Here is a 110,259-nt window from a genome sequence, read left to right on the forward strand (position 1 = left end):
CTGACGCTCGATGGTCTCGCTGCCCGGCCTGCGTAATCGCAAAACGGTTCCCACCCGCACACCGGGTGAATTGGATGCGATGGCCGCTGCCGGAGCAGTGGTGGCCGCCGCGTTGCGCGCCGTCCAGGCGGCCGCCGCACCGGGGGTGTCCACCAAGGAACTCGACGACGTCGCCGAGACGGTGATCCGGGAGGCTAACGGCATCCCGTCGTTCCTGGGCTACCACGGCTATCCCGCCAGCATCTGCTCGTCGGTCAATGACCGTGTGGTGCATGGCATTCCGACGCCCGAAGAGAAGCTCGCGGCCGGTGACCTGGTGTCGATCGACTGCGGTGCGATCATCGAGGGCTGGCACGGCGACGCCGCCGTCACCTTCGGCATCGGCACGCTGATCGCGATGGACGAGGCCTTGTCGGCTGCGACGAAGCAGTCGATGGAAGCCGGTATCGCGGCCATGATTCCCGGCAACCGGCTTTCCGACGTCTCACACGCGATCGAGACCGGCACCCGTGCCGCCGAGCGGACGTACGGCCGGCGGTTCGGCATCGTCGCGGGCTACGGCGGGCACGGTATCGGCCGGGAAATGCATATGGACCCCTTCCTGCCCAACGAGGGCGAGCCCGGTCGCGGACCGCTGCTGGCCGTCGGATCGGTGCTGGCGATCGAGCCGATGCTGACCCTGGGCACCACCAAGACGCGGATCCTGGCCGACGAATGGACCGTCATCACCTCCGATGGGTCCCGCGCGGCGCACTGGGAGCACACCGTCGCGGTCACCGACGACGGCCCGCGAATCCTCACCGCCTAGCGGTTCGCGCCCCATCCGGGTGCGTCTTCGCGCACACTTTGAACCAGACACTCACCGGTTACGTGTATCAGCCGGGAGGTTAAGTAATGGATGACCCGGAGGCGGCGTTGGTGCGCGTGCTCTATGAGGAGCACGCGGCCGCATTGTGGCGCTATGCGCTGCGGCTCACCGGGGATCCGGCGCGGGCAGAGGACGTCGTGCAGGAGACGCTGCTGAGGGCCTGGCAGCACCCCGAGGTGTCCGGCGATGCCGACCGTTCCGCGCGGGCGTGGTTGTTCACGGTCGCCCGCAACATGATCATCGACGAGCGCCGCAGCGCCAGGTTCCGCAGAGAGACCGACTCGCTCGACACCGAGGGTGCGCCGGAGCCCGCGGGTCCCGACGAGGTCAACTCGGCACTGGACCGGTTGCTGATCGGCGACGCGCTGGCTCAGCTGTCGCCCGACCATCGCGCGGTGGTCCGACGTTCCTATTATCTTGGCTGGACGACGGCGCAGATCGCGGCCGACCTTCAGATTGCCGAGGGAACGGTGAAGTCGAGGCTGCACTACGCGGTGCGTGCACTTCGCTTGACGCTGCAGGAGATGGGGGTGACCCGATGAACGATTCGTACGATCCATACGATCCCTACGAGACGTGGGATGCCTCCTACGTGCTGGGGTCCCTCTCGAGCAGTGAACGCCGCGAATACGAAGCGCACCTGAGCGGCTGCGTGCCCTGCCGAACGTCTGTCGGTGAGCTCAGCGGTATGCCCGCTCTGCTGGCCATGCTCAGCCCCGACGAGGTGACCGCGATCGACACCGGTGGCATCGAACCGCCGCCGCTGCGCCCGCAGCTGCTCGACGGTGTGCTCTTCGCGGTGCGCCGGCGTCGTCGCCGCGGGCGGTGGGTCACCTGGACGGTGGCTGCGGCGGCCGCCGCGGTGCTGGCCGTCGGGGTCCTTGTTGCGGTCAAGCCGGCGCCGTTCGGGACAACGGACCCCGCCCCGCAGGTGTCTGCGATGTCCGTCAGCATGACGCCGGTGACGCCGTCTTCGTTCGACGCCACGGTGCAGGTGACGCCGATGGGGTGGGGCACCCACGTCGAGATGACGTGCACGTACCACGAGGACATCGGCGAGGACGCCACCGAAGACGGTGACAAGCTGGCGATGTATGCGGTCGGTAGCGACGGTAGCCGCGTCCAGCTGGCAACGTGGATGGCCCGTGAGGGCGAGTCGGCCTCGCCGACCGGCAGTACGTCGATGCCGATGGAGAAGATCGCCGCCGTGCAGGTCGTCAAGGCCGAAACCGGGGATGTTCTGCTGCAACGCAGCCTGAAGTCACGCTGACTGATCGCCCCGTCAGGGCGCGCGCGTCAAAATCGTTCTCCTGAAACGATTCTCATCTGCCTCGGTGAACCGAACCGCCCCACCTCTCGTGTCATTGAGAGGGTTGGGGAGGGACAGGTGATCCGGATGGACGGGCAACAACGCATGGTCGACTTCATCGTCGACCAACTTGCGGCCATCGGCGTCGACTACCTGTTCGGCGTCGATGGTGCCAATATCGAGGATCTCTACGATGCCGCGTACTTTCACGAGGGCGTCACCGCTGTCCTGGCAAAGCACGAGTTCTCCGCCGCGACGATGGCCGACGGTTACAGCCGGGCGGGGTGCGGGCTGGGGGTGGTCATGGCGACCTCCGGCGGCGGCTCGCTGAATCTCGTTCCAGGGCTGGGTGAGTCGCTGACCAGTCGGGTGCCGGTACTGGCGCTGATCGGCCAGCCACCCACCGCGATGGACGGCCGTGGCAGCTTTCAGGACACCAGTGGCCGTAATGGTTCGCTCGATGCCCAGGCACTGTTCTCGGCGGTGTCGGTGTACTGCAGGCGCATCACGTCCGCCGAACAGATCGTGACGGCGCTGCCGGAGGCGATCGCCGCGGCGTGGCAGGGCGGACCGGCGGTTCTGTTGCTGCCCAAAGATATTCAGCAGGCTTTGGTCCCGGCGCGGAGCCGGCTGACATCGGCCCCGGAGCCGCCCGTGGTGGGCGACCCGTGGCCGATCGCCCGAGAGTTGCGCCGGGCTCACGGACCCGTGACCATCATCGCCGGCGAGCAGGTGGCTCGCGACGATGCCCGCGTCGACCTCGAGCGGCTGCGCGCCCTGCTGCGCGCGAAGGTCGCGACCGTGCCGGACGCGAAGGATGTCAGCGGCTCGCCCGGACTGGGCTCGTCGTCGTCGCTGGGCGTCACTGGCGTGATGGGGCATCCCGGGATAGCCGACGCCATCCGCGACAGTGCACTGTGCCTGCTGATCGGAACCCGGCTGAATGTGACCGCACGCAGCGGGTTGGATGATGCGCTGGCCTGCGTGCCGACGATGTCCATCGGCTCGGCCGCGCCGTACCTGGCCTGCACCCACATCCGCACCGACGACCTGCGGGCGTCGTTGGGGCAGTTGGCGATGATGCTCTCGGGGTGCGGCCGGCGCCCCGACGGCTTGCGGGTGCCCGAGACAATCGGGCATCAGGAGCTGATCCCGCCCCGTCACGATGGTGACGGAATCCGTTACCGCGACGCGGTTTCCGCACTCGACGCCATTCTTCCCGACGATGTCGACATCGTCGTCGACGCGGGCAACACCGGCGCGGCCGTCATCCACAATCTTCCGGTGCGGCGATCGGGACGGTTCATCGTCGCGCTGGGGATGGGCGGCATGGGCTACAGCTTCGGAGCTGCCATCGGCATGGCCTTCGGCCGCGGGCGCCGCGTTGTGGTGGTGGCCGGTGACGGCTCGTTCTTCATGCACGGCATGGAGATGCACACCGCAATCCAGTACCGGTTGCCGATCACGTTCGTGCTGTTCAACAACAACGCACATGCCATGTGCGTGACGCGTGAGCAGTTGTATTACCGAGATATGTACAGCTACAACCGGTTCCGGACCAGCAATTTGGGTGCCGGGCTGGCGGCGATGTTCCCCGGGCTGCGTTCGGTGGACGTCGGCGAGCTCAGCCAGCTGCACACCGCGTTGGGGGCGGCACTGTCCGACGACGGGCCGTCCGTCGTCAGCATCGAATGCTCGGCCGACGAAATCCCGCCATTCGCACCGTTCCTGGCTGCGCTGCGGCACACCGAGACCCCGACCACAGAGGAGGCTACGACCCATGTCGCTGCCCGCGCTTGACGATATCGTTGCCCACACCGGATCCGCCGACCCTATTGACGGGGTCATGCGGATCGAGACGTCCCCGCGGGAGAAGGCCACCCCGGTCATCATGGAGATGATGCGGTCGGTGTACCCGCACGATGACGTCTTCGGTCGATACTGCACGGTCAACGATTACATCGACTGTCCGCCCGATGAACTCTACGAGTATCTGTCCGACACCCGCTCGTTGGAGGAATGGACCTACAGCCTGCGCGGGTTCGAGACCACCGAAGAGCCGGGGCTGTGGGTGGCCTACGACCGATTGGGTTCGGAGACAACGATCTACACCCGCACCGAAGCCAACCCGCAGGCGCGCACCGTCGACTACCACTGCGCGTGGGACCAGGGCAAGCACCTGTGGATGATCTACCTGATGCGGGTGATCGATGCGCAGGCTGTCCTCGACAAGCCGGGATCGGTTGTGCTCTGGACGAATTGCCATCACCCGTTCTACGACGAGAATCCCTATCCGGAAACCGCGCCGCCGGAACGCCCGGTGTGGGTCGGCGATTTCTGGGACATGTTCGGCGCCGGTCACGAACTCGAGATGAAGAACCTCAAGGCGATTGCCGAATACCGACACCGCAACGGGCTGCCGGTCACCCCCGAGTGGATGAAATGAGCACTGCCATGAGCCAATCCAATGTCAGCCTGATCGACGTCTCGAGCTACCTGCCCGGCGACCCGATCCCCGCCGACTACTATGCCCAGTTCGCCGACTCCGACGAACTGCGCGACAACCTGATGTTCCGGGCGCCGAAGTTCCGCCACCACATCGCCCCCGACGAGACCGCCACCGACATGATCGAGCGCGCCGCCGCCGGGCTGATCGAGCGGCATGGCGAAGACGTCGTCGCCGGTGCCGACATTCTGATCACCCACACCCAGATGCCGGACATGCCGTTCTACGGCGGCGGCGGGGCGATCGCGCATCGGCTTGGTATGCGCCCGAATTGGGTGCTCGATCTGCACAACGGCGGCTGCGCGGCATTCGTGCTCGGACTGCAGGTGGCCCGCCAGTTGCTGTCCTCGGGCGCGGGAAACACCGCGTTGGTGGCGATCGCGCAGAACGCGGCCGGCCAGGTTTTCGATCAGCCGACCGTGCGACGCAAGGCCCAGGCGGCGGTGCCCGGCGACGGCGCGGCCGTCGGCCTCGTCGCGGTGTCGGACCAGTCCCCGATCCTCGACATCGAAACCCGCACCTACGGCGAATTCGCCGGCGATATGACGATCACGTTCGATCCGCCGCGCAAATGGTGGCAGCCCGGGTCCGCCGAGGGCTACATCGGATTCACCGAATCGAAGATCACCAAGGTGCTGGCCCGGGGTAACCGGCAAGTCCCGGAAGTCGCACTGGAGGTATGCCATCGCCTCGGGCTGAAGTCGCGTGACGTTGACCTGTTCGTCTCCAATCAGCCCAACCGAGTGTTCCTGCGCAACTGGCGCGAAGCGCTCGAGCTGCCCGCCGAACGGCACGTCGACACATTCGATCAGTACGGCAACCTGTTCGGTGCGGGCATCCCGATCAATCTCGACCGGGCAATAACCGACGGGCGGGTCTCGGCCGGCGACACCATCCTGATGGCCGCGTTCGCCCACGCAGGCGATTTCGCCGGAGCGGCTGCCGTCCGATGGGGCGGGAGGGCCGCCTGATGCAACCCTTGATGCGGGTCGTCGATGGCACCGTCGCCGCGCTGCCCGACGCCGTCGATCCACTGGCCTTGTCGCTCAACGAGAATCCGTTCTCGCCGCTGCCCGCGGTGCGTTCGGCCCTGATCGCCGCGATCGACTCCGCCAACCGGTATCCGGAGTTCCTGCCCAAGCGGCTGCGGCGACTGATCGCCTCCCGGATCGGCCTGACCGAGGAACAGGTGGTGCTCGGCCCGGGCGCTACCGGTGTCGCGATGCAGCTGTTGCACGCCATGACCGAGCCAGGCGACCGGATCGCCATGGCCACACCGACCTTCGACGGTTATCCGATCTTCGCGGAGATGGCCCGGCTGCAACCGATCATGGTGCCGCTCGACGAATACGGCCACCACGACCTGGACGCCCTGGCCGAGGCTGCCGGCAACGCCAAGGTGGTAGTGCTGTGCCGGCCGCACAACCCGACCGGGACGCTGGAGTCGGCGCCCGCGGTCGAGCGCTTCCTGGCCGCGGTGCCCAGCGACACCATCGTCCTGCTTGACGAGGCGTACATCGAGTTCGTTGCGCCCGCACTCCGGCTCGACGGGCTATCGCTGATCCAGCGGTATCCGAATGTGCTGGTGTTGCGGACGTTCTCCAAGGCCTACGGGCTGGCCGGTTTGCGTATCGGCTACGGGTTCGGGTCTACCGAGCTGACCGCCAGGCTCTGGCGGATGCAGTTGCCGTTCGGGACGGACAACACCAGCTTGGTGGCCGTGGCGGCGTCCTACGACGCGGAACGTGAGCTGCTGCGGCGTATTCGGGTGATCGCCGACGAGCGGCGGTATCTGCGGATGCGGCTGCGCGCCATGGGTGTGTACGTCACCGAGGGGCATGCCAACTTCGTGTACCTGCCGCCGGCGGGCAAGCCCTGGCAGGAGGTGTTCGACCCGGCCGGTCTGCGGGTCCGGCACTACACCGACGGCGGGGTGCGAATCACGGTGGGGGACCGGTGGTCGACGCGCGCGGTGCTGGCCGCGGTGGCGGACCGGCGGTAGTGCCCTACGGCGGTACCCGGATGCGGTATGAATGGGCGGATGGCTGCCGATTCAATCCCGTCCGACAAACCGGACCCGATCGCTGCGGCGCGCCGAAACTGGGAGCGCTCCGGCTGGGGTGATGTCGCCGAGGGCATGGTGGCGGTGACCTCGGTGATGCGGGCCCACCAGATCCTGCTGGCCCGGGTGGAGAATGCGCTGCGGCCCTACGATCTGAGCTTCTCGCGGTTCGAGTTGCTGCGGCTGCTGGCGTTCAGCCGGACCGGTGCGCTGCCGATCACCAAGGCCTCGGACCGGCTGCAGGTGCATGTCACCAGCGTCACGCATGCCATTCGCCGGCTGGAGGCCGACGGACTGGTTAAGCGGGTGCCGCATCCCACCGACGGGCGCACCACGCTGGTGGAGATCACTGAGATCGGCCGCTCGACCGTGGAGGACGCCACCGCGACGCTCAACGATCAGGTGTTCGCCGATGTCGGGGTGTCCGCGCAGGAAGCGCGTGCGCTGGTGGCATCGATCGAGACGCTGCGCCACCACGCGGGAGACTTCTAGCGCAGGGTGTCGATGACCGCGCTAAAATCCAGGTGGGCGTGCTCTTCTGCGAACTTGGCGTAGATCTCGGCGGCGTGCGTGCCCAGCGGCGCGGTCGCACCGGTCGACGACACGGCCGCCATCGCCAGCCCGAGGTCCTTGTTCATCAGCGCGGTAGCGAATCCCGGCTGGAAGTTGTTGTTGGCTGGCGACGTCGGAACTGGGCCTGGCACAGGACAGTTGGTGTGCACTGCCCAGCAGTTGCCGGTTGCCCCGGTGATCACGTCGAACAACGACTGCGCCGACAAGCCGAGCTTCTCGGCCAATACGAACGCCTCACCCACCGCGATCTGCTGCACCGCGAGCACCATGTTGTTGCACAACTTGGCGGCTTGCCCAGCACCGGACGACCCGCAGTGAATCACCTTGCTGGCCATGGGATCCAGCACCGCACGCGCCTGCTCCAACGCGTCGGCCTCGCCGCCGACCATGAAGGCAAGCGTGCCGGCCGTCGCGCCCTTGATACCGCCGGAGACCGGGGCGTCGAGCTGCGCCATCCCGGCGGCGGTGGCTTGGGCGTTGACGTCACGGGCATCGTCGACGGAGATGGTGGACGTGTCGATGAACAGCGTTCCCGCCTTGGCGGCCGGAAGTGCTTCGGCATAGCAGGCTTTCACGATCGTCCCGTTGGGTAGCGAGGTGATGACGACGTCGGCGTCGGCTACCGCGGCGGCACCGGCGTCGAACACCGTCGCACCGTTCTCCTCGGCGGCCGCGCGCAACGCGGGCACGGGATCGAAGCCGCGCACGGTGTAGCCGGCCTTGACGAGGTTGGCCGCCATCGGCCCACCCATGTGGCCCAGCCCCAGGAACGCGATCGTCGTCATGCGTAGGCTCCTTTGCCTCATGCCGTAGCGCGCGCCCGGGTGGCCTCAGCCCGCCCGATGACCACGCGCATGATTTCGTTGGTGCCCTCCAGGATTCGGTGCACGCGCAGATCGCGGACGATCTTCTCGATCCCGTACTCCCGCAAGTAGCCGTACCCGCCGTGTAACTGCAACGCCTGATCGGCCACGTCGTAGCAGGAGTCGGTGACATACCGTTTGGCCATCGCGCACAGCTCGACCTTGTGCGGCTCGTCGTTGTCCAGGGCGATGGCCGCCCGCCACAGCATCAGCCGCGAGGTCTCCAGCGCGGTCGCCATATCGGCGATCGTGAACCGGATGGTGGGCTCATCCAGCAGCGCTCCGCCGAAGGCCTGCCGGTCGGCCAGATAGCCCACGGCCTTGTCGTAGGCGGTCTGGGCGCCGCCCAGCGAGCAGGCCGCGATGTTGAGGCGGCCGCCGTTGAGGCCGCTCATTGCGATGCCGAAGCCGGTGCCCTCGCCCTCGGCGCCGCCGAGCATCGCGTCCGCCGGCACCCGCACGCCTTCCAGGATGACCTGGGCGGTGGGCTGCACATTCCAGCCCATCTTCTCCTCTTGGGCGCCGAAACTCAGCCCCGGCGTGCCCTTTTCGACGACGAACGCGGAAATTCCGCGTGGGCCGTCGGCGCCCGTGCGCGCCATCACGACGTACACGTCCGAGGTGCCCGCCCCTGAGATGAACTGCTTGACCCCGTCGAGCACGAAGTGGTCGCCGTCGCGGACGGCCTTGGTGCGTAACGCCGCCGCATCCGATCCCGCGCCGGGCTCGGTGAGGCAGTAACTGGCGATGGCCTCCATCGAGGCCAGCTTCGGAATCCACGACTTGCGCTGATCGGCGGTGCCGTAGGTGTCGATCATCCACGCGCACATGTTGTGGATCGAGATGAACGCCGCCAGTGCGGGATCGGCGGATGACAGCTGCTCGAAGATCCGTACGGCGTCGAGGCGGCGCAGCCCACTGCCGCCGACATCCTCGGCGCAGTAGATCGCGGCCATCCCCAGCTCGGCGGCCTCGCGCAGCACGTCGACGGGCAACTCCTTGGAGTGATCCCAGTCCAGCGCGTACGGCGCGAGGCGCTTGGCGGCGAACGCGGCTGCCGTTTCGGCGATGACGCGTTCGTCGTCCTCGAGCGTCAGGAAGGTCATTGCATCGTCGGGATGACGAACTCGGCGCCGTCCTTGATACCCGAGGGCCACCGCTCTGTCACGGTCTTGGTCTTGGTGTAGAACAGGATCGAGTGCGGCCCGTGCTGGTTGAGGTCGCCGAAGCCGGAACGCTTCCAGCCGCCAAAGGTGTGGTAGGACACTGGAACCGGGATCGGCACGTTGACACCGACCATGCCGACCTGCACCCGGGACACGAAGTCGCGGGCCGCGTCACCGTCGCGGGTGAAGATCGCCACGCCGTTGCCGTATTCGTGCTCGGAAGGAAGCCGCAGGGCCTCTTCGTAATCGTGGGCGCGCACGATGCACAGCACCGGGCCGAAGATCTCGTCGGTGTAGATCGACATGTCGGTGGTGACGTGATCGAACAGGGTGGGACCGATGAAGAACCCACCCTCCAGGCTCGCATCGTCGAAAGTCAGCTCGTCGCTGGCCTTCTCGCGGCCGTCGACCACGATCTCGGCGCCGGCGGTCACACCGGCCTCGATGTAGTCACGGACCCGCTTGAGCGCGGCACCGGTGACCAGTGGGCCGTAGTCGGCCTTGGGGTCAAGGCTGTGGCCGACGCGCAAGCCGTTAATCCGCTCGACGAGCCTGGCGCGCAACCGGTTTGCGGTTTCTTCGCCGACGGGCACCGCGACGCTGATGGCCATGCACCGCTCGCCGGCGCTGCCGTAGCCGGCGCCGATCAGCGCGTCGACGGCCTGGTCCAGGTCGGCGTCGGGCATGACGATCATGTGGTTCTTGGCGCCACCGAAGCACTGCGAACGCTTACCATTCGCCGCGGCGGTCGAGTAGATGTACTGCGCGATATCGGAGCTACCCACGAAGCCGACGGCCTTGACGTCGGGGTTGGCCAGGATCGCGTCGACGGCTTCCTTGTCGCCCTGCACCACCTGGAACACACCCGCGGGCAGACCGGCTTCCAGGAACAGCTCGGCCAGGCGCACGGGCACCGAGGGGTCGCGCTCGGAAGGCTTGAGGATGAACGCGTTGCCGCACGCCAGGGCGGGGCCGGCCTTCCACAGCGGGATCATCGCGGGGAAGTTGAACGGGGTGATGCCGGCGACCACACCGAGCGGCTGGCGGATCGAGTAAACGTCGATGCCGCCGCCGGCGCCCTCGGTGAACTCACCCTTGAGCAGATGCGGGATGCCGATCGCGAACTCGATGACCTCGATGCCGCGCTGGATGTCACCGCGGGAGTCGGGGACGGTCTTGCCGTGCTCGATCGACAGCAGCTCGGCGAGCTCGTCGGTGTTGGCGTTGACCAACTCGATGAACTTCATCAGGACGCGGGCCCGGCGCTGAGGGTTCCAGGCGGCCCATTCCTTCTGCGCCTCGACGGCGGAGGCCACCGCGGTGTCGACGTCGGCGGCCGACGCCAGGAGCACCTGGGCTTGCACCTCGCCGGTGCTGGGGTTGAGGACGTCGGCGGTGCGCGTGCTGCTGAGGTTGCTCCGCTTACCGTCGATGAAGTGCTGAATGGTTGTGCTCATGACTGCCCCTTGGCTGACCTGGCGGCTGAATACTAGGACATCCTAGTAACGCGTTGACCGGGTTCGCAAGGGTCTTCAAAGGCCACGTTCGATGTAGTTGGATAGTGCCCATGAGCGTGTGGTTTGTGACAGGAGCCTCGCGGGGCTTCGGTGCGGAGATCGTTCGGCAGGCCCTGGCTGCGGGTCATCAGGTTGTCGGAACGGCGCGCGATCCGAAGACCATCACGGAGCAGTTCCCGGACGCGGCCGATCAGCTGCTGGCGGTCGCGCTCGACGTGACTGACGAAGCGGCCGCGGTGGCGGCCGTCGAGGCGGCGGTCGAGCGCTTCGGCCGGATCGATGTCGTCGTCAACAATGCCGGCCGGGGGCTCCTGTCAGCGGTCGAGGAAGCCAGCGACGCGGCCGTCCGCGGTGTCTTCGACGCCAACGTGTTCGGTGTCCTCAATGTGCTTCGCGCGGTGCTGCCCACACTGCGTGCGCAGCGGTCGGGCCACATCATCAATTTGTCGTCGATCGGCGGCTTCCGGAGCTCGGCGGGGTGGGGGATCTACTGCTCCACCAAGTTCGCGTTGGAGGGGATTTCCGAAGCGCTCGCCGATGAGGTTGGACCGCTGGGTATTTCGGTGACGATTGTGGAGCCCGGATATTTCCGCACCGACTTCCTGGATGCCTCCAGCCTGCACACGGAGGACGGCGAGATCGCCGACTACGCCGAGACGGCGGGTGTGGTCCGGGCGCATGCGGCCTCGGCCAACCACAACCAACCCGGCGACCCAGTGAAGGCCGTGACGGCGATCCTCCAGCTGGGTGGCACTGAGAAGCCGCCGCTGCGGATTCAGCTGGGCAGCGATTCGTTCGGAATGGTCGCCGGCAAGCTGGAGTTCGTGGCTGCCGAGCAGAAGACCTGGCGCGAGCTGTCGGTGTCGACGGACTTCGACGACTAGCGCATCGAGTCAGAACACAGATCGCTTTTTGTCTCCCAAATACGATCTGTGGTCTGACTCGATGGGCGTCAACGCCATTGGTAGCGGGTGCTGGGCCGGCCGGTCTTGCCGTATTCAGTGACGCGGGTGACGGTGCCGTCGTCGGCCAGTCGTTCCAGGTAGCGCCAGGCCGTCACCCGAGATACCCCCACCAGTTTGGCGGCTTCGTCGGCGGTCAGCCCGTCGGCGCGATCACGCACCGCGCGGGCGATCTCGTCGGTGGTGGCCGGTGCCGCGCCCTTCGGGGCCACGGACTTGTCGGTGCTGATCCGCAGTTCGCCTAGCGCCCGGTCGACTTCGGCCTGACTGGCGGCGTCGGTCCCGGCCGGCAGCGCCTCACGGTAGCGGCGGTAGCGCTCGAGGCGGTCCCGGAACGCGGCGAACGTGAATGGCTTGAGTAGATAGGCCAGCGCACCGTGGGCGACCGCGGCGCGCACCATCTCCAGATCGCGTTCGGAGGTGATCGCGATGATGTCGGGCGCGGGCCGCAACCCGGACAGCGCCGACGCCAGCGCGATCCCGCTGGCGTCGGGCAGACCGAGATCGAGCAGCACCAGGTCCACGGGGGACTCAGCCTCGGAGGCGATGCGCATTGCGTCGCGGGCGGTGTGCGCCAGCCCGACGACGGTAAATCCTTGCAGCCGGGTGAGATACGTGCGGTGCGCCTCGGCGATGAGCGGCTCGTCCTCGACGATCAGGACGTTGATCATGTGATGGTCACCGTCACCACCGAGCCGTAGGTGAGGTCGGCGCTCAGGGTGCCGCCGTGGCGGTTGACGATCTGTGCGACGAGCGCCAGCCCAAGTCCCTGGTGACCGGCGTCGGCATCGGATTTCGTCGAATAGCCGCGCTGCCTGGCGCGCTGGAAAGTTTCGGGGTCCATGCCCGGCCCGCTGTCGGCGACCTGGATCTGCAGCCCTTCGGTGTTCTGGTTGACGGTGACCTCGATCCACGGGTCGTCGCGGTCGCAGGCGTCCATGGCGTTGTCGATGAGGTTGCCCAGCACGGTGACCATCTCCTGCGAATTCAGCAGAGCCTCGGCGGGCAGGTGGGTCTCCTCGGTGATGGTCAGCTCGATACCGCGTTCGTCGGCCTCGGCGGTCTTGCCCAGCAGCAGGGCGACCAGCGCGGGTTCGCCGACGGCGTCGGAGACCCTGTCGACGAGCTGCTGGGACAACGCCAGCTCCTGGGTGGCGAACTTGACCGCCTCCTCGGGGCGGCCCATCTCGACCAGTGTCACCACGGTGTGCAGCTTGTTGGCCGACTCGTGAGCCTGCGCCCGCAACGAATCGGTGAACCCCTGCAGGGAGCTCAATTCGCCAAGGGCGCCCTGCAATTCGGTGCGGTCGCGGATCGTGACGACTTCGGAGTCCGAGGCGCTCACCTGGGAACGGTTGACCACCAGCACCCGGTCATCGGTGAGCCGGACCTCGTCGCGCACACCGGGGTCGTTGCCGCGCAAGAACTCTGGCAGGTCGGCACGGGTGATGGGACCCGACGGCAGCGCGAGCAGGCGGCGGGCTTCGTCGTTGGCCAGCGCCACCCCGTTGCGGTCGAGGACGATAAGCCCCTCGGAGACCGAGTGCAGGATCGCATCGTGGTGGTCGTACATCACCCGCAGCTCGTCGGGGGCAAGCCCGTGGGTTTGGTGCAGGATCCGCCGGCGGATCGCCCAGATGCCGACGAAGGACAGGGCCAGTGCCCCGACGCCGACCGCGACGATCATCGGCCACTGCGAACGCCAGCGCGCGGCCAGGTTCTCGGTGGTGATGCCGGCGGCGACCAGGCCGATGACCTGTCCGTTGGCGTTGCGTACCGGCGCGATCGTGCGCACCGACGGACCCAGGGTGCCGGTGTAGATCTCGGTGTAGGTTTCCCCGCGCAGAGCCGGGTCGATGGTGCCGATGTATTTCTGGCCGATCTGGTCGGGGTTGGTGTGGGTGAACCGGGTGCGGTCGGGGGCCATGATCGTGATGAACGCGATGTCGGTGCTGGTACGGACGGCCTCGGTGACCGGTTGAAGCACCTGCGCGGCGTCCCCGTTTTCGATGGCCGTCGCGGTCGAGGGGGAGTCGGCCAGCGCGACGGCGATGGCGGTGACCTGCTGGCGAGCGGCGTCGTCGCCCTGGCGCTTGACGTCGAGGAGCGCCAGCGCGCTGGCGGCGAGGACCACCAGCACGATGACCGCGGCCTGCAGCGCGAAGGCCTGTCCGGCCAGCGAGCGGGGGAGTACAGCCACTGCTCACCTCTGAACGTAATGAACTAAAGCGTGACCTGCGTCACGTCGGGGTAAACCATCCTTACAGACCTATTGCTGCTTGACCGGAAGGAAACCGCTCATGACCACGGTTGTGGATCGTTCTGGGGGCGACGACAAACCGACGCCGCCCAAGCGCAAGGATCGCACGCACTGGCTGTACCTGGCTGTCATCGTCGCGGTCGTGGGCGGCGTCGTTGTCGGCCTGGTCGCCCCAGGAGTCGGCAAGGAAGTCGGCGTGCTGGGGACGATGTTCGTCAGCCTGATCAAGATGATGATCGTCCCGGTCATCTTCTGCACGATTGTGCTGGGCATCGGATCGGTCCGCAAGGCCGCCACCGTCGGCAAGGTCGGCGGGCTGGCCTTCGGCTATTTCCTGGTGATGTCGACGGTCGCACTCGGCATCGGCCTGCTGGTCGGCAACCTGTTGCATCCCGGTAGCAGTCTCAAGCTCTCGGAGTCGGTGGCCGGCAAGGGTGCGGAATTGGCCGAAACCGCGCACAAGTCAGGCGGTTTGATGGACTTCGTCCAGCACATCATCCCGACGTCGCTGTTCTCGTCGCTGACCGACGGCAATGTGCTGCAAGGATTGTTCGTGGCGCTGCTGGTCGGGTTCGCGATCCAGGCGATGGGCACCAAGGGTGAGCCGATCCTGCGCGGGGTGGAGCACCTGCAGCGGCTGGTGTTCAAGGTCCTGTCAATGATCTTGTGGCTGGCGCCAATTGGCGCGTTCGGGGCGATGGCCAACGTGGTGGGCCTGACCGGCTGGAGCGCGGTGACGAATCTGCTGACGCTGATGTTCGGCTTCTATCTGACGTGTGTGGTGTTCGTCTTCGGAGTGCTCGGAACGCTGCTGCGAATGGTGTCGGGGGTGTCGATCTTCAAGCTGGTGCGCTACCTGGCGCGGGAGTACCTGCTGATCTTCGCGACGTCGTCGTCGGAGTCGGCGCTGCCGCGGTTGATAGCCAAGATGGAGCACCTGGGGGTGCAGCAGAGCACCGTGGGTGTTGTTGTGCCGACGGGCTATTCGTTCAATCTGGATGGCACCGCGATCTATCTGACGATGGCATCGTTGTTCATCGCCGACGCGCTGGGCGACCCGCTGTCGGTGGCCGAGCAGCTAGGGCTACTGGTGTTCATGATCGTGGCGTCCAAGGGCGCGGCCGGAGTGAGCGGGGCCGGGCTGGCGACGCTGGCCGGCGGACTGCAGGCACATCGGCCGGAGCTGCTCGACGGGGTCGGGCTGATCGTCGGGATCGACCGGTTCATGTCCGAAGCGCGGGCGGTGACCAACTTCTCGGGTAATGCGGTGGCCACCCTGCTGGTCGGTTCGTGGACCAAGACGGTAGATATGGACAAGGTCGGTGAGGTGCTGTCCGGTCGCGACCCGTTCGACGAGGTGACGATGCTCGACGACGGCACGTCGCGTGAGCAGAAGGAGGCAGTCGCCGCCTAAATCTCAGCTCGCGACACCCCGGGTGGCCCCTTCCCCCGGGGTGTCGCTCTGTGGAGACTCTCCGCGAGAGCGTTTATGGCAAGCGGGTATTGGCGGGCCCGGAAGTAATCGCTGTGGGTGTCGACCTGCACGATCCAGCGCGGCTTGAATTCCAGCTGCGCGTCCGCGAGCTCCGATGGGTTGAGCGCTCGCACATCGGTATCGGTGAGAGCGTCGACGATCTTGCCCTCATCAGCCTTCTCGGCGGTTACCTCATCGGCGGGCTGGTCCACCAGGTTGTTCGGCTGACGGGAGTAAACCGGGAAGCCCAGGTAATCGGTTGGGCGCCAGAGGTTGATCCAGCGCGGCTTTCCTTCGCTACTGAGGGTTTGGAGCACGGAGGCAGGAAACTCGCGCTCCGCACGTACTGGCTCCGGGTCGGGCGGGAAGGTCGGACACTTCAAGAGGTGGGCTGGGCTCGAGTCCGTTACACCGAGGATTTGCGGACCCAGCAACTCGGGGAACAACCGACTGAAGTATGCGCGCAGCTGGCAGCCGTAGGTCACCAGCGCAATACGGTCCTTGTATTGTCGGATAGCAAGAGGATGACGGCTACCGAGAGGACGCCGCCGAGACTGTGTGCCGACAGGATCAAGCGTCGAGGCGGTGCGTCGTTCGCGCCCGGCGTCGGTGACTCCAACCACGCACGGCAATAGGTGTGAAGCTCGGGAACAGCGCGCTGGGCATAGCAGGGTGGGCCGAACGGGTGTGCGGCACGGGGCAGGAAGCAGATCAGGTCCCACACAATGCCGAGCGGTCGGCCGTGGGCTACGCCGTGGCCGACGATGACGGTGCCGACGAGCACGGCCGCTCCGACTCCGTATTTTTGGAGCCAGGAGAACGATGCTGCGTTCTGATAGTCCGGATGGTCGTTCAGCAGGACCGCAACGGCGAGACCGCCGATGATCGCCACGGCGGCAATTGTCGCCAGGCAAGCCCCCATCGGTTCGGCACGGTGAAGGAGCGAAGCTACCCTGCGGGTGCGGCAGCGACGGCAGTACAAGCTTTCTCGCGTACCGGGAAGTTGTGACTCGTCAAAAGCCTTTGCGCAGCAAGCCATGTCCTTTTCGTCAGGCTGCGTGAACTTGTCAAGTGTTGATTCGACAGGCACACGGCAGCGCCACACGATTACTACCCAAGCGACGGCGATGAGGAGCGCGAGTGTGACGATCGCCGGGATAAGCATGGTGGCGAAGCTCAAGTAAATAGGTGGCGCGGTTAGGTATTCGCTTTCGCTTATCTTGATCTTGCCGTCGCCGAGAAGTGCCGCGGCCACGATGACGAACACCGTGGACAACAGGATTGCCGCGAACAAGGCGAGGACCATCAGCACTCCAGGTGCGGCACCGCGCCACGCCTCTGCGACCCTTCTGCGTTCGTGCCAACGGAGCCAACACGCCCACGCGATGACAACCAACGGAATCAGGATGATCAGTGCGCGGTCGACACATGCGATATCGCGAGCTGGGATCCAGTGGCACCGCTCGGCGACCAACGCGGCGATGCCGATGATGATCAGGCTCGTCGCGACGAGGTAGGCGGGCAGCCTTTGCGACCGCCAGCCCAGTGCAGAGATAGCCAGTGCGAGGAGCGCATACACGATGGCAGCCGGCACGAAGGAGAACATGGCCAACGGCTGGGGCTCTATCAACGGCGAGTGCCAGCAGATGAGTGCGACTAGCTGAACCGAAAAGGCTACCGCGGTGCCGATCTCGAGCGCGCGAGTGAACCATCGCCTGCTCCTGCGGATCGCATCGTCTTCGGTGGCCATCGGCGTCGTCACGGTCAGACCAATGCAGGCCAGAAGGATCACGATCGACAGACCGATGACGCCCCCGCCGAAGCGAGTATGTTCGCCCCGCCAGAACTGTCCCGTCCATAGCAGGCTCAGCGCCAACCCGGCTGCCGTGTGAACGCCCGCGTTGTGAGCCGACAGATCCGCGTTGTCCCAGAAACTTCGGGTTCCGAACTTCCAGTGCGCCTTCCTGTCGTCGACGGGCGGAAGGCTAACGCCCTGGTCGTAGCGGACGCGGGTCCGATTGGCGAGGATCCACAGCAGCAGAATCACCAATACCGGAGCCAGGGACAGGATCGCCAGTCTGTCCCCGACGTCGGTATGGTTAAGCAGCCCAAGCCATCTGGGTAGTGATCCCGCGGCAAGTAACTCCTGTATGCGGCTTTCGGCCATGTCCAGGCTGACGGAGCAGACCGACGAGATGAGCAGCAGGGTAAGCCCCAACGAGAAGAGGCGCGTCAACCGGGCTGTGGTTCGGACTGTCTTGTAGCCTTCGCCGGGCAACGTCAGCCGACGCGACCAGTAGGCGACGTTCGCCAAACCGAATGGAATCACGAATATCCAGCCGGCCGACGCGACAGTGCTTAGCCACTTGGTGAACGGAATACGTGGGAATGGCGACAGCCGGGCGAGGCCACCCCACGACAGCGCTTTGACCACTCCGGCGTTAGGGCGCTCGCGGTAGACGCCAACCACCGTGTCGCCGTATTCCTGCTGCACTGCAAACAGCATGCTGACGGGCGGGGTGTTGTTGACCCCGTGAACTCGGAGTTCGAGCAGATTGGGATCGGGCATAGTCGCTGTTCTACGCCGCTTTCAGAGGGGCTGTGGCGAGTTGGCAGACCTACCGCCCAGTACGCTGCGACGTTGAGCCCCCATAGCCCAATCGGCAGAGGCAGCGGACTTAAAATCCGCCAAGTGTGAGTTCGAATCTCACTGGGGGCACGGTATTTCGGCTGGTAAAGAGGCATTTTCGGACCGCCGCGCAGTCGCTCGGCGGTCGGAAAATGCTATGGAAACTCCGCCGCGTGGGTGGGTTACTGCGCGCTAGCTAACTCGCGCCGCCATCATCGGTGGTGGACCTCTTGCCTGTGCGGCCAAGTAGCGGCACCTTGTACGCGCGCATGGCGGTGGCGACGTCCTTCAGCCCCTCTGTGCTGCCGGTCCTGATCACGACGAACGCCATCAACACGAGGTATGCGACGAAGCAGACGCCGGCGGTTATTGGCACAGCCAGTGCCAGTGCCAGTGCCAGCATCATCGCCGCCTCCACACCCCTTGGTCCCGGTCTATTCGCCGTCAGCAGGCGGAGACTGCGCCGGAACGTTGTCGTCAGTGGCATCGTCGGCGGGGGCAGGCTTCAGCAGCTTCTCCATTTTCGCGGCGACCTCGGCCATCTCTGCCATCACCGCGTAGATGCTGGGCGGCAGTGCTTTCGGAGTTCTAATGACGAACTCAATTTCCCCGCCGTCAATCGGCCACGACTGACGCAACGCGATGGGAGTCGGCGGAGCTGTCGACGCCTCGGCGTGTCCCGCTCCACGGTTCACTTGGTTCCCCAGTTCCGTCGGCGGCACGGACGCGGTTGGATGGTCGAAAATCCCGCTGAAAATGTCCGCGCTCGCGCTTGGCTTTGACGGCGGTGGTGCCTCCGGCGCAGTGGCTCGATTGCGTGGTAGGAGAATGACCTGATTTCCGTCAAATTTGGCTAATCCGGCGAACTCCGCACTGTCAATGAAATTTGTGAGAAATCTGTCGGCCTGATCGGTGGCCACCCCGTGCCGCATGACCACTGCGGTCCTGAATCGCCCCAAGTCTTGAGGAAGGTCTTTCGCGCTGTCCTCGTACAGTTGCTCGAACACGCGACAGGAATCAAAGGCGGCCAACAGCAGCGACCGTTCCAGTGCATGATCTGGGGCCGCAAGCACCAGATCCTTCGCAAGATCACTCAGAATGACGCGATCCGCATCGCCTCTCTTGATGAGACCCCAGTCGCGTAAGGCCGCCAATTTATTGCGGTAGGCGCCACTGTTCGTGGTCGAGTGCCCTAAGTACGCGGCTGCAGCGTCTTGGCTGTGGTCTGCGCCGTGTTGCCCCATCGCCACGATCGCCTCGACTGCGGGTTGCAGCGACAACTGCGGAAAGGCGACGCCGCGCTTCTTCGACTGCGTTGCAGCCGTGGACGTCTGTTCGCTCATGGCGACCTCCTGATCTACTTAGTAGAAAGTATATTCACAGACTAACATACTTGCAACATCCTGGGCACTGACTGCCGGAGCGAGTCGAAGACTTACTTGCTGCGCTTGCCCTTCTCGGCGGCGCCTGGCATGCGTTCACCGACGTGAGCCTCGATCTAACGGGAACTGGTGCGCGGAGAAACCTCCAGGTGAAGGCGCTGCGCAAGTCGCGGTCCTTCTGCGAATAGCCAATCATCTTCAAAAGATTCGCTCGTGATCGCTTGCGGCGCGGCATCGTTGGCCTTCGTTGTGCGGAAGAGGTCCGCGATGCTCCTGCGATTTGCGTCGTATAGGTGATGCGCCCAGGTGAGCAATACTCACTTCATGCGCGTAAGCCAGCTGCTCGCCACGTGTCCTACATGCCGATGTTGGACACGGACGGCGACTGGATCCCGGCTGAGCAGTACGCGGACGAGCTGCCCGAGGCACCTGTCTCGGCTAGCGTGGTGCCGTTATTCGGCTGATTCTCCATCTATCGACCGATTGATTACATCGACGACGTGGTGAATGTCGTAAACGATCGCCAATCCTGAGTTGGTCTCGAAGTAGCTGTCGATCGAAGACGGGGGAGCGACACCAACATGCGGAGGCGCGCCGCCCCCTTGAAGGGCTGGCGTGTCCGGCGCGTTTGCGGGGACGTAGGAACTAATGACGCCAAAGACCCGATATTCCTCAGACCCTTGATCGCGGATAATTGCAGGGCCTCCCGACATTCCATGGTTCGCTATCCCATCGAGTAGCCAAACTTTGATCCCGTTATCGTCCGCTTCCCCGGACACGATGGCCTGCCTGATGAGTGGGAGCCTGGGTGAAACTGGTTCCAACGTATAGATTGCCGGGTTTCCAAGATCGGGGAACCCCAAGAGGTGCACAGGTTGAAGAGCGCAAACGGCTTCCGCACCTGTCGCGTAAGGGATAAGTTGAGGCCCAGAATCGAAGTCGGTATTCCAGAGCCGGAATACTGCGACGTCGGCATGGCTTGTGTCCCTAAGCCTTTCGAGACCGACCCACGGGGGACCGCTCGATTGTTGCACTTCGAAAGTCCTGTCCTGACCCGCTCGGGAACGGACTACATGATTGGCGGTCACAAGCCACTGTTGGTCTCTGTGGCTCAGCACGAACGATGAACTGACACCTGACGTCTTTAGCGGCAACGTGCGGCGGAAGACGTGTTCGAGCGGTTGCGACAATTCCATCTCGTTCGACCTTCCTCCACCCGTCATCCGACACCATAGTTACTGCCGAGCAGACGCTGCAGTACCGGCGCGATACCGGTGACTAGGGGCGTCGCGGAGCCGAACCTGGTCGTGCTAGACATGGCGTCTGAAATGCAGCGAAGTGCACTCGTGGACACGGTGCACAGCCCGCGTGAGCTTGTCGGATAGCCCAACGCATGAATTTGATTTCCGCATAGCTTCGGTTCGAGTCCGACTGGAGACACCATCGTTGGTGCAGGTCAGCGAGCGGGTCGGGCCGAGCTGGTCGCCGTCGAGCGGCTCATACCGACATCAGCCGCGCCAGGTTGCCGCCCATGATGAGCCTTTGGGCTTCCAACGGCATGTTCTTGAGCTCGTCGACATAGCGAGCCGGCTCGGCCAGGCCTTCGGGATGGGGGAAGTCCGAACCGAACAGCACTCGCTCGACGCCGATGAGTTCGGCAAGCGCGGCCAAGTCCTCTTCCCAGAATGGACTGACATGGATGCTGCGCTTGATCGCGGCCACCGGATCGCTCGGAAAGCCTTCTGGCGCCTTCTTGTAGACGTCGGCAATGATGTCGAGCAGCGGCGCGAGCCACGTGGCGCCGTTCTCGATGACCGCGATCTTGAGCTCGGGGAACCGGAACAGTGCGCCGTGGCACACCCACGCCGCCACAGAGTCCTGGATGTCGCGCCATGAGGACACCATCGCGAACGTGTTGGTCTTGAAGGGCAGCTTTTCGCTGGTGCTGCCCTCCCAATCGGCGGTGTAGCGCGCGTACCCGCTGTCCGAGGAGTGCATCGTGACCAGCACGTCCAGCTCGACGACGCGCTTCCAGAACGGGTCGAACTCCGGCATGGCGAACGACCGTGAACCCTTGTATCCGGGTACCGGCGCGGGGCGGACCAGAATCGCCTTGGCGCCTCGCTCGACACACCACTCGAGTTCTTCGATCGCCTTGTCGAGGATCGGCAGGCTGATGACCGGGACGGTGAAGATCCGATCCTGGTAGTTGAAAGACCATGTCTCGTCCAGCCATTGGTTCAGCGAGTGGACGACGGCGTGGATCAGTTCGGGATCGTCACGCATGCGCTCTTCGACGAGGCTGGCCAAGGTCGGGAACATCAGGCTCTGGGCGATGCCCATCTCGTCCATTAACTCCAGGCGTGCGGCGGGCTCCCGGAATGCGGGGATCGACGGGATGGGCTTGCCGAAAATCTCGCGACGGCTCTTGCCCTCGGGGTTGCCGTCCTTGAAATAGCCTTCCAACGCTCCGGGGCGGGCGACCACGTCGAATGTCGGATTCGGGATGTACTCACTGATCTGGCCCCGGATCGCGATCTTCGTGCGGCCGTCGACCTCGACGTATTTGACTGCGCCACGGTACTTTTCGGGGAGGAACTTGGTCAGCGCCTCCTTGGTCTCGTAGAGGTGGTTGTCGGCGTCGAAGAGCGGATACGGCAGCTCACGCGATGTCATGGGTCGGACTCCTTTCGGTTGGCGTCGAGCCGCGCCTGGCGCCGTCTCCCGGATTCCGGGCGTCGAGTGGGAACGTACAACTACGCTTGATCAGTTCGCAAGTAGTTGATATTGCCGGAAAGCCGGAATCGGATACCCCAAGAAGAGGCCTACGTGTCGAGTCAGTTGCACCACGTTGTCATGCGGAGTCACTCGGCGGCGACGTTCATCCAGTTCCTCACCGATGTTGCGGGCATGGCAGTGCAGGCGCAATTCCGTGTGCCCGGAGAGGTCCTCGAGGCGACGCTCAAGTGGCCGCCGTCCGATGGCGCCGACGTCACCATTCTGGGCAGTGGCACAGCCGGGTTGATCGAGGTGCTCGACGTTCCGGAGCACCTTCGACACGTGGCGCCCGAAGGGCTTGCGGCGCTGTCATTCTTGACCGACGAATTCGCGGCGGTTCAGGAAAAGGCGGGCGAATTCGCCTCCGACATCACCGTTTTCGACGCGGGGGTGCCCGGGGTTGAGCTGTTCTTCTGCACAATGGGCGGCGTCCCCATCGAGTTCATGGGTGGTTATGCGGTGGAGGCGTTGGCCGAGTCCGCTGGTACGTGATCCTATTTCGCAGGTGGGCGGGCTGACCGATTAGCCCGACCCGCCCCGCCACCGCCGTCTACGCTTCGCGGATCGGTGCGCGAGGCCACCGTGACGCGAAGGTGGCAATCGTGACGATCGACCGGCCGAACGAGCGCACTCCCACACGCCGGGTCTCGCGTCGGATGGCGATCGCCACGCCGGTGGCGCTCACCGCTCTCGCTTCGCTGGGGACGCCACTGGCCAAAGGCGACGATCACCCCTCCTCGGAGATCAAGCACGTGGTGGCGTTCCGGTACCGGCCTGAGGTCACCGCCGAGCAGAGGACCGAGGTGCTCAACCGCTTCCTGGCACTCCAGGACCAGTGTCTGCGCGACGGCCAGCGCTACGTGGTCTCGATCGTCGGTGGTGACTGCACGCGGTCTCTTGAGGGGCTCACCGGGGGATTCGAGCAGGTCTTCATCGTGACCTTCTCAAGCCGCGCCGACTATGAGTACTACATCGGACGACCCTTCACCTACCCGTTCGATCCCGTGCACGATGCCTTCAAGGCGTACTCCACCCCGCTGCTTGCGGTCGACTCGGTTGGCCAGACGAACGGCGCGCTGGTCCTCGACTTCCCGACCTGAACGTCAAGCTGTCCGCGCGCCAGCACTGGTGCGCATAAATTTTTTGGCCGCTCAGCAAACTTGCTGATACGTGCATGTCGTCCGAGACGATGGCCGGGGTCGAGGGGGCTCAGAGGCTCGCCCCCGTTTCGGGCGCAACCCAGCGGCGGCCGCAGCGGCCGCCGCGCTGTCGACCAAGCGCGCAAACAGCCCGAAATTTACATAAGCGCAGTTATGGTACCGAAAAGTAACTTACGGCACAGTCCCAGCAAACTCGTTATCTTACTCACAGGTAAGATCACGAGTCGGAAACGGTAGCTGATCACCCCCCGGCGGTTCACCGGCCGGCAACGTCCAGAAGCTGCCAATAGCGACGTGAACAGTGCTTTCGACGCAGGCATCCGGATGTTAGCCCAGCTACCTGGGATGCTTGCGGGCCGCAAGAAAGTTTCCAAAATCGCTTCTTACTCACGAGTAAGGTGCGGTAGCTTTTGACATCCGGGGGGCAATTGTCAGCCAAAGGAGAGTCATGAACGTCGCTGTTCGTCCGTACGCCACCGCTGGTGTCGCGCTCTTGGGAGCGAGTGTTATTGCGATTTCGCCGCTAGCACCGATGCCCGACGTCCACGCGATGCAGCGCACGGTGTCGTCGGTTGGCGTCGAGCTCAGCGCCGCGGTAAACCCGATCGAAAATTGGATTCAAGTTTTTAAGACCTCTGCAGCAAATCTCGGCGCGATCGGCCAGCAGATCGCCGACAGTCCCGCCCCGATCCTCAGCCAGATCGTCGCCAACCAGATCGCCAGCCTGAAGGTCTTGCAGACGGCCCTTCACAACGACGCGGCGAACCTCAAGCTGATCTTCGACGGTGCCCCGGGTGCGTTTGATACCGCTCGCGGCCAGCTCCAGAGCGGCGACATCACGGGTGCGTTCGACACGATCAACAACAACATCGTGGTCCCGCTCGCGCTGAACCTCGTTACGGTCGTCTCCGATTCGACGGTCCCACTGGTCAATACGGTGAACAACTTCGCGAAGGCCTTCGCCACACTGCCCAACACGGTGTTCCAGGTAATTCTGCCGATGACGTTCCCGCTGCTGTCGACGATCAACGCCGGCGTTCAGGGATTGCAGGATGTGTACGACGGAGTCGTCGCCAACGACCCGGGTGCCGTCATCAACACTCTGGTAAATCTCCCGGCGAATCTGGTCAACGGCTTCCTCAACGGTTCGGGCATGGTCCTCGGAATCCTGCCTGCCCCGGGCCTGCTGACGCCCTACAGCCCCGACTTCGGTTTCCTGGCCAGCGGACCGATCGCCAGCCTGATCGCGCTGCGGGACGTCATCGCCCAAGCCATCGGGGCCACCCCGCCGCCCGCGGCGGCGGCCACCCGTGCCGCAGCCAAGACGGTCACCCTGTCGACCGCCCCGGCGGCTCTCAGCAAGGCGCCGGCTCGTAGTGCCACCAAGGCGGCGTCGGAGGGCGCGGCTGAGCCCACCGCAGCCGATCCTGAAGCGACCGAATCCGCCACCGGCAGTACCGGTTCCACGACGAGTAGCACCAAGGCCGCCCCGGTGACCGAATCGGCCACCGGCGGCTCCGATTCCTCGTCGAGCGACACCAAGGCGGGGTCGTCATCCAACGGCGGTCACGGTTCGAAGGCCAGCGCAGGCAAGAAGGGCTCGTCGGCCAAGTCCGGCAGGAGCGGTAAGGCCAGCAAGTAAGTGTGACCCCTTAGCGCCAGTCGGTCCCTGATGAGGGAGGGGCCGGCTGGCGCTTCGGCGTTGGTGTGAGGCGCTGGGGATCGGAAGTTATTGGGGGTAGCCCAGACTCCAGCCCCGGTAAAGCCAGCCGGACCCCACATTGGGGCTCGGCAGAATCTGGATGTTGTGCCCGTCGCCGTACCCTCGCTTGAGTCCTTGGACACCGCCGGAGACATATGTCCGGTCACCGCGGGCAATGTCAATGTGCGCGCCGTACGGGGTCGTGCTGAAGACAAGGGCGCCCCGCGGGGCATCCATGCCGGTGTGTATCTGCCCCTGTCGAAGGAGGGTTTGATACATGGTTTCGGCGGCGCCGTCCCAACCGAATTGAGCCTGCGGCACGCCGTACGCGTAGGCCACGAAAGCCTCGCATCCGTATGGGCCGAACTGGTCTGTTCCGAGCGCACTTTCGGCTTTGGCGATGGCGGCGTCCGCGCCCGGGACCGTCTCGGCGGAAGCACCAGGTGCGAATAGCGGTGCCGCAACAAGCAGAGCGGCAAAAAATAGCAGACAGATTCGGGCGTTCAACTCATGGCTCCGTTCGGATCATGCTCAGGTACCCATCGTGCGGTAGTTGAAACTGTTGGGCAACCGTGGCTCAAGCGGCTCACTACCCACCATCTGCGAGGATGTTCACCCGTGACCACACCCGCATCCGATCTGGTCGACGGCGTGCCCCGCAGCCGCATTGTCATCGCCTCGATGGTCGGCACCACCATCGAGTTCTACGACTTCTACGCCTACGCCACCGCGGCGGTCACGGTGTTTCCGCATCTGTTCTTCCCCAAGGGCGACCCGACCACCGCACTTCTGGCGTCGCTGGCCACGTTCGGGCTCGCCTTTGTCGCGCGCCCGCTCGGGTCGATCCTGTTCGGACACTTCGGTGATCGCATCGGTCGCAAGACCACGCTGGTGGCATCGCTTCTCGTCATGGGCATCGCCACGTTTTTTATCGGCCTACTTCCCACCTATCACCAAGTTGGTCTGCTGGCCCCCGCACTGCTCGCGGTGATGCGGTTCAGCCAGGGCCTCGCGTTGGGCGGGGAGTGGAGTGGCGCCGCACTCCTGGCGACCGAGACCGCGAAACCCGGGAAACGGGCCTGGGCGGCGATGTGGCCACAACTCGGTGCCCCCTTCGGTTTCCTGCTGGCCAACGGGGTGTTCCTCCTGTTGGTGCTGTGGCTCGGGCACAACAACGCCAGCCCTGACCTCGACGGTCCGTTCCTCACCTGGGGGTGGCGCATCCCGTTCCTCCTCAGCGCCGTGATGGTGGCCATCGGCCTCTACGTTCGGCTACGGCTCACCGAGACCCCGGTGTTCGCCCGCGCGGTCGAACGCGGTGAGCGGGTGCGTACACCAGTGGCCGAGGTGTTCCGGAACCACTGGCGACAGTTGATCATTGGCACCTTCGTCATGCTCGCCACCTACACGTTGTTCTATATCGTGACGACCTGGGCGCTGAGCTTCGGCACCGGCAAGAAGGCGTCCAACGGTGGCGGATTGGGCATTCCCTACCTGGAATTCCTCCAATTGCAATTGATCTCGGTGCTGTTCTTTGCCGCGATGCTTCCCGTCACCGGCTTCCTGGCCGACAAGTTCGGACGCCGCGTCACGCTGCTCGTGGTGACCGTCGGAATCATGCTGTACGGCGGCTCTTTTGGGCTGCTGCTGGATCCTCATGCGGCGACGACGACGTCGACGCTCGTCTTCCTCGTTATCGGCATGACGCTGATGGGGTTGACGTTCGGTCCGATGAGCGCCGTCCTGCCTGAGTTGTTCCCGACCAATGTGCGCTACACCGGGTCTGGGATCGCCTACAACGCTTCGAGCATCCTCGGCGCCGCGATCGCACCGTTCGTCGCGACCTGGCTGGCCACCTCCCACGGCGTGGCGTGGGTCGGCGTGTACCTGTTGGCGGCTGCGGCGTTGACCGGCATCGCGCTGCTGATCATGCGGGAGACGCGGGACACCTCGCTCGACGACGTTGGCCAGTTCATGCCGTAGCGGCAGCATCCCGCACTTCAGGACAAATCGCTGTCACGAACGCCTCGGCTGCCTACCATCAGCCGATGCGTGGATCCAAGATCTTGATCACCGGAGTCAGCGGCCAGGTTGCCGTCCCTATTGCCCTGGCCCTGGCGGCCGACAACGAGGTGTGGGGCATCGCCCGCTTCACCGACTCGGCGGCCCGGGAACGCCTCGAAAAAGCCGGCGTGCGATGCGAGGCCGTCAACATGGCTTCCGGAGACTTCACGGGGATCCCGTCGGACTTCGACTACGTCCTCAACTTGGGTGTCGCGAAAAGCGGTCGGTGGGACAAGGACATCGCGGCCAACGCCGAATCTGCCGGCCTTCTCATGGCGCACTGCCGAGACACGAAAGCATTCCTGCATTGTTCATCCGGAGCCGTCTACGACCCGCCAGGCGACGAACACCGCACCGAACGCAGCGTTCTCGGCGACAACCACAAGCCCATGCTTCCCACGTACTCGATCACCAAGATCGCCGGGGAAGTTGTCGTGGCCACGATGGCCCGCGCCCTCGGCGTGCCGGCCACCATTGCGCGCCTCAACGTCCCCTACGGGAACAACGGTGGCTGGCCACTCTTCCACATGGACATGATGTTGGGCGACATGCCCATCCCCGTTCCGCGTGGCGGGCCGGCCGTCTACAACCCCATCCACGAGGACGACATCATCGCGATGATCCCGAAACTGCTTGAGGTGGCGTCGGTTCCGGTGACGACGGTCAACTGGGGCGGCGACCAGTTCGTCAGCCTGCAGGAGTGGTGCACCTACCTCGGCTCGCTCGCAGGCAAGGAACCGGTGTTCGAGGAGACCGACCAGACGCTGCGGGGGAATCCGTTGGACGTCACCAAGATGCATGAGCTCATCGGAACCACGACCGTCGACTGGCGCGATGGAATGCGCCGAATGGCAGCCACATTCCACCCGGAGCTAGTCAGCCACTAGCCTCATGCGCGCCGGCGAGATCCGGCATCTCGTGCCGGCCACCCGTGGAACGGCGCCGAAGGAACCACACCAGCGCGCCGGCTGACAACACGGCCCCGACGATGATCGTCGGCCACATCAACACCTGAGCCAGCCACACCCGTCGCTGAATTTTCACGATCCGGTGCTCGGCGCGCCGAAGTCGGGGCAGGGTTTCCATTGCTGCCTAATGCCCGCGATCGGTCGCCGGAAAACCGCCGACGAAAACTAACGATGGATGCCGGTCGTCCGGAAGCGACTCCGGTACGCGCTGGGTGAGACGCCCAAAGCGCGTTGGAAGGTACGTCGCATGGTGTCCGCCGAGCCGAAACCGGCCCGCCGCGCGACGGCTTCCTGGCCGTGGTCTCCGGTCGCCAGCAGCACCTTGGCGGCTTCCAGCCGGGCTTGTTCGACGAACCGGGCCGGGGTCAATCCGACCTGGTCATGGAACATGCGCACCAGATGGCGCTCGCTGACCGCCGCGCGATCCGCCATCGCGGCGATGGAGTGATCGGCTCCCGGGTCGGTGACCACGGAGTCAAGGATCTCGCGCAGCCCACTCGATACCGGCAGCGCCGCCTCGGTCCAGACGCTGAACTGCGCTTGACCACCCGGGCGCTGCAGGAACACCACCATCCACCGCGCCACCCGCCGGGCCACATCGGGACCGTAGTCGCTTTCCACCATGGCCAGACCGAGGTCGATGCCCGCGCTGATTCCCGCCCCGGTGATGTACGGCCCGTCCTGGACGAACAGCGAATCCGGCACGACTTCAATCTCGGGGTAGGTGCGCGCCAGCTCTTGGCAGTGCGCCCAATGCGTCGTTGCGCGCCGGCCGTCCAGCAGGCCGAGTGAGGCCAACACGAACGCGCCCGTGCACACCGAGGCGACCCGCCGAGCCCGCGGCGCCAGTTCGCCGACCATCTGCAATGCCGCCGCGACGACGTCCGGTGTCTGCTCCTCGGGAATGTCGTGCTCGCCGGGGGTGAAGGAGAAGTCGGGTGGCACCCCGCCCGGGACGATGAGCGTGTCGATCCGGTCGGGCACTTCGGCCAGCGGCATATCGACGTTCAACGAGACGAATGACGTCGTGGCAACAGCGGCGCCGGTAGGCGAGGCCAGGATCACTCGGTATTGAGCACCGAAATCGTTTGCACGCGCGAATATTTCGAGTGGTGCGGCCACATCCTGCAGCGTCACCTTGTCGTACAACGCGAACACGACGATCTTCGGCGTCGTCGATCCCTGCGTTTCCGCGGGCCGGCGCCCAGCGGCCGGTGGCCGCTGCGATCGGTGTTCGTCTGACACTCGGTGCTGTCCTTTCGTGACCCCACCTGAGGTGAGGTCAACGTAGCGGCAGTCCAGTGCGACGGCAACGTGGGCGGCTCGGCCAGCTGGGGGAAGTCCGGAATTGCGCGTTTCGTGTCCGGACCTGACGGGCAGAGCAATCCGGGCGTAACACCCCTGAAATCCGCTGGCGCGAACCTGATTTCACCGTACTTCGCTCCGGCGCCGAAGCGAGTCATCAACCCCTGTTCCCCAGAAGGTGAGCGCATGGATTCTCGGACAGCCTTGACGCTGAGTATCGGCGTCCTCGGCGGGGTGGCGGTCGCGGTGACCGCCGAACTCATCACGGTGCCTATCTGGGTTGTGTTCCTGGCCTGGGCGTCGTTCTTCTTCGTCGGTGGCGGCGTCACCGGCTGGGTTCGATCGGTCTCGTCGAACATCGTCGGCGTGGTGATCGCATCGGCCAGCTTGTATGCCGCTCACCTGATGGGTGGCAGCCTGCTGGTCACCGCCATCGCGGTCGGCGTTGGCAGCGGGCTGATGGTGCAGGCATCGTGGGTGCCTCTGTTGGCGACCACTCCCGCCGTCGTCGTCGGCTTCGCCTCCACCGTGTCGACGGTGGCGGGTAAGGGCAACGACGTCACGGTCACCACCATTTCCCACCCCGGTCTCGTCGCCGCCGTGGCCTGCGTCCTCGGCGCATCGTTCGGATTGCTTTCCGAATATCTGGCCACCGTGATGACCAAGAACGCGGCCGTAGACACCGCAACCGCCCCCACGGAAGGAAGCCCTGCCTGATGAAACTGCAGCACTATCTCGGCGGTCTCGAAGGTCTCCCCGAACCGATGACGCTGGAAAAGCGTGTCTTCGTTGAGGATTGGGAGCAACGTATCTTCGGCATCCACGTGGCGATGATGGGGTTGTCCAACCATCTCGGCTCGGCGCTGCCGGAGTACCCCATCGATGAGGTGCCGACGGCTTTCAAAGACGAGTGGACGTGGGCCGACCTGCGTACCGGCGCCGAGGCGATGAATCCGTTCGACTACTTCAAGTTCCGCTACTACGAGAAGTGGTTGGGCGGCATCACCCAGTTCTTCATCGACAAGGGCTATGTCACCGAAGCCGAACTCGCCGAACGGATTGCCGATCTCGCCGCGGCCGCCGATGCCGAGGACGTGCCCGCGATCGACGATCAAGTGATCGCCTATCTCCGCCTCGGCGACAGCCCGCGCCGTGACGTCGCGCACCCGAAGTTCCCAGTCGGCTCTGCGGTGCGGATCACCAATGTCCCCGCCGACGCACACAGCCGGCTGCCGGGATACCTGCGTGAACGGGTCGGCACCGTGGAGCGCGTCTTCGAGGGTGACTATGGCTACTTCACCGACACCGGAGACGGGATCGGTGACCCGATGCCGATCTACATCGTCGAATTCGACCCGGTCGAAATCTGGGGTCCGCGCGCCGAGGACGGTCCGCTGAAGATCTACGCCGAGCTGTTCGAAGCCTATTTGGCACCGATCGAGGAGAAGATATGACCGGCCAGTTCGCTTACCCGCCCGACCGTGAGGAGATCAGCGCCAAACAGGTGGCAGCCCTCGAGTCGCTGCTCATCGAGAAGGGCGTCATCACACCGCAAACCGTCGACAAAGTGCTCGCGTACTTCGAGACGGAGATGACCCCACTTAACGGTAAGAAGATTGTCGTAAAGGCGTGGACCGATCCGGAATTCGCCGCGAAGATCGTCGTCGACACCCCCGCGGCCGTCGCCGAACTGAACCTGCCCGACGGTATGGCGGGTGCCGAGGGTGAGCACCTGCAGGCGGTCGCCAATACGCCAGGGGTGCACAACCTGGTGATCTGCACGCTGTGCTCGTGCTTCCCGTGGCCGGTGCTCGGGTTGCCGCCGTACTGGTACAAGGATCCGACGTTCCGGTCGCGAGCCGCCCGCGAACCGCGCAAAGTGCTCGCCGAGGTCGGAGTCGATCTGCCGGCCGACACCGAGATCAAGGTGTGGGACTCCAGCGGTCACTCGCGATGGTTCGTCATCCCCGAAAGGCCATCCGGTACCGAGGATTTCACCGACGAGATGCTGATGGATCTGGTGACCACTGAGGCCATGATCGGCGTGGCGTTGGCAGGCCCCGCGTCATGAAGCTGCACGAGACCTGCACCACCGATCAGGCCGCCCCGCAGTTCGACCACGAGTGGCAGCGCCGGGCCTTCGGGCTGGCGCTCGCGCTGTCGGAGTTCCGGCACTACCCGTGGAGTGAGTTTCAGGAGACCTTGATCGCGACGATCGGGGAGTGGGAGGCCACGCCCGAATCTGAACGGGGGGAATGGGAGTACTACGACCACTGGGTCGTGACGTTGGACAAACTCGTCGACCGTCACGAGCTGTTGACCGCGCCGCTGCTCACCGATGCCCACGATCACGCCATCGCGCATGACCACGATCACGACCACTAGAACTGTGAGGACTTCGGAGATGAACGACGCCAACCCCGCCCTCGGCGTGCCGCGCGCCGACCTGCGCGCGGCTGCCACGAGTCTGGCCACACCAGTCCGGTTGGCCGTCCTGACACTGCTTGCGCTGATCGTCTACTACTTCGTCGGCTACGACCAAGGCGCGGTGTCCGTGTTCGGTTCGGACACTCACGTCCACGAGTTCGTCCACGACGCACGACATCTGCTGGGGTTCCCATGCCACTGACCGCCGAATTACCTTCCACGGTGCGGTATCTCATCCCCGGTGTGGTCGGCGGCATCGTCAGCTTCGCGTTCAGCCGGGTGATGATCGAGCCGTTGATCGGTGCCGCGGTGGATTACGAAGGGGAACGCGAACACGCCGAGGCTCAGCTCTCCGGCGGCGATCACGAGCATGGACACGAGCTGTTCACCCGGTCGGTCCAGGAGAACTTCGGTGCCGCGGTCGGCGTCATCGCCTTCACCGTCGCGATGGGTGTGCTGTTCGCGGTGGCCTACACAGTGATTCGCACGGTGCTCGAGCGACGCGGCGCCACGTCCAATCCGACCGGCCTGGCGCTGTTGCTCTCGGCGGGAATGTTCGCGGCGATCACGTTGGTGCCGGGCCTGAAATATCCGGCGAATCCGCCGACCGTCGGGCTGGAAGAGACCATCGGGGCGCGAAGTTCGGCGTTCCTGACGATCACTGTGATCTCAGTGGTGGGTGCGTGCGTTGCCGTGGCTGCCGGGTTGGCGTGGTCGCGTCGGTGGGGGAGTTGGCCGGCCACCGCATTGGCGGTCGGCGGCTACGTCGCCGTCATGCTGGTCGCTTTCGTGTTGTTACCCAGCTTCCACGAGGTTCCTGGACCGATTGCCGGGCCCGACGGCCTGCTGCTCGACGGCTTTCCCGCCGAGGTGCTCGGCGAATTTCGGATGTATTCGATGCTGAACCAGGCGTTGATGTGGGTCACGATCGGTGCCACCTGGGCGTGCTTGTCGGCACTGTCGCCGTCGATGCGACGGGGCTCAGCCTTGGTGTCGGCGCGGTAGCCGAAAGGGCTGATCGACACACACCTACCGGCGTAGGGTGCGGACCAACGACCCCCTACTCGGCGGGAGGCGCCATGCCGGAAAAAAGACCCACCTCAAAGATGCGGCCGCACTTTGAAGACATCCAGGCTCACTACGACTTGTCCGACGACTTCTTCGGCCTGTTCCAGGATCCGAGCCGGACGTACAGCTGCGCCTACTTCGAACCCGCGGACCTCTCGCTGGAGGAAGCGCAGATCGCCAAGATCGATCTGAACCTGGACAAGCTCGACCTGAAGCCAGGCATGACGCTGCTCGATATCGGCTGCGGGTGGGGTGCCACCATGAAACGCGCGATGGAGAAGTACGACGTCAACGTCATCGGTCTCACGCTGTCGAAAAACCAGTACGCGCACACCACGAAGCTGCTCGACCAGGTCGATTCCGAGCGCACCCACGACGTCCAGCTGCACGGCTGGGAGGAGTTCAGTGACCCCGTCGACCGCATCGTATCGATCGAGGCTTTCGAACACTTCGGCTTCGAGCGCTACGACGACTTCTTCAAGAATTGCTTCAACATCATGCCCGACGACGGCCGGATGACGATCCAGAGCACCACCAGCTATCACCCCTACGACATGGCCGAACGCGGCAAGAAAATCACGTTCGAAGCCCTGCGGTTCGTCAAGTTCATCATCACCGAGATCTTCCCGGGCGGCCGGATCCCGACGGCCACCATGATGCAGGAACGCGGCGAGGCGGCCGGCTTCACCGTGCCCGAGGTCCTGTCCCTGCGGCCGCACTACATCAAGACACTGGGCATCTGGGGCGACGCTCTGGAAGCTAACCGGGACAAGGCGATTGAGATTCAGTCAGAAGTGGTCTACGACCGCTACATGAGGTATCTGCGGGGCTGCCGGGGGATGTTCGCCGACGAGTACGCCGACGTCAACCTCGTCAGCTATCACAAGGCGGCGGGGTAGACGCAAAGAGATGGCCAACATCGATCTGAAGCTCGAGATCGTCGTCATTCCCGTCTCGGATGTAAACCGTGCCAAGGACTTCTACGCGGAACTTGGGTGGCGTCTCGATGCTGATTTCGACAGTGGCAACGATTTTCGCGTCATTCAGTTCACGCCACCTGGCTCCGGGTGTTCGATCATCTTCGGCGAGAACGTCACCCCCGCACCCCCGGGCTCGGCCCAGGGCCTCTACCTGATCGTCTCCGACATTCAGGCCGCCCGTGCCGAGCTGCTCGACAAGGGCGTTGCGATCAGCGAGGTGTTCCACGACTCGGCGGGGGAGTACGCCGGCCCGGATGAGCCTTACCTGTTCGGGCGCCTCCGCGTCAGTGGTCCGGCGCCCGAACCTGCGAGTTACCACTCCTTCGCATCGTTTCGTGATCCTGACGGCAACGGCTGGCTGCTGCAGGAGGTGACGACGCGTGCGCCCGGGCGCATTGAGACCGAGACGACGTTCGCGTCCGCCGCCGACCTTGCGGCCGCCCTTCGTCGCGCCGGCGCCGCGCATGGAAAGCATGAGGAGCGAACGGATGGGCAGTACGACGAGAACTGGTCGGAGTGGTATGCCGAGTACATCGTGCGCGAGCAGTCGGGTGAAGAACTGCCGCAGTGAATCTCGTCGTGACGGGTTTTGCACAGCCGTCGTAGCGATCGGGATCATCGTGGTCGGTGGCTGGGTGGGGATTCCTCCAGCTGGCGCCGACGAGGGGCCCTGTGCGCCGGGTTATCCGTGTAACTTCATGTCCCCGTCCGGCAACATCGCCTGCCAGCTCACCGAAGCGGCCCACCCGGGCACGCAAGGCTCCGGCGCGCTGGCGTACTGCGAAGCCAAATCGCCAAAACTATCGGTGGTGATGGACAAAGATGGGTCCGTCACCTCCGACGCCTGTGTCCAGGACAGTTGCACCCTCAATGCGGGACAGGGATTTCCCGGCGCTGGCCTACGGCCAGACGGCCGGGCATAGCGTGTTCACCTGCGTGTCGGAGACCGTCGGCGTCACCTGCACAACGCCATCGGGCGGCGGCTTCACCCTCTCACGGTCGGGCGTCACGCTAGTCGGATGACTTCAGGACCACCATCCGGGATTCGGCGTAACCGCCGTCATGGAGTCGTAATCGACTTACGCTCAGCGAATGCGGATGCTGCTATCGATCGCAACAGGGCTGATCGTCACTGCCGGCTGCCTCGTCGGGATGCCGCAGGCGTCCGCGAATGATCTGGCCTGCTTCTCGGGAACGACGTGTTATTTCGTATCACCGTCGCGGAATCTCAGCTGCGAGATGCGCACCGATGGCGGGCCCGCGTCGGCCTATTGCCAGAGCAATTCGGCCGTCCAATCGGTGACGATGGACGCGAACGGAAACATCACTCCCTGCAACGGCAATCAATGTATGGGCGATCCGGCAATGGATACGCCCACGCTTGCCTACGGTCAAACCGCTCGCCTCGGCCCCTTCACGTGCCTGTCGGAGACTGACGGTACGACTTGCACCGTGGCCTCCGGCCGAGGCTTCTTCATCAACCGGGATGGCGTCGTCCCGGCCACCTGATGCCGAAATGACGTCCGAGAATGGTTAGTCGCGCACGACAGAAGATCGTGGTGGGTGTGGCTATCGCGGCGTTGGTGGCTGCCGGGGGCTGCGGACGTGAGCAGGGCAGAGTCGCGTCGACGAATAACGCCGCCTCATACGCCAAAGATCTCCAGTCGAAGGTCACCCTCGATGCCACGATGGCGCATCTTCAGAAACTCCAGGCGATAGCGGATGCCAACGGTGGCACCCGCGTCGCCGGTTCCCGCGGCTATGACGACAGTGTCGAATATGTGGCTAAAACGCTGCGCGACAAGGGGTTCGATGTCACGACACCCGAGTTCGCCATGGGAATGTTCACTGTCGACAAGGAATCACTGAGCGTCAACGGCCAACCGGTCGAAGCCCACGCCATCGGCTTCAGCGGCGCCAGCCCCGCAGCGGGTGCGACTGGCCGATTTGTGGTGGCCTCGGGCGACGCGCACCTGGGATGTACCGCCAGGGACTACGAGGGTCCGGATGTCGCCGGTGCCGTGGTACTGGTGGACCGCGGTGAGTGTCTTCTGGCCCAGAAGTCCACATTGGCAACCGAACACGGGGCCATCGCACTCGTCGTCGCCAACAACGTCGACGAGAAAGAGCTCGGCGCGACCATGGAGGAGAGCGACCAGATCAAGATTCCGGTGCTGAGCGTGACCAAGGCTGACGGCGCACGACTCCGCTCGGAAACCGGGATGGCGACCGTCACCACCGATGCCAGAGTCGAGCAGGTGAAGACGCGTAACGTGATCGCCCAGACCAAGACCGGAGCCACGAACAACGTCGTGATGGTCGGCGCACACCTCGACAGCGTCAAAGAAGGACCGGGTATCAACGACAACGGGACAGGCGTGGCGACTGTGCTGGAGACGGCACTGCAGATGGGCCCGTCACCAAAGGTCGCGAACGCGGTGCGGTTCGGCTTCTGGGGAGGTGAGGAGGAGGGGCTGTTCGGATCGAACGACTACGTCAGATCGCTGGACGTCGAAGCGCTGAAAGATATTGCCCTGTACCTGAACTTCGACATGATGGCCTCGCCCAACACGTGCTACTTCACCTCCGACGCCGACCAGTCGCTGCCACCGGCCCCCAAAGCCGATGCCGACCAACTGATTCCCGAAGGCTCACCCGGCATCGAGCGCACCCTGGTCGACACCCTCAAGGCCGCGGGCAAGACGCCGGAAGACCTGCCGTTCGACGGCCGCAGCGATTACGACGGCTTCACCCGCGTGGGCATCCCGTCCGGCAACTTCGACACCGGCGCCGACAACATCAAGACGGCGGAGCAGGTGAAGCCGTGGGGTGGTACCGCCGATCAGGCGTGTGATCCCAACTACCACACCGCCAATGACACGATCAACAACGTCAACCGGGATGCGCTGGCGCTCAACGGCGGCGTCATCGGGTACATGGTGGGTCTGTACGCCCAGGATCAGGGCGGGCACAACGGCATCCCGGGACGCGACGACCGCACCCGCCACCCGTTGCCCGACGAGGAGTAGCCGACTACCCCTGCCCCGGGTACAGCAGCGCTTGGCCGACACTGCCGCCGTTGACCGTCCCGCCGAGCAACACCGTCGAGGTGTTCGCCGTGGGGTCGTAGTCGATCAGAGCTGAACCGGGGTTGCAGGAGGGGTGCGCCCTCACGATGAGGTCGTCGTCGCTGACACCGATGACGTCGAGCTCGCGCTTAGGATCGACGCCCGGCACCGACACGCGAGACGTCGTGCCGTCGGAGTTGAGCTTCTCCAGGATGAGTTCGCCGCACTGGAAGGCAGTCTGCACGAATGTGCCCGCCTTCACGTGCCACGCGTTGAAATCAGCCTCTTGCATATTGGGCGCTGTGAGGACAGTCGGTGTTCCGCCGGCGAAGGGCACCAACCACAGCTGAGGCTGATCGGTGGGGCTTGGGCCACAGCTCATCAGAATGGTGCCCGGTTCGCCGTCCCACCACCTGACAGGGCCACACGTATCCGTGCCGGGCGGCTTCGAGATGCTGCGGACGATTGTCCCGTCGTTGGCCATGACAGTCAGGCCGGCGTCCGATCCGAGGATCAGCTGGGTCCCGTCGGGGGTAGACAGGTAGGCCCCGCTGAAGCGGCTGCCAAGCTTGTCCGTCGGGTAGAGCAACTCACGTTTGCCGGTGAGATCGATCCGTTCCAGCGTCGGAGGCTGCTTGTCGTTATCCAGGACACGCAGCAGCGCCTTGCCGGAGGGCAGGGTGAAGGTGGGGTTCAACCGGGCGGTGCCCGAGGTCGGAACCTTGGTCTGTTCGCCGGAATGCAGGTCAACGACGGTCGTTTCGCCGCTCCAGGCGTAGAGCAGGGCCCGGCCGCCGTCGCCAGACCAGTCGACCAACGAGGCGCCGGCGTAGCCCTGGCTGTCCGTTGGGATCGTAGTGATCGGGTATCGGTCGCCCGACGGATCGACGAGGTACAGGGTGTAGGCGGCCGATGTGTCGGTGGGCGGCGGGTCGCCGGGCGAGTAGGGGTGCAGCGTCCAGGTGGCCAACATCCACCCGGGGCCGACGTGGTCCCAGGGGACGGCCTCGTCCCCGTGCGCTGCCTTCGGAGCGGCGCCGGTCGCCGGGCCGGGCGCCGTGGTCGCCCCGTTCTTGCCCGCTGGTGCGGTCGTCGAGCAGCCGGCCATCAGCACTACTGCCAGTGCGGCTACTGCTGTGGTTCTCCATGTGGGCATGGCGTCACCTCTTGGAACCGATCCCACCACGGCGCGCTGCCGAAAAACGGGGTATTGCTGAATTTCGTCGGATAGTCGTGCACCACAGGATGATTCGTCACGGATCAACTCGACGGACTAGGTGGTAGGTCCGGTCTAGCCGGCTCGTCGTGAGGTCCGTCGCGTAGGGGTCGGGTTCATCCTGGTCGTGGACGGCTGCGGCGTGGGTGCTTGCCATGATTGCCGACCACACCGTCACAGCTTTTATGATCTGGGGATCGTCGTGGCCGACACCGCGGTGATCAGCTAAGCCTTGAGCGAGTACTCGTTTGCGATGAACCGAGACGGCTTGCGCTACAGTTGAATTAGTCGCGATGACCCTGCCCATGCGGTGCATTCGCAGTAGCGGCACTGGTCCTTCACCCGCGATGATCCGGCCTACCACGTTTTGGTGAGCGACCCGCAGGCCCTCGACGAGGTCTTCTTCCGGTGGGGTCTTGGCAAGTTCTTTGAAGACGGCGGCGAACATGGTGTCGACAACGGCGAAGATGAATTCATCTTTATCCGGGAACGCGGCGGCGAGTACACCGGCCTGAAGGCCGTGTACGGACGCGATCTCGGCGAGCGTTGTCGAGCTGTATCCCCGGCTGACGAAGAGTTCGAGCGCGGTGTCGACGACCGCGTCGCGGTCTAGTTCGCCCATTGCCTCGTGACCCCCGTCATCGTTGAAGTGTACACGCGTTGTCGCAGGTCACGGCTATTTTTAGGCATTTTGGGAAGTCGTCGTCAATTGCTGGCTCGTCGGCGCCAACCGACTGTGCTGCAACATGTTTCCCGCAGCGGGTTTGGCCGTTGACGACCAGGCGTTGGCGACGCCACGATGCCGCGATTCGGCACTTAGGCGCCCGGCAGGCGGTCAATGCCTTTATGGTTTACCCGTGCCCGAATTGGATCGTCGCAGCATGATGTTGATGTCGGGGCTGGGCCTGTTGGCCGGCGCAATCCCGCTCCCGCGCGCCGAGGCGATTCCGTCGCCGCGCCCGGCCGCACCGCCGGCCTACATTTTCCAGGACGACTTCGACGGGCCGGCAGGGTCGGCCCCCAATCCGGCGAATTGGACGGTGCAGAACTGGCAGGACGACGTCTGGCCGCCGGTCGCGAGTCAATACCGCGACGATCGGCGAAACGTCTTCGTCGATGGAAACTCGAATCTCGTGCTCCTCGCCACCCGTGAGGACGATCAGTACTTCAGCGGCAAGGTGCGGGGGAACTGGCGGGTCCCGATGGGCCTCACCTGGGAGGCGCGGGCCAAGCTCGACTGCCTGACCTCGGGGGCCTGGCCCGCGTATTGGGCAGTCAACGAAGATCCGCTGCCCGACGGCGAGGTCGACATCTTCGAGTTCTACGGCAACCGCAGTTGGGCACCGGGAACCACGGTCCACGCGGCATCGAACGGGAAGACATGGGAAAGCAAGTCCATTGCCGGATTGATCGACGGCGGCTGGCACACCTGGCGGATGCGCTGGGACCAGGACGGATTCAAATTCTGGCGCGACTACGTGGACGGCGCGAAGCCGTACTTCACCGTGCCGCCCAAGCCCATCCCGGTCCATGGCAACCCCACCGATCTGCGCTGGCCGTTCAACAATCCCGGCTATTGGATGTCCCCGATGTTCACCCTCGCGGTCGGCGGACCCGGTGGCGGCGATCCGTCCCTGGGTACCTATCCGGCAGCGATGCTCGTCGACTGGATCCGCATCTGGTAGCGGTCCGGAAGCTACTCGGCGGCGTCCAATTTCATCTCTTCCAGGCGTTCCGGTAAGACATCGACGTACTGCGTGAAGACGTCACGTAACGACGCCTCGTCGGTGAGCAGCTGCCCGTCGTCGAGTTCGACGTTGAGCTGGCCCTCTCGCGCCAACCGCAGCAGCTCGTCGACGAGTACTGCCGAATCTCGCGTGCCGTCAAGCAGTGTCAGCCCGTGAGCGTCGAGCGGTCCCAGCGCCACCGTCTCGTGCCACAGGTTGAACGTGTACACATCGCCACCCTCGCGCAACGCGAATTCCGCTACCCGTCGCAATGTTTCATTCACTCGCAGCGGCACGCTGACCGGATCCGGCGACACCGCATCGAGTCGATAGCGCGCTTGGCCGTTGACGATCAGGAACTCCAACAGTTGGTCGATCCGTTCACCGACTGGCTCGGGAGACGAGCCCAGCTCCGCGCTCACCAAGTCCACCAATTGCGCCCGTGACAACGTCCACGGGGACTGCCACGTCAGGGTATCGCAGGCAATCTTCATCGCAGGATCGTCGATCGACACCGTTGCACCACTGGATAACTGATAGTTCTGGGCCGACCGATCCGGCCGGGTCGGGCCGTCGACCACCGGCATCTCAGTGGCGAAATGCATACCCTCGAAGTTGCGGCTGTCGAGCGAGTGACCGATCTCGGGAGCGCGATCGGCATGCACGAACAGCGTTTGGCGGAACGCACGATCGACCGCGAAGTCCAGATACTGCTCGATCAACGGCTGTGAACCCCCGCAATGCTGCGCAACGTGTTCGGCCACTGTGGCGCCGTAGTTGGCCGGGAACATCAGCTCAGGCTGTGCTTCGGCCAGGAACGCCAGCCCGTGCGCGCCGGCTCGCTGCAGCATGTCGGTGAAATAGCACGGCCGGTTGATGCTGGCGAGCTCGTCGTGCACGAGGTACGAGTCCTCGAAACCGTTGTCCCGCTCGCGGAATTCGGCAACGGCCCGGGCCAGCGGGGTGGACGGCGGTGTCACCTCTTCGAGGAAATCGACCATGCCACGGGCATCGATCACCTTCTGCTCGGGAGACCCGCTATCGCGGCTGGCGAACAGCATTGCGTCGCGCACCATCTCCTTGGACTTCCAGCCCGGATAGACGTTGTAGCTGATGTAGGCCACGCCGTTGGGTGCCAGCGACCTACTCGTCAATGACAGCATCGCGTCCTGGACGTTCTCGGGCACCCAGCTGTACACACCGTGGGCGACGATGTAGTCGAACTGGCCCAAGGCGGCGACGTCGACGGTTGCGATGTCGGCCTCGACCAACTCCACATTCTGAATCCCGACGGCATGCACAAGCCGGCGCCCCTGGTCGATCGCAACCTCGGACAGATCGATGCCCACCACCTGCGCTTCGGGATGGGTCGCGGCAAACGGAATGAGATTTCCTGCGGCGCCACAACCGATTTCGAGCACTCGCGCCCGGACCAGCGGTGGCGTCTGCAGCCCGAACAACTGCGCGATCGCGGCGAGTCGACCCGGCGCCGACTGGGGGATCGAATCCGCGGAGTACGGCGTCGCGTCGTAGGCCCCGCGGATCTGATCGACGGCCTGATCTCCGGGTTCGGTCGGCATCGTGCTCCTGGCGGTCGCTGGCGGATCGAGAGGGGCAAGCCCGACCACATTGGATCACAGCGCTGGCGACGCGCTCACGGTGGCGCCCGTCGAAAATCCGGGCGCCACCGCGATTATCAGCGGGTCGTTGTTACTGGCAGCCGCCGACCGGAGTGGTGACCACCAGGTTGTCGCCACCACTGGCGTCGGCGTGGGATCCGCAGTATGCCGTGGCTTCGTTGGTGTTGCCATTGCCCGCGAACGCGACGCTGTCGGTGCCGTCGGCGGTGGCGGTGTTTTCGTCACCGCCACTCACCGTGGCTGTGCCGCCGTTATTCGCTTCGGCGATATTGAGCTTCCCGCCGGTGATCGTCGCGGTGCTGCCATTGCGCGCCCGCGCTACGACGAACTTTCCATCTTGGGCGGTCGCGGTGCTGTTGTTTTCGGCGTCCGCGAAGTTCAAGAATCCTCCGGTTGCCGTCGCGGTGCTGTTGTCCGTCGCAAGCGCCACATTGAAGAATCCGCCGCCGGCGTAGGCGTTGCTGCCGGCCCCTGCCACTGCCAAGTTGAACCCGGGATCCGAGGTCGCCGTCGCGGTGCCGGACTGAACCAGACTGTGGCCGTTGAACGACATGGCGAAGTTGGGCGTCGGTTGCGGCTCCGATGCGGCGCGAACGCGGGCGGCGGAGCTCGGACTGCGCGGGGCCGTCTTGACACCGGATTGGGTGTTATTGCTGGAAGACGCCTGTTTGTGTGTGTTACTAGCGCCGGCAGACGGCGACGCCAGAGCGGTCGGTGCGCCAATGCCTAGAGCGATCAGCGGACCGCCGATGCAAACTGCACAAATCTTTGCTGTAGACGAGGGTGTGAAGCCCGTTTTCACGATGATTTCCTTAACTGTCGAGGTAGATCCCCAACCCGGCTGTGATGGTAGTCACATTATTACGCGGAAGCAAATAGCTGAGCGGTAGCTGAGGTGCCGTCAAGCCGTGTTCCAGACCGATGCCTGCACGGCCCGCGAGTGCATTTTTCGTGAGGGGCATCGCGTGGTTCTGCTGGCTTGACCTGCGAAATTCCCGGCAAGCGGAAGCGCGGTCGAGAGTCGCTGCAAGGAGTTGCTGCGGGTGCAGAAAAATCTTGCGAAGTTTTGCCACAGCAAGCATCGAGAACCGGCTGTAGAGGGCAATCCGTCGCCGGTTTCAGGTTTCCCGCCGTCGCCTCTCAGATACGGTTCTCGTGGGTCAGGGGTGACACGACAACGGGGAGTCGACATGCCTGCAATGCCTCGCCCATTCATCGCGGCCGGTGTGGCTGTGGTGGGTACCAGCGCCATCGCGATGAGCCCGGTTGTGGTGCCGCCGCCCACCCTTCGCGCCGAGGCCGCGATCCAGTTGACTGCGACCACCGACTGGGCGGACGTCTTCTCGCAGGTGAGCGTGAATGCACAGGCTCTGTTCGACACCTGGCGCGAAGCGCCGGCCCCGATCCTGCAGCAGATCGCCGCCAACCTGCGGACGTACCTGATGGAACTGCCCGACCTGCCGGGCATCGCTACGCAAGTGCAAGCCAATTTTCAGGCCGCGCTCGCCGCGCCGATGGCGCCCGATCCGTCGACCCTGGACAGCACGCATCGAGCCTTCTACGAACTGCTGCCGGCGATCACGCAGTTGCCCGGAATACCAGATTTGTTGCACCTCAGCATCTCTCCGACAGGTAAGCAGCTGCTGGCATTTTCGACGACCGCGCTGAGCGGCGTTTTGCTGGGCATGGCGGGTCCGATACTCGGCCCCCTGGTTGTCCTGGCGGCCAGTCTCGAATCCATCCGAACCGATCTCACCGCCGCGACGCCGGATCCTGCGAGCGCGATGAGCACCCTGGCCAACATTCCGGCAGCCATGACCGACGCGTTCCTCAACGGTGGCGAACATGTCGACCTCACCGCTCTGGCCAAAGCATTCGGACCGGCGATCGGGGTGAGTTTCCCCGACGGCGTCCAAGTGGGTATGGCTGTGGGCGGTCTGCTCAGCCCGGGCGGCTCGATATTCAACGCGCTCGACTTCGCCTACGACAACGACCTGCTCGGCGTGCTGCATATCCACGTCCCGCTCGCGACGGGGACCGCGGTCGGGCCCTTCGGGGCAATGATGGAGTTCGCCAGGACCATCGCCAAGGCGATCGGCTGGCAGGGCGCAAGCAGTTCCGCCGCTGCGCTAAGCCCGACTGCACAGAGTTTGGTTGCGGCCAACGAGGTGCCCCGTTCGGTGCAGAGCCCCGGCGCGGCCCGTTCAGTGAGCATTCGTTCGACCAACGCAGACAAAGCAATCCGCACTGCGGCGGCTTCCGCGCCGGCCGATGACGCGGCCAAGAGCGCCGTCGGCGGCAGGCATCGCGCTCAAGCGAAATCAGCGGCAGCTGGCCCTGGCAAGGCGGTGAATTCCGTCGGCAGCGGCCGCCATGCCGCGCGGTCCGCGGCTGCGGCGGCCTCGCGCTAACCACACTCCCGGTCATCGGTACCCGCGGGGCTCCCAGGCGTCCGCTCTGTCAGACTTCGCTGATGATCCAGGGTTTCTCGCATATCGGCATCTGTGTGACCGACCTCGACCGTTCGATCCGGTTCTACACCCAGGTTTTCGGGTTCGCGCAGCTCTACAAGCTCGACTTCGACAACAACGAGGTCGCTGCGACCATGGAGCAGGACGGCAGATTCCGCTCCGCGATGCTCATCCGTGACGACGTTCGGATCGAACTGTTGCAGTGGGTTGATGTACCGACGACCGGGTCAGGCGAGCGCAAGCGGATGACCGAGCTTGGCTTCACACATCTTTCGTTCCGGGTCGAGGACGTCGACGGTTTGACCGATGCCATCCTCGCCGCGGGCGGTGAGTTGGTGGAGACGACGCGCACCGTGCTGGGTGACGTCGACGACCCGACGTCCGGCCGGTTCATCTACCTGACCGACCCCGACGGCACCCGCATCGAACTCATGCAAAACGTCCCCGATCTCTCCGGTATCAGTGCCGCGGACATCGCCGCGGCAGCCACCGGCTAGCCGAATCTCAAAGCTCGGCACCTGTGCCTCGGCGTGCCAGAGCCCAGATTCTGGCGGATTCGGGCGATGATACGCGTGTGGCTATTGATGCGAATGTGACTACGGAACCGACGGTCGACGTGCCGGACGAGCAACCCGTCGCGCCTCCCGCTGCTGAACAGCCGATAGCACCCGAGGCTCCGCCCGCCCCGTCAGCGCACCAACGCACCTGGTCCATGCCGAAATCCCCGGTCGCCCGCAAGCAAGCCGACGAGATGGGCCGGATCGCTCTCAACACGATCACGGCAATCGCCAGGTTCGTTGCCCGCGTCGCTCGATCTGGCGCGGCCGCTGCCAGGCAGGCCTGGCACGTCATCGAAGCGGTGCCGGCGGCCGTACAACTGTTCTTCGGCGCGGGCGCAACGATGCTCCTCGGTGTCGTCGGCGCGATCACGCTCCACACCACCCTTGGATTGATCTGCACAGTTGTGGTGATCCCGCTGTGCGCTGCAATCCTCGGAGCTCTCGGACACCGCTGGTACAGCGGGCTTGGCATCGAGGTGGCTCGCCGGGCGGACCCGGCGCAACCGGCCACGTCGGATCTGCAGCGGTCGGTCCAGTACGTGGACGCGAAACTCGGGCAGGCCCTGACCTCGTTCGGCACCGAACATCATCAGCAGGCGGTAATCGCGCTCTTCCAGGCGAAGACGGCAGTCGAGCTCACTTTGGGCACCGAGCAGGACGTTACGAGCTTCTTCGAGGTGCCGCTGCGCGCGGAGGACTACGGCCTGCGGCCACGGATTCAGGCCGGGTCGACTTCGGCACTGCGAGAAGGTAATTCGCGAGCGGCATCGTGACCGAGAAGGCCATCTCGGGGCAGGTCGCGCTCATCGAAGACGACTACACGCTGGTCATCAACCGCGGCACCGAAGCCGGTGTAGCGGTAGGCATGGTCTTCGCGGTGAACTCCAGCACGGGTCCGGTGATCACCGATCCCGAATCCGGCCGGGAGTTGGGCAGACTGAGCCGGGAGAAACTGCGGGTGCGGGTGTTCGAGGCGCAGCCGTTGTTCGCCCGTGCGCACACCTTCGCCGCGACCGACGACTTCTACGGTTTGCTCCAAATCCCGTTCGTTGCACCGGCGGCGGACGAGGTTGTCACGGTCGATGTGGGGGATACCGTCGAATTGATTGCCCCAGTCTCGGCCGCGACGAGCGGAAGCTGTCGGCCCGCGGCAATGGACATGCGCTGACGGGCTAAGGCCGGCCACGCCTGCACGGCGCAGAACGGCGCGCACTGGTGCTGATCGGCGCTGGTGCCGACATGTACGCAGCATTGCACCAATCGTTCTTCGATCATGGTGGCCATGTCCATGAACGGTTTGACGGTGATCCGGACGACCCGTTCTCCGAGCAGTTGGCGGAGCTTCCGACGGCGTCCGGGCAACGCCGACGACGCCATAGTCAGCAATGTGCCCACGCCGAGATCGCAGTTCTGACAGATGATTCGCCACACGTCGCCGATGTCTGGGTGCGACAGCGAAGACTGCTCGGACAGCAGCCCGAGCAGAGATTCTTTGACCGCCAGCCGCAGCTGCTGGGGGAGTTCGGTGTCGACGATCCTGTTGGAGACCAGACCGAGCCTGGCCTTGAGGCCATCATGGCCGAGCAGTGACACCAGCGAGCGCCAGACGCCGGCGTCGTCGCGAATCATGTACCCGACCGAACAACAATGCGGGTGCGAACACGGCAACGCGGTCAGGTCACGCCAGGTGACCAAGCTGTCGGTCTGTGGACCCAGCCGCTTGAGTACGCCGGTATGGGTGAGCCGATCGAGCGGGTCGATGTCTCCTGACCGGCCGGAGCCGAACTGGGGCTGGATGCTGATTCCACCGACGTACGGCGTGTCCAAGGCGAGCTGCACCATGTCGCCGATCTCGGTGTCATTGACTCCGAGGGCGGCCGTCATGACCAGCGTCGTGAAGATCTCGTTATCCGAGAGTCGTTGCAGTGCAAGATTCTTCAGAGCCCGTAAGTCACCGCCGCGGTGATGGCGATGTGCGATTTCGGACAGCCCGTCGTATTGAAGGTAGACCTCGACGCGGTCTCGGTGTCCGGTAAGCAACTCAAGCAGCGAGTCGTCGGTGGCAAGGCGAATACCGTTGCTGTTGATGAGTATTCGGGTGATGGGCCGTGTTGTCAGTTCGGCGAGCAGTTCCGGTAGCGCGGGGTGCAGCGTCGGCTCGCCACCGGACAACATCAGCACGTCGATGCGGCCGTTCTCGCGAGCCAGTCGCTGGTCCACATTGGCCAGTACGTCGGCGACCGGCACCACGTTGCGCAGGTCGGGCGAGGAGCCGGTGAAGCAGGTGGGACAGCGCAGGTTGCAGGTCTCGGCGATGTCTTCGAGAAGGATGCAGGTGTGCTGCGTCTGCATCTCCGGCAACCCGCGCAGGTATGCAGACGGGATCGGGTCGAAATTACCGGCCACGTCGGGGTTGTGCGCTTTGGTCGGCGCTGTCCACTCCTCCAGATAGGACAGGATTTCCGGATCCTCGTCGTAGAGGGTGCACACCAATCCGTGTGTCTGGCAACCACGTTCGAGCCACACTCGGCCGTCGCGCTCGACCAGTCGACCGCTCAGCCGCGCGACGTCACCCAGTGGTCTTTCGGGTGCTTCTGTGTGGCAGGACGGGCAGAAGGCGGTGACGTAGCGCAACAGCCGGTCGCCGCGCAACGCCATCCCGTTCGTCACGAGTACATCTCGGGATTGAGACCGGTGCAGAACCCGACCGAGACGATGGAGAGGAAGGCCCAGCCGATCATCAATCCCAGACCCAATCCCTTGATGGTGGCGTTCGATGTCGCAAGCAGGGCGCCCCCACCGCCCAAGGCGGTCAAGGCCAACACCGCAGCTCCGACGGCCACCGGCGTGGTCCCGTTGCTGCCGCTCATCGTCAGCACCGCGAAACCCATCACGAGGTTGAACGCGAAGTACAGAAACGCTCCGAGGAACGCCATCCCGACCGAGATACGTGGACGACGAGGGGGCGGCCCCGGGGGTGGATATCCCGGCGGTGGGTACCCGTATTGACCCGGCGGCAGATATCCCGGGGGTGGCGGATACGCCGGTGGCTGTGGCAGATACGCGGGCGGCAGGGGGTCATCTGGCGGGACGTCGGCGTTGTGATCGTCGCCAGGTGGGGGCGTCGTCATGCGAGTGCCTCCTGCCCACGGGGTGAGGTTCGATAGTAGCCGCGGCGGTATCCGTACGACAGCCGAAATCCGATGAGGACGAGCGAAGGCAGTAGAAACCATTGCGGCCGAGTCAGATCCAGCCACACCGTTTCGTTCGCTCTGGTGAATTCGACGAAGAACCGGAACACCGCGTAGGCCGCGACGTACAAGACGAACAGTTCACCGGGCCGGGTGATTCGGGGACGCAGCCACATCAGTGCAGCGAATGCCGCTAGCTGGAAAGCGATCTCGTACAGGAACGAGGGATGCATCGCCTGGCCGGTCAGGCAGCCGGGGCATTCGGGCGTGCTAGCGGCCGCGTGCACACCCCACGGCAGGGAGGTCGGACGGCCGGGAGCTTCCGTCAGATAGCACCCGATCCGGCCCACAGCCATCCCGAGCGCTACCGCCGGAGCGAACAGATCGCCGGTCTTGCCCCGGTACCCGCCGATGCGTTTGGCGACCAGGACGCCGACGTACGCGCCGAGCAGACCGCCGAGAATGCTTTTCGAACCGTATTCCCACGCCTGCGCCATGGTCGGATTGGCACTGAAATCCAGGTGCGGGGCCAAACCGGAGAGTCGCATCCCGATGGCGCCGCCGACAAGCGCACCGGCGGCCGCCACGAGCGATTGATCGTTGACCGCGCCGCGCCGCCGCGCCTCGACGACGAACACCACCATTGCCGCCAACACTCCGAGCCCGACGAACAGACCGTGCACGGGCACCGCCACGGGTCCGACATGCCATTCGGGGACCACATGCGAAACCTATCGGCAGTTTCGCCGGCGCGGCAACGGATGCGCCAAACTCTGGTCAGGCCGCGATTGTGTCCGCCTCGCTGTTCGGCTGAGGGATCGCCGAGACGATGTTCATGTTGTAGTCGCTGGTCTGCCAGGCCTTCATGAACGCGCTCAGTGAGTACTCCTCACCGCCTTTGTCGCCGGCGCTGTCGTTGACCCATACCTTGCCGGCGGCCGTATCGATCTTCAGCACCTGAATCGCGTGATTGGACGTGGTGAAATCCGGGGTGGATGAGGGAGGCTTCCAGCTTGGAACGGACGAATAGAGCGAGTTGTTGTTGACGCTGACGGTGATCGCCTTGCCTTGCACCAGTGCGGCCTCCATGTCGTTGAGCGCACGCTGACCGTCGACCGCTGTCGCCCCTGCGATCGTGTTGCCGTTCGCGTCATAGGTCCCATATCTCATGTTGACGGCCGTCACCGCGAAGTGCTTTTCCATCAACAGCACGTTGTCTCGCGGAAAGGTTCCCAGCTCGATGAACTCACTGAGATACATCTTCCTGCCGGGGATGACGATGCTGTCGAGTTCCTTGGCCCAATCGACCATCGTCTGTTCGTCCACCGTCTGAGTGTTCGTGACTTGGGCCGCGGCCATTGCCGAAGCCACCAGAGCGCAGTTCCAATAGCTCTGCTTCTGCCAGAGTTGCGCGAGTTCCGTAACGTTGCCGCCGTAAACCCCTGTCCCGTTGACAGTTACGGTGATCTGTCGTTCGATCGTGTCGGGCTTCGAGATCCCCATCGCCACGGCAGCGGAGTGCAGCACGCCCTGAATAAAGCCCGCGAATCCCGGCAACTTCGCGCCCGCCCCATTGTTGACCGTGATTGTGAACGTGTCGGTGATGCCGGGTGTCACAAACTCAGCATCCGCGGTGTAGTCGTAATGCCCTTTCTCCGCGTCGAGCTTGACCGTGCCATACTTCGGCTGCGTCTTCACCGAGTACGTCACCGGGTAGGCATTGTTGCTCTTGCCGTTGAGATCAACGGTGATCGTCTTCTTCACGCCCCACTGGCTCCAGATGCTTGGCGAAATGGTGGGCGCGTTGTTGAAGAAGACGTATGACAGACGCTCGGACAGCTCTGTCCACATCGACTGCAATGTCACCGGAGCGGCCGACGACACCGCGCTGCGGGCGGCCGAAGTCAATGCGGTTGCGCCAGAGCCAGATTCCTCAGTCACCGTCGAAGCGGCTGCGCCGTCTACGCCGGGCTCACCCGGAGTTCCGCTGTTGCCGTATGAGCCAGGGACGCCGGGAGATCCGGCGCTGCTCTTGCCGCCAGTGCCGTAGTTGCCGCGATCGCCGCCGCCGCCGCCACCACCACTGCGTGGCCCGCTGCCACCGGTCCCACCGTCGCCGCCGTTACCGCCGTTGCCGCCGTTGCCGCCGCCCTTATTGCCCTCGCCACCCTGACCGGCGGTTCCGCCCGGGCCGCCCTTGCCGCCGTCGCCGGCGATGTTCTGATCGGTGCCCGCGCCACCGACACCGCCCTTGCCGCCGTTGCCGCCGTCGCCGGCTTGGCCGCCGTAGCCATTACTCCAGCCGGCTTTGCCCCCGTTACCGCCCCAACCGCCTTTTCCGCCGTCGGCGTTCTGGCCGCCGTCACCACCGATGCCGCCATCGCCGCCACGGCCGCCAGTGCCGCCGGTTCCGTTGTTGTCAACTGTGTTTCCGCCGTTACCACCGGCGCCGCCCGGACCGCCCTGGCCGCCGCCACCGCTGGAGCCCGATATGCCGTTCGACGCTATCGCCAAGAGGTAGGCGCCCCTACCCGGTTGGCCACCGGCTGCTCCACCGGACCCACCGTCGCCGCCCCGGCCACCATTACCGGCGGTGCGCCCGTCGCCGGTAGGTGGGTTGTAGGCCTTGCCCCAGTAGCTGTAGCCGCGACCACCGGCACCGCCCCAACCGCCTTGGCCGCCGTTCCCGCCATCGCCACCGGTGCCGAACACCATGCTGCCGTCACCGCCGTGGCCGCCGCTGCCGCCCTGGGCGCCGCCGAAGCCGCCTGTGCCGTCGGGCGAATTCTCCGATCCATTGTCGCCGCGCCGTCCTTGCTGGCCGATTCCTCCTGCGGCGCCGTTGCCTCCTCGGCCGAACAATGACAACGATCCGACATTGCCGCCGTCGCCGCCGTCGCCACCGCCGTAACCGCCCGTGCCACCGGCACCGCCGTTACCCGCCCAGAGTCCGCCGCTTCCCCCGTGTCCACCGTTGCCGCCGCGATCGTCGTCGTGGCCCTCCCACGGACTTTCGCTGCCTGCACCGCCATTGCCGCCCGTGGAGTACAGCGAGAAGCGGCCACCGTTACCGCCGTCTCCGCCGTCGCCGCCATAAGTGCCCCGGCCACCCTTGCCGCCGTTGCCGGCCACCCCGCCCAACGAGAACGATCCGGCGTCACCGCCTTCGCCGCCTTGGCCGGCCGTGCCGCCGCTGGTGATGGCATCCCCGCCGTTTCCGCCGTGGCCGCCGTTGCCCCGGAACGTGCCGCCGTTTCCGCCAGCGCCGCCGTCGGAACCTTCGGTTCCCATCGCGCGGCCGGCATTGCCGCCGTTTCCGCCCTTGCCGAACAGCCCGGCCGATCCGCCGTTGCCGCCAGCGGCTCCCTCTTGGATCGCGGTGCCGTCGTATGCATTTCCGGCGTCCCCGCCATTGCCCGCCATGAGGCCGCCACGTCCGCCGTTACCGCCGTCGCCGTCCTCGAAGTCGACCACGCCGGCGCCGCCCTTGCCGCCGTTGCCGAATAGTCCAGCAGCGCCGCCATTTCCGCCGTTGAAGCCACTCCCGCCATTGCCGAAGGCGCCGGCGCGGCCCCCATTGCACACCGCGGTGCACGTTTCGGCGGTGTAGGAATAGCCGTTACCCATGACGATCCCAGCGTCGGGATGGACGGCGGTCCCGTTGCTGAAGAAGAAGCTGACGAGCGACTCGACATTGGCATTGGCTCGCACCGCTGCCGACGGCGGTGTGCGGGTGACCGATGCGGACGCCGTCGTGCTCTTTGTTGCGCGTGCCGGACGGTTGGTGACCGTGTTCGATGGCCGCGGCTTCGTCCGCTTGGGCCCGGCATGTGCCGTCGGCTTCGACGGTCCGCTGGCCGACGAGCTGCTCGAACCGGTTGAATCGGCCGACGCCACGGCGGGCATGGACGCAAGCGCAGCACCGACACCCAGTGCGACGGCCGAGGCGCCGACCCAGGTCAGCACCCTGAGATGTCCGGGCGCGACCGGCCTCGGCGGGATGATGCCCCCGAACTCGGCCGGCAGCGTGCGCAGGTGACTGGTCTGGACATCATTGGTCGAACTCATTTGGCTTCTCCCCGGTAGAGCCGCATTCGAGCTGGTCATCGGGTCATCCCCGACCGTTATCGCGCAGCCTAGGAGGGACGATTTGAACGTGCCCATAGTTTGCTGAAAAGTCGCTGTCACGACACGTCCGACGGAGGCGTCCATAAGTGTTCTATCCGCAGGTCAGGCCACGGTACGCGGGTGTACACATTTGTCAGCGTCGTCGAGCCGATTCGGCCCGCGTGAAAGACTCGTGGCTCCAAGTTATTTGGCGGGACCACTTGGGATGCGGTCGTCAGCCGGGAACGATCCGGCGTGCGGCACGCGCGAATCGCGACGGCGGGATCTGCCACATCACGTCGTCGGCGACGTCCCAGGCGTATCGCGGTACCGCTCCGTCCAGCAGCTCACGCAGCTCGGGGAACTGCAGCTCGTCGGCGGACCACCGGTAGAGTGAGTCGAGTCTGGGCTGGATCACGCCGATGTCCAGCAGATGGCCGAAGCCGTGTTCGACAGCGATGTAGTTCTCCACGTCGTCGCCGAGCGGATAGCGGTCGGGCAGTACCCGCGACAGCGAAAGATAGATGCCGGTCATGCCGAGGCGCGGGTCGCCGAGCGGGCGGCCCAGCGGCGCAAGCCATCCCAGCGCCAACCGGGGTGCGGATACCAGCGCATGAGCGTAGAGGACGCGAAGCAGAACCACATTGAGGAAGAATCGCTCGACGCGGCTTTCGGCCGCCGCCAGCGGCATGTTGGCCAGATAGCCCGCGACGATGCTCGTGTTGTGTGCGCGGTACCAACTTCGCGCGGTCGGTTGCTGGATGAACGCGAGGTGGGCGGCCGCGCCGAGACTCGTGGGCTCTCCCGCGTAGCCGAACGCCAACGCGCGGGCTTCCGCGGTGTCGCGCAGGAGACCCGCATTCATCGCCCGCCACCACGGGCTGCCGGGCAACGAATGCGTCGGGGGATTGAGGAGGCCCCGTCGGAGTTGCCATTTCATGAATGCCGACGCCGCGCGCCGGTAGGGAAGATACCCGCGGTCGATTGTTGTTGGGACCCGGTACATCTGGCGCAGTAGCCCCAGCCGTCCCATCGGGTCGTCAGAAACCTGCTCGACGGCCGAGTCAGCGTAGGCGGCAGCCTCGGAGGGCCCACTCATGCCCGCCATCCTCCCAGGAACCACGCTAACGTCGTGCTGTGACATCGAACCTGGTCGAGCGGGCGCACGAGATCGCTGACACCGTGCTGTTCCCCGCGGCCCTTGCGGTCGATCGGACGGGACATGTGCCCGACAGCCATTGGGACGCTCTCGCCGATGCAGGGCTGTACGGGATCGCCGCTCCCACCGACGCGGGCGGTCCGGGGCTGGACCTGACACAGATCATCGAGATCCTCGAAACGATGGCGGGCGGCTGCCTGGCCACCGCGTTCACCTGGGTGCAGCATCACGGCATGCTCGCCTCGCTCGCCGCGAGCGGCAACCTCGCGCTGCGCGACGAGATCGTTCCCGGCGCGATCGCCGGCCGCATCCGCGGTGGCGTGGCCTACGCCGGGGCGGTGCCCGTGCCGCCGCGGATGCGGGCGCAACGGGTGTCCGACGGATGGCGGTTGTCGGGGCACGCCCCGTTCGTCAGCGGCTGGGGCATCATCGACGTCCTCCAGATCTCGGCCGGGGACGTCGAAACCGGTGACATCGTGGCGGGTTTGATGAGCGCCGAGATCCAACCCGGCATCACGACCGTGACCGCTCAGTCGTTGTTCGTCGCCGATGCCTCACAGACGGTCGCATTGGAAGTCGACGGCCTGTTCATTCCCGACGACCGGATCGTCAGCCGGGTGCCACGCGCGGACTTCATGGCCAATCAGAACTTCGGGTCACGACTCAACGCGACACTGCCCATCGGCCTGGTCGGTCGCTGCGCGCAGTTGCTTGATGAGGCAGGCGAGACCGCCGCGGCGGTCTCGCTACGCGGTGAGGCCGACGCGATACGGGAACGACTCGATGCCGGCCTCGGCGACGCGACGACATTGTTGCGTGCCCGCGCCGATGGCTGCGAGTTGGCCACCCGCGCGGCGGGCGCGCTGGTCGCGGCACGCGGTGGGCCCTCGTTGCTGCGTTCGGATCCCGCGCAGTTGCTGGCGCGTTCGGCGCTGTTCACTCTGGTGGCCGCGAGTCGCCCGGAGCTCAAACGCTCGCTGATCGACCATCTGTCGCACGCCCAGGAATAGCGAGAATTAGTACGGCAGAGGCGATTTCGTTGGGGCGGCCTGGAGCTCGCGTTGATAGCGGGGAGCTTTCGCCAACAAGATGACGTAAAGCGTATCCAGCACCACGATCTCGATGTAGATCACCAGCCACAGCACATTTGACGGATCGTAGAGATACTGCGAGATGGCCGCGGTCAACGTGCCCAGCAGCTTGGCCCAGGCGATCCACATGCTCTGGCCGCGCCGATCGCCGCGCCGGATCAGCATCGTCAAGAACAACACCGACATGATCAGGTTGTCGATGTATGCGGTGTAGACCGAGCCGTTCTCTTTTCCGAAGACCGACACGATCGCCATCATCACCGGGGTCACCATGGCAAAGCTGAAGACGAACTTCGGCCAGAAGTACGACTCAGGGAGGTTCTTCGGGTAATCGGACCGCCAGTACTTCAGGAAGACCGCCAGGATCACGACATCGGCGGCGAACCAGACCGCGTTGATGGATTCCTGCAAAATCCCGCCGACCGACGGATAGGCGAAGGTGAACAGGAACTCCCAGGTGATGTTCATGACCATGGCCAGAAAGGGCATCGCGTAGGTGCGATCGATGAGCCCTTGCCGGATCACGCACACGTAGGCGACGATCCAGAAGATCCCACTGGCGAGCCCGAAGGCATCGATGAGTGACATTGCGGCTCGCTTTCCGCAGCGACACCGGCTCTGCGTGGAGGGGCAACCCGGGGGAGTGCTGTGGGTTCCGGTCAAGTTTTAGCAGGTGGGCACAGTCGCGGTGGCGAAATTGACGTCGGCGTTCGAGACTTGCATGGTGAACTTCGACCCCAGCCATACCGCCGTCGTCGTCATCGACCCGCAGAACGATGTTCTCAGCCCGTCGGGCAAGAATTGGGAGGTCCTGGAAGCCAGCGTGACCGAGAACAATACGGTCGGGCATCTGGTCGAGATCTTCACCGCCGCCAAAGCCGGTGGGTTCGCGGTGTTCATCTCCCCGCACTACTTCTATCCCACCGACCACGGCTGGCTGTTCAACGGTCCGCTGGAATCCGACGAACTGCGCACCGACACGTTCGCCCGGCGCGGACCGCTGACACTGGACGGCTTCACCGGATCCGGCGCCGACTGGCTCGAGGAGTTCAAGCCCTTCATCGAGGACGGGTCGACGATCGTCGCGAGCCCACACAAGGTGTGGGGACCACAAACCAATGACCTGGTGCTGCAACTGCGCAAGCGGGGGATCACCGAGATCATCCTGTGCGGCATGCTCGCCAACATGTGTGTGGAGTCGCATCTGCGGGATCTGCTCGAGCAGGGTTTCCAGGTGGCGGTGGTTCGCGACGCCACCGCCGGTCCTCGACATCCGACCCGTGGCGACGGTTATCAGGCAGCACTGGTGAACTACGCATTTTTGGCGCACGCTGTTCTGAGTACCGATGAAGTGGTTGCAGCCATGACAACCCCGACGGGAGGCTCGACGTGACGGAATCGCGTCCACCGTTCCCACCGTTCGACTTGCACGCAGCGATGCAGAAGGTGCAGGCCGCCGAAGACGCCTGGAACACCCGCGACCCGCAGCTCGTGAGTCTGGCGTACACGCCGGACAGCGTCTGGCGTAACCGTGGTCACTTCGTCACCGGCCGCGAGCAGATCGTGGAATTCCTGACCGCGAAATGGGAACGTGAGCTCGACTACGCATTGCGAAAGAGCCTGTGGGACTTCCACGGAAACCGCATTGCGGTGCGCTTCCAATACGAGTGCCGCGACGCGAGCGGCCAGTGGTGGCGCAGCTACGGCAACGAGCTGTGGGAGTTCGCCGACAGCGGACTGATGCGCCGGCGCGAGGCCAGCATCAACGATGTCGCCATCGAGGAAACCGAACGGCGCTACTTCGGGCCGCGGTCCGACAACGAACGAGGCCGGGAATTCCCGCTGCAGTGATGGGCGTTGACGAGGAGATATGAGTAAGCACTACGCGTCGATCGCGTTCACCGACGATGTCCGCGCCGTCCAGAGCGAGCACGGCAGCGACGGCTTCTATGGCCGTAAGGTTGCGGCCGGCAAGGGATCGCGCGGTGCCGACCCGCTCACCGAGGATGAGAAGGACTATCTGAGCGAGCGTGACGGTTTCTACTTGGCCTCGGTGTCGGAGACCGGCTGGCCGTATGTCCAATTCCGCGGTGGGAAGCCGGGATTCATCCGTTCCCTCGACGATCACACGATCGGCTGGGCCGACTTCCGCGGCAATCTGCAGTATGTCAGCACCGGCAATGTAAGTGGTGATGACCGCGTTGCCATCATCGCCCTCGACTATGCCCACCAGCGCCGCCTGAAAATCTTCGGCCATGCCCGCATCGTGACGATCGAGGACGACCCCGAGTTGGTGCGGTCCTTGACCGACGACACGTATGACGCCGTGATCGAGCGCGCGGTGCTCGTCGATGTCGAGGCCTACGACTGGAACTGCCAGCAGCACATCACCCCGCGCTTCACCGTCGCCGAGCTCGAATCGGCGCTGACACCGCTGCGCGATCAGCTGACCTCGCTGCAAGCCGAAAACGCCCGGCTACGTGAGCAGCTCGCGAGCGGCCCTCAGTGACCGCCGTGGCCAAACTGGTATCGGTGAACGTCGGGCTGCCCAAGGACGTGGAGTGGAACGGGCGCACCGTGTACACCGGTTCGTGGAAGGCACCGGTGGCCGGTCCGCGCATGGTTCGCCGGCTCAACATCGACGGCGACGGTCAAGGAGATCTTGGCGGCCACGGCGGCGAGAACCGGGCCGTGCTGGTATATCAGCTTGCCTCCTATGACCATTGGGCGACGGAGCTCGGCCGCGACGACTTGACCCCCGGCGCTTTCGGCGAGAACTTCACCGTCGACGGGCTGCCTGACGACGAGGTCTGCATCGGCGACCGGTACCGGATCGGTGACGTGGTCCTCGAGGTGACGCAGCCCCGGGTCACCTGCTACCGCGTCGGAATGCGTATCGGTGAACCGCGCATGGCCGCGCTTCTGGTGTCACATCACCGACCCGGGTTCTACTGCCGCGTGCTGACCGAGGGTGAAGTCACGGCCGGGCAAGACGTGGTCAAAATCGCCGACGGCCCGCAGCGGGTCAGCGTCGCCGAGATCGACGCACTGCTCTACCTTCCTGGCCATCCACGCGACGCACTGCAACGCGCGGCGGGCATCCCGGCACTGAGCCAAGGGTGGAAGACCTCGCTGCAGAGTCTTCTCGATCAGGACCCGGCAACGGGCAACAGCGGGTTGATCGGAGTGGCCGCACCGCCGCCGGCGTGGTCGGGGTTCCGGCCGTTGAAGGTCACCGAGGTCCGTGACGAGAGCCGATATGTGCGCTCGGTGCTGCTGGCCGACCCCTCAGCGGCCCCATTGCCGAAATGGCTTGCCGGCCAATCGATCGTGGTGCGTGTTACCGCCGATCCCGCCGGGGCGCCGCTGGTCCGCAATTACTCGCTGTCCAACGAGCCCGGTTCCGCCGGCTACCGCATCGGCGTGAAGCGCGAATCTGCAGGCGCGGTCAGTGCATACATCCACGACCATGTGAAGGTTGGCGACCTGATCGAGGTGGCCGCGCCGCGGGGGAATTTCTTCCTCGACGACAGCTCGCGTCCGGTGGTCCTGGTCTCGGCAGGAGTGGGCGTCACGCCGGTGCTGTCGATGCTGCATTCCTTGGCTGAGAGCGGGTCGAATCGCCCCGTCTGGTGGCTGCACAGCGCGCGAAACAGCACCGAGCAAGCGTTCGCGCTCGAGGCACACGAGCTGTTGAACCGGCTGCCGCACAGCCATTCTCGCATCTTCTACAGCAGTCCGGGCGCCACCGACCATCAGGGTGCCGACTTTGACGAGCTGGGGCGAGTGTCAGCGGAGTCGCTGTGCGAACTGGGACTGCCGGTCGAGGCCGACGTCTACGTGTGCGGACCGGAGCCGTTCATGGACGCGATCAGCGACGGCCTCGTCGCGTGTGGGATCAGCGCGGGCAGCATCCACGCGGAGCGATTCGGCGCGCATGCCGCGATTACTCCGGGCATCGCCGCAGTGCCACTCAAGCCACCCCACGTCCCAGAAGGGCCGCCCGGGACGGGACCGAATGTGCAGTTTGCGCGTAGCGCGCTGTCGGCTGCGTGGCGGTCCAGCGACACCAGCCTGCTCGAGTTCGCCGAGGCCTGCGATGTGCCGACGCGGTGGTCATGCCGCACCGGGGTCTGCCACACCTGCGAGACGGCGCTGCTGTCCGGACGGATCAGCTACGACCTCGAGCCGCTGGAACCGCCGGCCGAGGGGAACATCCTGCTCTGCATCGCCACGCCGTCCGAGGACGTCGTCGTCGACCTCTGATCGTCAGGCCCGCGAGAGGTAGCGCTGCCACCGCCGCTGCGCGGTGACCGATGCCGGTCCGTCGGCGGGCCGCAGCGCGTCGGCCATCCGGGTCTGGACGGCGGCGGTGTCGAAGTGCGTTCCGATCGCGACGAGGTGGTTTTGCGTACCTGATGACGTGGTAGCGCGCGCGATGTGGACCGCAGGCCCAACGACGTTGACCACAAAGCCGCGCACGCCTGCTCGATGTCGCACCGCCACAACGCCCTTCATCCGATACACACCGGCGGGCGGAAACTCGAGCAGCTCGATGAGCCGTTCCGGGTCGACGGCACCTTCGGTGGTCACTGTCATCGACTCGGCGTGCACGTGATCGTGAGCGCCGGTCGGCTCCTCGAACAGCGCCTCACGAAACGACAGCTGCCCCGTCTCGTCGGTCGCGGCGGCGACGTCGTAGAGCAGGGTCGGGTCGATCCGCCCGTTCGTGGCGCCGATGACGTGGGCCCGTGAATTGCGTTCCCGCACCCTGGCTTCGACACGACGCAGCGTGCGGTCTCGGTCGGCGTCCGGGATCTGGTCGAGCTTGTTCACCACGACCAACGTTGCCGCGCCATAACGTGCGGGCGCCACGCCGCCGCGGTCGACGGTGTCGAAATGCTGCACGGCGTCGATGACGTCGACGACGCCGCCGTCGCGGACACCACCGATCTCGCTGAACCCGATGATGCGGGCCAGCGCCGCCGGGTCGGCCAGGCCGCTGGCTTCCACGATGATGGCGTCCAGCCGCAGCCTGGGGTCGGCGAGGCGGGCGAGCGCGGTGTCGAGCTGGCCGTCGTCGGGCAGACAGCAGATGCAGCCGCCGGCGATCGAGGCCGGTTCGTCGATCTGTCCGCTGATCAAGCCGGCGTCGACGTTGATCTCCCCGAAGTCGTTGATTACCACGCCGATCCGGGCCTGTGGGGTACGCAGCACGTGGTTGAGCAACGTGGTCTTCCCGGCGCCGAGATACCCGGTGAGTGCGATCACCGGGATCGTCGCTGCGCGTTCGCTAGTCCGTGACACCACCTGGCGATGGTGCCACACCCGGTAGGCGCCGCCGCGACACGCCGCGACGGGTTTGCTGGAAGCTATGAATCCGATGTGGCGCACGGGCTGAAAGCCGAGGCGGTGACCGCGGCGTGAACCCCAGCTGCAGGACGCGTTCGGACCAGGTCACCGACTGAAACATTGCTGCGCGAAACGCCTTGGAAGGTAGTGGCGAACTGGGTTTTTCCCCGCTAGAGTGCCTACGGCATCGCATCTTCTCGGTCACCCTGGGGTCAACCCGCAGAGCACCGTCGGACCACTACGTGTCGCGACTGGATGGATTCGTTTGCTGTGCAGGAAGTGGTCGCGCAGTGGCGCGCGCACCGCGGTTGGTATCTAGCTCGGGGGTAATAATCTTGACCGACGACTTCGCGCTGCCGACTTCCGGGCGTCGCCACCGCCGTCGCATCTGGACCAGCCGCTTCGCGGCAGTCACCTTGACCCTGTTGGCTTTTGCCATGATCGGAAGTCCACCGGCCAACGCGGTCGTCATGTGGCATCCGAAGGCCGCGCTCCTGCCCACGCCATGGACCAAGCTGGTGGGACCGGACAACGCGCTGCCCGACTACCCGCGCCCGCAGATGACGCGAACCGCCTGGCTGAACCTCAACGGCGTGTGGGGCTACATGGGCCGATCCGCTGGAACGGTCCTGGCCGCCCCGCCGCCGCCGACGGCCTACCGCGAGCAGATCCTTGTCCCGTACCCCGTGGAGTCGGCCCTGTCCGGCATCCAGCGGCACGACGACGAGATGTGGTATCGCAAGGTCGTCAAGCTGCCGAGCAACTGGTTGGGACAACATGTCCTGCTGCACTTCGGCGCCGTGGACCAGATCGCCACCGTCTGGGTCAACAACCAGGAGGTGGCCCATCACGAGGGTGGCTACACCGAGTTCAGCGTCGACATCACCGAGGCGCTGCGCGGGCCTGGCGCCCAGGAGATCGCCGTGCGGGTCCAGGATCGCAACGACGCCAACCCCTTCCCGATCGGTAAACAGCGCAACGGTCCGAAAGGACTGTTCTACACCGGCGCCTCGGGGATCTGGCAGACGGTGTGGATGGAGCCGGTGCACGCCACTTACATCAACAAGCTCGACATCAGCACCGATCTGACGAGTATGTCTGTCACGCCGCGGGTTGCCGGCACCAAGGGACAGCGCACCGTGGTGTTCGTCACCGAACCCGGTGGCCGCGTGGTCTCGTACGCATCCGCGGGCGCGGGTGACACGATCCGCCTGCCGATCCCCAATCCGCACGTGTGGACTCCCGACGATCCGCACCTGTACGACCTGCAGGTCGCACTGGTGAACCCGTCGGGCAAGGTGGTCGACGCGGTGTCCAGCTATGCCGGGCTACGCACGATCGGCGTGATGCCCGACCCGCAAGGCAGGCCGCGAATTGCGTTGAACAACAGGATCACTTTCCTGCACGGCCCGCTGGATCAGGGCTACTGGCCGGACGGGATCTACACCGCGCCAACCGATGACGCGCTGAAATCCGACCTCATGCGGATCAAAGAGCTGGGCATGAACTTCGTGCGTAAGCATGGCAAGGTCGAGCCCGCGCGCTGGTACTACTGGGCCGACAAGCTCGGACTGATGGTGTGGCAGGACATGCCCTCGCTGGACGTGTCCCTCGCCATCCCGGTGGGGCCCGCCCCCGAGCCGGCTCCTGCCGCGAAGGTCAACTTCGAAAAAGAGCTGCTGGCAATGATCGATCAGCTCCGCAGCGTCACGTCGATCGTCGGCTGGGTGCCGTTCAACGAGGGTTGGGGGGAGTTCGACACCGCCCGGATCGCGGGCGTGGTCAAGGCCGCGGACCCGACCCGCATGGTGGACGCCAACAGCGGGGTGAACTGCTGCAAGTCGCGCGGCGACACCCTGGCCGGGGACATCTACGACGATCACACCTATGTCGGTCCTGGCGAACCCCAGATTCATGACGACCTGATGAAGGCGCATTCGAAAGGCCCCATCCCGGTGGATAACCGGGTACGGGTCGACGGCGAGTACGGCGGGCTGGGGCTGGTGCTCGACGGCAACCGGTGGCCTGGGCGGCCGGAGGCGTACGAGATGGCCGACAGCCCTGGGCGTCTCACTGATCGTTACGTCGAAGTCAGCCGGCGGCTGGAGGACATTGTCCGCAGGACCGGGCTGTCCGCGGCCATCTACACCCAGACCACCGATGTCGAAAACGAGGTCAACGGCTTCCTGAGTTATGACCGATGGCAGGTCAAGATGCCGATTCCCATTGTGGCGGACCGAAACCGCGCAGTGATCGCGGCGGGCACACCAGGCATGGTGCCGCCGGACGTTCGCCGGTGACGACCCACGGCGACCGAACGGCCCCGGCAACGGCATGCGGTGGTCTAGCGTGATGCGCGAGGATTGAATCTGCTGAAAAAGGGGTGCCGCCGATGCGCAGTCGACGTTACTTGCCCATGGCGGCGGGCATCGCTGCCGCGCTGATCATCGGTGCGACGGGCACCGCGCATGCCGCGCCGCCGCCACCGACCCCTGACCAGTCCAGCGCTGAATGGACCGTTACCGACGGCTATTTCGTGAAACAGATCGGCTGCACTCCAGAAACGCCGGGAGATCCGCTGTCCATCACCTGGGATCCACCCGGCTTCATCCCGGGGATCGGCGGCCAGGGGATGATCAACGACGCCAATCCCGGACTGGGCGGCCACTTCTCGGCCTGGTGGAATCCGGCGCCCGGCTTCTGGGACGTCCAGTACGAATTCTGCTGACCCAGTCAGCCGGCCAGCAGCCGGTCGGCGCTGCGGATCGCCAGCGCCGCCCCGGTCAGCGTCGGATTCACGGCCAGCGCATTGGGGATGACTCCGACGGTGGCCAGGTAAAGGTTCTCGGTGCCCCACACCTGCCCGAATGTATCGGCGACGCAGGTGCCGTCGTCATGCGCGCCCATCCGGCAGGTGCCCATGACGTGGGCGAATCCCAATGTCATCCACCGCGGTTCGACACCAGCGCGGAAGCGCCCCAGCGCGCTGGCCAGCTCGTGCTGGTCGGCGAGCACCGCGGCCATTCGCGCGTGATCGGTTTCGCGTAGCGGAACGTCGAAGTGGGGGACCCCGTCGTCGCTGATCGTCATGGTGTTGTCCGGGTGGTTGTCGACCGGGCTGAACGACTGCATCTCGACGAGTTGGTCTGAGGGCAGGTCGATATCGGGCGGCGCTGGCGGCATCGGATTGGTGTCGCGCAGCACCATCGTGTTCCACGGGGCGTCGGGCGCCGGCGGGATCCACAGCCGCGGTGGTAGATCGTCTGTGCTGCCACGCAACTGTGGATCGAGCACCAGCTGCGAGTACAACACCGGGTGGTAGGTGAGGTAACGACCTAGCGCCTGGGGGCGAATCCCCGAGCGGTGCAGCAGTATCGGGGTGTCGAATGCGCCGGCGGCCACCACCACCGCCGAGGTCTGCACCATCGCGCCGTCGGCGAGCTGCACCGCCGCAACGCGGCCTTGCTCGAGGACGATGCGCCGAACATCGCCGGTCGCGATCCGCACCCCGGTGCCGGCCAAGATATCGTGAGTGGCGACGTAATGGATCGTGGCGCGATCGACCAGGTGACCCGCCATGGGCTGCTCACGGATTTCGCGGCCGTGCGCGGCGAGCGTGGGCCCGAGGCGGTCCAGGATGCGCTGCTGCCGAACGGATCCGGCGAAGGTGTCGTCGGTGACGCCCAGATAGCGTTCGGCCGCACCGAGATAGCGGTCCCATTCGGCGGCCGACAGTAGCTCACTGCGTTCGGACGCGGAAGGCCTGGGACAGTTGTTGGTCCACAGCACGCCCTGTCCGCCCACGGCGGCGGTGACGCAGGCACCCGGCAATTCGCGCGGCGGCGCGGTCTCGTCGAAATAGGTGAAGTCCGAAGAGATTCCCGACAGGTACGAATCGGGGTCGCGCTGGAAGCGGTCCTGATTGCGAATGTGCGAACCCGGGGGATCGGTGATCGCCGGCCCGGATTCCAGGATCGTCACCGCCCGGCCCGCCTCGGCGATCCGGCGAGCGACAACGGCACCGATCGGGCCGCTGCCGATCACTATCGCCGGGGTCGTCATCGCGATGAGGATAGGTGGTTGCCGATATCAGCGGGAGCAGTTCAGCGACACCGTGATCGTGCGGTTCACCACGATCGGTACCAGGATGTCGCGCCCGCGCCGGCGGTCGATCTCCACCAGTTGCGTTTGGTTACGCGGATTACGCACGCTGGTGACAACGCACTGATCCAGCGGCGCGCTGCCGATCCGGTCGATCTTGACATCGAAACCCTGTGCCTCCAGCGAGCCGATCGTGACGATCGCCGACTCGGCATACACCGGGCTCGCCAGGCTGAGCAGCATGCCGAGCGCCGCCGCGGCGCCGGCAACGGTCAAAGCCAGCTGATATTTGAAAGTGCGAGTCATCATGAAACCTCCTGTGCTGACGAGCGATTGCGCTCGCGACTTGGTGATGACTTCGAGAGTCGCAGCGCGGCGCAGTCCCGGCTTGGAGGTTGTGTGGAGATTGGCGGGAGATCGGCGACCGGCGGGCTACCGCGGGTCCGGTGGGTGAAATCTCCACGCAATCTCCACACAAGCTCCAAGCGCCCGGTGTCGGCGCGCGGCGATGCTGTGGCCATGAAAACACTCGTCATCACCACCGGCGGGGCGGCGATCCTCGCGGCAGCCGCCCTGAATCTCGCTCCCGCGGCATCCGCTGTCCCGCTGGAGGGCAGCCCGGCCGACGTCGTCGTCTCATCGCTTCAGGCGCGTGGCTTCGACGTGCAAGTCAACGGCACGGTCAGTTCGTCGCTGTCGCGGTGCACCGTCACGAGCATCAACGGCCTGCGCGGAACCGAAGCCAACGGCGAGCCCATCAACCGTGACGTGGCGACGACAGTGTTCGTCTCGGTCGATTGCCTGCACTGAGCGCAGGCGCTACTGGTTTCGCGACGCCAGACCAGCGGGGGCGTGTCCGATCGCCCGATGGATCGCGTCGGCCAGCGCGAGTGCGCTCTCCTCGGTGAGTTCGAGGGCGACCCGCGCCGACGGGCCGAGCGCCGGATTGAGCACGTCGATGTTGACCGTGTGGGTGTACGGGGCGTGCACGGCGTGATCGATGTAGACCGTGGCCCGGTCGGCGCCGAACCATCCGGTGGCGCCCTTGCCGCTGCCCTCGATGGCGACGCGTTCGGTGAGATAGGTGCACATATGGCGCTAGCCCTTCAGGTGAGTGGCGAAGAAGTGGTCGATGTGGCGCCAGCCGTCCACGGCGGCCTCGACGCGATATGCCGGTCGGTCGACGGAGAAGAACGAGTGCCCGGCGCCCTCGTAACTGTGGAACTCGTGCGGCTTGCCAAGCCGGGTCAGCTCCGCATCCAGGGCGGCCACCGCCGCCGGCGTCGGGAACCTGTCTTCGGCCCCGAACAGCCCGAGCATCGGCGCGCTCAGGTTCGGCGCCAACTCCAGAATCGGTTTCATCGCCTTGGGCATCCCCTCGGGCGGGTCTTCGACGATGAACGCGCCGTAGCAATTCACCACGGCATCGAACGGCAGTGAGCAGGCCGCCAGAAATGCGTGTCGCCCGCCCGAACAGTGGCCGATGACGCCGAACTTCCCGTTGGCCCCGGGCAGTCCACTCAGATGAGCGACCGCGCCCGCGATGTCGCCGACCAGCCGCTCGTCCGGCACGCCGCCGGCGGCCCGGGAGGCCGCGGCGGCATCGTCGGGATCGGCGCCCGGCGCCTCACGTGAGTAGAGGTTGGGGCACACGACGTGATAGCCGGTGACGGCGAGCCTGCGGACGAATTCCTTGGTCTCGCGGTCGTAGCCCGGCATGTGGTGGATCCAGACGAGCCCTCCGCGTGAGCCGTCGGCCAGTGGCCCGGCCCGGTAGGCCTCGATCTCGTCGCCGCCGTGCCCGTTGATGGTGATCGTCTCCGCGCGAATCGCATCCGAGCCCGGTCGAGTCATTGGGTCATCATGGAAGCTGACGCGATCCACGGCAAGGGAGTCCAGCGTGAGCACAGCATCCGAACAGCCCGTAACCGACTACCCGCAGGTGGCCGCGGCCCGTGGCCGCATCGAGCCGTCGCCCCGGCGGGTCCGTGGATTTCTCGGCAGCCAGCTGGTCTTCGACACCACATCGGCCCGGTATGTCTGGGAGATCCCGTACTACCCGCAGTACTACATCCCGCGGGCCGACGTCCGGGACGAGCTCCTGCACGACGACGACCACCCGCAGCACGTGCAGTTCGGCGCGTCGCGGATGTTCACCCTGGCGGGCGAATCGGAGACACATCCCGCGGCGGCACGGGTGTTCGACGACGGCGACGGCCCGGTCGCGGGATTGGTGCGCTTCGATTGGCCGGCCCTGACCTGGTTCGAGGAGGACGAGCCGATCTACGGTCATCCGCGCAACCCCTACGTCCGTGTCGATGCGCTTCGCTCGCATCGCCACGTGCGGGTCGAACTGGACGGTGTGTTGCTGGCAGACACCTCCAGCGCCGTATTGCTGTTCGAAACCGGCCTGCCGACGCGGTACTACATCGACCGCACCGACGTCGCCTTCGAGCATCTCGAGCCATCGGACACCCAGACGCTGTGTCCGTACAAAGGTGTGACATCGGAGTATTGGTCGGTGCGGGTCGGCGAGACGGTGCATAACGACCTGGCCTGGAGCTACAACACCCCGCTACCGGCGGTTGCGCCGATGGCCAACATGGTCGCCTTCTACAACGAGAAGCTCGACATCACCGTCGACGGAACACCGCTGCCCCGCGCGCACACCCACTTCTCCTAGAGTTTTCCCGCTCTCGTTGGTGAAGTGGGCTTATACTTTGCCAGGACTCGCCGTCAAGGAGCGACATGAGTTGGTGACCGTGGCGGCGCGGGGGCTGCCGGAGGTGCTCATGACGGTTGAAATCTCGATCGAGGCCGACTACACGCAACGCATGGAGCGGCTGCTGCGTGCTGTCCAGGAGTTGTCGCTGGCGCGCAGCCTGCCCGAGGTCCAGGTGATCGTGCGGACCGCCGCACGCGAGCTCACCGGTTGTGACGGGGCATCCTTCGTGCTCAAGGACAACGGGTACTGCTACTACGCCGACGAAGACGCCATCGCACCGCTGTGGAAAGGCAATCGCTTTCCCCTGGAAAACTGCGTCAGCGGGTGGGCGATGCATCACCGCGAGTCGGTGGTGATCCCGGATATCTACGTCGATGACCGCGTCCCGCACGAGGCCTACCGGCCCACGTTCGTCAAGAGCATGGTGATGGTCCCGATCCGCAAGGTTGACCCCATCGGGGCGATCGGCAACTACTGGGCCTATGGGCACGAGGCGACCGAGAGGGAAGTCTTCCTGCTGCAGGCGTTGGCCGACTCGACGTCCATCGCCATGGAAAACGTGGCGCTCTACACCGAGCTGGAACAGCGGGTGCGGGACCGGACCGCCGAACTCGAGCAGGCGAACGACGAGATCCACAAGCTCTCGATCACCGACGAACTGACCGGGCTGAACAACCGGCGGGGCTTCTATCTGAGGTCGGATGCGGCGCTGCACGCCACCCGACGCCAGGGCGGCTCCTGCTTGCTCGTCTTCCTCGACGTCGACGGCCTGAAGTTGGTCAATGACGCGCAGGGGCACGAGGTCGGTGACGCTCTTTTGGCCGATGTCGCCGCGCTGCTGAGTGGCACGTTGCGGGAATCCGATGTCATCGCACGCATCGGCGGCGACGAGTTCTGCGTCCTGATCATCGAGCCCGATTGCGATCAAGCGGCCCTGCGGAAGCGTCTGCTCGCCGCCTTCGAGCGGTTCAACGCGGACAGCGACCGACCGTACGCACTGTCAGCCAGTGTCGGCATGGTCCCGGTTCAACCCGCCGACTCCGGCACCATCGATGAGCTTCTCGCCCGCGCCGACGAGCTGATGTACGAGGAGAAGAAGGTCAAGCCGACGTCACGCCGGCCCGCCTGATCCTCAGTCGTCGGTGACGGTCAGCTTCACGTCGATATTGCCCCGGGTGGCGTTGGAGTACGGGCACACGTGATGGGCCTTGTCCGCCAACGCGACGGCCGTTTCGTGGTCGACGTTGGGCAGGACCACTTCGAGTTCGACGGCCAGGACGAAACCGCCCTCGTCGTTGCTGCCCAGCGAAACCTTTGCTCCCACAGCCGAATCGGTGACGTCGGCCTTCTCCTGGCGGCCGACCAGCCGCAGCGCGGAGTGATAGCAAGCGGCGTAGCCGATAGCGAAGAGCTGCTCGGGGTTGGTTCCGACACCCGAACCGCCGAGCTCCTTTTGGATGCTCAGATCGAGGTCGAGCTTGCTGTCGGAGGTTCTTCCGTGGCCATCCCGCCCTTCGCCGGTGGCCAGTGCCTCTGCGACGTATAGAACCTTCATGTCGATTCCCTTTCTCGGTGGTACGCGATAGCTAGAAGCTGTTGGCTGCCCATGATCCGGTCGGGTAGGGCGGAACCGTGCCGGCGAAGGCGCCATCGGTGATGGCACACAAGGTGTCGCCGATCGTGCCGGCGTTCGCCGTTGGGGTCGCCGTGCCGTCGTCGCCGACGTGCGCGACGATGGCTTGCCAGAAATAGGCGAAGCCGCCGTGTTCGTACCAGAGGAACCAGTCGTCGTCGCGGTGGCCGCCGCGGATCAGCCGGCGGAACGGCAGCGACGGGTCGTTCACGGCGTCGGTGCTGTTGAACGGCGCACCGATATCGGCGATCGGTCCGACCAGCTTCGTCAGTGCCGGCGGGAGCTGCGCCACGCTCGACACCTCGGTGACCGGCGTGACCAGTCGGCAGGTGGTGTCGGGCAACGCACTGGCGGGCGCCGCGAGCATCATCGCGACGCTCACCCCGGCGATACCCGCGACCAACGCCTTCATCGCAGCCAACCTACGTGACCGGTCTAGCCTTTGTCTGTGGTTGATTTCGCTGCACGAACGATAGACATCGCCAGACGCAACGTCGCCGAGGGCGGCAGGCCTTTTGCCACCGTCATCGTCAAAGACGGCGAAGTCCTCGCTGAGAGCCCGAATCGCGTTGCGCAAACCCATGATCCGACCGCCCACGCCGAGATTCTCGCCATCCGCGAGGCCTGCGTGCGGGTGGGGACCGAGCACCTGATCGGGACGACGATCTATGTGCTGGCCCATCCGTGCCCGATGTGCCTGGGCGCCCTCTACTACTGCTCGCCGGACGAGGTTGTCTTCCTGACCGCCCGCGAGGAATACGAGCCGCACTACGTGGATGACCGCCGGTATTTCGAGTTCGACAACTTCTACTCGGAGTTCGCCAAGCCCTGGCAGCAACGCCGCCTGCCGATGCGCTTCGAGCCGCGGCCCGATGCGGTCGACGTGTACAAGTACTGGCAGGATCTCAACGGCGGTGAACGTCGGGTGCCGGGCGCTCCCCGGTCCGACTAGTCAGAGCACCTTCGACAGAAACTCCTGCAGTCGTGGGCTTTTCGGATTGCCGAACACTTCGTCGGGGACGTCGTCCTCCACGATGTTGCCGTCGGCCATGAAGAGCACCCGCGAGGCCACCTCCCTGGCGAAGCCCATCTCGTGAGTGACCACCACCATGGTCATCCCGCCCTGGGCGAGCTGGCGCAGCACCTCGAGCACGTCACCGACCATCTCCGGGTCCAGCGCGCTGGTGGCCTCGTCGAACAGCATGATCGACGGGTCCATCGCCAACGCGCGAGCGATCGCCACGCGCTGCTTCTGCCCTCCGGACAGGGTGGCTGGTTTGACGTTGGCCTTCTCTTCCAGCCCCACCTGGCGAAGGAGGTCCATCGCCTTCTTCTCGGCGGCGGCCTTGTCCAATTTCTTGGTCGTCACCGGCGCCAACATGACGTTCTGCAGCACTGTCATGTGTGGGAACAGGTTGAAGTGCTGGAACACCATGCCGATGTGCTGACGCACCTTGTCCAGGTCGACCTTCCGGTCGGTGAGGTCGAACTGGTCGACCCGCACCGTGCCTGCGGTGATGTCCTCCAGCTTGTTCAGGCAGCGCAGGAACGTCGACTTGCCCGAGCCTGACGGCCCGATGACGCAGACCACCTCGCCCGCCTTGATGTCGGTGGTGATGCCGTCGAGCACCACCAGCTCGCCGAATGCCTTCTTGAGGTTCTCGATCTGGATCTTGACGGTGCCCGCAGGCACGGCGGCCGCGGCCTCGGGGACGAGTTCGGTCATTTCACGATCCTTTTCTCAAGGCGATCCGAGAGTTTGGTGAGCGCCATGATGACGATGAAGTAAATGATGCCGATGATCAGCCACATCCGGAACGACTGGAAGTTGCCCGCGATGATGATCCGCCCGGTCTGGGTCAACTCCGCGATGCCGATCACCGACAGGATCGAGGTGTCCTTCAGCGTGATCACGAATTGGTTGATATAGGACGGAATCATCGTCCGGATTGCTTGCGGCAGAATCACTTTCCGCATTGTCGGCAGATAACCGATGCCGAGGCTGCGGGCGGCCTCCATCTGGCCCTTGTCGACCGACTGGATACCGCCGCGCACGATCTCGGTCATGTACGCGCCGGCGTTGAGCGACAGCGTGATGATGCCCGCCGTCAACGCGCTCATCTGGAAGCCCAGTGCCGACGGGATGCCGAAGTAGATGAAGAATGCCTGCACCAGTAGTGGGGTGCCGCGGAAGATGTCGACGAACGCCGTGCCGATGCCACGCAGCACGATCGACCGCGACACCCGGAACAGGCCGAAGATGATGCCGAGCACCAGGGCGATGGCGATCGAGACGACCGTCAGGATGACGGTCATCTTCAGGCCCTGCAGCAGGATCGGGTAGGTGCTCTTGATCAGGCCGAAGAAGGAGTTGTCGTCGTTGGAGGCGCCTTCACCGAGGTAGCTGTTGACGATCTCGTCGTAGCGCCCGGACTTCTTGAGGTTGTTCAAGCCGGCGTTGAATTTCGTCAGAAGCTCGGCATTGCGGCCCTTGTTCACCGCGAATCCATAGCCGGTCGGTTCTTCTTTGGGGGTGACCGTCTTGAAGCCGTTGCCCTGCGCGATGCCGTACAACAGCACCGGGTAGTCCTCGAACACGGCCACCGAGTTACCGGTCTTCACTTCGTCGAACATCGACGAGGAGTCCGCGAACGAGACAACCTGAAAGCCGTACTTGTCCTTGATGGAGTTGGCGAAGGTGGCACCCTGGGTGCCGTTTTTCACGGCCACCTTCTTGCCGCGCAGGTCGTCGTAGGACTTGATGTCATCGTTGGTCTTCAGCACCGCCATCTGAATGCCGGACTCGAAGTACGGTTCAGAGAAGTCGAAGACCTGCTTGCGCTTGTCGGTGATCGACATGCCTGCGATCACGCCGTCGACCTGGTTGGCCTGTACGGCCTGCAGCGCGGCGTCGAAGCCCAGCGGTTTGATGTCGACCGTGAACTTCTGATCGTCAGCGATCGCGCGCAGCAGATCCATGTCGATTCCGACGAATTTGCCTTGCTTGTCCTGGAATTCGAAGGGAGCAAAGGTGGTGTCGGTGGCTACCAGGTAATTCTCACCGTCGGCCGACGCTCGGGCGGGGGCGAACACACCGCCGGCGAGCACCGCCAAAAGGGCGGCTACCGCTACCGTGGCAGCTGCCCGGCCGGTACCTCGTCGAGAAATTCGGCGTAACCATCTGGTTGGCATGCGGTCCCCTCCCGGTTCCCGATTGTGGGCGTGCGGTTCACGCTAACGCCACGGCTGGCCGCGTGCTCGGGTAACCGCGAATCACTGGCGGCGCGACGCGATGTGGGTCAGGCTGGGGCGCAACCATCGACGACGAGGAGTGCCATGACCGTCCGATTTCTCACCGTCGTCGGCGTCGCCGTCGCACTGTGCACGGCCCTACCCGCCCCGACCGCAGGGGCGACCCCACCCGAGGGCGACGCCGCGCGCACCGACATCGCCAAGGGCACCACCGAGACGCCGGTGTCGATCACCACCGACGGGCCGACGACGCTGATCGTCCAGAGCCTCGCGCTGCCGCCCGGTGCGTCCAGCGGCTGGCACACGCACCCCGGCACCGAGCTGTCGGTGATCACCGGCGGGTCGGTGGCCCTGCAGACCGCCACCGCCTGCGGCCCGGTGACTTACGGTGCCGGGCAGGCGGTGTTCATCCCGGCGGGGGTACCGCACCGGGTGGTCAACGAGTCGGCATCCGACGCGCAGGTGGTGCTCACCTACACCCTTCCCGTCGACGCGCCGGTTCGCGGGGACGCTCCCGACGTGTGCGCGAACTAGGACCGGATCCGTAGATGGGGGAGTCCGACCCACGCTCTGTCTACGAACGCGTCCGCGCCGCACACCTGGCGGCGGTCTCGGCGGCACTCGGGGACCATGTCGGTCGCCTGGAATGGTCACGCGCCCAAATCGAACGGCATCGCGACGATCGGTTGCGGTCGCTACTGGCCTACGCCCGGGAGCGTTCGCCGTTTCACCGCCGACGGTTGCGCGGCATCGAGGACCTGGCTTCGGCGCCGATCATGACCAAACAACAGGCGCAGGCCGAATGGGACGCGGTGATCACTGTGCCGGACCTGGACCGTGCCACCGCCGAGCGGATTCTGGCTGAGCAGCAATGGTTTTCGTACACCGCGCACGATCAACAGGTCTTCAGCTCGGGCGGGTCGAGCGGTGTGCGCGGCGTCTACGTCTGGGATTGGCCGTTCTTCATCAGCGCTGCGTGCCTCGCCTGGCGGATGCAGGCCCGCGACGAACAACGCGCACCGGCGACGGACAGCCGGTTGGCCGTCCTGACCGCCGCCGTTGCGCCGCATGCCAGTACGCCGCTGTTCGATGTGCCGACCGTCGCGGGGATGCAGACCACGGTGATCGAGGCGGGTGCGCCGTTCGAGCAGGTGCTGGCCAACGTGGCGGCGGTTGCACCCACACACCTCGTCGGGTATGCGACGGTGATCGGCCGGCTCGCCCGAGCAACCCTGGCCGGTGAGCTCCCGATTCGGCCGCGCCGCGTCAGCACCAACTCCGAGCCGCTGCTGCCGGAAGACCGCGAAGCGATCGTGCAGGCATGGGGCGCGACCGTCCACAACCTCTGGGGCTCAACCGAGATCGGTGTTCAGGCGGTCGGCTGCGGACAGGGGGAGGGACTGCACGTCTGCGAGGACGAGGTGATCCTCGAACGCGTCGACGCCGATGGCGTCCCGGTCGGCCCCGACGAACCGGCGGCCCGCACGCTGGCCACCGGCCTGGCCAACAGGACCTTTCCCTTCATTCGCTACGACCTGGGCGACGAGATCGCCTTCCTGCCTGAACCATGCCCATGCGGGAGTGCGTTCGTGCGGGTCGCCGACGTCACCGGACGCCGTGACGACGATTTCTCCTACGGTGCAATCACGGTGCCGGCCAGTGCTTTTCGGTACGTGCTGGGTACCGATCCGCGGGTCACCGAATATCAGGTCGCCCAGACGACGACCGGTGCGGACATCCTCGTCGTCGGCGATCCGGATCTCGCCGCCCTGTCCGGCGCGGTCGTGGCCGCGGTGCGGCGCTACGGTCTGCAGCGCCCGCAGATCACCGTCGCGGTGGTCGACGCGCTCCCGCGTCACCAGACGACCGGCAAGCTGACCCGGTTCGTTCCGCTGCGCTGACCCTCACCCCGCCTCGACGGTGTTGTCGAACCCGGACTTGGTGATCTTCGGCGCGCCGGCGCGGTAGGTGACCTTGTTGTCCATCCCGGAGGCATTGATGGTGTCGGCGACATCGATCGCCACGACGTTGTTCATGCCGGACACCTCAACCGACCTGCAGTGCCCGGTGATCGACACCGTGTTGGCCATGCCGCTGATGGTGACGATGCTGTCGTTGCACACGATCGTCTTGTCCGCGTTGGCCCCAGACACGGTGACGCTGCCACCCGGTGCCGGTGGACTGGACGGTCCAGGAGGAATGGGGGTGTTGCGGCTGGGCCTGGCGCCAGGGGTCAACGTGCCACCGGAGCCGGAGCTGCTCGGGAACCCCGGTGCCGAACGATTGGACAAGTTGCTCCACACAATCGCGCCACCGCCGACGAACAGCCCAACCACCAGCAACGCCAACACGATCCAGCCGATACGGATACCGGATGAGGGTGATGGCACCGACGGCGGTGGTATCGGCGGCCCGTAATAGGCCGGCGGCATCGGCGGTATCGGCGGCGGGGGCGGCGGCCAGCTACCGGGCGGGCCGCTAGTCCCCAGCTCGCTGGTCTGGGCCTGGTTGGTCAGCGACCGTTCGAGTTCCTGGATGCGCTTTTCGGGGTCGTCATCTGGGTTCATCGGCGCGTGCTCCCCTTTCAGGTTTCCGTAAGACTATTGCGCCAGACGCGCCGCTGGGGCTCAGTTCGGGAGCAGTAGCCGAACGGCATAGGCGACGACGGCATCGACGTCGTCGCCGAGGGTGCCGGCCAGCCATTGCTGGGCCAGCTCGGCCATCGCTCCGGCATACATCGCGGCGCCGACTTCGGTTGCCACCCGGTCGGATTCGGGTGCAGTCCGGCGTTGCTCGTCGAGGACGAGCTCGCGCACGTGATCCTGGGCGAGAGTGCGCCGCGCGGCCAGCACCGGGTTGGTGCGGGCCTCGGTGAACAGGATCTTGCCGCGGCGAGGGTCGGCCGAGCTGAAGTCGAGTACGGCGCGGATGCCGGCGCGTAGCCGTGCTCGTTCGTCGCGGGTACTCACCATCGCTGACGTCAGGATGCGGCCGAGTTCGATCGCCACCTCGTCGTAGACCGCCCCCAGCAATGCGTCAGTGTCGGTGAAGCTCTCGTAGAAGTACCGGGTGTTCAGTTCGGCCGCCCGGCACACCGACCGCACCGACATCGCGGCTTCACCGCCGTCGCCGAACAAACCAAACGCTGCGCGAACCAGCAGTGCGCGCCGCTCGGCCTGGCGATCGGCAGGGGACACCCCGGCCCACCGGGTGGCACTCGGCATGAGCTGAGGATATACCGGCCGATTGCCGGCGCCATGCTATTTTGGTTACGGGTGTAACCAGAAAATGCGTGCCTCCCGGGAAAGGAGCCAGCCGAGATGAAACTGCTGCTGCCGCACCAACTTCTCGAACACAAGGTCAGATCCGACTTCGACAAGAACATCAGGGGCCAGTTCTTCCGCGGCCTGGAGTTCGCCGGCCCCGAGGGCGACCCGGGCTGGTTCGGTCCCGACAGCGCCGTCTGGCACGTGCATTCGCACACGCCGGCGCTGATCTTCGGACTGCAGTGCGCCGCCTTCATCGAACGTTTCGATCCCAGCATCTTCTGGATGGGCTCCGACCATTCCCGGGTCGTCGAGCACGACGAGGACGGCAACCCCACCGGCAAGCTCGATCTCAAGGGCTCCGGCATCCGGCTTGCCCACTCCGTGGCGTTTTTCATCGGAACCGCGTACGGGTCCACCGCGACGGCCGAACGGGTGGCCCAGGCGGTGCGAGCGATGCACCACACCATCAAGGGAGTTCGTCCCGACGGCCTGCCCTACGATGCCGACGACCCCGAGTGGCTGCGTTGGAACTACGCGACCGTGGTCTGGGGGATCGCGACGGGGCACGAGCTCTACCACCCGGCTCCGCTACGCGACATCGACCGCTACTACGGCGAGTTCGTGCGGGTCGGCCACGCACTGGGTGGCACCGACCTGCCGGCGACCAAGGACGAGACGCTCGACTGCTTGCGCTCATACCTGCCGCGGCTGGCCCTGACCCACGGTGCCGCGCAGTTCACCGGGCGAAACCTGATGGAGAATCCCGACGTCCCGCAGGAAGCCAAGTTCTTCGACTGGGCAATCCGCGACAGCATGCCGGACTGGGCGGCCGACATGATCGCGTACCGTCCGCCGCACCCGATCGAGCGTGCCGCCCGGCGCGCAGTCACCTGGGCGGCGCTCAACACTGCGGGGGCGGCGATGGGACAGCTGCCGGAGTTCAAGCAGGCCAAGCAGCGGGTCGCCAATGGCACAACTGTCGCCCACACCGAGCCGTCCTATGTTCTCGGCAGTGATCCGGCGCGTAACCGCGAGACCATCGAGCAGATGGTGTGATCTGGACCACTAGCGAATTGCTGAGGCCTGCTCGCTAACCATGCCGATCAGCGAACTTGATCGGGATCAAGATCGAGAGGTCGACTACCTGGTCGCTCAGGGCTGCCAATGCCGTCAATAACCTAAGGGATTTCCTTAGGAATTTAGACGCGACAGGGGCATTGTGATTTCGGCCTCTTTTGACTCTGGCGGGATAAGAAAATCTAAGCCCGCGCATCGTTCAAGCACGTGATTCATGAACTTGGATTCATCTGTATGCGCACGTCACATGGCACTTTTGGGACCGTCCCGAGGCTTTGCAACGAATTGATAACGATCCTCGCCTTAGTGCTTGCTGAGATCTGCGGGGTGCTTGGGAATTACTTCTGAAAAGCCGCGAATTCTCCGCGAATTCACTAGCTACACTCGACTGAGAGCAGTTACCGCCAGGTAACGCACAACGACCAAAGACAATGTCCGGCCGTATCCAGGCCGACGGAGGTACTAGATCATGGCAAACACAACGGGAGTTACGGAAGTGTTTGGGGGCACCGGTGTGGCGGTGGCCGAGCGGGTCGCCGCTGCGCACTCGCTGTGGCTGTCGTCGCTGCCGACGATCCGGCGCGCCCCGATGGGAGATCTGCTCCCGCAATTGCTGGCTGGCGCCGAACTGGAGCCGCTGACCGAGCCGATCGCGGCACCCGTCGTCACGGTCGCCAGGACGCTCGCCGCGGGAAACGGACCGGTCAGTGACATGTCCGTCAGCCCGGATGGCCGCTACCTGGTCACCGCGCACTACGGCGCCGACGTGGTGTGCGTCATCGACGCTGCCACGCTGACGGTGACCGCCACCATCGACGGGCTCAGCGAGCCGTACGGTGCTGTGGTCGTCGGCGACCGCGCCTACGTGAGCGCCGCCTCGAACGAGGTGGACGCCGTCGTTGCCGTTGACATCCGTACCGGTGTGCCGTTGGCCGCCAAGACTTTTGAGATGACTGCCGGTGGGTTGGCGGTCAGCCCGGCTGCCGATGTCCTCTATGTCGCACGGACCGACGACGACATCGTCGACATCGCCGTAGTCGACGTCGAGACCGGCACGATCGCCAGCATCGAGATTCCGGCCGCGCCGGGCGCCTCCGTCGAATCGCTGTGCATCAGCGCCGACGGCACTCGCCTGTTCGCGGCACTGGCCACACCGGCCGGTGGCCTGCTGGCAATCGTCGATACCGAAGACCGCGTGGTCCGCGACATCGTCGCGATCGCCGGATCCATCGGTGATATCGCAGTTATGCCCAACGGCCGCACCGTGTTTGGCACCGGGTGGGACGCCGAATTCGGTGGCGCCATCCACGTCATCGATGTCGCAAGCGCCCGCGTCGTCGACACCATGGCGATGGGTGGTGTGCCCACGCAGCTAGTGCTCGGCCGCAGTGGCAACTGCGCCTACATCGTCGACCGCAACGAGATCGCCGTGCTGTGCACCGCCACCAACGAGATCGTCGACAGCGTCGTCCTCGGCCCGCAGCTGTCCTGCCTGGCTGTCGACCCGGTGCGCAACCGGCTGTACGCGGCCGACTACCACGGTGTGATCACCGCAATGCGTCTGGAGACGGCGGCGCCGCAGCCGCAGCAGTTGGCTATCGCGGCATCCTGAGTCGCCTGCCACGATGGAGTCATGGCTTTGACTCCCCGGCAGCGCACCGTCAACCTCGTCCAGCGCCACATCGCGAATCCCGTGATGCGGTTGGTCCCGATTCAGACTCTGTTGGAGACCACCGGACGAAAATCCGGGCAACCGCGCCGCACCCCGCTCGGTGGACGGCTGACCGGCAAGGAGTTCTGGCTGGTATCGGAGTTCGGTGACCGATCGCAGTACGTCCGCAATATCGAGGCGGACCCGCGGGTGCGGGTGCGCGTTCGCGGCCGCTGGTACAGCGGCACGGCCACCCTGCTGCCCGCCGACGATGCGCGGGCCAGGCTGGCCGAACTTCCAAAGATGAATAGCGCCGGGGTGCGAACGTTCGGTGACAACCTACTCACCATTCGCGTCGACTTGGATTAGTGCGCGCTGCAGTCCAGTGACACCGAGATCGTCTGGCTGGTCACGACCGGCACCAGAATAGTCCGGTCATTTCCCCGTCCCGGACCCGTGTAGGGCACCCACTGGGTGAGGGTCTGGGGATTGCGCACGTTGGTGACCAAGCACTTCGACATCGGACCGGTGCCGATGCGGTCGATGTTGACGGTGTAACCCTGACTCTGTAATTGGCTGATCGTGCTCTGCGCTGAACCATCGGCCCACGCCGTCGCGGCCGGTCCCGCGATGATGCCACCCACTACCGCCACTGCGGCAAGTGCCAATGCGGTCCGCATAGCCGCGCCTCCTCGTCTCGTGTCCCCATCCTCCTCTTACATCGCCGCCGACGGGCAAAACGTTCCCGCTGGTCTCCGGCCAATGACAGATGCCGGCCGGGCACCGCAAACCGGCGATGGGTGCGCGGGGATAGCATTTAATGAAGGTTTTGCGTGTTAGCCGGTGAGGTTCCCGGCTATCGTGTAGCTTCCTTTCGGATCGACTCTGACCACCACAAACACCCGATGAAGGTTCTTCCATGGCGAAATCGTCCTCTGCCCGAATCGCGCTGACTGCGACTGCGATCGCGGCGGTGTCCGCCGTCCTGCTGGCAACTCCGTCGGAACTGGTGTCGGCGGCACCAGTTCGGACAGTTGTGACTCCGGTGGAACTGGCCGCCGTCGTCGCCCCGCTGATTCCTCACCCCGTGCAATCGAGTGTGCGCTCCGTGCAAGCTCGATCGGCGGCCTCGGCTGCGGCGGCAGCCCCCGCTGCTGGACTGACCCCCGATCAGGCTCACGATCTGCTCAACAGGCCGGATGTGGTCCAAGCGATCATGAGCCGGACCGGGATGACCAGCGACCAAGTCGCTCAGGCGGCCAACGACCCCAAGGTGATTCAGGCGGTAGTCAACGCCAGCGCGAGCGGCCAGGGCCGGCAGATGATCGGCGACGGCGCCAACGGCACGTCATCCACCCGCAATGGCAGCGCCGGCGGCTGGCTGGTAGGCAATGGCGGTAGCGGATGGAACAGCACCACCGCGGGTGCTCGGGGCGGAAATGGCGGCGCCGCAGGCGTTTTCGGTAATGGTGGCTACGGCGGCTACGGCGGCCTCGGCGCCAGTGGAGGTAACGGCGGCAGCGCCGTGATGTATGGCAATGGCGGTAACGGCGGTAATGGTGGTTGGGGTCAGTCGGGGCAGAACGCCCGGAGTGGCTCTACCGGGGGCAGCGGAATCAACGGCCGGAGTCGCAGTGGGCGGCGCGGGTACAACGTGACGGCTCAATCCGGTGGTCGAGGCGGCATCGGCGGCCGGGGCTGGATTGGCGGTTCCGGCGCACGCGGCGGTGACGGTGGGGCCGGCGGCAACGGCGGCGCCAATGTCGGTGACGGCGGGCAAGGCGGTGACGGCGGGCAAGGCGGCCTCGGTGGATCCGGCGGCCGCGGCGGGCAAGGCGGCACCGGTGGGTCCGGCGGGAGCGCCCGGTCCGCCGGACCCGGCAAGAAGAAGAACTCCGCGATCGCCGGTAGCGGCGGCAATGGTGGCGTCGGCGGCCTCGGCGGAAATGGTGGCACCGGCGGCAACGGCGGCAACGGCGGCAAGGGCGGCAACTCCGGAGCCGTGGGCACGCCCGGCGCCGGTGGCGCATACGGGGCCGGCGGTTCCGGCGGAGCGCCCGGCGCGGGTGGCACAGGCGGCCGCGGTGGCCGCGGTGGCAGCGCAAGCGGCGCGTGGCGGAACAGGGGCGGCAAGGGCGGCAACGCGGGCCTGCGCGGCAATCCTGGTCTGCCGGGCCGCGGTGGACTCAACGGCAATACCGGTCAACCGGGAACCCGCGGCTAGGCCGGGCCGGTCCGCGGTCAGCCTCGCCCGGGCGCGTACATGATCAACGCCACGCCCAAAAGGCAGATCAGCGAGCCGGTCAGGTCCCAGCGGTCCGGGCGGAATCCGTCTGCGGCCATACCCCAGAGCAGCGATCCCGCGACGAACACACCGCCGTAGGCCGCCAAGATCCGGCCGAAATGCGCGTCGGGCTGCAGGGTCGCGACGAAACCGTAAGCCCCCAAGGCGATTACACCAAAGCCTGCCCACGTCCAGCCGCGATGTTCACGCACACCCTGCCACACCAGCCAGGCTCCGCCGATCTCCAGAAGCGCGGCCAGCACGAACAAGGCGATCGATTTCAGCACCATCACCCGGTGAGTATGGTCGCCGCGATAGATTCGGGCCCATGCAGTCGACCATGCAGAACTTTCCGCTGACAGTCGCCGCGATCCTGCGCTACGCCGTCGCCGTCCACGGCGACCGGACGGTGACCACCGCGACCGGTGACGGCTACCGGCACGCCACCTACCGCGAGGTCGGCCAGCAGGCCGCCCGCCTGGCGAACGCGCTGCGGCGCCTGGGCGTCGAGGGCGACGCACGGGTCGCCACGTTCATGTGGAACAACCAGGAACACCTCGAGGCCTACGTCACGGTGCCGTCGATGGGCGCGGTGCTGCACACGCTGAACATCCGGCTCTTCCCCGAACAGATCGAGTTCGTGGCCAACGAGGCGCAGGACCAGGTGGTAATCGCCGACCTTTCGCTTGCGCCGATCCTGGCTCCCGTGTTGCCGCGGATGGAGACCGTGCACACCGTGATCGTCGTCGGCTCCGGCGACCTGGGCCCGCTGGAGGCGTCGGGCAAGCGGGTGGTGCGCTACGACGAGGTCACCGCCGCCGAATCTGACGAGTTCGACTGGCCGGATATCGACGAAAATTCGGCTGCCGCAATGTGTTACACAAGCGGCACCACCGGCAATCCGAAGGGCGTGGTGTACAGCCACCGGTCGAACTACCTGCACTCGATGGCGGTCTGCAGTGGTAACGCCCTGGGTCTGAGCTTCTCGGACAAGGCGTTGCCCATCGTTCCGATGTTCCATGCCAATGCCTGGGGTTTGCCGTACGCGGCGCTGATGGCCGGCGCCGATCTGGTGTTGCCGGATCGCTTCATGGACGCCACGTCGATGGTGGACCTGATCGAGACCCAGCGCCCGACGGTGGCCGGGGCGGTGCCCACGATCTGGAACGACGTGATGAATCATCTGGACCGCAACCCCGGCCACGACATTTCGTCGTTGCGTCTGGTGTCCTGCGGCGGGTCCGCAGTGCCGGTGTCGCTGATGCAGGCGTTCGAGGAGAAGTTCGACGTCGAGATTCGCCAGCTGTGGGGGATGACCGAGACCTCGCCGATCGCCACGCTGGCCTGGCCGCCACCGGGCCTGTCCACCGAAAAGCAGTGGGAGATCCGCGGCACGCAGGGCAGGCCGATGTGCGGGGTCGAGACGCGCATCGTCGACGACGAGGGTGCGGTGCTACCCAACGATGACGAATCGGTGGGCGAACTGGAGGTTCGCGGAGCGTGGGTCACCGGCTCCTACTACCGCAACACCGACGAGTCGAAGTTCCAGTCCGGCTGGCTGCGCACCGGTGACGTGGGCCGTATCGACGGGCAGGGGTACATCACGCTGACCGATCGCGCCAAGGACGTCATCAAGTCCGGCGGCGAGTGGATCTCGTCGGTGGAGCTGGAGAACCTCCTGATTGCCCACCCGGCGGTGCGGGAGGCCGCGGTGGTCGGCGTCCCCGACGAACGCTGGGAGGAACGTCCGCTGGCTGCGGTCGTTCTCCACGAGGGCGCCGAGGTGTCACCGGAGGAGCTACGGAACTTCCTGTCCGACAAGGTCGTTCGGTGGTGGCTGCCGGAGCGGTGGACGTTCATCGACGAAATTCCGCGCACCAGCGTCGGCAAGTACGACAAGAAAACGATCCGGGCCCGGCACGCCGACGAGGTGTACGACGTCACGCACCTCTAGCGCCCAAACCGACAAACGGGCGCGAAAGTGCGAGTAGATCGCGCCTTTTCGTCGATCTCGGCGAGGGGTGTCAGCGTTCCGCGCGCTGGTAGGCGGTGACTACGGCCGCACCGCCCAGCCCGATGTTGTGCTGCAGCGCGGCGGTGACGTTGTCCACCTGACGCTTGTCGGCGGTGCCGCGCAGCTGCCAGGTCAGCTCGGCGCACTGCGCCAGGCCGGTCGCGCCCAGCGGATGGCCCTTGGAGATCAGCCCGCCCGACGGGTTGACCACCCAGCGTCCGCCATAGGTGGTGTCGTTGTCGTCGATCAGCTTGGGCGCCTCACCTTCGCCGCACAGGCCAAGGGCTTCGTAAAGCAACAGTTCGTTGGCCGAGAAGCAGTCATGCAGCTCGATGACCTGGAAGTCGGCCGGACCGAGGCCAGACTGGTCGTAAACCTGTTGTGCGGCTTTGACATTCATGTCATAGCCGATGATGTTGGCCGCGCTGCCATCGAAGGTTGACGCGAAGTCGGTGGTCATCGCCTGCCCGACGATCTCCACGGCCTGGTCAGCCAATCCGTGTTTGTCGACGAACGCCTCGCTGACGACGATCGCCGCGCCCGAGCCATCCGATGTCGGCGAGCACTGCAGCTTAGTGAGCGGATCGGAGATCATCTTCGCGCCCAGGATGTCGTCGAGGGTGTACTCCTCCTGGAACTGCGCGTACGGGTTGTTCACCGAATGCTTGTGGTTCTTGTAACCGATCTTCGCGAAATGCTCGGCAGTGCTGCCGTACTTCTTCATGTGTTCGCGGCCGGCCGCACCGAACATCCACGGCGCCACCGGAAATGCCATGGTGTCGGTCTCGTTGAGGGCGACGATGTGGCGCATCAGCGGCGACTCGCGGTCGTCCGCGCCCCCGCCCAGCGAGCCGGGTTGCATCTTTTCGAAGCCAAGGGCGATAGTGCAGTCGGCAAGCCCGCCACGGATGGACTGCGCGGCCAGGTACAGCGCGGTCGAGCCCGTCGAACAGTTGTTGTTGACGTTCACGATCGGGATGCCGGTCATACCGAGCTCGTAGAGCGCGCGCTGCCCGGAGGTGGAGTCACCCGAGCAGTAGCCGACGAAGCCCTGCTGCACTTCGGAGTAGTCGATGCCGGCGTCGGCCAGCGCCTTATTGCCCGATTCGTTGGCCATCTGGGGGTAGTCCCAGCCTTCGCGGCGGCCCGGCTTCTCGAACTTGGTCATTCCGACCCCGACGACGAAAACTTTGTTCGGCATGGCAATTCCTTCCGTCCCCACTGACGATCCCGCTAGTGTAGACCGCCTAGAACCTGTTCTAGTTTTCCCGGAGGAGCAGCAATGGCGTTGCGGGTCGTGCAGTGGGCAACCGGCTCTGTCGGGGTGGCCGCGATCAAGGGCATACTCGAACATCCCGAACTCGAACTAGCTGGCTGCTGGGTGCATTCCACCGACAAGGCCGGCAAGGACGTCGGCGAGATCATCGGCACCGAACCGCTGGGGGTGACGGCAACAAACAGCCTTGACGACATCCTCGCGCTGGACGCCGACGCGGTGATCTACGCGCCGCTGCTGCCCAACCTCGACGAGGTGACCGCGCTCCTGCGCTCGGGCAAGAACGTCGTCAGCCCGGTCGGCTGGTTCTACCCGAGCGAATCCGAAGCCGCGCCGCTGCTGGCGGCGGCGCTCGAGGGCAACGTCACCCTGCATGGCGCGGGGATCGGCCCGGGTGCGGCCACTGAGCTGTTCCCGCTGCTGCTTTCGGTGATGTCCACTGGCGTGACGTATGTGCGCGCCGAGGAGTATTCCGACCTGCGTACCTATGGCGCCCCCGATGTGCTGCGCCACGTGATGGGATTTGGCGGCACACCGGAGAGTGCGCTGACCGGCCCCATGCAGAAGCTGCTCAACGGCGGCTTCTTCCAATCGGTTCGGCTGATCATCGATCGTCTGGGGTTCGCCGCCGAACCCCAGATCCGCACCTCCCAGGAGGTCGCGGTGGCGACCGCGCCCATCGACTCGCCGATGGGCGTGATCGAACCCGGTCAGGTCGCCGGCCGACGGTTCCACTGGGATGCCGTGGTGACCAACACCGTCGTCGTCCGGATCACCGTCAACTGGCTGATGGGCGAGGAAAACATGGACCCCGCATGGTCTTTCGGCCCGGCGGGGGAGCGCTACGAGATGGAGGTGCGGGGCAACCCGAACACCTTCGTCACAGTCAAGGGCTGGCAGCCCGAAAGCGTCGAGGAAGGGCTGCTGAGCAACCCGGGCGTCGTGGCCACCGCTGCGCACTGCGTCAACAGCATTCCCGCGACGTGTGCGGCTGAGCCGGGCATCGCCAGCTTCTTCGACCTGCCACTCATCACCGGACGCGCGGCGCCGCAGCTGTCGCGCTGACTATCATCGGCGAGATGGCTCACCCCGTCATCGTCGAGCAGTCCCGCGCCATTCCGGTGGCGGTATCGGACGCGTTCACCAAAACGCTGCCGCTGCCGCTGCCCACGTTGTTCCACCGCTGGTATGGACCCATTCCCCCGATCAAGGCCGTGCACAACCAGGCCGGTGAGTGGTCGGCGGTCGGTCAGACCCGCGACGTCGCCCTGGTCGGCGGGGGCGGCATGCGGGAGACGCTGACCCGGGTGGATGCGCCGCACGCCTTCGGCTACACCCTCACCGATGTCAGAGGGGCGATGTCGCCGCTGATCGACCACGTCGAGGGCGTGTGGGAATTCAGCCCGCACGGCACCGGCACCAAGGTGACGTGGCAATGGACTCTGCACCCGAAGTCGGCGCTGACCGCTCCGGTGTTGCCGGTGTTCGCCCGAATCTGGCGCGGCTATGCCAATCAGGCGTTGGCAACGCTGTCGGACTACCTGCTGCGCTAGGACTCCAGCATCGCCGCGGGGCCGCGCTGCATCAGCTGGCGGCCGATGATGATGCGCTGAATCTCGCTGGCGCCCTCCCAGATTCGCTCCACACGCAGCTCGCGGAACATCCGCTCGGCCACGTTCTCGCGCATATAGCCGCGCCCGCCGAAGATCTGCACCGCGCGGTCGGCGACCCGCCCGGCCATCTCCGAGCAGTACAGCTTGGCCATCGAGGCCTGGCCATGCAGCGTTTTGCGATCCAGTCCGGTATCGATACCGCGGGCCACCTCGTAGAGCAGGCTGCGGGCGGCGAACAATTCGGTGGCGCTGTCGGCGAGCATGCCGGCCACCAGCTGGTGCTCGCCGAGCGGCTTGCCGTCGACGATGCGATCCGTTGCGAACGTGGTCATCTCGTCGACCAGGCGTTGGGCGGCGCCCACACAGCGGGAGGCCACCATGAGCCGCTCGAAGCGGAACCAGTCCTGTGTGAACGTCATGCCCTCACCCTCGGCGCCGACCAGATGGCTGGCCGGCACCCGCACGTCGGTGAACGACACGATCGGATGCTCGTCGGGAATGTTGTGCGAGTAATGCGGGGTCCGCACCACTTCCACCCCGGGCCACGGCAGATCCACCACGAGCAGGACATGGTCACCCTCGTGCGGGCCGCCGACCAGGACGGCCTGGACGAAGACGTACTCGGCCAGGTTGAACGACGTGACGTGCCATTTGATCCCGTTGATGACGTAGTCGTCGCCGTCGCGACGGGCCGTGGTTTCCAGCGCTGACACGTCCGAGCCGGCGAATTCCTCGGTGATCGCGTAGGCCTCGTGCTTCTCGCCGCGCACCGCGGGCAGCAGCCAGCGCTGCTTCTGGTAGTCGGTGGCCACCTCGGCCCACCACTGGGGTGGCGTATGCAGCACCCAGGCGATCGCGTTGGTGACCCGGCCCACCTGCTCCTGCACCAGAACCTGTTGCAGCGCAGTGAATCCCGGACCGCCGACCGATGTAGGCATATTGGTCGCATAGAGCCCCAGCTCGATGGCCTTGGCGTGGTGCTCGGCGGTCAGCTCCTTGGGCAGCTGGCCGCCGGCCATTTCGGCCTCGGCTTCGTAGGGGATCAGGGTCTCGACGAACTCGCGTGCGGTGTCGCGGATCCGTCGGTCTTCGGCTGTCAACCCGTACATTCGCAGTGCTCTCTGCTCGCTGGAGGCTATTGACTGAGCGTTCAGTCTATGTCACGGTCTTGAGGTATGACCAGCAGTCGCAGTGCGGACGTCGTGGTGGTCGGTGGTGGCACGGTCGGGGCGTGGACGGCGGTCCAACTCGCCGAACGCGGGGCCGGCCGCGTCGTGCTGCTCGAAGCCCAGACGCTCGGCGACGGTGCCAGCAGCCGGGCCGCCGGCATGGTCCGCGCTCAGGGTGGCACGGAGACCGCGATCCGCCTCGGCCTGCGCAGCCAGGAGTTCTACACCGCCTCCCGTGAGCGCTATCCGCTGGACTGCGGGTTCGTCGCGCAGGGCTACCTGATGCCGTGCTTCACCGACGGCGAAGTGCAACAGGCGCACGAACGGATCGCGCTGCAGCACCGGCTCGGACTGGATGTGGAGTGGTTGTCCAGTGCCGATATCGACGACCGAGATACCGGTCTGGCACCGGGCGTGACGGCGGGCGGCTCGTATGCGCCCGGCGACGGGTATATCAACGCCCCGCGCAACGTACTGGCCTACGCCGCGGCGCTGACCGCGCATCGAGTCGACGTCCGCGAGCGTTGTGCCTTCACGGGTCTGCGGGTGGCCAAGGGCCGCGTCATCGGCGTCGACACCGCCGACGGGCCGATCGACACCAACCGGGTGGTGCTCACCGGTGGGCCGTTACTCGGCGAGGTCGGCGTGACCGCAGGCGGGCGAATCCCCGCCGGCGGCACCCGGCACCAGGTCGTGGTCACCGAACCGCTGCGCGAGGCCAACATCGACGAGCTGCCGATGGTGTTCGACGTCAGCGAGGGAATCTATTGGCGGCCAGGCGAATACGGCGGCGTGCTGTGGGGGATGAGCAACCCCGCCGAGCAGCCGGGTGCGGCCACCGAATTCGACTGGACCTACTACCAGAAGGCGCTCGCCCGCATCGAGACGCTGTTCCCGGCCATCCGCGGACTGGGACTTCGGCGGACGTGGGCGGCGACGATCGACTACACGAACGACCACCTGCCGATCCTGGGGCCACTGCTGACCGACGACGGTGCGATAGACGGCACCGTGGTGGCCTGTGCGGCCGGGCACGGCATGATGTGGGGCCCCGCGGTCGCTGAGGCGGCCGCCGACGTCACGCTCAAGGGTGAATGCGACTGGCTGGACCTGACCGACCTCGGGTTGGATCGCTTCGACGCCGACGGAAACAGCCGGTTGGAGCCCGAGCCGATATCTCTACCGTTCCCTGAACACGCCTGACAACGAAAGGTTTTCCCTCCCATGACCGCTGCAGTTCTGACCACCGTTTTGGCCAACGCGTCCGACGCCGAACTCGAGGACTGGGGCCCGCTGGAGGAGGCCACCGGAGACCCGATGGCGACCCACGGTCTCGAGGTCTGGGTCGACGGCACCAAGTCGGCCGGCATCTGGCAGTGCGCCCCCGGCCCATCGCATTGGACGCTCGAGACGAACGAAGTCATTTACGTGGTGTCCGGGCGGATGACCGTCACCCCCGACGGTGGCGAGCCCAGCGAGGTGGGCGCCGGCGACGTGGCCGTCTTCCCGCTCGGCTGGACCGGCACCTGGCTGATCCACGACACCCTGCGCAAGGCCTACGCGATTTTCTGAGCGCCGAACGTCACACCAGCGTCATCCTCGACGCCGAACGTCACTCCAGCGTGACGTTCGGTGAGGGGTGGGGTGTCGTTGCGCGGGGAATCACCAAGGCATCGACGGCCACCACGCCGGTGGTCGACGCGATGACCGGGTTGGCCTCGGCCGCGTCGAGATGTTCACCGAGTTCGATTGCCAGCTGCGAGAATCCGACGACCGCGTCGGCCAGCGCGTCCATGTCGACGGGCGGCGCGCCGCGCCAGCCGGTCAGCAGCGGCGCGGTGTGCAGCGACCGCAGTAAGGCCGTGGCGGCCTCTCGGGTGACCGGCGCGCACGCCACCGCGCGGTCGGCCAGCAGTTCCACCAGCGTGCCGCCGGCCGCGACCACGACCAGCGGGCCGAAGTTGTCGTCGCGCACCACGCCCAGTGAGATCTCCACGCCGGCAGGGGCCATCGCGTCAACGCTGACGTCCGATCCCAGCCGGGCCGCCATCTCCTGATAGGCGGCGCGCAATGATTCGGCGTCGGGGATACCGAGCACCACACCATCGACATCGCTCTTGTGGTCGCTGCCTTGAGTTTTCAGCGCGACGGGATAGCCGATCGCCTGCGCCGCGGCCAGCGCCTCGGTGACATCCGCAGCGGCGCGCGAGCGCGTCACCGGGATGCCGTAGTCGGCGAGCAGAGCGAAGGCGGTGGGAGAGTCCCAGCCGGGCTCGGCGAGCCTGGCCGCCCAGCGCTGGGCGCGCTCGCCATCGAAGAAGGGGGACTGCGCCGGCAGCGGCTGCGGCCAGCGAGCGAGATGGCCCAACGCAGCAATACCGCTGCGGGCACCTTCGAGCACGGGAATGCCGTTGCCGCGCAGCTGCTTCGCGGTGGGTGCGTCGATCGCCGATGGCACCGACGCCAGCACCGCCAGCGGGCTATCGCTGTTGGCCGCAATGTGCAGGACGGCGTCGGCGTAGGCGGTGTCGTCGTCGAACTCGGTGACCAGATCGACGGCCAGCGCGGTCACTGCCACACCGGGATCGTCGACAAGAGCGCGCAGGCAGCTGCCGAACAAGTCGCGGGTGTCCGCGCCGGTACCCCAGACGTCGAGCGGATTGCCGGGAGCCAACCCCTCATCGAGCAGCTCGCCGACGGCGGCCAGCGTCGGGGCGGCCAGTTCGGCGAAGTCCACGGCGAGATCATGGGCGATATCGGCGCACAGCGCCCGTTCGGCCCCGGAGTCGTGCACCGTCGCGATCCCGTGCGACCCGGGTCGGCGGCGCCGGCCCGCCTCGAAAAGTTCTATGGTGTCTACGAATTCGGCCATATCCGAGACCCGGACTGCGCCGGTGTCGGCGCAGAACGCGTGCCAACCGGCGGCGTCGCCGGCCAGTGCGCCGGAGTGCGCGGCGACCATGGCGCGCCCGCGCGGCGAGTGCCCGACCGGCAGGATCACCACCGGGATATCGCGCTGAGCGGCGCGGTGCAGCCCGGCCCGCAGCCGGCCCACCGACCGTGGGGTCTCCAGCAGCAGCGCGATCAACGTGGTGTCCGGGTCTTCGACGATGTAGTCCACGTAGTCGGCGGTGTCGGTGACCAGTTCCTGACCCGACGAGACCGCCAACCGGAAGCCGAACCCGCGGTCGGCCCGCAGGAGGGTGGAGAACGCCGATCCGGAATGCGTCACCAGCGAAACACCGCCCCGCGGTAGGGGATCGGGCTCGAGATAGCCGAGTGCGCGCAGTCCGGTGGCGTTGTTGACGAAGCCCATACAGCCCGCCCCGCACACCGCCATCCCGGCCTCAGCAGCGGTCTCCGTGACCGCCTGGCGTAGCGCGGCGCCGTGCGCGGAACCGAAGATGATCGCCGACCGCACCCCAACCGCGGCGGCGGCCTTCAGCTCGTCGAGCAGGGCGGCGTCGGGAACGCCGAGCAGCGCCAAGTCGACCGGCTCATCGAGCGCGGACAGCGACGGCGCGCAGGCGATGCCGTCGATGCTGTCGTAGCGCGGGTTGACCAAATGCATGCGCGCCGAGCTGCGGCGCGCCTCGATGATCATCCGCTCGCCGAAGCTGCCCGGCCTCGGACTGGCCCCGAGCAGTGCCACCGAGCGGGCCCCCAGCATCGCGGCCACGGCCGCCCGGCGGCTGCCGGTCATCGCTTGCGGAATCGCTTCTTTTTGGTATCTGCCAGTGCGGCTTTCGCTGCTTGCCAGCCGGGGATGCCGCAGACCCCGCCGCCGGCGTGGGTGCCTGAGCTTCCGTTGTACAGACCGGAGATCGGGGTGCGGTAATCGGCGTAGCCCGGTGCGGGCCGCATGTGGAACAGCTGCTCCAGCGACAACTCGCCGTGGAAGATATTGCCGCCGATCAACCCGTACTCCACTTCCATCTCATGCGGCCCGACGATGTCGCGATGCAGGATGGAGGACTTGAAGCCGGGGGCGACCTGGTCGTACAGGTCGATCAGCCGGTCGGCGTAGGCATCGAGCTCCTCGGTGTGCGGAGCGTCGGCCCAGGCTGCGGGCACCCACTGGGTGAACAGCGACATGATGTGCGTGCCATCGGGATTCAGCGTCTTGTCGAGGGTCGTCGGGATGACGCCGTCGCTGAACGGCATCAATGCGGGCTTGCCGACGCGGGCATCCTGGAACGCCGCCTCGATGTATTCCATCGTGGGCGCCATCTCGACCGAGCCGGTGTGGTGTTCGGCCTGCCCATCGCTGGGATCGGCGGTGAAGTTCGGCAGCTCGCCCAACGCCAGGTTGATCTTGACCACACCGCTGCGGGTCTTGAAGTGCTCGATGTCGGTGACGAACTCCGCGGGCAACTCGTTGCGCGGAATATGGTCCAGGAAAGCGATTTTCGGGTGCAGCGTGGTGACAACCAGCGGCGCCCGGATCTCGTCACCGTTGTCCAGTACCACGCCCTCGATTCGGCCGCCCCGCACCATCATCCGGGACACCCGGGCCTTGGTGCGGATCTCGGCGCCGAAGCTTCGGGCCGACCGGGCAATGGCCTCGGACACCGCGCCCATCCCGCCCTCGGGGTAGCCCCAGCTGCCGAGCTGGCCGTCGCCGACGTCGCCGATGGAGTGGTGCGCCATCACGTAGGCCGTGCCGGGCTCATAGGGTCCGGCCCAGGTTCCGATGACCCCGTTGACCGCCAGCGCGCCTTTGATTTGTGGTGATTCGAACCAGTCGTCGAGCAGGTCGGCGATGCTCATCGTCAGCAGACGGGTGACGTCGCCCATCATCCGCGTCGTCATTCCTCGCTGGCTCCAGCCCAGCTTGGCGAGCTCGAAAAGATCCGCGGGCTTGCGCGAACCGATGTTGGGTGGCACCTGCGTCAGCAGGGGACCCATGACATCGGCGATGCCCTCCAGCCAGGCGTTCCACTTGGGCCAGGTGTCGGCGTCCTTCTTGGAGAATTTGACCAGTTGCTCATGGGTGCGCGCAGGGTCGTCCTCGTAGATGGTCAGCGAGCCGCCCTCGGGAAATGCCTGGTAGTACGGGCCCATCGGGTGGACCTTGTAGCCGTGGCGCTCCAGGCTCAGGTCGTTCACGATGGTCGGCGGCATCAGGCTCATCACGTACGACAGTCGGGTGACCCGAAGGTGTGGTGCGTCCTCCCACGGCGCCTCTGTGGTGGCGGCGCCGCCCAGCGCACCTCGCGACTCCAGAACCACGGTCTTGGCGCCCGAGCGTGCGAGATAGGCGGCCGAGACCAGTCCGTTGTGTCCGCCGCCGATGACGATGGCGTCGTAGGTGTTCGACATGGCGCTCTACTTTCGTCTGCCCCGAACGGGCATCTTTGACTGACTGTTCAATCTAACCAAGTGTTAGGCTTTCAACAAGTGCCAGCGCAGGCATCGCTGAAGGGGAGTACGACGAGATGGCAGAACCCGCACCCGCGACGGAGAACAACGAAGCGAGGCGCATTCAGATGTTGCGCGCCGCAGCGGAGCTCATTTGCGAACGCGGGTTCGGCGAGACCCGAATCTCCGACGTCGCCAAACGGGCCGGGGTCAGCTCGGCATTGGTCATCTACTACTTCGGCACCCGCGATCGGCTGCTCGTCGACGCACTGCGCTATTCCGAGGAATCGTTCTACGAGGCGGCCGAGCGGATGCTGGCCGAGGTGCCGTCATTACGCGACCGGCTGTCGCTGTTGATCCAGTGGACCTGCGTTCCGGAGGCGGAGAACGAGATCCCCGGCGCCTGGGGGCTGTGGTTCGACCTGTGGGCGCAGGCCTTCCGGCACGACGAGGTCAAGGCCGGCCGGGTGGAGCTCGACGCCCTCTGGCGCCGGATGATCGTCGACGCGGTGGAATCGGCCGAGCTGGAATCCGACGTCGACGCGCGGATGTTCGCCCTGGAGTTCTCGGCGCTGCTGGACGGTTTGTCGATTCAGGTCGCGCTGGAGGATCCGGAGGTCGATTCGAAGGTGGCTTACGACATCGCGATGCGCTTCGCCGAGCGTGAGCTCAATCTGCCGCCGGAGAAGCGCCGTCCGGTGGCGGCCGGTCGCGGCCGCCGGTCCCGCTAGACCGGGCTGGCGACGAGCTCTGCCGCCGGATCCTTGATGACCGCCGCCGCACTTCGGGCCAGCACTCGCACCGCGTCTTTGGTGCACACACACGTGACGGCCGTCCCGGCGTCGTAGGCGACCGAGCCCGGACCGGATTGGTTGGGGACGTCGACGACGAGCGCGCATGCCTCGCCGACGTTGACGTGAACCTGGGTCGATGCTCCGTGATAGACGACCTGGGCCACAGTGCCGCTGATCGCGTTGTGCCCGGCGGACACCGGATCGTCGGGGGACTGCAGCGTGATGCGCTCCGGCCGGATGACAATGGCCGCCGGGCCGGGCTTGCAGGAATTGTCCACCGCGGCGCCGAGTCTGGTCGCCAGCGCCAAGCACAGCGCCGAGCCGCCGTCACTCTCCAGCACGTCGGCGTCGAAAATGTTTGCCGCGCCGAGGAATCCGGCCACGTACGTGGTGGCCGGGGCGGAGTAGATCTCTTGCGGCGGGCCGACTTGTTCGACGCGCCCTTCGGCTAGCACGGCGATCTGGTCGCTCATCGTGAGCGCCTCGTCCTGGTCGTGGGTCACGTAGACGAAGGTGATCTCGACCTCGCGCTGCACGGCGCGCAGTTCGAGCTGAAGTTGCCTGCGCAGCTTGGCATCCAGTGCGCCGAGCGGTTCGTCGAGCAGCAGCACCCTGGGTTGCAGAACCAGCGCGCGCGCCAAGGCGACGCGCTGCTGCTGACCGCCGGAAAGCTGGGTGGGCCGGCGTTTGGCGAACCCGCTCATCCGGACCAGCTCGAGTGCTTCGCCGACACGGCGCTTGATGTCGTCCTTGGGGGTTTTCTGGTAGCGCAGACCGAACGCGACGTTGTCCCACACCGACATGAACGGGAACAGCGCGTAGGTCTGGAACACGGTGTTGACCGGACGTTTGTGGGGCGGATCCTGAGCGACGTCACGGCCGTCGAGTTCGATGCGTCCCGAGTCGGGCTTCTCGAACCCGGCGATCATCCGCAGGGTGGTGGTCTTGCCGCAGCCGGATGCGCCGAGAAGCGAATAGAACTGCCCCGCTGGGATGTCCAGATCGATACCCGTCACGGCGGGGACCCCGTCGAACGACTTCGCCAGCTGGTGCAGCCGGATCGCGCCGCCGGTCACCGGCGGCCGTCCCCGCACCAGGCGGTCAGGCCGCCACCGCCCGAGCGAGCCGCGCGAAGTTCGCGGCGAACCGGTCGACATCGGCCTCGTCGTGCTGAACAGATAGCAACCATTGCTCCACCTTGCCCCAAGGCGGCAGGAACACACCGCCGTTGTGCTGCATGAGCCAGTGCAAGTGGCCCAACCGGTCGTCGATCTGCAGAAAATCGCGGAAATCGTGGACCGGGTCGCGCTTGAATGTCACGCAACCCTTGGCCCCGACACTCACCACGTGCCAACCGTAACCGTGTTCGGCCGTTGTCGCTTCCAAAGCGCCGCGAAGCCGCTGGGCCAGCGAAGCCATGCGTGTGTACGCCGCAGGCGTCAGCACGTCGGACAGGGTGGCCCTGGTGGCCGCCATCGCGAGCGGATTGCCGTTGAAGGTGCCGACCTGCTCGTAGCGACCGTCGGCGATCGCCGACATCACCGACGTGCTGCCCCCGATCGCCGCGACCGAGATGCCACCACCCAAAGCCTTTGCCAGACAGACGATGTCGGGTGTGACGCCGGACATCGCGGTGACCCCGCCGGGTCCGGCGGTGAAGCCGGTCTTGACCTCGTCGTAGATCAGCAGAGCGCCCTCGGCATGCACCAGGTCGCGAATCGCGGCCAGATACCCGTCGTCGGGCGGAATGATGCCGGCGTTCATCATCACCGGTTCCACGATCATCGCCGCCACTTCGCCGCGGTGCTCGGCCAGCGCCCGGGCCACGGCCTCGGGGTCATTGAAGGGCACCACGACCACCAGGTCGCGAATCGCCGCCGGGATACCGCTGTTGGCCGGCACCCCGATCGGATGCTCGCGCGGGCCGACCTCATCGGCCTCGGGCAGCACCGAGACCTGCACCGAGTCGTGATGGCCGTGGTAGCAACCCTCGACCTTGATGATGAGGTCTCGCCCGGTCACCGACCGGGCCAGGTGCACGGCGTCCATGGTGGCCTCGGTGCCGGAATTGGCGAAGCGCCACAACGGCAGATCGAACCGGCGGGCCAGTTCCCCGGCGATCCAGATGGCGTCCTCTGTCGGCTGGGCGAAGTGCGTGCCGCGGCGGACCTGCCTGCTGACTGCTTCGACGATTGCCGGGTGGGCGTGCCCGGCGATGGAAGCGCCGTAGCCGCCGTGCATATCGACGTACTCGGTGCCGTCCACGTCGTAGACCTTGGAGCCCGCGCCGTGACTCATCCACACCGCTTGCGGTTGGGCGATCTGCCAGTTCGACGTGGCCCCGCCGGCGAGGTGTTCGCGTGCCCGGCTGATCATTTCGGTGCTGCGCGGCTGGCGCGTCAGGAACACCTGTTCCTGATCGGCGATCAACTGGTCGACCGCGTCGCGAACCGGGCTCTCGATAATCGGCGAAGCCACGGGGAAACCTTCCACTCGATTGCTATGCGGACCTGCGAAAAAGCGCCGGCTGCATCTATTGACTGAGCGTTCAGTCTATGCCAGAGTCCAAGGAACAAACAAGACTCGAGCAGACTCGAAACCACGGAGGCGCGGATGCCAGCACCGACAGGACCCGGCCCGAATCGTCGACAGTTCCTGCAGCGGGCCGCCCTACTGGCTGCTGGAACCCCCGCGCTCGTGGCATTCCTCGATGCGTGTTCCAAAGGGGGGCAATCGAGTTCGACGCCGACGCTGAAAATCGCGTCGCCGAAGAATCCGGTGACGTGGGACATCCCTAGCGACAACAAGCCGATCGCTGACGGGCTGGCACCGGAGAAGGGCGCCACGCTTCAGCTCTACAGCTACGCCGACTACATCGCGCCCGATGCGATCAAGTCGTTCGAGGACAAATACGCGGTCAAAGTGCAGGTGTCGACGTTCAACGACACCGACGAGGCGATCACCAAGATCCGCGGCGGTAACGTCGACTACGACATCTACTTCCCGAGCTACGACCAGATCAGCCGCCTGGTCAACGGTGGACTGGTCCGTCCGATCAACCACAGCTACGTCGGCAACATCAAGAATGTCTGGCCGTTCTTCTCCAACCCCTGGTACGACCAGGAGTGGCGGTTCACGGTGCCCTACACCGTCTACACCACCGGCATCGGCTGGCGTAACGACCAGGTGCCCGCTGACATCGGCGCACTCAAGAATCCCTATGAGGCGCTGTGGGATCCGGCCTACAAGAACAAGACCGCCGTGATCGACGACTGGCACACCGCGATGGCCATGGTGCTGCTGAAGCTGGGCATCACCGATGTGAACACCTCGTCGGCCGATGACCTGAAAAAGCTCGGCGACCAACTCACCGCGATGGTGCAAGCGACCTCGCCGAAGGTCACCGTCACGATGTACAGCGACCTGCCCGCGGGCCAGATCGGCGTATCCCAGATGTGGTCGGGCGACATCGTCAACGCCGTCAACTACCTGCCGGAGGGAACCGGACCCGAGGTCCTGCGCTACTGGTTCCCGTCCGACGGCAAGGGCCTGGTCGACAACGACCTGATCGTGTTGCTGCGCGGCGGCAAGAACCCCGTGCTGGGGCATCTGTTCCTCAATCACATGCTCGAACCCGAGGTCGCCAAGCAGAACTTCCAGCAGATCGGCTACCAGCCGCCACAGGTGTCGCTGAACCCGGATTCCCTTGTCGCCGACGGGCTGGTCCCGGAGAACCTGAAGAGCGCGATCGTGCGTCCCGAATACTTCGACACCGGATACCGGCTGCTCGAGCTCGATACCGCTAATGACGCTGCCTGGCACAATGTTTGGCGTGCCTTCAAGGCCGGGGGATCCTGACCCCGGTGACCCTCGCGGAGGTCGAGGCCCCAGCCAAGCCGCTGCCAAAGCGGACACGTAATCGTGGGCTCTGGCCCCTGCTGGCCATGCCGGGCGTCGTCTGGCTGCTGCTGTTCTTCCTCGCCCCGCTCTACGTGGTGCTGGCCATCGTCTTCGGCCAGATCGACCCGATCTTCCGCACCTCGATTCCGGTGTGGAATCCCTTGGAGTGGGACCCTTCTCAGTTCACCTACGTCCTGACCCACATCGTCGGGGAGAACGGGGTCTTCGGGCCCGCGCTGCTGCGCACCGCGCTTTACGTCGTGCTGGCCAGCGTGCTGTGCCTGCTGATCGCCTTCCCGGTGGCCTACTACACAGCGCGGCTCTCGGGCCGGTGGGCCGGCGTGCTGATCGCGGCGTTGATCGCACCGTTCTGGATCAGCTACATGATGCGAATGCTGGCCTGGGTCAACCTGCTTCAGGACGACGGCATGGTCAATCGGCTGTTCAGCCTCGGTGGCCTGTTCGATGTCAACGTGCACTGGCTGACCGGCCAGCCGGTGGTGGTCGTGCTGGGCCTGGTCTACGGCTACGTGCCGTACATGATTCTGCCGCTGTATGCCGGGCTGGACCGGCTGCCGCAGTCCACCCTGGAGGCGGCCAGGGATCTGGGGGCCAACCGATTCGAGTCGTTCTGGCGGGTCACGCTGCCGATGTGCCGGCCGACGATCGTGGCCGGCATCCTGCTGACCTGCCTGCCCATGCTCGGCGACTACTTCACCTCCGACATGCTGTCGGCCTCGCCGAAGACCGCGATGGTCGGCAACCTCATCAACGACAGCGTGCAGTCGCCGGGACAGACCGGGCAGGCCGGTGCGTTCGTGATGCTGGTGCTGCTTGCCACCGTGCTGCCGATGTTCTACTACGTGCGGGTCACCGCGCGCGGGGGCGAGGTGTCCACATGAGAGGTCCGATCGCCTGGTGGAAGGACCCGTGGCGGCCGCCGCGCATTCTGCGGGCGGTCACCCTCGGCTATCTGGTGTGGTCATTGCTGCCGGTGCTGATCGCGGTCGTCTTCTCCTTCAACGACGGCAGGTCGCGGACCAACTGGCAGGGCTTCTCGTTTCGCTGGTACTGGGGTGACGCGACCAAATCGGTGTGGCATGACGCCTCGCTGCACACTGCCCTGCTGCAGACGCTGAAGCTCGGCGTGATCACCACACTGATCACCGTGCCGCTCGGCGTGCTGTTCGCCATCGGCATCGACCGCTGGCGGGGGCGGCTGCCCGCCGGCGCCAACCTGTTGATGCTGGTGTCGTTCGTGGTTCCCGAGGTGCTGCTGGCCGTCGCGCTGCTGTTCGTGGTGACCTCGCTGGCGCTCCCGATTGGACTGGGCACTTCCGCGCAGGTGATCGGGCTGGTGACTTTCCAGATCGCCTACCCAGCCGTGCTCGTGCGCGCCCGGCTGGCCACTATCGGCAACCAATATGAGGAAGCGGCAATGGATTTGGGCGCCTCGCCGATGGAGGCGTTGCGACGGGTGACGGTGCCGATGTTGTTCCCGGCGATCTTCGCCAGCACGGTGTTGGTGTTCGCCGACGTGATCGACGACTTCGTCCTGGTGCGCTACCTGTCCGGGAACGCCTCGACCGAGCCTGTCTCGGTGAAGATCTACAACACCGCCCGTGCCGCGCCAACCCCGGCGCTCAACGCGCTGGCCACCCTGCTGCTGTTGGCGGCCTTGGTCGCGGTGACCGTCGGATATCTGGTGTATCGCCGGATGACTCGCGGCGACGACTCCGCCGGTGCCGGGATTGCCGCGTTCGCGGGCGAGGCCTAGTCTGACTGTATGTTCAAACAGACCCCGGCGCCGGTGCCTGCCGGCGATCTCGCCGCTTCCCTCGCGCCGTTCGGGCAGTCCCGAATGCTGCCGCGGGAGGCGTATGTCGACGCCGAGGTCTTCGAGTGGGAGAAGCACAACATCTTCTCCGGCTGGCACTGCGTGGGTCACGCCAGTGACCTGGACGGCGTGGGCGCCCAGAAGGCCGTCGGCTCGGGCGCCAACGGAACCTTGCTGGTGCGCGGCGACGACAACACGGTGCGCGCCTTCGCCAACGTGTGCCGCCATCGCGGCCACGAGCTGCTGGCGTGCGGTGCCACCGCCAAGCGGCGCGGCATCGTCTGCCCGTACCACTCGTGGTCGTACAAGCTCAATGGGGAACTGCGCAAAGCACCGCTGTTCGACACGATCGACGGATTCGACCCCGGCCAGTTCGGCCTGGCCGAGCTACGGCTCGTGGACTGGCACGGCTACCTGTTCGTCGACCCCAGCGGCAGCGACGTCGATTTCGACCAACACGTCGCCGGCATGGACGACGTCATCGGCCCGTACCGCCCAGAGGATCTGACCGTGGTGGCGCGGCACTCCTACGAGCTGGCGACCAACTGGAAGGTGATCGTCGAGAACTACCAGGAGTGCTACCACTGCTCGACGATTCACCCCGAACTGTCCAAGATCAGCCCGCCCACCAGTGGTGAGAACCTCAACCTGCCCGGCGACTGGATCGGCGGCTGGATGGGCATGATCGACGAGGCCGAGACCATGTCGCTGAGCGGCCGCAGCGGAGGCGTGGCGATCAAAGGCCTGTCCGAACAGGAACTTCGCACCGTGATGTATCTGGTCGGATTCCCCAACCTGTTGGTGAGCCTGCACCCCGACTACGTCATGACGCACCTGATGACGCCGATGGCCGTCGACCGCACCCACGTGGAATGCGCCTGGGCGTTCCCGAAAGAGGCGTTGGAGAAGCCCGATTTCGATCCGTCCTACGCCGTTGACTTCTGGGACCTGACCAACCGGCAGGACTGGACGGCATGCGAATCGGTCCAGCGGGGCCTAAGTTCCCCGCACGCCCGCCCAGGGCCGCTCGCTCCCGACGAGGACGGCGTCTACCAGTTCGTCACCCGGGTTGCCCGGGCCTACAACGGGTCTCGCTGAACGCCGCTGTGGCTGGTAACGTGCGGTTGGGCGTGCAGGATCGCCCGACGTCCGCTCGAAGAGGCTCAGCCTCCCTGCTTGTGACCACTGATACCTGACCGACCTCCTTCTCGGCCCGGCTTCGCGGACGCAGGGCACGTGAGAGGAGGCCGTCATGGCCAGCACCCTGCCCGACAACCCGTCCCTCGAGCGGCTGCGCTCGCAAGCCCGGACCCTGCAACGCAGCGACCCGGCACGCTTCCGGTTGCACGACGCGCAATTCGCCGTCGCCCGCAGCTACGGATTCAAAAGCTGGCCAGCGCTTGTCGGGTATCTGGCGATCGCCCGGGAACTCGCGGTGGACCCCGGTGCGGTCAAGGACGACGCCATGGGAATGGCCGACCGGTTCTGCTCGCTGTCGTCGTTGCGCTACGACGAGAACGACGCCCCGCCACGCTGGCACGCGGCCACCGAACTGCTCGAGGCGAATCCCGATGTGCCGCAACACCATGTGTGGGCCGCGGCCTCGGCTGCCGACCCGGTGGCGTTACGCCGCCACCTCGAGGCCCAGCCCGATCTGGCCGCCACCCCGGGCGGCCCATTCGGCTGGGTTCCGCTGCTGTACCTGTGCTACTCGCGGATTTCCTTGCCGCGCAACGAGGATGATGTACTCGCGGCGACGGTCTCGCTATTGGACGCCGGCGCTGACCCGAACTCCGGCTATCTGTGGCGGGCCATGGCGACACCGTTCACGGCGCTCACCGGGGTATTTGGCGAAGGCGAGCAGGGGCCGGGTCGTCAACCGCGCCACCGGTTCGCGCCGGCCCTGGCGCTGCTGCTCTTGCAACGCGGCGCACACCCCGTCGACCAGCAGACCCTCTACAACCGGATGTTCCGCCCCGACGACTCGCACTTGGAGCTGCTGTTCGACCACGGCCTCGCCGATGCTGGACCGAGTCCATGGGAACGCCGCCTGGGTGAGGCGATGGAAACCCGTCACCAGATGTGGCAGCGCCAGATCGACTGGGCCGCCGAACACGGCTTCGCCCAGCGATTGGCGCTGTTGGCCGGTCACGGAATCGACATCTCAGGCGCCGACCTGGTCGAGCAAGAGTTTCCCGACGATCCGAACATCCGCGACGACGAGGGCGCCACGCCGCTGCACCACGCGGCCTGGAGCGGCGACCTTGACCTGATTCGCCGGCTCCTCGACGCAGGAGCTGACCCGAGCCTCGTCGACCTCCGCTTTGGGACGACCCCATTGGGCTGGGCACAGCACGCCCACCAGACCGACGCCGCCGACTACCTCGGCAGCTGGCAGACTCGCACGCTGTGACGACGAAACGAGCCCTGATCCTGGCCGGCGGCGGCCTTGCCGGCATCGGCTGGGAAACCGGCATCCTGCAGGGGATCGCCGACGAAGCCCCGGACACCGCGCAGGCGCTGCTGGACTCCGACGTCCTGGTCGGTACCTCGGCCGGCTCCACCGTCGCCGCGCAGATCAGCAGCCCGCTGTCACTGGCGGAGCTCTTCGAAACCCAGACCGGCGATACTTCCTCCGAGATCGACTCCGGCGCCGATTTCGATGCGATCACCGCGCTGTTCCTCTCTGCGGTGGCCCAACCCGGTGACGTCCGAGAGAAATTGCTGCGCATCGGCACTGTCGCGCTGAACGCGCCGACCGTCGCCGAGCCGGTCCGAAGGAAAGTCATCGAGGGGCGGCTGCCTGCGCACAACTGGCCCGCACAAGATCTGCGCATCACCGCGATCGACACCGCGACTGCGGAATTGGTGGTGTTCGATTCGTCGTCCGGGGTGGAACTGGTCGACGCGGTGGCCGCGAGCTGCGCGGTGCCCGGTACCTGGCCACCGGTCACCATCGGCGGCCGGCGCTACATGGACGGCGGCGTCACCAGCTCCGTCCATACCGCCGTGGCCGGCGACTGCGCGACGGCCGTGGTGCTGGTGCCGGCGAGTGAAACCACGCCATCGCCGTTCAGCAGCGGCACCGCGGCCGAGATCGCGGCCTTCAGCGCACGGACCTTCGCCATCTTCGCCGACGACGAGTCGCTGGCGGCCTTCGGCCCGAACCTGCTCGACCCGCGCTGCCGGCGCCCGTCAGCGCTGGCCGGACGCGAACAAGGACGCCGGGTGGCTGCCGCGGTCACGGAGTTTCTGCAGTGAGAGTGTTGCGGTAGCCGTCCAAGGCTTTGGCGGCAAGCTCGCGCCCGAGGTCGATGACCTCGGCGGCACGGTGGAATTCCAAACTGCGGCAAGCGGTTCGAGGTATTTCGATGAGTAGATCGGGCGGGTAGGCCGCCATCTGATGGCGAGCAAGGGCGGCCTGCGCGATCTCGATGGTGCGGTTCATCACCGCGAAGCTGCCGAGCTTGGGGATCGGGGCTTCCAGATCCTCGGCGGCGTCTTCGGACTCCGAACCGGTGCCGAACCGGCTCAACATCGAGCGTGCCGCGGGGGTGTCGAGAATCGAGCGCGCGGCAGTGGTGTCCATGAGTCCTGACGTACTGCGCAGCAGCCGGCCGAGCCATTCGACGCTGGCGCGGGCCTCGGGATCGGCCGGCGCGTTCTCGTCGTCGGGAGCGGGCCCGGACAGGCTGACCGCGATGGTCACATCAGCGTTGACCGCGGAGATCGGCGCCATCGGCAGCGGATCGAGGATCCCGCCGTCGGCCAGCAGTCGGCCGTCGAGCACATACGGGGCGATCACGCCGGGGATCGCGATCGAGGCGCGGATTGCGGCGTCGATCGGTCCGCGTTGCAGCCACACCGATTTGCCCGCGATCAGGTCGGTGGCCACCGCGGTGTAGGGGATCGGCAGGCTTTCGATGGTGGCCTCGCCGAGGATGTCGCGCACCGCGTCGAGAATCTTCTCGGCGCGCAGCACGCCGGCGGCGGTGATCGACGGGTCGAGCAGGCGCAGCACGGCCCGCTGCGTCAATGTCTTGGCCCAGTCCGAGAATTCGTCGAGCGACCCGGCGGCGTGCAGGCCACCGACCAGTGCCCCCATCGACGAGCCGGCGATACCGACGACTTCGTATCCGCGGCTTCGGAGTTCGTTGATGACGCCGATGTGCGCATACCCCCGCGCGCCGCCACTGCCGAGGGCAAGTGCGACTCGTCCAGTGGGGGATTGGTCGGCCATCGCTCCATTCTGCTCACCCTGGGCAAGCCGGAACGACGAAGGGCACCCCTTGCGGGGTGCCCTTCGGTCGGTGCGCGTCGTCGCGCGCCGGCTAGTCGCGCTGGACTGCGTCGATGGTGCCGACCTTGTCGGTGCCCACCGTGTATCCCAGCGAGTCGAATGTGTGGCGGGCGTCACCGGACCCGCTAGGGGCGGCGGTCGCAGGAGCGGCCAAGCCGATAACGACCGCGCTCATCGCGGAACCCAGCAGGGTTGCGATTGCGAACTTGGTCATGTCGATTGCCTCGTCTTCTTCTTGTTCTTCCAGTTACAAGGGTGTAAACCGCGAGGTCAGACAATTAATTCCACTGGCAGGAACTGAGTGGCGACTGGCAGGAACTCGTCGTCGAGGTGACTTTTGCTAACCGTGATTGGAACGCTCAGCAGCCGCCCTCGGCGGCCGCCCGGACCGCGACGATCACCGCGGCCTGCTGCGCTGCCGACAACTGGCCCCACGTGCTGTTGAACGTCGGTGGGCCGGCGGCCGCGGTGGTCTGCAGTTCCTTGAGGAACGGCTCGACCAACGTCGTCGGATCACCGCCCTTGGCTTCCATCCACGTCTTGGTGGCCATGCAGGCCTGCGCATATTGTTCTTCAGTCGATTCTGCGGGCACGTCAATTCGGGTGGTCACGCCGCCCGGCGACGTCCCCACGCTGCCCGACGGGGGCGCCGCCTCGGTCGAGGATTGCGCGCTACTCGACGGTGCGGGTGTCGTGGAGGTGTTGTGCCCGCCGCCGCCCGATGAGCACGCAGTGAGCGCCGCGGCCACGCCCGCGACGGCGAACAGGGAGCGACATCGGTACCCGCGCATGGAATCAATCTATGCAACACTGGCGGCCATGACGGAGCGCACCGGGTTTCGGGAGTGTTGTCGGTACTAGCCGACCCCCCGATTTGCCCCTGCAATCTCGCCGAAAGTCCCTCGTCATGCCGTATTCGGGTGCTGCCCTTTCCCTTGCCACTTTTCCCTCCACCGCTCCAGCGGTATCCGCGCCGACCCGGTTGCGGTTGCCCGACCTGTTGCGCGCCACCGACCAGTACGCCGATGAGGTGCTGCGCGGTCAGTTCAACGACTTGTTGCCCGCCGGTGGAGCCCCGGCCGACGAGCGCTGGTTCACCCGGCTCCATGCCGATGAAGAGCTCGACGTGTGGCTGATCAGCTGGGTGCCTGGCCACTTCACCGAACTGCACGATCACGGCGGATCGCTGGGTGCGCTCACGGTCCTTTCTGGTGCCCTGCACGAATATCGTTGGGACGGTGAGCGATTGCATCGCCGTCGTCTCGACGCGGGGGATCAGGCCGCGTTTCCGCTGGGCTGGGTGCACGACGTGGTCCGCGCGCCGACCGTGGCTCCCGTCGTTGCGCCGCCTACCGCGGCGACGCTGAGCGTGCACGCCTACTCGCCCCCGCTGACCGCGATGTCGTATTACGAAGTGACTGAACGCCACACGCTGCGCCGCACGCGCACGGAGCTGACCGACGAACCTGAAGGACAATGATCCGATGAGCAGTCGAATCGATCGGATCCTGGCCGTCGCGAGGGAGCGGCTGCGCCGATTGGAGGCCAGCGAAGTCCCGGCTGCCCTGCGTCGCGGTGCGATTCTCGTCGACATCCGCCCGGCGGCCCAGCGCGCTGTCGAAGGGGAGACGACGGCCGCGCTGGTGATCGAGCGGAACGTGCTCGAATGGCGGTGCGACCCGACCAGCGATGCCCGGCTGCCCCAAGCGAAAGACCACGACGTCGAATGGGTGGTGTTGTGCTCGCAGGGCTATACCTCGAGCTTGGCCGCCGTCGCCTTACTGGACCTCGGTCTGCACCGGGCCACCGACGTCATCGGTGGATATGAGGCGCTGGTCGAGGCAGGCGTGCTCGATGAACTGACGCCGACTTACTCCGGCGCCTGAACGATTCCGCGCAGCCGATCCGTCTTCTCTGCCGTCCACCCCGGTGGCTGCAGGATCGCCGCCCACGCGTTGACCACGTCGCGCACATAACGGTGCCCGTGCCCGTCGGGCACGTCGACGGCCACCGCCATGTCCGCCGATACCTGTAGGAACGTCACGATCGGAATCCAGTACATGTCCTCGGACACGTCGTAGCCGCGCGGTTCGCGCAGCCAATCCGGTTCGGAGAACAGCAGATTCGGGTTCCACCAGCTGATCGGGTCCGAGGCGTGCTGCAGGTAGACGATCCGCGGGTAGGCCCACGGTTTGTCGGGGCGGCCCAGGTTGTCCGGGCGTGCGGCGAAGCGGATGTTCTGGCCGTCGTCGAAGATCGGTAGCCACATCGGCGAGCCGTCGTCGCGGTTGACCGTGACGTCGTCCCACATCGTGTTGTTGAACGTCGGGCCGGAGAACAGCGCCCCGTTGGTGCGGGCGATGATGTTGTTCGGGCTCAGGAACGGCGCCTCACCGCCGAAGGAACCCAGGCTCTCGCCGAACACCACGATCTTGGGCCGCTGGGCCTCGGGCAGCGCGCGCAACCGGGCGTCGACCGCCTCGAACAGCGCCTGGCCGGCCTGGCGCGCGTTCTCCTTGTCCACCAGGAACGACAGCCAACTCGGCAGGAACGAGTACTGCATGCTGACGATCGCGGAGTCGCCGTTGTACATGTACTCCAGCGCGGAGGCTTCGGCCTCGTTGATCCAGCCCGTGCCCGTCGTCGTCGCGACCGCGATGACCTTGCGCTTGAATCCGCCTTCCCGCTCCAGTTCCCGGGCGGCGAGGTCGGCGGCCGCCCTGATGTTCTTGGCGGAGTTCTTACCGGCGTAGGCACGGATCGGTTCGACCCCCGGCGTGCCGTTGAATTTCGTGAGCTGCTCGACGGTGGGGCCGCCGGCGACGAAGACCCGACCCTGATGGCCCAACGTATCCCAGGCGACCAGCGAGCCCGGCCCGCCCGAGCGCAGCGGCGTCGTGGGCGCCGGATTGTTCGGATCCATCTCGTCGTTCACCGACGCGAAGGTGCTGTTCAGGAAGCTCATGCCGCCCCTGACCACGATGCCGTTGAGCAGGGCGATGGTCAGGCTCAGCAGTATTGCGACCACAACCACGAACGAAACACGGGGTGGGGCAAAACGATTCAGCTGGCGTACGAGATATCTGACGAGTTTGCCGACCAGCTGGCCGATTTCGACGAACACGAACAACGCGATGACGCCGATGAGCCCGGCTTGTGGGTAGTTGAACCACTTCAGCCGTGGCACGCCCATCAGGTCGCGGACGTGGTCCTGCCAGACGTGAAACCAGTAGATCGTGAAAACCAGCCAGATGGCGCCGACGACGACGAGCACCAGCCAGGCCCACCGCGGCGGGTGCGGGCTGGAGGGCCGCGACAACATGAAAGTCACCAGCCACACGGCGAACACGCCGAGTCCGTATCCGATGGCACCGGCGGCGCCGCTGACCAAACCCTGAAACAACGGTCCGCGCGGCAGCAGCGACGGGCTGAGCGAAAGGCCGAGGAACAGCAGACCCATCGCGGTGCCGGTAAAGGTGTAGCGCCGTTGCCACCAGTCCGGTTTGGGCTCGGGTTGTGGCTGCGGCGTGGGGGGCTCTTCGGTGGCGACCGCCGATTCGGTGGGTTCTGGCTGCTCCGGCTCGGCTGCGCTCACGACAGCACCTTAGCGGTGCGTGAAGTCCGGAGTGCGCTTCTCCGTGAAGGCGGCCATACCCTCGGTCTGGTCATCGGTGGCGAAGGCGGAGTGGAAGAGTCGGCGCTCGTAGAGCAGGCCCTCGGTCAGGGTGGATTCGAAGGCCCGGTTGACGGCTTCCTTGGCCATCCGCGCGGCCGAACGCGACATCTGCGAGATCGTCGTCGCGACGGCTTTGGCCTCGGTGAGCAGCTCGTCGGCGGGCACTACCCGCGACACCAGGCCGCTGCGTTCGGCCTCGGCGGCGTCGATCGTGCGACCGGTCAGGATGAGGTCCATCGCCTTGGCCTTGCCGATCGCGCGGGTCAGCCGCTGCGAGCCGCCCATGCCGGGCAGCACGCCCAGCTTGATCTCGGGCTGTCCGAATTTCGCGGTATCGGCGGCGATCAGCACGTCACACATCATCGCCAGCTCGCAGCCGCCGCCAAGGGCGTAGCCGGCGACCGCCGCGATCGTGGGGGTGCGGACGGCGGCAAGCTTGCTCCAGGCTGCGAAGAAGTCGGCGTCGAAGACCTCCGAGAACGAGAGGGTGGCCATCTCTTTGATGTCCGCGCCGGCGGCGAACGCTTTTGCGCTGCCGGTGATGACGATGGCACCGATACCGGGATCGGCGTCGAATTCGGCGGCGGCCGTGGTGACCTCGACCATCACCTGGCTGTTGAGAGCGTTGAGCGCCTGGGGGCGGTTGAGCGTGATGGTGCCGACCCGCTCGTCTCGGTCGACCAGGATGGTTTCAAAGCTCGTTTGGGGGCTCACTTGTGCTCCTCGAAGGTCAGGTCCGGGTCGGCCGGCGCGAAGTACTGTTCGACATCCTCGTCGGTCACCGCCGCCAGCGACGGCGGGTTCCATGTCGGGTTGCGATCCTTGTCCACGAGCTGCGCGCGGATGCCCTCAACGAGATCGTGGGAGTCGAGCGACGCCGAGGACACCCGGTACTCCTGCACCAGAACGTCTTCCAGAGTGTCGAGCCCGGCGGCACGCCGCACCGATGCCAGCGTGACGGACGCCGCGATGGGGGAGCGCGACGCGATCAGGTCCGCGGCCTTGCGGGCTTCGTCTTCGTCGTGGTTGCGCAGGGCGGCGACGATGTCGGCGATGGTCTCGCCCGCGTAGCACTCGTCGACCCAATGTCGCTGGGCCAGAAGGTGACTCGGCGGCGGATCGGTGGCGAACGCCGTGACGGCCGCGTCCACGCCATCGGCGACGATCGCGGCGATGAACGCGTCGAGCGCCTCGTGCGGGACGTAATGATCGGCGAACCCGAGCGCGATGGCGTCGGCCGCAGCGAACGGGACGCCCGACAATCCGGCGTGCAACCCGAGCCCGCCGGGTGCCCGGGACAACAGGTAGGTGCCGCCGACGTCGGGAATGAAGCCGATGCCGACCTCGGGCATCGCGACCTTCGAGGTGTCGGTCACCACCCGCACGCTGCCGTGCCCGGCGATGCCGACACCGCCGCCCATCACGATGCCGTCCATGATCGCCACATACGGCTTGGGGTAGCTGCCGATCTGTGCGTTGAGGCGGTATTCGTCGAGCCAGAACTGACGGGCTTGGGCGCCGTCGGCGCGGGCGCTGTGGTAGATCGCGACGACGTCGCCGCCGGCGCACAGGCCGCGTTCACCTGCGCCGGTCAGGACCACCGCGCGCACGCTGTCGTCGTCCGCCCAGTCGGTCAGCGCCTTGGCGATGATCGTGACCATGTTGTGGGTCAGCGAGTTGATGGCCTTCGGGCGATTGAGCGTCAGGAAGCCGATGCCACCGTCGACGCGGGTCAAGACTTCGTCGGATTCAGCCGTCACGACAGCGAGGTCCTTCCGGTCGCTAAAAGGTTGGATGTCCTACCAATCTCAGGTGGAAAGTACCAGGCCGATCAGGATCGTCACCCGCCGGATGCCGTCCACAGGTAAGGTCAGGCTTCGTAGCGCCGGACACGCCGGGAAGCATGTTGTGGACTTCCTGGGAACCGGTTCCGGTCGCCGTTCGTTGACGGTGCGTTACGCGACTTCCAGGAGAGGATTCCGACGGTGCGGGAGACCAGCAACCCGGTATTTCGTTCGCTGCCCAAGCAGCAGGGCGGATACGCACAATTCGGTACCGGCGCCGCCGGTGCCCAGCAGGTCGCCTACCAGGCTGACCCCTATACCGCGCAGTACCAGCCGCAGACCGGCGTCTCGCGGCCCATGACGATCGATGACGTCGTCACCAAGACCGGCATCACCCTGGCTGTGCTGTCCGTCGTGGCCGTCATCTCCTACTTCTTGGTGTCGGCCAACATGGCCCTGGCCATGCCGTTCACCCTCGTTGGTGCGCTTGGTGGCCTGGCCCTGGTGCTGGTCGCCACGTTCGGGCGTAAGCAGGACAACCCCGCCATCGTGCTCAGCTACGCGGCGCTGGAAGGCCTGTTCGTCGGCGCCGTCTCGTTCATCTTTGCCAACGTCATCGTGTCCGGCGCCAACGCCGGCGTGATGATCAGCCAGGCGGTGCTCGGCACCATCGGCGTGTTCTTCGGCATGCTCGTGGTCTACAAGACCGGCGCCATCCGGGTGACCCCGAAGTTCACCCGCATGATCGTCGCGGGCATGGTCGGCGTGCTGGTGCTTATCCTCGGCAACTTCGTGTTGGCGATGTTCGGTGTTGGCGGCGGCGAAGGCCTCGGCCTGCGCAGCGGTGGCCCGATCGCCATCATCTTCTCGCTGTTCGTCATCGCGCTCGCGGCGTTCAGCTTCCTGATCGACTTCGACGCCGCGGACCAGATGATCCGCGCCGGCGCGCCGGAGAAGGCGGCCTGGGGCGTGGCCCTCGGCCTGACGGTGACGCTGGTCTGGCTGTACCTGGAGATCCTGCGACTGCTGTCGTATTTCCAGAGTCGCTAGCTGCTCTCGCGCACAAAGCCCCGGCCATCACGGCCGGGGCTTTGTCGTATGCGGGGGAGCGTCGAGTCAGACGTCAGCGCTAAGGCCATGCCTGTTTCGTCGCAACCAGGTCTGACTCGATGCGCTGTGGATGGGTGAATACCGGAATCCGCGGCGTGCGCGACCCTCGTGAAGATGCAACGTGTATTCATCGGGACTGAGGCTGTCGCTGCAGGTGAGCTGACCAAGTACCAGCTTCGAGCACACTGTCGGCGCATCTTCCCCGACGTGTACACGTGCGCAAGAGGAGGAACCGGCGAGCTGTCGGTTGCGGACCGGGCAGCCGCCGCAGTTCTCTGGTCTCGACGTCGCGCGGTTGTGACCGGACTGACTGCCTCGGCGCTACACGGAGCGAAATGGGTCGACGCGTCGGCCCCGATTGAGCTCAACTATCCGAACAACAAGGCACCGTCGGGGATCATCAGCCGCGCCGAGAGGCTGCTCGACGACGAAGTGCGTCGCCTACATGGATTACCGGTCACCACCTTGCCGCGCACGGCGTTCGACCTTGCGCGGCGCGGACCGGTCAGACAGGCGGTGGCCCGGGTCGATGCGCTCGCAAACGCCACCCTTTTGAACATCGACGATGTCCTCGGTCTCGTGCCTCGCCATGCCAATGTCGGTGGAATTCGCCGAGTATCCAAGGTGCTCGACCTCGCGGACTCTGGGTCGCAATCCCCGAAGGAGACCTGGTTGCGACTGCTGCTGGTCGCGGCCGGATTCCCGCGCCCCGAGACCCAGATACCAGTGCTCAGGGATGACGGTCGGTCGTACTACTACCTGGACATGGGCTGGCGCGATGTGATGGTCGCAATCGAATACGACGGCGAGCAGCATCGTCTGGATCGCAGCGTTTACCGCAACGATCGGACCCGATCGGAGTACATCGCCGACATCGGTTGGCGGCGGATCAGAGTGGTCGCCGGCGACCGAACGGCAGAGATTGTGGAACGAGCCAGGCGCGCAAGGGAATTGAGTCAGACCTCAGAGCGACGACGTTGAAGCAATCGCCACTCTGAGGTCTGACTCGATGCAAATTAGGACAGCCGCTCGAGGACCATGGCCATGCCCTGGCCGCCGCCGACACACATCGACTCGATGCCGAAGGTCTTGTCGTAGGTGGTCAGGTTGTTCAGCAGGGTGGCGGTGATGCGGGCGCCCGTCATACCGAACGGGTGGCCCAGCGCGATCGCTCCACCGGACACGTTCAGCTTGTCCTCGTCGATGCCGAGCTCACGGGCCGAACCGAGGACCTGCACGGCGAACGCCTCGTTGATCTCGACCAGGTCGATGTCAGAGATTGTCTTGCCCGCCTTGGCCAATGCCTTCTTGATGGCTTCGATCGGCCCGAGGCCCATGATCTCCGGCGACAGCCCGGACACCCCGGTGGAGACGATGCGCGCCAACGGCGTCAGGCCGAGTTCCTTGGCCTTGGTGTCGCTCATGATGACGACCGCGGCGGCGCCGTCGTTCAGCGGACAGGCGTTACCGGCGGTGATCGTGCCGTTGGGCCGGAACACCGGCTTGAGCTGGCTGATCTTCTCGTAGCTGGTGCCCGCGCGCGGGCCGTCATCGGTGGAGACGACCGTGCCGTCGGGCAGGGTCACCGGCACGATCTCGCGCTCGAAGAAGCCCGACTTGATGGCCTCTTCAGCACGGTTCTGCGAACGAACGCCCCAGTGGTCCTGGTCTTCGCGGCTGATACCGGTGAACAGCGCGACGTTCTCGGCGGTCTGCCCCATCGCGATGTACACGTCGGGGATGTGGCCGTCGTTGCGGGGATCGTGCCACTCGTCGGCGCCGGCACTCTGCGCCAGGGTCCGCTCCTGCGCCTCGGCGAAGAGCTCGT

The 110,259-nt window shown here is 65.7% G+C and carries 115 protein-coding genes, 1 tRNA gene and 1 pseudogene (2 of these 117 only partly in view); 67 read left to right on the plus strand and 50 right to left on the minus strand.

Translation table 11 applies throughout. The features are described 5' to 3' along the window. The 9 genes from SLQ31_RS18270 to SLQ31_RS18310 all read left to right on the plus strand — a co-directional run. Nucleotides 1-4, plus strand: partial view of an adenylate kinase gene (locus SLQ31_RS18270; RefSeq protein ID WP_319435416.1) — the end only. It extends 542 nt beyond the left edge of the window; only the last 4 of its 546 coding nucleotides appear in the window; the start codon falls outside the window, past its left edge; it ends in the stop codon at nt 2-4. A 6-nt stretch (nt 5-10) separates the two neighbouring features. Further along, on the plus strand, nt 11-808 hold the full coding sequence (map, locus tag SLQ31_RS18275) for a type I methionyl aminopeptidase (protein ID WP_319435417.1): 798 nt from the start codon (nt 11-13) through the stop codon (nt 806-808). Between the two features lie 86 nt (nt 809-894). After that, nucleotides 895-1,410, plus strand: coding sequence for a sigma-70 family RNA polymerase sigma factor (locus tag SLQ31_RS18280; RefSeq protein ID WP_319435418.1), 516 nt, complete (start codon nt 895-897; stop codon nt 1,408-1,410). Further along, nucleotides 1,407-2,138, plus strand: coding sequence for a zf-HC2 domain-containing protein (locus SLQ31_RS18285; protein WP_319435419.1), 732 nt, complete (start codon nt 1,407-1,409; stop codon nt 2,136-2,138). The genes SLQ31_RS18280 and SLQ31_RS18285 overlap by 4 nt, the downstream gene beginning before the upstream one ends. A gap of 126 nt (nt 2,139-2,264) precedes the next feature. Further along, complete coding sequence (locus tag SLQ31_RS18290; RefSeq protein ID WP_319435420.1) at nt 2,265-3,977, plus strand: thiamine pyrophosphate-binding protein; 1,713 nt, start codon at nt 2,265-2,267, stop codon at nt 3,975-3,977. Continuing rightward, nucleotides 3,958-4,623, plus strand: a complete 666-nt coding sequence (locus tag SLQ31_RS18295) for an SRPBCC family protein (protein WP_319435421.1) — start codon at nt 3,958-3,960, stop codon at nt 4,621-4,623. The genes SLQ31_RS18290 and SLQ31_RS18295 overlap by 20 nt, the downstream gene beginning before the upstream one ends. Nucleotides 4,624-4,631: 8 nt before the next feature. Then, entirely contained in the window at nt 4,632-5,654 is a 1,023-nt protein-coding gene (locus SLQ31_RS18300; protein ID WP_319435422.1) for a 3-oxoacyl-ACP synthase III family protein, read from the plus strand. A gap of 11 nt (nt 5,655-5,665) precedes the next feature. Further along, nucleotides 5,666-6,685 (plus strand): pyridoxal phosphate-dependent aminotransferase, encoded by a 1,020-nt coding sequence (locus tag SLQ31_RS18305; protein WP_319435423.1) that lies wholly within the window; start codon nt 5,666-5,668, stop codon nt 6,683-6,685. Nucleotides 6,686-6,739: 54 nt separating this feature from the next. Further along, nucleotides 6,740-7,237 (plus strand): MarR family transcriptional regulator, encoded by a 498-nt coding sequence (locus tag SLQ31_RS18310; protein WP_319435817.1) that lies wholly within the window; start codon nt 6,740-6,742, stop codon nt 7,235-7,237. Here the strand turns inward: SLQ31_RS18310 and mmsB are convergent. The 3 genes from mmsB to SLQ31_RS18325 are packed head-to-tail and all read right to left on the minus strand — an operon-like array spanning nt 7,234 to nt 10,804. Beyond that, nucleotides 7,234-8,103, minus strand: a complete 870-nt coding sequence (gene mmsB / locus SLQ31_RS18315; RefSeq protein ID WP_319435424.1) for a 3-hydroxyisobutyrate dehydrogenase — start codon at nt 8,101-8,103, stop codon at nt 7,234-7,236. The genes SLQ31_RS18310 and mmsB overlap by 4 nt on opposite strands. A 17-nt stretch (nt 8,104-8,120) precedes the next feature. Continuing rightward, on the minus strand, nt 8,121-9,287 hold the full coding sequence (locus SLQ31_RS18320) for an acyl-CoA dehydrogenase family protein (protein WP_319435425.1): 1,167 nt from the start codon (nt 9,285-9,287) through the stop codon (nt 8,121-8,123). Then, nucleotides 9,284-10,804, minus strand: coding sequence for a CoA-acylating methylmalonate-semialdehyde dehydrogenase (locus SLQ31_RS18325; RefSeq protein ID WP_319435426.1), 1,521 nt, complete (start codon nt 10,802-10,804; stop codon nt 9,284-9,286). Before SLQ31_RS18325 ends, SLQ31_RS18320 begins: the two co-directional genes overlap by 4 nt. Nucleotides 10,805-10,914: 110 nt before the next feature. On the opposite strand from SLQ31_RS18325, the gene SLQ31_RS18330 reads away from it, so the two are divergent. Continuing rightward, nucleotides 10,915-11,748 carry an oxidoreductase gene (locus tag SLQ31_RS18330; protein WP_319435427.1) on the plus strand — a complete coding sequence of 278 codons (834 nt, stop codon included), beginning with the start codon at nt 10,915-10,917 and terminating at the stop codon, nt 11,746-11,748. A 68-nt stretch (nt 11,749-11,816) separates the two neighbouring features. Here the strand turns inward: SLQ31_RS18330 and SLQ31_RS18335 are convergent, their stop codons facing one another. Together SLQ31_RS18335 and SLQ31_RS18340 are read right to left on the minus strand one after the other, a co-directional pair. After that, complete coding sequence (locus SLQ31_RS18335; RefSeq protein ID WP_319435428.1) at nt 11,817-12,497, minus strand: response regulator; 681 nt, start codon at nt 12,495-12,497, stop codon at nt 11,817-11,819. Continuing rightward, nucleotides 12,494-14,026 carry a sensor histidine kinase gene (locus SLQ31_RS18340; RefSeq protein ID WP_319435429.1) on the minus strand — a complete coding sequence of 511 codons (1,533 nt, stop codon included), beginning with the start codon at nt 14,024-14,026 and terminating at the stop codon, nt 12,494-12,496. Before SLQ31_RS18340 ends, SLQ31_RS18335 begins: the two co-directional genes overlap by 4 nt. A gap of 100 nt (nt 14,027-14,126) precedes the next feature. Here SLQ31_RS18340 and SLQ31_RS18345 point away from each other — a divergent pair, with 100 nt between their 5' ends. Further along, nucleotides 14,127-15,500 carry a cation:dicarboxylate symporter family transporter gene (locus SLQ31_RS18345; protein WP_319435430.1) on the plus strand — a complete coding sequence of 458 codons (1,374 nt, stop codon included), beginning with the start codon at nt 14,127-14,129 and terminating at the stop codon, nt 15,498-15,500. Here the strand turns inward: SLQ31_RS18345 and SLQ31_RS18350 are convergent. Together SLQ31_RS18350 and SLQ31_RS18355 are read right to left on the minus strand one after the other, a co-directional pair. Further along, complete coding sequence (locus SLQ31_RS18350) at nt 15,497-15,877, minus strand: hypothetical protein (RefSeq protein WP_319435431.1); 381 nt, start codon at nt 15,875-15,877, stop codon at nt 15,497-15,499. The two genes, SLQ31_RS18345 and SLQ31_RS18350, sit on opposite strands and share 4 nt — an antisense overlap. A 164-nt stretch (nt 15,878-16,041) precedes the next feature. Further along, nucleotides 16,042-18,129: a hypothetical protein gene (locus tag SLQ31_RS18355; RefSeq protein WP_319435432.1), complete on the minus strand. Its 2,088-nt coding sequence runs from the start codon at nt 18,127-18,129 to the stop codon at nt 16,042-16,044. A gap of 76 nt (nt 18,130-18,205) precedes the next feature. Here SLQ31_RS18355 and SLQ31_RS18360 point away from each other — a divergent pair. Continuing rightward, a tRNA-Leu gene (locus SLQ31_RS18360) sits at nt 18,206-18,279 on the plus strand. Between the two features lie 106 nt (nt 18,280-18,385). Here SLQ31_RS18360 and SLQ31_RS18365 read toward each other — a convergent pair. The 4 genes from SLQ31_RS18365 to SLQ31_RS18375 all read right to left on the minus strand — a co-directional run bounded on the left by SLQ31_RS18365 (nt 18,386) and on the right by SLQ31_RS18375 (nt 22,247). Then, nucleotides 18,386-18,595: a hypothetical protein gene (locus SLQ31_RS18365; RefSeq protein ID WP_319435433.1), complete on the minus strand. Its 210-nt coding sequence runs from the start codon at nt 18,593-18,595 to the stop codon at nt 18,386-18,388. A 28-nt stretch (nt 18,596-18,623) separates the two neighbouring features. Next, nucleotides 18,624-19,532: a hypothetical protein gene (locus SLQ31_RS18370; protein ID WP_319435434.1), complete on the minus strand. Its 909-nt coding sequence runs from the start codon at nt 19,530-19,532 to the stop codon at nt 18,624-18,626. 491 nt (nt 19,533-20,023) lie between these two features. Then, nucleotides 20,024-20,794, minus strand: a complete 771-nt coding sequence (locus SLQ31_RS29515; protein WP_413642431.1) for a S1 family peptidase — start codon at nt 20,792-20,794, stop codon at nt 20,024-20,026. Nucleotides 20,795-21,068: 274 nt separating this feature from the next. After that, entirely contained in the window at nt 21,069-22,247 is a 1,179-nt protein-coding gene (locus tag SLQ31_RS18375) for an amidohydrolase family protein (protein WP_319435435.1), read from the minus strand. Nucleotides 22,248-22,427: 180 nt separating this feature from the next. Here SLQ31_RS18375 and SLQ31_RS18380 point away from each other — a divergent pair, with 180 nt between their 5' ends. The 3 genes from SLQ31_RS18380 to SLQ31_RS18390 all read left to right on the plus strand — a co-directional run bounded on the left by SLQ31_RS18380 (nt 22,428) and on the right by SLQ31_RS18390 (nt 25,151). Continuing rightward, nucleotides 22,428-22,841: a hypothetical protein gene (locus tag SLQ31_RS18380; RefSeq protein ID WP_319435436.1), complete on the plus strand. Its 414-nt coding sequence runs from the start codon at nt 22,428-22,430 to the stop codon at nt 22,839-22,841. Nucleotides 22,842-22,951: 110 nt separating this feature from the next. After that, nucleotides 22,952-23,449: a Dabb family protein gene (locus tag SLQ31_RS18385; RefSeq protein ID WP_319435437.1), complete on the plus strand. Its 498-nt coding sequence runs from the start codon at nt 22,952-22,954 to the stop codon at nt 23,447-23,449. A gap of 592 nt (nt 23,450-24,041) precedes the next feature. Next, nucleotides 24,042-25,151, plus strand: coding sequence for a hypothetical protein (locus tag SLQ31_RS18390; RefSeq protein ID WP_319435438.1), 1,110 nt, complete (start codon nt 24,042-24,044; stop codon nt 25,149-25,151). Nucleotides 25,152-25,238: 87 nt separating this feature from the next. Here the strand turns inward: SLQ31_RS18390 and SLQ31_RS18395 are convergent, their stop codons facing one another. After that, nucleotides 25,239-25,550 (minus strand): hypothetical protein, encoded by a 312-nt coding sequence (locus SLQ31_RS18395; RefSeq protein WP_319435439.1) that lies wholly within the window; start codon nt 25,548-25,550, stop codon nt 25,239-25,241. A 279-nt stretch (nt 25,551-25,829) separates the two neighbouring features. Here SLQ31_RS18395 and SLQ31_RS18400 point away from each other — a divergent pair, with 279 nt between their 5' ends. Continuing rightward, on the plus strand, nt 25,830-27,194 hold the full coding sequence (locus SLQ31_RS18400; RefSeq protein WP_319435440.1) for an MFS transporter: 1,365 nt from the start codon (nt 25,830-25,832) through the stop codon (nt 27,192-27,194). Between the two features lie 65 nt (nt 27,195-27,259). Then, nucleotides 27,260-28,162, plus strand: coding sequence for an NAD(P)-dependent oxidoreductase (locus SLQ31_RS18405; RefSeq protein WP_319435441.1), 903 nt, complete (start codon nt 27,260-27,262; stop codon nt 28,160-28,162). On the opposite strand, the gene SLQ31_RS18410 is transcribed toward SLQ31_RS18405, so the two are convergent. Continuing rightward, a complete protein-coding gene (locus tag SLQ31_RS18410; RefSeq protein WP_319435442.1) occupies nt 28,152-28,361 on the minus strand; it encodes a hypothetical protein in 210 nt (69 codons plus the stop codon). The two genes, SLQ31_RS18405 and SLQ31_RS18410, sit on opposite strands and share 11 nt — an antisense overlap. A 47-nt stretch (nt 28,362-28,408) precedes the next feature. After that, on the minus strand, nt 28,409-29,407 hold the full coding sequence (locus tag SLQ31_RS18415) for a GlxA family transcriptional regulator (RefSeq protein WP_319435818.1): 999 nt from the start codon (nt 29,405-29,407) through the stop codon (nt 28,409-28,411). 327 nt (nt 29,408-29,734) lie between these two features. Between SLQ31_RS18415 and SLQ31_RS18420 the strand changes: the two genes are divergently transcribed. The 11 genes from SLQ31_RS18420 to SLQ31_RS18470 all read left to right on the plus strand — a co-directional run bounded on the left by SLQ31_RS18420 (nt 29,735) and on the right by SLQ31_RS18470 (nt 37,052). After that, nucleotides 29,735-30,265 (plus strand): DUF1097 domain-containing protein, encoded by a 531-nt coding sequence (locus SLQ31_RS18420; RefSeq protein WP_319435443.1) that lies wholly within the window; start codon nt 29,735-29,737, stop codon nt 30,263-30,265. Further along, the gene (gene nthB, locus SLQ31_RS18425) at nt 30,265-31,002 is read left to right on the plus strand and encodes a nitrile hydratase subunit beta (RefSeq protein WP_319435444.1); all 738 of its coding nucleotides are present in this window, start codon (nt 30,265-30,267) and stop codon (nt 31,000-31,002) included. Before SLQ31_RS18420 ends, nthB begins: the two co-directional genes overlap by 1 nt. Beyond that, complete coding sequence (gene nthA, locus SLQ31_RS18430; protein ID WP_319435445.1) at nt 30,999-31,619, plus strand: nitrile hydratase subunit alpha; 621 nt, start codon at nt 30,999-31,001, stop codon at nt 31,617-31,619. Before nthB ends, nthA begins: the two co-directional genes overlap by 4 nt. Beyond that, nucleotides 31,616-31,933: a nitrile hydratase accessory protein gene (locus SLQ31_RS18435; RefSeq protein ID WP_319435446.1), complete on the plus strand. Its 318-nt coding sequence runs from the start codon at nt 31,616-31,618 to the stop codon at nt 31,931-31,933. Before nthA ends, SLQ31_RS18435 begins: the two co-directional genes overlap by 4 nt. A 19-nt stretch (nt 31,934-31,952) precedes the next feature. Beyond that, nucleotides 31,953-32,177 (plus strand): CbtB domain-containing protein, encoded by a 225-nt coding sequence (locus tag SLQ31_RS18440; RefSeq protein ID WP_319435447.1) that lies wholly within the window; start codon nt 31,953-31,955, stop codon nt 32,175-32,177. Beyond that, a complete protein-coding gene (locus SLQ31_RS18445; RefSeq protein WP_319435448.1) occupies nt 32,168-32,980 on the plus strand; it encodes a CbtA family protein in 813 nt (270 codons plus the stop codon). The genes SLQ31_RS18440 and SLQ31_RS18445 overlap by 10 nt, the downstream gene beginning before the upstream one ends. Nucleotides 32,981-33,054: 74 nt before the next feature. Next, nucleotides 33,055-33,942: a cyclopropane mycolic acid synthase family methyltransferase gene (locus SLQ31_RS18450; RefSeq protein ID WP_319435449.1), complete on the plus strand. Its 888-nt coding sequence runs from the start codon at nt 33,055-33,057 to the stop codon at nt 33,940-33,942. A gap of 10 nt (nt 33,943-33,952) precedes the next feature. After that, nucleotides 33,953-34,594, plus strand: coding sequence for a VOC family protein (locus tag SLQ31_RS18455; RefSeq protein ID WP_319435450.1), 642 nt, complete (start codon nt 33,953-33,955; stop codon nt 34,592-34,594). Between the two features lie 299 nt (nt 34,595-34,893). Next, nucleotides 34,894-35,046 carry a hypothetical protein gene (locus SLQ31_RS18460; protein WP_319435451.1) on the plus strand — a complete coding sequence of 51 codons (153 nt, stop codon included), beginning with the start codon at nt 34,894-34,896 and terminating at the stop codon, nt 35,044-35,046. 69 nt (nt 35,047-35,115) lie between these two features. Next, nucleotides 35,116-35,532, plus strand: coding sequence for a hypothetical protein (locus SLQ31_RS18465; RefSeq protein WP_319435452.1), 417 nt, complete (start codon nt 35,116-35,118; stop codon nt 35,530-35,532). 20 nt (nt 35,533-35,552) lie between these two features. Continuing rightward, nucleotides 35,553-37,052 (plus strand): M28 family peptidase, encoded by a 1,500-nt coding sequence (locus SLQ31_RS18470; RefSeq protein WP_319435453.1) that lies wholly within the window; start codon nt 35,553-35,555, stop codon nt 37,050-37,052. A 4-nt stretch (nt 37,053-37,056) separates the two neighbouring features. Here the strand turns inward: SLQ31_RS18470 and SLQ31_RS18475 are convergent, their stop codons facing one another. Together SLQ31_RS18475 and SLQ31_RS18480 are read right to left on the minus strand one after the other, a co-directional pair. Next, nucleotides 37,057-38,247 carry a hypothetical protein gene (locus SLQ31_RS18475; protein ID WP_319435454.1) on the minus strand — a complete coding sequence of 397 codons (1,191 nt, stop codon included), beginning with the start codon at nt 38,245-38,247 and terminating at the stop codon, nt 37,057-37,059. 97 nt (nt 38,248-38,344) lie between these two features. Beyond that, nucleotides 38,345-38,929: a TetR/AcrR family transcriptional regulator gene (locus SLQ31_RS18480; protein ID WP_319435455.1), complete on the minus strand. Its 585-nt coding sequence runs from the start codon at nt 38,927-38,929 to the stop codon at nt 38,345-38,347. 244 nt (nt 38,930-39,173) lie between these two features. Between SLQ31_RS18480 and SLQ31_RS18485 the strand changes: the two genes are divergently transcribed. Beyond that, nucleotides 39,174-39,992, plus strand: coding sequence for a glycoside hydrolase family 16 protein (locus tag SLQ31_RS18485; protein ID WP_319435819.1), 819 nt, complete (start codon nt 39,174-39,176; stop codon nt 39,990-39,992). Between the two features lie 11 nt (nt 39,993-40,003). Here the strand turns inward: SLQ31_RS18485 and SLQ31_RS18490 are convergent, their stop codons facing one another. Next, complete coding sequence (locus tag SLQ31_RS18490) at nt 40,004-41,614, minus strand: class I SAM-dependent methyltransferase (RefSeq protein WP_319435456.1); 1,611 nt, start codon at nt 41,612-41,614, stop codon at nt 40,004-40,006. A 130-nt stretch (nt 41,615-41,744) separates the two neighbouring features. Then, entirely contained in the window at nt 41,745-42,227 is a 483-nt protein-coding gene (locus tag SLQ31_RS18495) for a hypothetical protein (protein WP_319435457.1), read from the minus strand. Nucleotides 42,228-42,864: 637 nt separating this feature from the next. Here SLQ31_RS18495 and gjpA point away from each other — a divergent pair. The 4 genes and pseudogenes from gjpA to SLQ31_RS18515 form a co-directional block, all read left to right on the plus strand. After that, nucleotides 42,865-44,085 (plus strand): outer membrane porin GjpA, encoded by a 1,221-nt coding sequence (gene gjpA, locus SLQ31_RS18500; RefSeq protein ID WP_319435458.1) that lies wholly within the window; start codon nt 42,865-42,867, stop codon nt 44,083-44,085. A gap of 62 nt (nt 44,086-44,147) precedes the next feature. Further along, nucleotides 44,148-44,642, plus strand: coding sequence for a VOC family protein (locus SLQ31_RS18505; protein ID WP_319435459.1), 495 nt, complete (start codon nt 44,148-44,150; stop codon nt 44,640-44,642). A 95-nt stretch (nt 44,643-44,737) separates the two neighbouring features. Beyond that, a complete protein-coding gene (locus SLQ31_RS18510; protein WP_319435460.1) occupies nt 44,738-45,478 on the plus strand; it encodes a hypothetical protein in 741 nt (246 codons plus the stop codon). A gap of 11 nt (nt 45,479-45,489) precedes the next feature. Continuing rightward, a pseudogene (locus SLQ31_RS18515) lies at nt 45,490-45,813 on the plus strand (hypothetical protein); the annotation flags it as partial. Here SLQ31_RS18515 and SLQ31_RS18520 read toward each other — a convergent pair. Genes SLQ31_RS18520 through SLQ31_RS18535 form a run of 4 tightly spaced genes read right to left on the minus strand, consistent with a single transcriptional unit; the run spans nt 45,729 to nt 51,523 of the window. After that, complete coding sequence (locus tag SLQ31_RS18520) at nt 45,729-47,363, minus strand: radical SAM protein (protein ID WP_319435820.1); 1,635 nt, start codon at nt 47,361-47,363, stop codon at nt 45,729-45,731. The pseudogene SLQ31_RS18515 and the gene SLQ31_RS18520 overlap by 85 nt on opposite strands. Nucleotides 47,364-47,371: 8 nt before the next feature. Continuing rightward, the gene (locus tag SLQ31_RS18525; RefSeq protein WP_319435461.1) at nt 47,372-47,836 is read right to left on the minus strand and encodes a hypothetical protein; all 465 of its coding nucleotides are present in this window, start codon (nt 47,834-47,836) and stop codon (nt 47,372-47,374) included. After that, entirely contained in the window at nt 47,833-48,618 is a 786-nt protein-coding gene (locus tag SLQ31_RS18530) for a prolipoprotein diacylglyceryl transferase (protein WP_319435462.1), read from the minus strand. The genes SLQ31_RS18525 and SLQ31_RS18530 overlap by 4 nt, the downstream gene beginning before the upstream one ends. 55 nt (nt 48,619-48,673) lie before the next feature. Beyond that, on the minus strand, nt 48,674-51,523 hold the full coding sequence (locus SLQ31_RS18535; protein WP_319435463.1) for an Ig-like domain-containing protein: 2,850 nt from the start codon (nt 51,521-51,523) through the stop codon (nt 48,674-48,676). Between SLQ31_RS18535 and SLQ31_RS18540 the strand changes: the two genes are divergently transcribed. Beyond that, a complete protein-coding gene (locus tag SLQ31_RS18540; RefSeq protein WP_319435464.1) occupies nt 51,522-51,935 on the plus strand; it encodes a hypothetical protein in 414 nt (137 codons plus the stop codon). The two genes, SLQ31_RS18535 and SLQ31_RS18540, sit on opposite strands and share 2 nt — an antisense overlap. Nucleotides 51,936-52,238: 303 nt before the next feature. Here SLQ31_RS18540 and SLQ31_RS18545 read toward each other — a convergent pair whose 3' ends face one another. After that, nucleotides 52,239-53,102, minus strand: coding sequence for a hypothetical protein (locus SLQ31_RS18545; RefSeq protein WP_319435465.1), 864 nt, complete (start codon nt 53,100-53,102; stop codon nt 52,239-52,241). Between the two features lie 38 nt (nt 53,103-53,140). Here SLQ31_RS18545 and SLQ31_RS18550 point away from each other — a divergent pair, with 38 nt between their 5' ends. Further along, nucleotides 53,141-54,172 (plus strand): acyl-CoA dehydrogenase family protein, encoded by a 1,032-nt coding sequence (locus SLQ31_RS18550; protein ID WP_319435466.1) that lies wholly within the window; start codon nt 53,141-53,143, stop codon nt 54,170-54,172. A gap of 6 nt (nt 54,173-54,178) precedes the next feature. Here the strand turns inward: SLQ31_RS18550 and SLQ31_RS18555 are convergent, their stop codons facing one another. Beyond that, nucleotides 54,179-54,841, minus strand: coding sequence for a hypothetical protein (locus SLQ31_RS18555; RefSeq protein ID WP_319435467.1), 663 nt, complete (start codon nt 54,839-54,841; stop codon nt 54,179-54,181). 133 nt (nt 54,842-54,974) lie between these two features. Here SLQ31_RS18555 and SLQ31_RS18560 point away from each other — a divergent pair, with 133 nt between their 5' ends. The 4 genes from SLQ31_RS18560 to SLQ31_RS18575 are packed head-to-tail and all read left to right on the plus strand — an operon-like array spanning nt 54,975 to nt 58,519. Continuing rightward, nucleotides 54,975-55,646, plus strand: a complete 672-nt coding sequence (locus SLQ31_RS18560; protein ID WP_413642575.1) for a cysteine hydrolase — start codon at nt 54,975-54,977, stop codon at nt 55,644-55,646. Continuing rightward, nucleotides 55,643-56,104 carry a nuclear transport factor 2 family protein gene (locus SLQ31_RS18565; protein WP_319435469.1) on the plus strand — a complete coding sequence of 154 codons (462 nt, stop codon included), beginning with the start codon at nt 55,643-55,645 and terminating at the stop codon, nt 56,102-56,104. Before SLQ31_RS18560 ends, SLQ31_RS18565 begins: the two co-directional genes overlap by 4 nt. Before the next feature lie 19 nt (nt 56,105-56,123). Further along, a complete protein-coding gene (locus SLQ31_RS18570) occupies nt 56,124-56,762 on the plus strand; it encodes a pyridoxamine 5'-phosphate oxidase family protein (RefSeq protein ID WP_319435470.1) in 639 nt (212 codons plus the stop codon). Nucleotides 56,763-56,767: 5 nt separating this feature from the next. Continuing rightward, nucleotides 56,768-58,519 (plus strand): MOSC domain-containing protein, encoded by a 1,752-nt coding sequence (locus tag SLQ31_RS18575; RefSeq protein WP_319435821.1) that lies wholly within the window; start codon nt 56,768-56,770, stop codon nt 58,517-58,519. Between the two features lie 3 nt (nt 58,520-58,522). Here SLQ31_RS18575 and SLQ31_RS18580 read toward each other — a convergent pair whose 3' ends face one another. After that, nucleotides 58,523-59,563 (minus strand): CobW family GTP-binding protein, encoded by a 1,041-nt coding sequence (locus SLQ31_RS18580; protein WP_319435471.1) that lies wholly within the window; start codon nt 59,561-59,563, stop codon nt 58,523-58,525. Between the two features lie 479 nt (nt 59,564-60,042). Here SLQ31_RS18580 and SLQ31_RS18585 point away from each other — a divergent pair, with 479 nt between their 5' ends. Both SLQ31_RS18585 and SLQ31_RS18590 read left to right on the plus strand, forming a co-directional pair. Further along, nucleotides 60,043-61,905 carry a glycoside hydrolase family 2 protein gene (locus tag SLQ31_RS18585; protein WP_319435822.1) on the plus strand — a complete coding sequence of 621 codons (1,863 nt, stop codon included), beginning with the start codon at nt 60,043-60,045 and terminating at the stop codon, nt 61,903-61,905. 92 nt (nt 61,906-61,997) lie between these two features. Further along, a complete protein-coding gene (locus SLQ31_RS18590; protein WP_319435472.1) occupies nt 61,998-62,333 on the plus strand; it encodes a hypothetical protein in 336 nt (111 codons plus the stop codon). A 5-nt stretch (nt 62,334-62,338) separates the two neighbouring features. Here SLQ31_RS18590 and SLQ31_RS18595 read toward each other — a convergent pair whose 3' ends face one another. Continuing rightward, the gene (locus tag SLQ31_RS18595) at nt 62,339-63,667 is read right to left on the minus strand and encodes a GMC oxidoreductase (protein WP_319435473.1); all 1,329 of its coding nucleotides are present in this window, start codon (nt 63,665-63,667) and stop codon (nt 62,339-62,341) included. Nucleotides 63,668-63,694: 27 nt separating this feature from the next. Beyond that, entirely contained in the window at nt 63,695-64,012 is a 318-nt protein-coding gene (locus tag SLQ31_RS18600; protein ID WP_319435474.1) for a hypothetical protein, read from the minus strand. A 213-nt stretch (nt 64,013-64,225) separates the two neighbouring features. Between SLQ31_RS18600 and SLQ31_RS18605 the strand changes: the two genes are divergently transcribed. Beyond that, a complete protein-coding gene (locus SLQ31_RS18605) occupies nt 64,226-64,516 on the plus strand; it encodes a hypothetical protein (RefSeq protein WP_319435475.1) in 291 nt (96 codons plus the stop codon). Between the two features lie 9 nt (nt 64,517-64,525). Here the strand turns inward: SLQ31_RS18605 and SLQ31_RS18610 are convergent, their stop codons facing one another. Both SLQ31_RS18610 and SLQ31_RS18615 read right to left on the minus strand, forming a co-directional pair. Continuing rightward, entirely contained in the window at nt 64,526-64,798 is a 273-nt protein-coding gene (locus SLQ31_RS18610) for a DUF6295 family protein (RefSeq protein ID WP_319435476.1), read from the minus strand. Nucleotides 64,799-64,804: 6 nt separating this feature from the next. Then, nucleotides 64,805-65,560: a dienelactone hydrolase family protein gene (locus SLQ31_RS18615; RefSeq protein WP_319435477.1), complete on the minus strand. Its 756-nt coding sequence runs from the start codon at nt 65,558-65,560 to the stop codon at nt 64,805-64,807. Between the two features lie 46 nt (nt 65,561-65,606). Between SLQ31_RS18615 and SLQ31_RS18620 the strand changes: the two genes are divergently transcribed. Both SLQ31_RS18620 and SLQ31_RS18625 read left to right on the plus strand, forming a co-directional pair. Next, a complete protein-coding gene (locus tag SLQ31_RS18620; protein WP_319435478.1) occupies nt 65,607-66,389 on the plus strand; it encodes a DUF427 domain-containing protein in 783 nt (260 codons plus the stop codon). Between the two features lie 109 nt (nt 66,390-66,498). Further along, complete coding sequence (locus SLQ31_RS18625) at nt 66,499-67,560, plus strand: diguanylate cyclase domain-containing protein (RefSeq protein ID WP_319435823.1); 1,062 nt, start codon at nt 66,499-66,501, stop codon at nt 67,558-67,560. Nucleotides 67,561-67,563: 3 nt separating this feature from the next. Here the strand turns inward: SLQ31_RS18625 and SLQ31_RS18630 are convergent, their stop codons facing one another. Continuing rightward, nucleotides 67,564-67,986 (minus strand): organic hydroperoxide resistance protein, encoded by a 423-nt coding sequence (locus tag SLQ31_RS18630; RefSeq protein WP_319435479.1) that lies wholly within the window; start codon nt 67,984-67,986, stop codon nt 67,564-67,566. 31 nt (nt 67,987-68,017) lie between these two features. Next, nucleotides 68,018-68,476, minus strand: a complete 459-nt coding sequence (locus SLQ31_RS18635; RefSeq protein WP_319435480.1) for a hypothetical protein — start codon at nt 68,474-68,476, stop codon at nt 68,018-68,020. Nucleotides 68,477-68,512: 36 nt separating this feature from the next. On the opposite strand from SLQ31_RS18635, the gene SLQ31_RS18640 reads away from it, so the two are divergent. Further along, the gene (locus tag SLQ31_RS18640) at nt 68,513-69,016 is read left to right on the plus strand and encodes a nucleoside deaminase (protein WP_319435481.1); all 504 of its coding nucleotides are present in this window, start codon (nt 68,513-68,515) and stop codon (nt 69,014-69,016) included. On the opposite strand, the gene SLQ31_RS18645 is transcribed toward SLQ31_RS18640, so the two are convergent. Together SLQ31_RS18645 and SLQ31_RS18650 are read right to left on the minus strand one after the other, a co-directional pair. Continuing rightward, on the minus strand, nt 69,017-69,790 hold the full coding sequence (locus SLQ31_RS18645; protein ID WP_319435482.1) for an amino acid ABC transporter ATP-binding protein: 774 nt from the start codon (nt 69,788-69,790) through the stop codon (nt 69,017-69,019). Continuing rightward, nucleotides 69,787-71,256: an amino acid ABC transporter substrate-binding protein/permease gene (locus tag SLQ31_RS18650; protein ID WP_319435483.1), complete on the minus strand. Its 1,470-nt coding sequence runs from the start codon at nt 71,254-71,256 to the stop codon at nt 69,787-69,789. Before SLQ31_RS18650 ends, SLQ31_RS18645 begins: the two co-directional genes overlap by 4 nt. Nucleotides 71,257-71,400: 144 nt before the next feature. Here SLQ31_RS18650 and SLQ31_RS18655 point away from each other — a divergent pair, with 144 nt between their 5' ends. After that, entirely contained in the window at nt 71,401-71,850 is a 450-nt protein-coding gene (locus SLQ31_RS18655; protein WP_319435484.1) for a cupin domain-containing protein, read from the plus strand. 14 nt (nt 71,851-71,864) lie between these two features. Next, nucleotides 71,865-73,217 carry a phenylacetate--CoA ligase family protein gene (locus SLQ31_RS18660; protein ID WP_319435485.1) on the plus strand — a complete coding sequence of 451 codons (1,353 nt, stop codon included), beginning with the start codon at nt 71,865-71,867 and terminating at the stop codon, nt 73,215-73,217. 3 nt (nt 73,218-73,220) lie between these two features. Here the strand turns inward: SLQ31_RS18660 and SLQ31_RS18665 are convergent, their stop codons facing one another. Both SLQ31_RS18665 and SLQ31_RS18670 read right to left on the minus strand, forming a co-directional pair. Then, the gene (locus SLQ31_RS18665; protein WP_319435486.1) at nt 73,221-73,883 is read right to left on the minus strand and encodes a DUF3060 domain-containing protein; all 663 of its coding nucleotides are present in this window, start codon (nt 73,881-73,883) and stop codon (nt 73,221-73,223) included. Nucleotides 73,884-73,943: 60 nt separating this feature from the next. Next, a complete protein-coding gene (locus SLQ31_RS18670) occupies nt 73,944-74,540 on the minus strand; it encodes a TetR/AcrR family transcriptional regulator (RefSeq protein ID WP_319435487.1) in 597 nt (198 codons plus the stop codon). Nucleotides 74,541-74,636: 96 nt separating this feature from the next. On the opposite strand from SLQ31_RS18670, the gene SLQ31_RS18675 reads away from it, so the two are divergent. The 3 genes from SLQ31_RS18675 (at nt 74,637) to SLQ31_RS18685 (ending at nt 77,682) form a co-directional block, all read left to right on the plus strand. Further along, nucleotides 74,637-75,641 carry an oxygenase MpaB family protein gene (locus SLQ31_RS18675; protein WP_319435488.1) on the plus strand — a complete coding sequence of 335 codons (1,005 nt, stop codon included), beginning with the start codon at nt 74,637-74,639 and terminating at the stop codon, nt 75,639-75,641. 490 nt (nt 75,642-76,131) lie between these two features. Further along, nucleotides 76,132-77,274: a hypothetical protein gene (locus SLQ31_RS18680; protein ID WP_319435489.1), complete on the plus strand. Its 1,143-nt coding sequence runs from the start codon at nt 76,132-76,134 to the stop codon at nt 77,272-77,274. 21 nt (nt 77,275-77,295) lie between these two features. Beyond that, complete coding sequence (locus SLQ31_RS18685; protein WP_319435490.1) at nt 77,296-77,682, plus strand: nitroreductase/quinone reductase family protein; 387 nt, start codon at nt 77,296-77,298, stop codon at nt 77,680-77,682. On the opposite strand, the gene SLQ31_RS18690 is transcribed toward SLQ31_RS18685, so the two are convergent. Beyond that, entirely contained in the window at nt 77,679-77,993 is a 315-nt protein-coding gene (locus SLQ31_RS18690; RefSeq protein WP_319435491.1) for a hypothetical protein, read from the minus strand. The two genes, SLQ31_RS18685 and SLQ31_RS18690, sit on opposite strands and share 4 nt — an antisense overlap. 239 nt (nt 77,994-78,232) lie before the next feature. On the opposite strand from SLQ31_RS18690, the gene SLQ31_RS18695 reads away from it, so the two are divergent. After that, a complete protein-coding gene (locus SLQ31_RS18695; RefSeq protein ID WP_319435492.1) occupies nt 78,233-79,537 on the plus strand; it encodes a PGRS repeat-containing protein in 1,305 nt (434 codons plus the stop codon). Nucleotides 79,538-79,554: 17 nt separating this feature from the next. On the opposite strand, the gene SLQ31_RS18700 is transcribed toward SLQ31_RS18695, so the two are convergent. Beyond that, nucleotides 79,555-79,887: a YnfA family protein gene (locus SLQ31_RS18700; protein ID WP_319435493.1), complete on the minus strand. Its 333-nt coding sequence runs from the start codon at nt 79,885-79,887 to the stop codon at nt 79,555-79,557. 38 nt (nt 79,888-79,925) lie between these two features. Here SLQ31_RS18700 and SLQ31_RS18705 point away from each other — a divergent pair, with 38 nt between their 5' ends. Further along, nucleotides 79,926-81,551 (plus strand): long-chain fatty acid--CoA ligase, encoded by a 1,626-nt coding sequence (locus SLQ31_RS18705; protein WP_319435494.1) that lies wholly within the window; start codon nt 79,926-79,928, stop codon nt 81,549-81,551. Between the two features lie 70 nt (nt 81,552-81,621). On the opposite strand, the gene SLQ31_RS18710 is transcribed toward SLQ31_RS18705, so the two are convergent. After that, complete coding sequence (locus tag SLQ31_RS18710; RefSeq protein WP_319435495.1) at nt 81,622-82,812, minus strand: lipid-transfer protein; 1,191 nt, start codon at nt 82,810-82,812, stop codon at nt 81,622-81,624. 81 nt (nt 82,813-82,893) lie between these two features. Between SLQ31_RS18710 and SLQ31_RS18715 the strand changes: the two genes are divergently transcribed. Both SLQ31_RS18715 and SLQ31_RS18720 read left to right on the plus strand, forming a co-directional pair. Continuing rightward, complete coding sequence (locus SLQ31_RS18715) at nt 82,894-83,952, plus strand: dihydrodipicolinate reductase (RefSeq protein ID WP_319435496.1); 1,059 nt, start codon at nt 82,894-82,896, stop codon at nt 83,950-83,952. 14 nt (nt 83,953-83,966) lie between these two features. Continuing rightward, entirely contained in the window at nt 83,967-84,440 is a 474-nt protein-coding gene (locus tag SLQ31_RS18720; protein ID WP_319435497.1) for an SRPBCC family protein, read from the plus strand. Here the strand turns inward: SLQ31_RS18720 and SLQ31_RS18725 are convergent. Then, entirely contained in the window at nt 84,437-85,609 is a 1,173-nt protein-coding gene (locus tag SLQ31_RS18725; RefSeq protein WP_319435498.1) for an acyl-CoA dehydrogenase, read from the minus strand. The genes SLQ31_RS18720 and SLQ31_RS18725 overlap by 4 nt on opposite strands. A gap of 66 nt (nt 85,610-85,675) precedes the next feature. On the opposite strand from SLQ31_RS18725, the gene SLQ31_RS18730 reads away from it, so the two are divergent. Further along, complete coding sequence (locus SLQ31_RS18730) at nt 85,676-86,872, plus strand: FAD-binding oxidoreductase (protein WP_319435499.1); 1,197 nt, start codon at nt 85,676-85,678, stop codon at nt 86,870-86,872. Nucleotides 86,873-86,893: 21 nt separating this feature from the next. Next, entirely contained in the window at nt 86,894-87,241 is a 348-nt protein-coding gene (locus tag SLQ31_RS18735) for a cupin domain-containing protein (RefSeq protein WP_319435500.1), read from the plus strand. A 40-nt stretch (nt 87,242-87,281) separates the two neighbouring features. Here SLQ31_RS18735 and SLQ31_RS18740 read toward each other — a convergent pair whose 3' ends face one another. Beyond that, a complete protein-coding gene (locus SLQ31_RS18740; RefSeq protein ID WP_319435501.1) occupies nt 87,282-89,372 on the minus strand; it encodes an acetate--CoA ligase family protein in 2,091 nt (696 codons plus the stop codon). Then, nucleotides 89,369-90,991, minus strand: coding sequence for an NAD(P)/FAD-dependent oxidoreductase (locus SLQ31_RS18745; protein ID WP_319435502.1), 1,623 nt, complete (start codon nt 90,989-90,991; stop codon nt 89,369-89,371). The genes SLQ31_RS18740 and SLQ31_RS18745 overlap by 4 nt, the downstream gene beginning before the upstream one ends. Before the next feature lie 116 nt (nt 90,992-91,107). On the opposite strand from SLQ31_RS18745, the gene SLQ31_RS18750 reads away from it, so the two are divergent. After that, nucleotides 91,108-91,761 carry a TetR/AcrR family transcriptional regulator gene (locus SLQ31_RS18750; protein ID WP_319435503.1) on the plus strand — a complete coding sequence of 218 codons (654 nt, stop codon included), beginning with the start codon at nt 91,108-91,110 and terminating at the stop codon, nt 91,759-91,761. On the opposite strand, the gene SLQ31_RS18755 is transcribed toward SLQ31_RS18750, so the two are convergent. Together SLQ31_RS18755 and SLQ31_RS18760 are read right to left on the minus strand one after the other, a co-directional pair. After that, entirely contained in the window at nt 91,758-92,900 is a 1,143-nt protein-coding gene (locus SLQ31_RS18755) for an ABC transporter ATP-binding protein (protein WP_319435504.1), read from the minus strand. The two genes, SLQ31_RS18750 and SLQ31_RS18755, sit on opposite strands and share 4 nt — an antisense overlap. A gap of 25 nt (nt 92,901-92,925) precedes the next feature. Next, a complete protein-coding gene (locus SLQ31_RS18760) occupies nt 92,926-94,302 on the minus strand; it encodes an aspartate aminotransferase family protein (protein WP_319435505.1) in 1,377 nt (458 codons plus the stop codon). A gap of 135 nt (nt 94,303-94,437) precedes the next feature. Between SLQ31_RS18760 and SLQ31_RS18765 the strand changes: the two genes are divergently transcribed. The 6 genes from SLQ31_RS18765 to SLQ31_RS18790 all read left to right on the plus strand — a co-directional run bounded on the left by SLQ31_RS18765 (nt 94,438) and on the right by SLQ31_RS18790 (nt 100,822). Beyond that, nucleotides 94,438-95,682: a spermidine/putrescine ABC transporter substrate-binding protein gene (locus SLQ31_RS18765; protein ID WP_319435506.1), complete on the plus strand. Its 1,245-nt coding sequence runs from the start codon at nt 94,438-94,440 to the stop codon at nt 95,680-95,682. A gap of 5 nt (nt 95,683-95,687) precedes the next feature. Then, entirely contained in the window at nt 95,688-96,626 is a 939-nt protein-coding gene (locus SLQ31_RS18770) for an ABC transporter permease (protein ID WP_319435507.1), read from the plus strand. Next, nucleotides 96,623-97,501, plus strand: coding sequence for an ABC transporter permease (locus tag SLQ31_RS18775; protein WP_319435508.1), 879 nt, complete (start codon nt 96,623-96,625; stop codon nt 97,499-97,501). Before SLQ31_RS18770 ends, SLQ31_RS18775 begins: the two co-directional genes overlap by 4 nt. Nucleotides 97,502-97,510: 9 nt before the next feature. Beyond that, nucleotides 97,511-98,659 carry an aromatic ring-hydroxylating dioxygenase subunit alpha gene (locus SLQ31_RS18780; protein ID WP_319435509.1) on the plus strand — a complete coding sequence of 383 codons (1,149 nt, stop codon included), beginning with the start codon at nt 97,511-97,513 and terminating at the stop codon, nt 98,657-98,659. Nucleotides 98,660-98,813: 154 nt separating this feature from the next. Further along, nucleotides 98,814-99,974 carry an ankyrin repeat domain-containing protein gene (locus SLQ31_RS18785; protein ID WP_319435510.1) on the plus strand — a complete coding sequence of 387 codons (1,161 nt, stop codon included), beginning with the start codon at nt 98,814-98,816 and terminating at the stop codon, nt 99,972-99,974. Continuing rightward, a complete protein-coding gene (locus tag SLQ31_RS18790; protein ID WP_319435511.1) occupies nt 99,971-100,822 on the plus strand; it encodes a patatin-like phospholipase family protein in 852 nt (283 codons plus the stop codon). Before SLQ31_RS18785 ends, SLQ31_RS18790 begins: the two co-directional genes overlap by 4 nt. On the opposite strand, the gene SLQ31_RS18795 is transcribed toward SLQ31_RS18790, so the two are convergent. From SLQ31_RS18795 to lpqV, 3 genes are all read right to left on the minus strand, one after another. Next, nucleotides 100,803-101,801, minus strand: coding sequence for a patatin-like phospholipase family protein (locus SLQ31_RS18795; RefSeq protein ID WP_319435512.1), 999 nt, complete (start codon nt 101,799-101,801; stop codon nt 100,803-100,805). The two genes, SLQ31_RS18790 and SLQ31_RS18795, sit on opposite strands and share 20 nt — an antisense overlap. Before the next feature lie 91 nt (nt 101,802-101,892). After that, a complete protein-coding gene (locus SLQ31_RS18800) occupies nt 101,893-102,075 on the minus strand; it encodes a hypothetical protein (protein WP_319435513.1) in 183 nt (60 codons plus the stop codon). Nucleotides 102,076-102,220: 145 nt separating this feature from the next. Beyond that, nucleotides 102,221-102,652, minus strand: a complete 432-nt coding sequence (gene lpqV / locus SLQ31_RS18805) for a lipoprotein LpqV (protein ID WP_319435514.1) — start codon at nt 102,650-102,652, stop codon at nt 102,221-102,223. Between the two features lie 116 nt (nt 102,653-102,768). On the opposite strand from lpqV, the gene SLQ31_RS18810 reads away from it, so the two are divergent. Both SLQ31_RS18810 and SLQ31_RS18815 read left to right on the plus strand, forming a co-directional pair. After that, complete coding sequence (locus tag SLQ31_RS18810) at nt 102,769-103,341, plus strand: cysteine dioxygenase family protein (protein WP_319435515.1); 573 nt, start codon at nt 102,769-102,771, stop codon at nt 103,339-103,341. A gap of 4 nt (nt 103,342-103,345) precedes the next feature. After that, complete coding sequence (locus SLQ31_RS18815) at nt 103,346-103,747, plus strand: rhodanese-like domain-containing protein (protein ID WP_319435516.1); 402 nt, start codon at nt 103,346-103,348, stop codon at nt 103,745-103,747. Here the strand turns inward: SLQ31_RS18815 and SLQ31_RS18820 are convergent. The 3 genes from SLQ31_RS18820 to SLQ31_RS18830 are packed head-to-tail and all read right to left on the minus strand — an operon-like array spanning nt 103,732 to nt 107,297. Beyond that, nucleotides 103,732-105,456, minus strand: coding sequence for an alpha/beta hydrolase (locus SLQ31_RS18820; RefSeq protein ID WP_319435517.1), 1,725 nt, complete (start codon nt 105,454-105,456; stop codon nt 103,732-103,734). The two genes, SLQ31_RS18815 and SLQ31_RS18820, sit on opposite strands and share 16 nt — an antisense overlap. A gap of 9 nt (nt 105,457-105,465) precedes the next feature. Beyond that, nucleotides 105,466-106,251 (minus strand): enoyl-CoA hydratase, encoded by a 786-nt coding sequence (locus SLQ31_RS18825; protein ID WP_319435518.1) that lies wholly within the window; start codon nt 106,249-106,251, stop codon nt 105,466-105,468. Further along, complete coding sequence (locus tag SLQ31_RS18830) at nt 106,248-107,297, minus strand: enoyl-CoA hydratase/isomerase family protein (RefSeq protein WP_319435519.1); 1,050 nt, start codon at nt 107,295-107,297, stop codon at nt 106,248-106,250. Before SLQ31_RS18830 ends, SLQ31_RS18825 begins: the two co-directional genes overlap by 4 nt. Nucleotides 107,298-107,522: 225 nt before the next feature. Here SLQ31_RS18830 and SLQ31_RS18835 point away from each other — a divergent pair, with 225 nt between their 5' ends. Together SLQ31_RS18835 and SLQ31_RS18840 are read left to right on the plus strand one after the other, a co-directional pair. Further along, nucleotides 107,523-108,371, plus strand: coding sequence for a Bax inhibitor-1/YccA family protein (locus SLQ31_RS18835; RefSeq protein ID WP_319435520.1), 849 nt, complete (start codon nt 107,523-107,525; stop codon nt 108,369-108,371). A gap of 357 nt (nt 108,372-108,728) precedes the next feature. Further along, a complete protein-coding gene (locus SLQ31_RS18840) occupies nt 108,729-109,412 on the plus strand; it encodes a hypothetical protein (protein ID WP_319435521.1) in 684 nt (227 codons plus the stop codon). A 35-nt stretch (nt 109,413-109,447) separates the two neighbouring features. Here SLQ31_RS18840 and SLQ31_RS18845 read toward each other — a convergent pair whose 3' ends face one another. After that, on the minus strand, nt 109,448-110,259 hold the 3' portion of the coding sequence (locus SLQ31_RS18845; protein ID WP_319435522.1) for an acetyl-CoA C-acetyltransferase. The gene runs 406 nt beyond the window's last position; the window shows 812 of its 1,218 coding nt (coding positions 407-1,218); its start codon lies beyond the right edge, outside the window — the gene reads right to left on this strand; its stop codon occupies nt 109,448-109,450.

Origin of the sequence: Mycobacterium sp. RTGN5 (assembly GCF_033804465.1) — a bacterium.
Lineage (GTDB): Bacteria > Actinomycetota > Actinomycetes > Mycobacteriales > Mycobacteriaceae > Mycobacterium.

Excerpts from the sequence above, each read along its gene's own strand:
- SLQ31_RS18740 (WP_319435501.1), bottom strand. The coding sequence starts at position 89,372 with ATGACCGGCAGCCGCCGGGCGGCCGTGGCCGCGATGCTGGGGGCCCGC.
- SLQ31_RS18455 (WP_319435450.1), top strand. The coding sequence starts at position 33,953 with ATGGCCAACATCGATCTGAAGCTCGAGATCGTCGTCATTCCCGTCTCG.
- SLQ31_RS29515 (WP_413642431.1), bottom strand. The coding sequence starts at position 20,794 with ATGACGGGTGGAGGAAGGTCGAACGAGATGGAATTGTCGCAACCGCTC.
- SLQ31_RS18460 (WP_319435451.1), top strand. The coding sequence starts at position 34,894 with ATGCGGGACAGGGATTTCCCGGCGCTGGCCTACGGCCAGACGGCCGGG.
- SLQ31_RS18365 (WP_319435433.1), bottom strand. The coding sequence starts at position 18,595 with ATGATGCTGGCACTGGCACTGGCACTGGCTGTGCCAATAACCGCCGGC.
- SLQ31_RS18665 (WP_319435486.1), bottom strand. The coding sequence starts at position 73,883 with ATGAACCCAGATGACGACCCCGAAAAGCGCATCCAGGAACTCGAACGG.
- SLQ31_RS18475 (WP_319435454.1), bottom strand. The coding sequence starts at position 38,247 with ATGCCCACATGGAGAACCACAGCAGTAGCCGCACTGGCAGTAGTGCTG.
- nthA (WP_319435445.1), top strand. The coding sequence starts at position 30,999 with ATGACCGGCCAGTTCGCTTACCCGCCCGACCGTGAGGAGATCAGCGCC.
- SLQ31_RS18780 (WP_319435509.1), top strand. The coding sequence starts at position 97,511 with ATGTTCAAACAGACCCCGGCGCCGGTGCCTGCCGGCGATCTCGCCGCT.
- SLQ31_RS18685 (WP_319435490.1), top strand. The coding sequence starts at position 77,296 with ATGGCTTTGACTCCCCGGCAGCGCACCGTCAACCTCGTCCAGCGCCAC.
- SLQ31_RS18595 (WP_319435473.1), bottom strand. The coding sequence starts at position 63,667 with ATGACGACCCCGGCGATAGTGATCGGCAGCGGCCCGATCGGTGCCGTT.
- SLQ31_RS18815 (WP_319435516.1), top strand. The coding sequence starts at position 103,346 with ATGAGCAGTCGAATCGATCGGATCCTGGCCGTCGCGAGGGAGCGGCTG.
- SLQ31_RS18325 (WP_319435426.1), bottom strand. The coding sequence starts at position 10,804 with ATGAGCACAACCATTCAGCACTTCATCGACGGTAAGCGGAGCAACCTC.
- SLQ31_RS18675 (WP_319435488.1), top strand. The coding sequence starts at position 74,637 with ATGAAACTGCTGCTGCCGCACCAACTTCTCGAACACAAGGTCAGATCC.
- SLQ31_RS18560 (WP_413642575.1), top strand. The coding sequence starts at position 54,975 with ATGGTGAACTTCGACCCCAGCCATACCGCCGTCGTCGTCATCGACCCG.
- SLQ31_RS18480 (WP_319435455.1), bottom strand. The coding sequence starts at position 38,929 with ATGGGCGAACTAGACCGCGACGCGGTCGTCGACACCGCGCTCGAACTC.
- SLQ31_RS18680 (WP_319435489.1), top strand. The coding sequence starts at position 76,132 with ATGGCAAACACAACGGGAGTTACGGAAGTGTTTGGGGGCACCGGTGTG.
- SLQ31_RS18295 (WP_319435421.1), top strand. The coding sequence starts at position 3,958 with ATGTCGCTGCCCGCGCTTGACGATATCGTTGCCCACACCGGATCCGCC.
- SLQ31_RS18555 (WP_319435467.1), bottom strand. The coding sequence starts at position 54,841 with ATGTCACTCATCGATGCCTTCGGGCTCGCCAGTGGGATCTTCTGGATC.
- SLQ31_RS18570 (WP_319435470.1), top strand. The coding sequence starts at position 56,124 with ATGAGTAAGCACTACGCGTCGATCGCGTTCACCGACGATGTCCGCGCC.
- SLQ31_RS18505 (WP_319435459.1), top strand. The coding sequence starts at position 44,148 with ATGATCCAGGGTTTCTCGCATATCGGCATCTGTGTGACCGACCTCGAC.
- SLQ31_RS18450 (WP_319435449.1), top strand. The coding sequence starts at position 33,055 with ATGCCGGAAAAAAGACCCACCTCAAAGATGCGGCCGCACTTTGAAGAC.
- SLQ31_RS18445 (WP_319435448.1), top strand. The coding sequence starts at position 32,168 with ATGCCACTGACCGCCGAATTACCTTCCACGGTGCGGTATCTCATCCCC.
- SLQ31_RS18420 (WP_319435443.1), top strand. The coding sequence starts at position 29,735 with ATGGATTCTCGGACAGCCTTGACGCTGAGTATCGGCGTCCTCGGCGGG.
- SLQ31_RS18775 (WP_319435508.1), top strand. The coding sequence starts at position 96,623 with ATGAGAGGTCCGATCGCCTGGTGGAAGGACCCGTGGCGGCCGCCGCGC.
- SLQ31_RS18795 (WP_319435512.1), bottom strand. The coding sequence starts at position 101,801 with ATGGCCGACCAATCCCCCACTGGACGAGTCGCACTTGCCCTCGGCAGT.
- SLQ31_RS18410 (WP_319435442.1), bottom strand. The coding sequence starts at position 28,361 with ATGGAAACCCTGCCCCGACTTCGGCGCGCCGAGCACCGGATCGTGAAA.
- SLQ31_RS18520 (WP_319435820.1), bottom strand. The coding sequence starts at position 47,363 with ATGGCGTTGCGCGGCGACCGGCTGTTGCGCTACGTCACCGCCTTCTGC.
- SLQ31_RS18765 (WP_319435506.1), top strand. The coding sequence starts at position 94,438 with ATGCCAGCACCGACAGGACCCGGCCCGAATCGTCGACAGTTCCTGCAG.
- SLQ31_RS18800 (WP_319435513.1), bottom strand. The coding sequence starts at position 102,075 with ATGACCAAGTTCGCAATCGCAACCCTGCTGGGTTCCGCGATGAGCGCG.
- map (WP_319435417.1), top strand. The coding sequence starts at position 11 with ATGGTCTCGCTGCCCGGCCTGCGTAATCGCAAAACGGTTCCCACCCGC.
- mmsB (WP_319435424.1), bottom strand. The coding sequence starts at position 8,103 with ATGACGACGATCGCGTTCCTGGGGCTGGGCCACATGGGTGGGCCGATG.
- SLQ31_RS18345 (WP_319435430.1), top strand. The coding sequence starts at position 14,127 with ATGACCACGGTTGTGGATCGTTCTGGGGGCGACGACAAACCGACGCCG.
- SLQ31_RS18290 (WP_319435420.1), top strand. The coding sequence starts at position 2,265 with ATGGACGGGCAACAACGCATGGTCGACTTCATCGTCGACCAACTTGCG.
- lpqV (WP_319435514.1), bottom strand. The coding sequence starts at position 102,652 with ATGCGCGGGTACCGATGTCGCTCCCTGTTCGCCGTCGCGGGCGTGGCC.
- SLQ31_RS18605 (WP_319435475.1), top strand. The coding sequence starts at position 64,226 with ATGAAAACACTCGTCATCACCACCGGCGGGGCGGCGATCCTCGCGGCA.
- SLQ31_RS18375 (WP_319435435.1), bottom strand. The coding sequence starts at position 22,247 with ATGACATCGCGTGAGCTGCCGTATCCGCTCTTCGACGCCGACAACCAC.
- SLQ31_RS18730 (WP_319435499.1), top strand. The coding sequence starts at position 85,676 with ATGACCAGCAGTCGCAGTGCGGACGTCGTGGTGGTCGGTGGTGGCACG.
- SLQ31_RS18710 (WP_319435495.1), bottom strand. The coding sequence starts at position 82,812 with ATGCCGAACAAAGTTTTCGTCGTCGGGGTCGGAATGACCAAGTTCGAG.
- SLQ31_RS18590 (WP_319435472.1), top strand. The coding sequence starts at position 61,998 with ATGCGCAGTCGACGTTACTTGCCCATGGCGGCGGGCATCGCTGCCGCG.
- SLQ31_RS18750 (WP_319435503.1), top strand. The coding sequence starts at position 91,108 with ATGGCAGAACCCGCACCCGCGACGGAGAACAACGAAGCGAGGCGCATT.
- SLQ31_RS18330 (WP_319435427.1), top strand. The coding sequence starts at position 10,915 with ATGAGCGTGTGGTTTGTGACAGGAGCCTCGCGGGGCTTCGGTGCGGAG.
- SLQ31_RS18285 (WP_319435419.1), top strand. The coding sequence starts at position 1,407 with ATGAACGATTCGTACGATCCATACGATCCCTACGAGACGTGGGATGCC.
- SLQ31_RS18470 (WP_319435453.1), top strand. The coding sequence starts at position 35,553 with ATGGTTAGTCGCGCACGACAGAAGATCGTGGTGGGTGTGGCTATCGCG.
- SLQ31_RS18435 (WP_319435446.1), top strand. The coding sequence starts at position 31,616 with ATGAAGCTGCACGAGACCTGCACCACCGATCAGGCCGCCCCGCAGTTC.
- SLQ31_RS18700 (WP_319435493.1), bottom strand. The coding sequence starts at position 79,887 with ATGGTGCTGAAATCGATCGCCTTGTTCGTGCTGGCCGCGCTTCTGGAG.
- SLQ31_RS18465 (WP_319435452.1), top strand. The coding sequence starts at position 35,116 with ATGCGGATGCTGCTATCGATCGCAACAGGGCTGATCGTCACTGCCGGC.
- SLQ31_RS18495 (WP_319435457.1), bottom strand. The coding sequence starts at position 42,227 with ATGTCGTTCAACGGCCACAGTCTGGTTCAGTCCGGCACCGCGACGGCG.
- SLQ31_RS18625 (WP_319435823.1), top strand. The coding sequence starts at position 66,499 with ATGACGGTTGAAATCTCGATCGAGGCCGACTACACGCAACGCATGGAG.
- SLQ31_RS18720 (WP_319435497.1), top strand. The coding sequence starts at position 83,967 with ATGGCTCACCCCGTCATCGTCGAGCAGTCCCGCGCCATTCCGGTGGCG.
- SLQ31_RS18300 (WP_319435422.1), top strand. The coding sequence starts at position 4,632 with ATGAGCCAATCCAATGTCAGCCTGATCGACGTCTCGAGCTACCTGCCC.
- SLQ31_RS18280 (WP_319435418.1), top strand. The coding sequence starts at position 895 with ATGGATGACCCGGAGGCGGCGTTGGTGCGCGTGCTCTATGAGGAGCAC.
- SLQ31_RS18745 (WP_319435502.1), bottom strand. The coding sequence starts at position 90,991 with ATGTCGAACACCTACGACGCCATCGTCATCGGCGGCGGACACAACGGA.
- nthB (WP_319435444.1), top strand. The coding sequence starts at position 30,265 with ATGAAACTGCAGCACTATCTCGGCGGTCTCGAAGGTCTCCCCGAACCG.
- gjpA (WP_319435458.1), top strand. The coding sequence starts at position 42,865 with ATGCCTGCAATGCCTCGCCCATTCATCGCGGCCGGTGTGGCTGTGGTG.
- SLQ31_RS18735 (WP_319435500.1), top strand. The coding sequence starts at position 86,894 with ATGACCGCTGCAGTTCTGACCACCGTTTTGGCCAACGCGTCCGACGCC.
- SLQ31_RS18405 (WP_319435441.1), top strand. The coding sequence starts at position 27,260 with ATGCGTGGATCCAAGATCTTGATCACCGGAGTCAGCGGCCAGGTTGCC.
- SLQ31_RS18725 (WP_319435498.1), bottom strand. The coding sequence starts at position 85,609 with ATGTACGGGTTGACAGCCGAAGACCGACGGATCCGCGACACCGCACGC.
- SLQ31_RS18390 (WP_319435438.1), top strand. The coding sequence starts at position 24,042 with ATGCCCGACGTCCACGCGATGCAGCGCACGGTGTCGTCGGTTGGCGTC.
- SLQ31_RS18615 (WP_319435477.1), bottom strand. The coding sequence starts at position 65,560 with ATGACTCGACCGGGCTCGGATGCGATTCGCGCGGAGACGATCACCATC.
- SLQ31_RS18690 (WP_319435491.1), bottom strand. The coding sequence starts at position 77,993 with ATGCGGACCGCATTGGCACTTGCCGCAGTGGCGGTAGTGGGTGGCATC.
- SLQ31_RS18635 (WP_319435480.1), bottom strand. The coding sequence starts at position 68,476 with ATGAAGGCGTTGGTCGCGGGTATCGCCGGGGTGAGCGTCGCGATGATG.
- SLQ31_RS18535 (WP_319435463.1), bottom strand. The coding sequence starts at position 51,523 with ATGGGTAACGGCTATTCCTACACCGCCGAAACGTGCACCGCGGTGTGC.
- SLQ31_RS18585 (WP_319435822.1), top strand. The coding sequence starts at position 60,043 with ATGATCGGAAGTCCACCGGCCAACGCGGTCGTCATGTGGCATCCGAAG.
- SLQ31_RS18600 (WP_319435474.1), bottom strand. The coding sequence starts at position 64,012 with ATGACTCGCACTTTCAAATATCAGCTGGCTTTGACCGTTGCCGGCGCC.
- SLQ31_RS18545 (WP_319435465.1), bottom strand. The coding sequence starts at position 53,102 with ATGAGTGGGCCCTCCGAGGCTGCCGCCTACGCTGACTCGGCCGTCGAG.
- SLQ31_RS18610 (WP_319435476.1), bottom strand. The coding sequence starts at position 64,798 with ATGTGCACCTATCTCACCGAACGCGTCGCCATCGAGGGCAGCGGCAAG.
- SLQ31_RS18540 (WP_319435464.1), top strand. The coding sequence starts at position 51,522 with ATGACGATCCCAGCGTCGGGATGGACGGCGGTCCCGTTGCTGAAGAAG.
- SLQ31_RS18525 (WP_319435461.1), bottom strand. The coding sequence starts at position 47,836 with ATGACGACGCCCCCACCTGGCGACGATCACAACGCCGACGTCCCGCCA.
- SLQ31_RS18705 (WP_319435494.1), top strand. The coding sequence starts at position 79,926 with ATGCAGTCGACCATGCAGAACTTTCCGCTGACAGTCGCCGCGATCCTG.
- SLQ31_RS18380 (WP_319435436.1), top strand. The coding sequence starts at position 22,428 with ATGCGGAGTCACTCGGCGGCGACGTTCATCCAGTTCCTCACCGATGTT.
- SLQ31_RS18320 (WP_319435425.1), bottom strand. The coding sequence starts at position 9,287 with ATGACCTTCCTGACGCTCGAGGACGACGAACGCGTCATCGCCGAAACG.
- SLQ31_RS18785 (WP_319435510.1), top strand. The coding sequence starts at position 98,814 with ATGGCCAGCACCCTGCCCGACAACCCGTCCCTCGAGCGGCTGCGCTCG.
- SLQ31_RS18695 (WP_319435492.1), top strand. The coding sequence starts at position 78,233 with ATGGCGAAATCGTCCTCTGCCCGAATCGCGCTGACTGCGACTGCGATC.
- SLQ31_RS18440 (WP_319435447.1), top strand. The coding sequence starts at position 31,953 with ATGAACGACGCCAACCCCGCCCTCGGCGTGCCGCGCGCCGACCTGCGC.
- SLQ31_RS18715 (WP_319435496.1), top strand. The coding sequence starts at position 82,894 with ATGGCGTTGCGGGTCGTGCAGTGGGCAACCGGCTCTGTCGGGGTGGCC.
- SLQ31_RS18660 (WP_319435485.1), top strand. The coding sequence starts at position 71,865 with ATGGGGGAGTCCGACCCACGCTCTGTCTACGAACGCGTCCGCGCCGCA.
- SLQ31_RS18490 (WP_319435456.1), bottom strand. The coding sequence starts at position 41,614 with ATGCCGACCGAACCCGGAGATCAGGCCGTCGATCAGATCCGCGGGGCC.
- SLQ31_RS18670 (WP_319435487.1), bottom strand. The coding sequence starts at position 74,540 with ATGCCGAGTGCCACCCGGTGGGCCGGGGTGTCCCCTGCCGATCGCCAG.
- SLQ31_RS18305 (WP_319435423.1), top strand. The coding sequence starts at position 5,666 with ATGCGGGTCGTCGATGGCACCGTCGCCGCGCTGCCCGACGCCGTCGAT.
- SLQ31_RS18335 (WP_319435428.1), bottom strand. The coding sequence starts at position 12,497 with ATGATCAACGTCCTGATCGTCGAGGACGAGCCGCTCATCGCCGAGGCG.
- SLQ31_RS18355 (WP_319435432.1), bottom strand. The coding sequence starts at position 18,129 with ATGCCCGATCCCAATCTGCTCGAACTCCGAGTTCACGGGGTCAACAAC.
- SLQ31_RS18650 (WP_319435483.1), bottom strand. The coding sequence starts at position 71,256 with ATGCCAACCAGATGGTTACGCCGAATTTCTCGACGAGGTACCGGCCGG.
- SLQ31_RS18645 (WP_319435482.1), bottom strand. The coding sequence starts at position 69,790 with ATGACCGAACTCGTCCCCGAGGCCGCGGCCGCCGTGCCTGCGGGCACC.
- SLQ31_RS18370 (WP_319435434.1), bottom strand. The coding sequence starts at position 19,532 with ATGAGCGAACAGACGTCCACGGCTGCAACGCAGTCGAAGAAGCGCGGC.
- SLQ31_RS18655 (WP_319435484.1), top strand. The coding sequence starts at position 71,401 with ATGACCGTCCGATTTCTCACCGTCGTCGGCGTCGCCGTCGCACTGTGC.
- SLQ31_RS18810 (WP_319435515.1), top strand. The coding sequence starts at position 102,769 with ATGCCGTATTCGGGTGCTGCCCTTTCCCTTGCCACTTTTCCCTCCACC.
- SLQ31_RS18630 (WP_319435479.1), bottom strand. The coding sequence starts at position 67,986 with ATGAAGGTTCTATACGTCGCAGAGGCACTGGCCACCGGCGAAGGGCGG.